Origin of the sequence: Mesorhizobium carmichaelinearum (assembly GCF_900199455.1) — a bacterium.
Taxonomy (GTDB): Bacteria; Pseudomonadota; Alphaproteobacteria; order Rhizobiales; family Rhizobiaceae; genus Mesorhizobium; species Mesorhizobium carmichaelinearum.
In genome coordinates, this window is sequence record NZ_FZQR01000020.1 from 1 (window position 1) to 93,007 (window position 93,007).

The 93,007-nt window shown below is 60.1% G+C and carries 75 protein-coding genes and 15 pseudogenes; 47 read left to right on the plus strand and 43 right to left on the minus strand.

What is annotated here, in order from left to right; translation table 11 throughout:
• Positions 1 to 139: 139 nt before the first annotated feature.
• Positions 140 to 1,792 carry an MFS transporter gene (locus CKW40_RS31495; RefSeq protein WP_095203661.1) on the minus strand — a complete coding sequence of 551 codons (1,653 nt, stop codon included), beginning with the start codon at positions 1,790 to 1,792 and terminating at the stop codon, positions 140 to 142.
• Positions 1,793 to 1,980: 188 nt separating this feature from the next.
• On the opposite strand from CKW40_RS31495, the pseudogene CKW40_RS46010 reads away from it, so the two are divergent.
• Positions 1,981 to 2,145: pseudogene (locus tag CKW40_RS46010) on the plus strand (ATP-binding protein); the annotation flags it as partial.
• Positions 2,146 to 2,374: 229 nt separating this feature from the next.
• On the opposite strand, the gene CKW40_RS31505 reads toward CKW40_RS46010, so the two are convergent.
• Positions 2,375 to 2,515, minus strand: a complete 141-nt coding sequence (locus CKW40_RS31505; RefSeq protein ID WP_095203662.1) for an AraC family transcriptional regulator — start codon at positions 2,513 to 2,515, stop codon at positions 2,375 to 2,377.
• 7 nt (positions 2,516 to 2,522) lie between these two features.
• Between CKW40_RS31505 and CKW40_RS44035 the strand changes: the two are divergent.
• Positions 2,523 to 2,724: pseudogene (locus CKW40_RS44035) on the plus strand (integrase core domain-containing protein); the annotation flags it as partial.
• Positions 2,725 to 2,808: 84 nt separating this feature from the next.
• Here the strand turns inward: CKW40_RS44035 and CKW40_RS44790 are convergent.
• Positions 2,809 to 3,215: pseudogene (locus CKW40_RS44790) on the minus strand (alkyl sulfatase dimerization domain-containing protein); the annotation flags it as partial.
• Between the two features lie 66 nt (positions 3,216 to 3,281).
• On the minus strand, positions 3,282 to 3,713 hold the full coding sequence (locus CKW40_RS31520; protein ID WP_095203725.1) for a DoxX family protein: 432 nt from the start codon (positions 3,711 to 3,713) through the stop codon (positions 3,282 to 3,284).
• A 239-nt stretch (positions 3,714 to 3,952) separates the two neighbouring features.
• Here CKW40_RS31520 and CKW40_RS31525 point away from each other — a divergent pair, with 239 nt between their 5' ends.
• Positions 3,953 to 4,861 carry a LysR family transcriptional regulator gene (locus CKW40_RS31525; RefSeq protein ID WP_095203663.1) on the plus strand — a complete coding sequence of 303 codons (909 nt, stop codon included), beginning with the start codon at positions 3,953 to 3,955 and terminating at the stop codon, positions 4,859 to 4,861.
• 349 nt (positions 4,862 to 5,210) lie between these two features.
• Here the strand turns inward: CKW40_RS31525 and CKW40_RS46015 are convergent, their stop codons facing one another.
• Complete coding sequence (locus CKW40_RS46015; RefSeq protein ID WP_439331016.1) at positions 5,211 to 5,426, minus strand: hypothetical protein; 216 nt, start codon at positions 5,424 to 5,426, stop codon at positions 5,211 to 5,213.
• Between the two features lie 248 nt (positions 5,427 to 5,674).
• On the opposite strand from CKW40_RS46015, the gene CKW40_RS44045 reads away from it, so the two are divergent.
• Entirely contained in the window at positions 5,675 to 5,827 is a 153-nt protein-coding gene (locus CKW40_RS44045; protein WP_179298189.1) for a hypothetical protein, read from the plus strand.
• 201 nt (positions 5,828 to 6,028) lie between these two features.
• Here CKW40_RS44045 and CKW40_RS31535 read toward each other — a convergent pair whose 3' ends face one another.
• From CKW40_RS31535 to CKW40_RS31550, 4 genes are all read right to left on the minus strand, one after another.
• Positions 6,029 to 6,409: a RidA family protein gene (locus CKW40_RS31535; RefSeq protein WP_095203664.1), complete on the minus strand. Its 381-nt coding sequence runs from the start codon at positions 6,407 to 6,409 to the stop codon at positions 6,029 to 6,031.
• 115 nt (positions 6,410 to 6,524) lie between these two features.
• Positions 6,525 to 7,169 carry an FMN-binding negative transcriptional regulator gene (locus CKW40_RS31540; protein ID WP_095203665.1) on the minus strand — a complete coding sequence of 215 codons (645 nt, stop codon included), beginning with the start codon at positions 7,167 to 7,169 and terminating at the stop codon, positions 6,525 to 6,527.
• Positions 7,170 to 7,203: 34 nt separating this feature from the next.
• Entirely contained in the window at positions 7,204 to 8,106 is a 903-nt protein-coding gene (locus tag CKW40_RS31545; protein ID WP_095203666.1) for a dihydrodipicolinate synthase family protein, read from the minus strand.
• A gap of 62 nt (positions 8,107 to 8,168) precedes the next feature.
• Positions 8,169 to 9,404, minus strand: coding sequence for a trans-sulfuration enzyme family protein (locus tag CKW40_RS31550; protein WP_095203667.1), 1,236 nt, complete (start codon positions 9,402 to 9,404; stop codon positions 8,169 to 8,171).
• 73 nt (positions 9,405 to 9,477) lie between these two features.
• Between CKW40_RS31550 and pdxR the strand changes: the two genes are divergently transcribed.
• The 5 genes from pdxR to CKW40_RS31575 all read left to right on the plus strand — a co-directional run bounded on the left by pdxR (position 9,478) and on the right by CKW40_RS31575 (position 15,781).
• Positions 9,478 to 10,962 (plus strand): MocR-like pyridoxine biosynthesis transcription factor PdxR, encoded by a 1,485-nt coding sequence (gene pdxR / locus CKW40_RS31555; protein WP_244571372.1) that lies wholly within the window; start codon positions 9,478 to 9,480, stop codon positions 10,960 to 10,962.
• 267 nt (positions 10,963 to 11,229) lie between these two features.
• Positions 11,230 to 11,721: an MOSC domain-containing protein gene (locus CKW40_RS31560; RefSeq protein ID WP_095203668.1), complete on the plus strand. Its 492-nt coding sequence runs from the start codon at positions 11,230 to 11,232 to the stop codon at positions 11,719 to 11,721.
• A gap of 6 nt (positions 11,722 to 11,727) precedes the next feature.
• Positions 11,728 to 12,678 (plus strand): PDR/VanB family oxidoreductase, encoded by a 951-nt coding sequence (locus tag CKW40_RS31565; RefSeq protein WP_095203669.1) that lies wholly within the window; start codon positions 11,728 to 11,730, stop codon positions 12,676 to 12,678.
• Between the two features lie 52 nt (positions 12,679 to 12,730).
• The gene (locus CKW40_RS31570) at positions 12,731 to 15,127 is read left to right on the plus strand and encodes a transketolase (protein ID WP_095203670.1); all 2,397 of its coding nucleotides are present in this window, start codon (positions 12,731 to 12,733) and stop codon (positions 15,125 to 15,127) included.
• Positions 15,128 to 15,136: 9 nt separating this feature from the next.
• A complete protein-coding gene (locus tag CKW40_RS31575) occupies positions 15,137 to 15,781 on the plus strand; it encodes an FMN-binding negative transcriptional regulator (protein WP_342202955.1) in 645 nt (214 codons plus the stop codon).
• 483 nt (positions 15,782 to 16,264) lie between these two features.
• Here the strand turns inward: CKW40_RS31575 and CKW40_RS31585 are convergent, their stop codons facing one another.
• Entirely contained in the window at positions 16,265 to 16,699 is a 435-nt protein-coding gene (locus CKW40_RS31585; RefSeq protein WP_095203672.1) for a DoxX family protein, read from the minus strand.
• Positions 16,700 to 16,771: 72 nt separating this feature from the next.
• Positions 16,772 to 17,674 carry an NADP-dependent oxidoreductase gene (locus CKW40_RS31590; protein WP_095203673.1) on the minus strand — a complete coding sequence of 301 codons (903 nt, stop codon included), beginning with the start codon at positions 17,672 to 17,674 and terminating at the stop codon, positions 16,772 to 16,774.
• A gap of 94 nt (positions 17,675 to 17,768) precedes the next feature.
• Here CKW40_RS31590 and CKW40_RS31595 point away from each other — a divergent pair, with 94 nt between their 5' ends.
• A complete protein-coding gene (locus tag CKW40_RS31595; protein WP_095203674.1) occupies positions 17,769 to 18,398 on the plus strand; it encodes a TetR/AcrR family transcriptional regulator in 630 nt (209 codons plus the stop codon).
• A gap of 190 nt (positions 18,399 to 18,588) precedes the next feature.
• Here CKW40_RS31595 and CKW40_RS31600 read toward each other — a convergent pair whose 3' ends face one another.
• Positions 18,589 to 19,212 (minus strand): helix-turn-helix domain-containing protein, encoded by a 624-nt coding sequence (locus CKW40_RS31600; RefSeq protein WP_095203675.1) that lies wholly within the window; start codon positions 19,210 to 19,212, stop codon positions 18,589 to 18,591.
• Positions 19,213 to 19,256: 44 nt separating this feature from the next.
• Here CKW40_RS31600 and CKW40_RS31605 point away from each other — a divergent pair, with 44 nt between their 5' ends.
• From CKW40_RS31605 to CKW40_RS31645, 9 genes and pseudogenes are all read left to right on the plus strand, one after another.
• A complete protein-coding gene (locus tag CKW40_RS31605) occupies positions 19,257 to 19,943 on the plus strand; it encodes a B3/B4 domain-containing protein (RefSeq protein ID WP_095203728.1) in 687 nt (228 codons plus the stop codon).
• Positions 19,944 to 20,293: 350 nt separating this feature from the next.
• The gene (locus CKW40_RS31610; protein ID WP_095203676.1) at positions 20,294 to 21,505 is read left to right on the plus strand and encodes a trans-sulfuration enzyme family protein; all 1,212 of its coding nucleotides are present in this window, start codon (positions 20,294 to 20,296) and stop codon (positions 21,503 to 21,505) included.
• A 296-nt stretch (positions 21,506 to 21,801) separates the two neighbouring features.
• Positions 21,802 to 22,581 (plus strand): PhzF family phenazine biosynthesis protein, encoded by a 780-nt coding sequence (locus tag CKW40_RS31615; RefSeq protein WP_244571364.1) that lies wholly within the window; start codon positions 21,802 to 21,804, stop codon positions 22,579 to 22,581.
• A gap of 147 nt (positions 22,582 to 22,728) precedes the next feature.
• Positions 22,729 to 23,304: a hypothetical protein gene (locus CKW40_RS31620; protein WP_143748401.1), complete on the plus strand. Its 576-nt coding sequence runs from the start codon at positions 22,729 to 22,731 to the stop codon at positions 23,302 to 23,304.
• 379 nt (positions 23,305 to 23,683) lie between these two features.
• Positions 23,684 to 24,736 carry an ABC transporter substrate-binding protein gene (locus CKW40_RS31625; RefSeq protein WP_095203678.1) on the plus strand — a complete coding sequence of 351 codons (1,053 nt, stop codon included), beginning with the start codon at positions 23,684 to 23,686 and terminating at the stop codon, positions 24,734 to 24,736.
• A gap of 31 nt (positions 24,737 to 24,767) precedes the next feature.
• Positions 24,768 to 25,650 (plus strand): annotated as a pseudogene (locus CKW40_RS31630) (ABC transporter permease).
• The gene (locus tag CKW40_RS31635; protein ID WP_095203679.1) at positions 25,626 to 26,372 is read left to right on the plus strand and encodes an ABC transporter ATP-binding protein; all 747 of its coding nucleotides are present in this window, start codon (positions 25,626 to 25,628) and stop codon (positions 26,370 to 26,372) included. The pseudogene CKW40_RS31630 and the gene CKW40_RS31635 overlap by 25 nt, the downstream one beginning before the upstream one ends.
• A 48-nt stretch (positions 26,373 to 26,420) precedes the next feature.
• Positions 26,421 to 27,766, plus strand: a pseudogene (locus CKW40_RS31640) (LLM class flavin-dependent oxidoreductase).
• Between the two features lie 485 nt (positions 27,767 to 28,251).
• Positions 28,252 to 28,662 (plus strand): DUF309 domain-containing protein, encoded by a 411-nt coding sequence (locus CKW40_RS31645; RefSeq protein ID WP_244571365.1) that lies wholly within the window; start codon positions 28,252 to 28,254, stop codon positions 28,660 to 28,662.
• 105 nt (positions 28,663 to 28,767) lie between these two features.
• Here CKW40_RS31645 and CKW40_RS31650 read toward each other — a convergent pair whose 3' ends face one another.
• Positions 28,768 to 29,463 carry a GntR family transcriptional regulator gene (locus CKW40_RS31650; protein ID WP_095203681.1) on the minus strand — a complete coding sequence of 232 codons (696 nt, stop codon included), beginning with the start codon at positions 29,461 to 29,463 and terminating at the stop codon, positions 28,768 to 28,770.
• 138 nt (positions 29,464 to 29,601) lie between these two features.
• On the opposite strand from CKW40_RS31650, the gene CKW40_RS31655 reads away from it, so the two are divergent.
• The 8 genes from CKW40_RS31655 to CKW40_RS31690 are packed head-to-tail and all read left to right on the plus strand — an operon-like array spanning position 29,602 to position 38,352.
• Positions 29,602 to 30,189, plus strand: a complete 588-nt coding sequence (locus CKW40_RS31655) for an amino acid synthesis family protein (protein WP_095203682.1) — start codon at positions 29,602 to 29,604, stop codon at positions 30,187 to 30,189.
• Positions 30,182 to 31,981: an alpha/beta fold hydrolase gene (locus CKW40_RS31660; protein ID WP_095203683.1), complete on the plus strand. Its 1,800-nt coding sequence runs from the start codon at positions 30,182 to 30,184 to the stop codon at positions 31,979 to 31,981. Before CKW40_RS31655 ends, CKW40_RS31660 begins: the two co-directional genes overlap by 8 nt.
• Positions 31,978 to 33,015, plus strand: coding sequence for an LLM class flavin-dependent oxidoreductase (locus CKW40_RS31665; RefSeq protein WP_095203684.1), 1,038 nt, complete (start codon positions 31,978 to 31,980; stop codon positions 33,013 to 33,015). Before CKW40_RS31660 ends, CKW40_RS31665 begins: the two co-directional genes overlap by 4 nt.
• 10 nt (positions 33,016 to 33,025) lie before the next feature.
• Positions 33,026 to 34,495 (plus strand): aldehyde dehydrogenase, encoded by a 1,470-nt coding sequence (locus CKW40_RS31670; protein WP_095203685.1) that lies wholly within the window; start codon positions 33,026 to 33,028, stop codon positions 34,493 to 34,495.
• Between the two features lie 59 nt (positions 34,496 to 34,554).
• Positions 34,555 to 35,559 carry an ABC transporter substrate-binding protein gene (locus CKW40_RS31675; protein ID WP_095203686.1) on the plus strand — a complete coding sequence of 335 codons (1,005 nt, stop codon included), beginning with the start codon at positions 34,555 to 34,557 and terminating at the stop codon, positions 35,557 to 35,559.
• Positions 35,560 to 35,618: 59 nt separating this feature from the next.
• A complete protein-coding gene (locus CKW40_RS31680) occupies positions 35,619 to 36,479 on the plus strand; it encodes an ABC transporter permease (RefSeq protein ID WP_095203687.1) in 861 nt (286 codons plus the stop codon).
• 2 nt (positions 36,480 to 36,481) lie between these two features.
• Positions 36,482 to 37,282: an ABC transporter permease gene (locus CKW40_RS31685; protein ID WP_095203688.1), complete on the plus strand. Its 801-nt coding sequence runs from the start codon at positions 36,482 to 36,484 to the stop codon at positions 37,280 to 37,282.
• Positions 37,279 to 38,352 (plus strand): ABC transporter ATP-binding protein, encoded by a 1,074-nt coding sequence (locus tag CKW40_RS31690; RefSeq protein ID WP_095203689.1) that lies wholly within the window; start codon positions 37,279 to 37,281, stop codon positions 38,350 to 38,352. The genes CKW40_RS31685 and CKW40_RS31690 overlap by 4 nt, the downstream gene beginning before the upstream one ends.
• 996 nt (positions 38,353 to 39,348) lie before the next feature.
• Here CKW40_RS31690 and CKW40_RS31695 read toward each other — a convergent pair.
• Positions 39,349 to 40,032 carry a hypothetical protein gene (locus tag CKW40_RS31695; RefSeq protein ID WP_244571366.1) on the minus strand — a complete coding sequence of 228 codons (684 nt, stop codon included), beginning with the start codon at positions 40,030 to 40,032 and terminating at the stop codon, positions 39,349 to 39,351.
• A 358-nt stretch (positions 40,033 to 40,390) separates the two neighbouring features.
• Here CKW40_RS31695 and proA point away from each other — a divergent pair, with 358 nt between their 5' ends.
• The 7 genes from proA (at position 40,391) to CKW40_RS31730 (ending at position 53,544) form a co-directional block, all read left to right on the plus strand.
• Positions 40,391 to 46,354, plus strand: a complete 5,964-nt coding sequence (gene proA, locus CKW40_RS31700) for an anti-phage protein ProA (RefSeq protein WP_095203690.1) — start codon at positions 40,391 to 40,393, stop codon at positions 46,352 to 46,354.
• Between the two features lie 14 nt (positions 46,355 to 46,368).
• Positions 46,369 to 47,493, plus strand: coding sequence for a metallophosphoesterase family protein (locus CKW40_RS31705; RefSeq protein ID WP_095203691.1), 1,125 nt, complete (start codon positions 46,369 to 46,371; stop codon positions 47,491 to 47,493).
• On the plus strand, positions 47,490 to 50,123 hold the full coding sequence (locus tag CKW40_RS31710) for an AAA family ATPase (RefSeq protein WP_095203692.1): 2,634 nt from the start codon (positions 47,490 to 47,492) through the stop codon (positions 50,121 to 50,123). Before CKW40_RS31705 ends, CKW40_RS31710 begins: the two co-directional genes overlap by 4 nt.
• A 124-nt stretch (positions 50,124 to 50,247) precedes the next feature.
• Positions 50,248 to 51,048 (plus strand): DUF6088 family protein, encoded by an 801-nt coding sequence (locus CKW40_RS31715; protein WP_244571367.1) that lies wholly within the window; start codon positions 50,248 to 50,250, stop codon positions 51,046 to 51,048.
• On the plus strand, positions 51,045 to 52,124 hold the full coding sequence (locus CKW40_RS31720) for a nucleotidyl transferase AbiEii/AbiGii toxin family protein (protein ID WP_095203694.1): 1,080 nt from the start codon (positions 51,045 to 51,047) through the stop codon (positions 52,122 to 52,124). The genes CKW40_RS31715 and CKW40_RS31720 overlap by 4 nt, the downstream gene beginning before the upstream one ends.
• Positions 52,121 to 52,741 carry a hypothetical protein gene (locus tag CKW40_RS31725; RefSeq protein ID WP_439331017.1) on the plus strand — a complete coding sequence of 207 codons (621 nt, stop codon included), beginning with the start codon at positions 52,121 to 52,123 and terminating at the stop codon, positions 52,739 to 52,741. The genes CKW40_RS31720 and CKW40_RS31725 overlap by 4 nt, the downstream gene beginning before the upstream one ends.
• Positions 52,742 to 52,860: 119 nt before the next feature.
• On the plus strand, positions 52,861 to 53,544 hold the full coding sequence (locus CKW40_RS31730; RefSeq protein ID WP_439331018.1) for a hypothetical protein: 684 nt from the start codon (positions 52,861 to 52,863) through the stop codon (positions 53,542 to 53,544).
• On the opposite strand, the gene CKW40_RS44050 is transcribed toward CKW40_RS31730, so the two are convergent.
• The 12 genes and pseudogenes from CKW40_RS44050 to CKW40_RS31790 form a co-directional block, all read right to left on the minus strand.
• Positions 53,468 to 54,346 (minus strand): hypothetical protein, encoded by an 879-nt coding sequence (locus CKW40_RS44050; RefSeq protein WP_179298190.1) that lies wholly within the window; start codon positions 54,344 to 54,346, stop codon positions 53,468 to 53,470. The two genes, CKW40_RS31730 and CKW40_RS44050, sit on opposite strands and share 77 nt — an antisense overlap.
• Positions 54,339 to 55,592: a Lar family restriction alleviation protein gene (locus CKW40_RS31745; RefSeq protein ID WP_143748402.1), complete on the minus strand. Its 1,254-nt coding sequence runs from the start codon at positions 55,590 to 55,592 to the stop codon at positions 54,339 to 54,341. Before CKW40_RS31745 ends, CKW40_RS44050 begins: the two co-directional genes overlap by 8 nt.
• Entirely contained in the window at positions 55,592 to 56,119 is a 528-nt protein-coding gene (ssb, locus tag CKW40_RS31750; protein WP_095203697.1) for a single-stranded DNA-binding protein, read from the minus strand. The genes CKW40_RS31745 and ssb overlap by 1 nt, the downstream gene beginning before the upstream one ends.
• 110 nt (positions 56,120 to 56,229) lie before the next feature.
• Positions 56,230 to 56,454, minus strand: a complete 225-nt coding sequence (locus tag CKW40_RS31755; RefSeq protein ID WP_244571368.1) for a helix-turn-helix domain-containing protein — start codon at positions 56,452 to 56,454, stop codon at positions 56,230 to 56,232.
• The gene (locus CKW40_RS31760) at positions 56,454 to 57,257 is read right to left on the minus strand and encodes a hypothetical protein (protein ID WP_095203698.1); all 804 of its coding nucleotides are present in this window, start codon (positions 57,255 to 57,257) and stop codon (positions 56,454 to 56,456) included. Before CKW40_RS31760 ends, CKW40_RS31755 begins: the two co-directional genes overlap by 1 nt.
• Positions 57,254 to 57,508 (minus strand): hypothetical protein, encoded by a 255-nt coding sequence (locus CKW40_RS31765; protein ID WP_095203699.1) that lies wholly within the window; start codon positions 57,506 to 57,508, stop codon positions 57,254 to 57,256. Before CKW40_RS31765 ends, CKW40_RS31760 begins: the two co-directional genes overlap by 4 nt.
• Positions 57,501 to 57,899: a hypothetical protein gene (locus CKW40_RS31770; RefSeq protein WP_143748403.1), complete on the minus strand. Its 399-nt coding sequence runs from the start codon at positions 57,897 to 57,899 to the stop codon at positions 57,501 to 57,503. The genes CKW40_RS31765 and CKW40_RS31770 overlap by 8 nt, the downstream gene beginning before the upstream one ends.
• On the minus strand, positions 57,892 to 58,134 hold the full coding sequence (locus tag CKW40_RS31775; RefSeq protein ID WP_095203701.1) for an acyl carrier protein: 243 nt from the start codon (positions 58,132 to 58,134) through the stop codon (positions 57,892 to 57,894). The genes CKW40_RS31770 and CKW40_RS31775 overlap by 8 nt, the downstream gene beginning before the upstream one ends.
• 18 nt (positions 58,135 to 58,152) lie before the next feature.
• Positions 58,153 to 58,284: a hypothetical protein gene (locus tag CKW40_RS45445; protein WP_280175414.1), complete on the minus strand. Its 132-nt coding sequence runs from the start codon at positions 58,282 to 58,284 to the stop codon at positions 58,153 to 58,155.
• Complete coding sequence (locus tag CKW40_RS31780) at positions 58,281 to 58,928, minus strand: hypothetical protein (protein ID WP_095203702.1); 648 nt, start codon at positions 58,926 to 58,928, stop codon at positions 58,281 to 58,283. The genes CKW40_RS45445 and CKW40_RS31780 overlap by 4 nt, the downstream gene beginning before the upstream one ends.
• A gap of 4 nt (positions 58,929 to 58,932) precedes the next feature.
• The gene (locus tag CKW40_RS31785; protein WP_143748404.1) at positions 58,933 to 59,127 is read right to left on the minus strand and encodes a hypothetical protein; all 195 of its coding nucleotides are present in this window, start codon (positions 59,125 to 59,127) and stop codon (positions 58,933 to 58,935) included.
• A 95-nt stretch (positions 59,128 to 59,222) separates the two neighbouring features.
• Positions 59,223 to 59,938 (minus strand): annotated as a pseudogene (locus CKW40_RS31790) (IS6 family transposase).
• 898 nt (positions 59,939 to 60,836) lie between these two features.
• On the opposite strand from CKW40_RS31790, the pseudogene CKW40_RS31795 reads away from it, so the two are divergent.
• A pseudogene (locus CKW40_RS31795) lies at positions 60,837 to 62,183 on the plus strand (IS5 family transposase).
• A gap of 214 nt (positions 62,184 to 62,397) precedes the next feature.
• On the opposite strand, the gene CKW40_RS31800 reads toward CKW40_RS31795, so the two are convergent.
• From CKW40_RS31800 to CKW40_RS44055, 4 genes and pseudogenes are all read right to left on the minus strand, one after another.
• The gene (locus CKW40_RS31800) at positions 62,398 to 63,378 is read right to left on the minus strand and encodes a LysR family transcriptional regulator (protein ID WP_095203704.1); all 981 of its coding nucleotides are present in this window, start codon (positions 63,376 to 63,378) and stop codon (positions 62,398 to 62,400) included.
• A 457-nt stretch (positions 63,379 to 63,835) separates the two neighbouring features.
• Positions 63,836 to 64,551: pseudogene (locus CKW40_RS31810) on the minus strand (IS6 family transposase).
• A gap of 39 nt (positions 64,552 to 64,590) precedes the next feature.
• Complete coding sequence (locus CKW40_RS31815) at positions 64,591 to 65,343, minus strand: sigma-54 interaction domain-containing protein (RefSeq protein WP_244571369.1); 753 nt, start codon at positions 65,341 to 65,343, stop codon at positions 64,591 to 64,593.
• A 684-nt stretch (positions 65,344 to 66,027) separates the two neighbouring features.
• Positions 66,028 to 66,252: pseudogene (locus CKW40_RS44055) on the minus strand (ISKra4 family transposase); the annotation flags it as partial.
• 519 nt (positions 66,253 to 66,771) lie between these two features.
• On the opposite strand from CKW40_RS44055, the pseudogene CKW40_RS46020 reads away from it, so the two are divergent.
• Positions 66,772 to 66,994, plus strand: a pseudogene (locus tag CKW40_RS46020) (IS256 family transposase); the annotation flags it as partial.
• A gap of 238 nt (positions 66,995 to 67,232) precedes the next feature.
• Entirely contained in the window at positions 67,233 to 68,087 is an 855-nt protein-coding gene (locus CKW40_RS31830; RefSeq protein WP_095203730.1) for a host specificity protein, read from the plus strand.
• 258 nt (positions 68,088 to 68,345) lie between these two features.
• On the opposite strand, the pseudogene CKW40_RS31835 reads toward CKW40_RS31830, so the two are convergent.
• Positions 68,346 to 69,781: pseudogene (locus CKW40_RS31835) on the minus strand (IS701 family transposase).
• 454 nt (positions 69,782 to 70,235) lie between these two features.
• On the minus strand, positions 70,236 to 72,980 hold the full coding sequence (locus CKW40_RS31845; protein WP_095203709.1) for a Ulp1 family isopeptidase: 2,745 nt from the start codon (positions 72,978 to 72,980) through the stop codon (positions 70,236 to 70,238).
• A 218-nt stretch (positions 72,981 to 73,198) separates the two neighbouring features.
• Here CKW40_RS31845 and CKW40_RS31850 point away from each other — a divergent pair.
• A pseudogene (locus CKW40_RS31850) lies at positions 73,199 to 73,887 on the plus strand (IS6 family transposase).
• A gap of 233 nt (positions 73,888 to 74,120) precedes the next feature.
• Here the strand turns inward: CKW40_RS31850 and CKW40_RS31855 are convergent.
• From CKW40_RS31855 to sctL, 8 genes are read right to left on the minus strand one after another with little or no spacing between them, the layout of a single operon-like run.
• The gene (locus CKW40_RS31855) at positions 74,121 to 75,158 is read right to left on the minus strand and encodes an EscU/YscU/HrcU family type III secretion system export apparatus switch protein (protein ID WP_095203710.1); all 1,038 of its coding nucleotides are present in this window, start codon (positions 75,156 to 75,158) and stop codon (positions 74,121 to 74,123) included.
• The gene (sctT, locus tag CKW40_RS31860) at positions 75,155 to 75,973 is read right to left on the minus strand and encodes a type III secretion system export apparatus subunit SctT (protein WP_095203711.1); all 819 of its coding nucleotides are present in this window, start codon (positions 75,971 to 75,973) and stop codon (positions 75,155 to 75,157) included. The genes CKW40_RS31855 and sctT overlap by 4 nt, the downstream gene beginning before the upstream one ends.
• Positions 75,974 to 75,981: 8 nt before the next feature.
• Positions 75,982 to 76,230, minus strand: a complete 249-nt coding sequence (locus CKW40_RS31865; RefSeq protein ID WP_179298192.1) for an EscS/YscS/HrcS family type III secretion system export apparatus protein — start codon at positions 76,228 to 76,230, stop codon at positions 75,982 to 75,984.
• Between the two features lie 29 nt (positions 76,231 to 76,259).
• Positions 76,260 to 76,925, minus strand: coding sequence for a type III secretion system export apparatus subunit SctR (sctR, locus tag CKW40_RS31870; RefSeq protein ID WP_095203712.1), 666 nt, complete (start codon positions 76,923 to 76,925; stop codon positions 76,260 to 76,262).
• Entirely contained in the window at positions 76,918 to 77,982 is a 1,065-nt protein-coding gene (gene sctQ / locus CKW40_RS31875; protein ID WP_095203713.1) for a type III secretion system cytoplasmic ring protein SctQ, read from the minus strand. Before sctQ ends, sctR begins: the two co-directional genes overlap by 8 nt.
• A gap of 27 nt (positions 77,983 to 78,009) precedes the next feature.
• Complete coding sequence (locus CKW40_RS31880; protein WP_095203714.1) at positions 78,010 to 78,546, minus strand: hypothetical protein; 537 nt, start codon at positions 78,544 to 78,546, stop codon at positions 78,010 to 78,012.
• Positions 78,522 to 79,880, minus strand: a complete 1,359-nt coding sequence (sctN, locus tag CKW40_RS31885; protein ID WP_095203715.1) for a type III secretion system ATPase SctN — start codon at positions 79,878 to 79,880, stop codon at positions 78,522 to 78,524. Before sctN ends, CKW40_RS31880 begins: the two co-directional genes overlap by 25 nt.
• The gene (sctL, locus tag CKW40_RS31890) at positions 79,877 to 80,500 is read right to left on the minus strand and encodes a type III secretion system stator protein SctL (RefSeq protein WP_095203716.1); all 624 of its coding nucleotides are present in this window, start codon (positions 80,498 to 80,500) and stop codon (positions 79,877 to 79,879) included. The genes sctN and sctL overlap by 4 nt, the downstream gene beginning before the upstream one ends.
• A gap of 170 nt (positions 80,501 to 80,670) precedes the next feature.
• On the opposite strand from sctL, the gene CKW40_RS45450 reads away from it, so the two are divergent.
• Positions 80,671 to 80,862: a hypothetical protein gene (locus CKW40_RS45450; protein WP_280175415.1), complete on the plus strand. Its 192-nt coding sequence runs from the start codon at positions 80,671 to 80,673 to the stop codon at positions 80,860 to 80,862.
• 274 nt (positions 80,863 to 81,136) lie between these two features.
• Here CKW40_RS45450 and sctJ read toward each other — a convergent pair whose 3' ends face one another.
• Complete coding sequence (gene sctJ, locus CKW40_RS31900) at positions 81,137 to 81,997, minus strand: type III secretion system inner membrane ring lipoprotein SctJ (protein ID WP_095203718.1); 861 nt, start codon at positions 81,995 to 81,997, stop codon at positions 81,137 to 81,139.
• 9 nt (positions 81,998 to 82,006) lie between these two features.
• Positions 82,007 to 82,642, minus strand: a complete 636-nt coding sequence (locus tag CKW40_RS31905) for a nodulation protein NolB (protein ID WP_342202956.1) — start codon at positions 82,640 to 82,642, stop codon at positions 82,007 to 82,009.
• 54 nt (positions 82,643 to 82,696) lie between these two features.
• Here CKW40_RS31905 and CKW40_RS31910 point away from each other — a divergent pair, with 54 nt between their 5' ends.
• From CKW40_RS31910 to CKW40_RS31935, 5 genes and pseudogenes are all read left to right on the plus strand, one after another.
• Entirely contained in the window at positions 82,697 to 83,392 is a 696-nt protein-coding gene (locus CKW40_RS31910; protein ID WP_095203720.1) for a nodulation protein NolW, read from the plus strand.
• A gap of 427 nt (positions 83,393 to 83,819) precedes the next feature.
• A pseudogene (locus CKW40_RS31920) lies at positions 83,820 to 85,295 on the plus strand (HrpF/NolX family T3SS translocon protein); the annotation flags it as partial.
• 1,128 nt (positions 85,296 to 86,423) lie between these two features.
• A complete protein-coding gene (locus tag CKW40_RS31925; protein ID WP_095203722.1) occupies positions 86,424 to 87,110 on the plus strand; it encodes a response regulator in 687 nt (228 codons plus the stop codon).
• Positions 87,111 to 87,138: 28 nt separating this feature from the next.
• Complete coding sequence (locus CKW40_RS31930) at positions 87,139 to 88,599, plus strand: type II and III secretion system protein family protein (RefSeq protein WP_179298191.1); 1,461 nt, start codon at positions 87,139 to 87,141, stop codon at positions 88,597 to 88,599.
• A gap of 9 nt (positions 88,600 to 88,608) precedes the next feature.
• On the plus strand, positions 88,609 to 89,175 hold the full coding sequence (locus tag CKW40_RS31935; protein WP_095203724.1) for a CpaD family pilus assembly lipoprotein: 567 nt from the start codon (positions 88,609 to 88,611) through the stop codon (positions 89,173 to 89,175).
• Between the two features lie 287 nt (positions 89,176 to 89,462).
• Here CKW40_RS31935 and CKW40_RS31940 read toward each other — a convergent pair whose 3' ends face one another.
• Positions 89,463 to 89,768: an IS66 family insertion sequence element accessory protein TnpB gene (locus CKW40_RS31940; RefSeq protein WP_244571370.1), complete on the minus strand. Its 306-nt coding sequence runs from the start codon at positions 89,766 to 89,768 to the stop codon at positions 89,463 to 89,465.
• Between CKW40_RS31940 and CKW40_RS31945 the strand changes: the two are divergent.
• From CKW40_RS31945 to CKW40_RS31960, 3 genes and pseudogenes are all read left to right on the plus strand, one after another.
• Positions 89,699 to 91,283, plus strand: a pseudogene (locus tag CKW40_RS31945) (transposase). The gene CKW40_RS31940 and the pseudogene CKW40_RS31945 sit on opposite strands and share 70 nt — an antisense overlap.
• Before the next feature lie 654 nt (positions 91,284 to 91,937).
• Positions 91,938 to 92,277: pseudogene (gene tnpB / locus CKW40_RS31955) on the plus strand (IS66 family insertion sequence element accessory protein TnpB); the annotation flags it as partial.
• A 71-nt stretch (positions 92,278 to 92,348) separates the two neighbouring features.
• On the plus strand, positions 92,349 to 93,007 hold a 659-nt coding region (locus CKW40_RS31960; protein WP_143748405.1), incomplete at its 3' end, for an IS66 family transposase zinc-finger binding domain-containing protein.

Below are 93,007 nucleotides of genomic sequence, written 5' to 3' on the forward strand. Positions count from 1 at the left end.
CTGCCTCGTTCTCAATCGCATGACCGCGTGCGCACGCCCGGACTCCGTTCGCTGCCTGGCAAGGCCGACATAGGAGGCGACATCAAAGACCCGATCGTGTCCAATGCCGCTTTCATGCACCAATGCCTCCCGCATGAGATCACCGTCGGAAAAAGAAACTCGTCGACTGATCCCGTTTGCGGGCCGCTCCGGTCGGACGCTCAATTGCAAGCTTGGTGCGGGGTGGAAGCTCTCCCACATGCAATTCAAGGAGACGCTGGTCCAGCTCCTTGTCCGCCGCTGTGAGGCGATGGTTCAGGCGAAGGTAATCCATCCAGGTCGGCGTGCGGAATGTCTCTGTCCAATGCTGCGGCTCCTGCAGATCGCGCTGAAGGTTCCAGTGCCGGGCTCCGACGCGGCTTTGAACCCGGCGTCGTTCCCGCATCTGATCCAGGAAAGCTTCCAGATTGGTCTCCGGTATCGAGTACTCGATCTTGACGACGATCGGGCCGCTTCTCGACTTCAGGTCCAGGGCGAGTTCTGGCGTTTCGAAGTCGAGGGAATCCTGGTCAGAATCTTTCCATTGATGAATTGGCAGCAGGAACCCGGTGGCGGCAACCAACAGGAGAGCGCCAGCGGAGCATTCCAGCGCGAGGCTGAGCGAATAGTTCTCAGCCAGCACGCCCCAGAGCCAACTGCCGGCCGCGATGCCGCCCGAGGAAAGGGCAGAGTAGATCGAGAGCGTGCGACCAACGACCCACCGTGGGCTCGACAATTGCACGCTCACGTCAAGCCCCGTCCAGGTGACGACCCAGCCCGCACCGCCAAGCGTCAGCGCAATGGTTGCCACCAGCAGTGAAGGAGTAAACGCAAGAGCCAGGCAGCACGCCGCGCAGGCGATGCACGCCAACGTCGTCAATCGCTCCTGCGACAGCGAGCGTCTCAGCACGTTGTTGGAGATGCCGGCGCATAAGGCGCCCGCCCCAAATCCGGCCATCAGGGTGCCATAAGCGATCGGCCCTCCTCCCAGCTGATCGCGGGCGACCAGTGGCAGCAGCGCCAGTATAGAGATGCTTGTCAGGCCAAACAGAGTTCCGCGCGCGATTGCCGCCTTGATCTCTCCCGACAGCGCCGTGAAGCGCGCTCCATCATGAATGGCCGTGGTCATTGGCTCTCGGGGAAGAGGCGAAGAGCGACCACTCCATTTACAGCGCCCTATGGCCCACAGCATCGTCAGATAGGTCAGCGTCGCGATGGCGAAAGCCGTCAGCGGTCCAAACGAGGCAACGACGACGCCGCCGAGCGCCGGACCAATGCTTCGCATGGCATTGTAGCCGACGGAGATCAGCGTGACGGCGGCCGGAACTTCTCGCTTTCGCAGGATGTCGCCAACCGAGGCGTGCCAAGCCGGATCCGTAAAGGCAGCGCCGCATCCGGCCAGGCAGCTGAAGGCGAGGATCATCCATGGATTGTAAAATCGCAGCCCCACAAGAGCAGTCAGCGCTATCGACGACAACGCTATCACGCACCAGCCAAGCGCCATCACATTGCGACGGCTGAAATTGTCGGCAATGGCTCCGGCAAAAATCGACAGAATGAATACGGGCAGCGTCGTCGAGGTCTGCACCAGGGCGACCATCACGTCCGAGGTCGAGATGGTTGCCATCAGCCAGCTGACCGCGACGGTCTGCAGCAGCCAGCCCAGGCTGGACACCTGGGCGGCAAGCCAGATCACACGAAAAGTGGGGTTCTCCAGCGGAGCAAACGTGGCCGACGAAACTACAGCCGCGTCCGCGCGCACCACCCTGCTCATTGGGCCGAGCCTCTCTGTTCGTGTAGAGGTTAAGTTGGAGATTTCCCTCAGTCCACTTGCCCATGGACAATGGCAGGATCAGGGCATCATAGGGGATGGTACAACTTAATTTTCGATGGCTCCCACAGGCCGAAACGAAAACACGTCGCAACGTGTGGGAGCCCCAATTTCATAGCGCTCTGCGACGCGAAAAATGCAGGATCGCGCTTCTCCACCGGCTGACCCATCATTGTCACATTCTAGAAACCGGAAACGACAGCTTCCGCTTCAACAACAGCTCCGAACACGAGCCTAAAAAAACGAAGGAGAAAGCCAGAACCTTGACCGTCAACACCGAACCGAAACATAAATGAGAGGCGCGTCAGTTCTCCGTGGAAATCAACAACCCGCCTGCTGACAGGCGGCTAGGCAAGCTTCAGCGCGGTGGCCGCACGTGTGAAGTTCTCAAATTCGGCTACCACGACAAAGCCGCGCAGCAAATCGTAATCCAGCTCAATTGGCATTGAGGACGGTCCCATCAAATTCAACAACTCGGACTGGTCGTTTGGTTTAGCCCGTGGGGATCGGTCGTTGCTTTGGCCGCTAGCCGAGGCCCGGCCCAATCCAGGCCGGCACCTCCGAGCGGCATTGCTGGGGCGTCATCTTATGAATGCTTTTGAAGCATTTGGAAAAATGAGATGCAGAGATGAAACCGCACGCAATGGCAATCTCGATCAGCGGCATCCTTGTACTCGTCCATCATTCCGACCGCGGAGTTCAACGCTTGCGGGGCCTACTCCGAACTTCTGCATCTTCACGACATCCAGGCGAGCATGAGCCGGGTCGGAAATCCTTACGACAATGCGAAGGCGGAGAGCTTCATGAAAACCCTGAAACAGGAAGAGGTGCAGGGTCTCGTTTATAGGGATGCAGATGATGCCCGCAGGCACATCGGCGCTTGAATATCTCACTCCAGAGGAATACGAACAGAAGCATTCACGCGGGCGACAGATGGAAAAAGCTGCATAGCTTAACACGGAAACTGTCCGCGATTTTCCTTGTCTCACTCTGGGGTGCACTCCAAGCGCGAGTAGGTAATCAGCCTGTTCTGCCGCCCATTGGAACTCTTCGACCTCGAGCGCTGCTTCCGCACTCTCCAACATTTTCTCTCGACCACCGATCGAAGCGACCAGCTTTTCCGCCCGTTCATATCGGTCATCGGAAAGATTTTGGTTGGGTTACCGTCAAACCAGCCCGCATTCTGAGAGTAGATCCCGCGCACCGACCATGCGACAGTACCGTAGAATTCTTGCAGATAAGGATGCTTCGCAAGCTTTTCCGGCAGTTTAATTTCCTTGACCAGCTCGTCGGGTGTCTTCCCTTTAGCCCGCTTGATGCACTCCGAGGGCGGCCAGATCGCCGATGCAGGCGGCCGAAAGCCGATCGCCGTGCATCAAGCGGGCTAGCACCTTGCGCGGCCAGACCACAGTACCCGCCCGGCTGTCGTCGTCTATCCGCGCGGCGCAATGGGAGCCCTTTTTCCGCGTCCCCATAGGATGAACAGGCAGATGGGGAGCAGGATGGCGTTCAGCGGCAAGGCCGACAGTTCACCGCGTGAGGTATGGAAAATGACGGCCGCGATCTGCAGCAGTACGCACCCCAGGGCGGCCAGAACCGTTAGTCGGGGCAGGACGCGGGTGAGTGCAGGCAGGAGAATGCCGATGCCGCCCGCAATATCGATGAGACCCATCAGCCGCAGGAACCAGGGCGGGACCTCTCCGGGCCAGACCCACATAGCCGCCAACTGATCGATCGGCATGAAGAACTTCATGTAGCCGAATACGCTAAAAGCGATAAAAATAAACACTTGAGCGATCCAAAGCCCGATCTGCAGAGATTTTGCGGCCGGTGGTGCTGAAAGAAGAGTCGAGCTGTGTGACATCTGATGTCTCCGGAAGAGGTCGTGAACAACCACCCGTAGGTAGGCGCAGCCAGAGCCCCTTCGGATGCCCGGCGGGAAGCGGCATGCCATCGATGAGGTGGCTTGCTGTTGATTTTACAAACGGAGATGACCAAAGTAAGTGATATAATTTCGCTTATCTCGTTCAAGAAAACTGATATTGTTGTCGTCGTTTGGCTGATCTCGCGCGTCGCGGAACCGCTCAATCGCTTGGAATTGCTATGGATGCGCTGACCCTTGACCAGTTTCTGGTATTCGTCACTACGGTTGAGGAAGGCAGTTTTGCTGCGGCTGCGCGGCGTATGAACAGAGCGCAATCGGCGATCACCTACACTATTCAGAAACTGGAGGAGCAGAGCGGGCTCCCCCTCTTCGACCGCTCCGCCTATCGTCCGCTGCCTACCGAGGCGGGAAAGGCGCTGCTGCCGCGGGCGCGACGCATCCTTGACGACGTTGCGGACTGGCGACACCAGGCCCAGGGGATTTCAAAGGGGCTGGAGGCAGAACTTACTCTGGCTGTCGTAAGCTACGCGCCGCCGGATCTCTTAAGCCGCGTCCTAAGCGCGTTCAATGCGGAGTTTCCCTTTGTCGAAATCCGTCTTCTGACCGAAACCTTCGATGCCGCGGCGAAAGCGCTGCGTGATGGAACGGTCGATCTCGCACTGCTTGCCGAACGTCAGCCGGAGGAGTTCGAGCGCCGCGTGTGCGGCCGGATCGATCTCGTACCCGTCGCAGCCCCCAGGCATGCGCTCGGCCGGATCGAAGGACCATTCAGCGCTGCACGACTGCGGGACCACACCCAATTGGTTATCAGCCCCGCTCCCCACATGGACAGTGGGCGGGACTATGGTGTGCTTGCCGCCAACCGATGGCGCGTCAACGATCTCCAGACCAAATACGACCTCATTCTTGCTGGTGTAGGCTGGGGTTCAATGCCCCGCTCGCGCGTGGAGAAAGATCTTTCGACCGGGCGCCTCGTCGAACTGAAACCGGAAAGTTGGGAAGGGTCGGATTGGATGCCATCGTTCCCACTGGTCATTGCCTACAGGAAGGAAAAGGCGCTCGGTCCAGCCGGACAGTGGCTGGTGAAGGAATGTGTCGCTCAATGGGAGTTGGCCAGTAAACCTTGAGCAACGGAGACAGGCTGTTTGCAGCAGGGCAAGGAAGTGTACTGGCCGGATCGCCATGTTTTGAAAAATGCGGCGATCTGGCGAGTGGTTTTCCTGCTCTAAGGAAGCGCTCTCAAATAGCGAATATCGCGCCCTATGCTGCAGCTTGAGCAGGATGATCGCATTGGTATCAAGTCCATGATGCCGGTACAGGTCCGCGATCGTCCCGTCTGCCCGAAATGCTCAACCCCCAACGCCTTTGACGCGGTGCCCATAGACGCCACACAGGCGAGTGTTGCAGGGTGGCCGTCAATTACCGTGACGATCCCGCAGTCCAGCGACAACGGCGCCAACAGACGCTTGATGTGGCTCATCGCATCGGTGGTTCCTCGCTGCCGGGCGTTCTCGCCAAGGATCGGCCTACATTCAGGCTCATGAGCAGTCCCCGAAGGGCGATGTGGTTGGCGGGATCCTCGATCGAGACGCCCACCTTGATGTTGCGAACGTTCTTCTGCGAGAGTTCGAGCTTGTCGAAGAAAATGTCCTCCGATCGGTCGAGGGTGATCTTCTGAATGGCCTTTGGCATGTCGTTTCTCCGTGGCGGGCCGGCCGGAGCTTCTCTGCGAACCTCCAACCCGCTGCAAACGTTCCTCCCCTCTCCCTCTCGGGCCGCGCTCCGCCCTTCCCGGTTCGCGCTGTCTGCGGAACCGGCTCCAACCCATCCGAAAAACAGAGGGGGGAACGCGGCGCATCATCGCCATTGGCACGTAGAAGCGCTCCGACGCGCATTCTGACTGCAGATGAATGGCTCTGACCCGAAGAGCATCGGCAGAAATGGAGCAAGCGCTGAGGCGTCAGCAATCGATGGCACGCTTTATCGGTTTCGCGCCTGCTGAAGAAGCGTTCGATCCGATTTTGCTGCTTGTCGAGGTCGCGGCCGTAGGGGCCGCTGGATCGTCGACGACAGCGGCCTGCCCGGCGGCATGAGCCGCAGAAGATGATCGACCCGCCGATTTCCGATCACCTTCGCCCCAAATCGACGTGGGTCAACTCCCGTGCCGGTGGTGTGGTAAATAAAATCCGGCTGAATCCCGAGGGCCTCGGTCTGAAGAGGAGTGACCAACCACTTCGCGTGCAATGAACGATCGCAGGCTGGCTACGACCTGCCAACGACAGCCGGGAGTTCTCTTAGCGGCGGGCAGCAATCAAGCCGATTTCGACCTTGGCTCCAAGTGGAAGGGAGGCTACTCCGATGGTTGTCCGAGCCGGAAAAGGCTTCGAGAATTGGCGTTCGTAGACTGCATTCATCGCCGGGAAATCCTTCATGTCGGTCAAATAGACCGAGCATGTAACGACATCATCGGCAGTGAGTCCGGTTTCAGCCAGCACAGCAAATAGATTGCCGAAACACTGGGCGGTCTGCGCGCTAATATCACCTTCGATCAATTTGCCAGTTATAGTGTCAAGCGGCGTCTGACCGGAAAGATGGATGAAACCGTTGGCTTCAACAGCATGAGAATACGGGCCGACACTAGCGGCACTGTTGAGGTTGTAAGCTTTGCGAGGCATGGCGCGTCACCTTTGCGGAGTCTGGATTGCAAGTTCAGTGTTTCTTCCCGTCAACGTCGGCCGGGTTTGGAATTGGTATGCCTCGTCAATATTCGTTGTGAGCTTGGCGTGGCCGTCAGCCTTGTTCCGACTTTCGGGCGGCGGCTGCAAGCATCGCCTCACCGATCTGGTGGTCGCCTTGGGCGTTCAGAATTTCGCCAGCGTTTCGGATGTCGCGGAGTTCCTTGTTTTGGCTGAGCTTGACCTTGCCGACAAGGCGGGTCACTTCGATCTCCAGCCCAACGATTGCCTTGACCATCGCATCAATGAATTCCCGGGGCGCATCACCCATCTTCCATGGGACAGGCTGCCTCCCCTCGTGTCTATGGGTCAGCTTGGCGACATTGCGACGGACGTAACGCTCGTCATCGTGGATGGTGATCCGTCCGTGCGCATGCGCCACCAGGTAGTTCCAGGTCGGAACCTGCTTGTGGAACTCCTGCTTGCTCGGATACCACTGTGGCGAGATGTATGCGTCCGCCGCGCGGAACACCACGAGCACGTCATCGCCTGTCGCCACATCCTGCCAGACCGGATTGTTACGAGCGACATGGCAACGAAGGGTCCCGTATTCTCCCTGCGATCGGTCAAGTTCGAAAGGGATGTGATTGGCGTCGAGGCCGCTTGCTCCGTGGGTGATCAAAACACCAAGCACATTGTTCTCGATCATGTCGTAAAGAACGTCTCGGTTTGGCTCATTGAAATGCGCAGGGATATACATGACAAATCCTTTCGTTGATCAAGCGTCACACGGTTCACCAACCGGAGCCAGAGGGTAGATTTTGCAATACCTCGGCGATCTCGCGCTTTGCCGCAGCAGAGACCGGCAGGATCGGGTGTGGGGGTTCGGTGGAACAAATGTCCAGCAATTCGGCGAGCGCATAGACGACGCGAAGGCTGGAGAATTTCTTGAAGAGATCCCACAGAGGCATCAGTCTGCGGTCCAGTCTGCGTGCTTCCTCGGCGTCTCCGCGCTGCGCTGCCCTGACGATTTTCAGACAGGGTTCGGGCAAGATGCCGCCGAGGACGCTGTACCATGTGTCGGCTCCGGCGATCATGGCTTCGCAGCAGTTCCGGTCGCCACTGTAGCCGATCGAGAATTCCTCCGGAAAGATGCGCCTCTGCTCAGCCAGATGACTGTTGATCGGGTCGGCGCCATCGGTTGGATTCTTGATCGCGACGATCCCCGGCACCTCCGCGAGACGACAGACAAGTGCCGCGGTGAAGTGGAAGTGCGTGGTGCCTGGATTGTCGTAAATGACAATCGGCAGTCCGCTTTCGCGCGCCACGGTCGAGAAATGTTCGAACACCTCGTCGTCGGTGAGCGGCGCGTAAGAGACAGCCGCAAGCAATCCCGCTGTAGCGCCGATAGCCTTGGCGTCCTGCGCGAGCTTCACTGCCTCATCGGTGCGCAGCGCGCCCACGCCGACGACGACGGGCGTTTGCCCTGCGGTTTCGCCGAGCGTCTCGGCGATGGCCCGACGTCGCTCCTCGCGCGTCAGATACATGTAGCTGCCGGTGCTGCCGAGCAGGCCGATGGAATCGACTTGCGCTGCGCAAAGCCTGGCAACCAGCTTGCGCAGCCCCGTGGCATCGACACGACCGTCCCGGTCAGTTGGCGTGACAGGGAAAGCGGAAAGCCCGCTCAGGATCGCCATTGCATTGCTCCAGATTTCTGCATGACCGTGTCAGTGTTGAAATCGATGCGGAACTGGGCTCATCAGAGCACGTCCAGCGCCTGCCTCAGATCGGCAATCAAGTCGTCGGCATCTTCCAGGCCGACCGAAAGACGCATGAGGTCCTCTCCAACGCCATCGGCAAGATGCGCGTCCTTGCGTATACTCTTGCGAGCCCGTGTCAGGCTTGCCGGATGGTAGATGAGGCTGTCAGCATCACCGAGACTGACAGCCCGGGTGACCAGCCCAAGCCGATCCATCATCCGGCGCGCGCCTTCGAACCCGGCATGGAGACCGAAAGCCAACATACCTGATCCTTGTGACATTTGCCTTCGAGCAATTGCCTGATCAGGATGCGAGTCGAGAAAGGGGTAGCTCACCCAAGACACGGCGGGATGCGCCTGAAGCGCCTGCGCGATCGCAAGCGCGGTGGCGCTGTGCCGCTCCATTCTGAGCGTAAGCGTCTTCAGACCACGCAGGATCAGGAACGCCGACAACGGCGACAGCGCCGCGCCCGTGATGTAGCGCAGGCCAGTCTCGTGCAGTGTGTGGAGTGTCTGTGCGTCACCGAGGATCGCGCCACCGAGGGCATCCCCATGACCGTTGATGTACTTGGTCAGCGAGTGGAGGACGATGTCGGCTCCGTGTTCAAGCGGTCGTTGGAGCGCGGGCGAGGCGAAGGTGCTGTCGACCGCGACCTTCACGCCACGCGCATGGGCGCGCTCGGCGATTGCCCCGATGTCGAGGATGCGGCTCAGCGGGTTCACCGGGGTCTCAAAGAAGACAAGACGGGTCCTGTCAGTGATTGCTTCATCCAGGCTGCCGGGATCAGCGAGATCGACCGCAACAACCTTGATGCCGAACCGAGGGAACGCCTGCTCGACCATGCCAAGCGTGTTTGCATAGAGGGTCTTGTGGACGACAAGCTCATCGCCTTGCGACAGGAGCGACAGGGTCAACGCGCTAAAAGCCGCCATCCCGGAGGCCACGACCAGGCCCGCCTGGGCCCCTTCCAGATTGGCGAGCCTTGTCTCGAGAATTTCCGTCGTCGGATTGTATTCGCGAGCGTAAAGCCTGCCGCCAAGTGCTGCGGCCGCCTCGTTCGCCGCCACACTTTCGAAGCCGTAGGTCGAGTTCAGGAAGACCGGTGTCTGAACGGCATTGGAGAAACAGGCTGGGTCATAGCCGTGATGGATCGCCCTGGTGGCGAAACCGAGGCCGGCATCGTCCGACGACCGCCCGCCCGCATCCATTTTTGCTTGATCTGTGGTGCGGGTCATCGGCCTTGAGTGTCCCCCTTGGATTTCAGGCAGAATGTGCTCAAAGTGGCGTATATGGAATGTCCAGTTGGCGATGAATGAAATGGTCCAGTCCCCCAATTCCGGCTCAGCGGGCCGTTCGCACGGGATGGGCTCGCGCCAGATCTACGAGGCGCTTCGAGACCAGATCCTTGGTGGTGTCTACGAGACCGGCAGTCAGTTGCCGTCCTCACGAGGTCTTGCAAACGAAGTTGGCGTTTCGCGAACGACAGTCACTATTGCCTATGAGCAACTGGCCGCGGAAGGCTTCATCGAAGTCCAGCAAGGCGCACGTCCCCGCGTTGCATCATCCGTGCTCGACCACAACTCCAGCAGCGCCTCGCCGAAACGGGTCGTCTCGGTTCGCCTGTCCGCCTATGGCGAACGGCTGCGAACCAGCCCACCCTGGCCGGACTATTTGCCGAACGCGTTGAAGGTTGATTTCCGATATGGTGACCTGGCGCCGTCCGATTTTCCGACACTGATCTGGAAACGCGCCATGAACGCAGCGATGGCGCAACGCCCTGCGCGGCTTGCCTATGACGATCCTCGCGGTTCACGCCGCTTGCGCCAGGCCCTGCAGGGGTATCTCTGGCGCGCCCGAACCGTCAGCTGCAACATTGAGCAGATCATTGTCGTCAATGGTTCGCAGCAGGGCCTGGATCTAGCTGCACGCCTGCTGCTCGATCCCGCCGATCGCTTCGTAATAGAGGACCCATGCTACAGAATGGCGCGTCAGGTCTTTGCCAGCACAGGTGCGACGCCCGTGCCGGTCGATGTCGACGCAGATGGGATGAAGACTGCGTTGCTGGCAGAAGTCGAAGCACGGCTGGCATACGTCACGCCCTCGCATCAGTTTCCCCTGGGCGGTGTCATGCCAATCGCGCGCCGGCATCAGCTTCTGGAGTGGGCGCGTCACGAGGACGCGTATGTGATCGAGGACGACTATGACAGCGAGTATCGCTACGACATCAATCCGGTCCCTCCGCTGCACCGGTTGGATGGCGGCAGCAACGTCATCTACCTCGGGACGATTTCCAAGACGCTCTCGCCGATGCTACGCATCGGGTATCTCGTGGTCCCCCTCGATCTGCGGGAGGCCTTCGCTACGGCCAAACAATTGGTGGACCGGCACTCTCCCGTAGCCGAGCAGGAGGCCCTGGCCTCTCTGATCGAGAGCGGTTCGTATGAAAGCCATGTGCGCCGTGTGCGCAGGCTGAACGGCGAACGCCGCAAGACACTGCTGAGCGCATTGCAGCGAAACTTCGGGAACCGAATCGCAATCGAAGGCGTCGACGCCGGATTGCATGTCGTTGTGTGGTTCAACGACCTGCCGCACCCGCTAGAAGCGCCGCTGATCGAAACGGCTCGACTCGCAGGCTTGGGCTTGCACCCGGTTTCGCCGCTTTACAATCGGCAAGAAAACCAAAGCCGCGCCGATCGAGTCGGGTTGGTCATGGGCTATTCGGCCTTGAGCCCACGGCAGATCGACAATGGTGTTCGGCTACTGCGGAAGGCCGTAAAACAGCTACAACCGTGAGGTTTCCGATCGCTGCCGGGGGCGGCACTATCGTTCGGTCCGGAGATCGGTCGATGATTGAGGCACGCGCCGCCAGCACGACAAAGCAGCACTGGACTGGCTGAACGTAACGCAACTGGCGCTGTTGATCACACCAGTCTCATGGCAGGTCCTTGATAGGATCGAGGTGTGGCTTCGCTGAAAGGCGGATGGAAAACGCTAAGCCGTTACTTCATCGAGATTCCAGTGCTCACTCGATGGTGAAGCCACAATTTTCGAGGGCGATACATGATCTGGCAGGGAAAGCTATTGCACATCCACGTAGCTCCCGCCGCATCCTACGAAATGGAGGAGCTGACGGAGGCGCAGCTCATTGCCGGACGCGGCATCATCGGGGACCGGTACTATCTGGGAACGGGGACATATTCTCCCAAACCAGACGTTCGCGAGGTGACGCTGATCGAAGTCGAGGTCCTGGAGGCTATCGCGCGTGGCGAACCCAGGATTCCCGGTCTCAGGGCAAAGCTCGAACCGGCGGACCACCGACGCAACCTGACCACGCGAGGGGTTCCGCTTGGCCATCTCGTCGGCAAACGTTTCCGGGTCGGGGAGACCATCCTGCGGGGGGCGCGGATGAATTTTCCCTGCAAATACATCGAGCAACTGCTCGGCATTCCCGGTCTCTACGAAGGGCTTTTGAACCGCTCTGGGCTGAACTGCGCGATCGAGGTCGGCGGCACGATCCGCCCCGGTGATCCGATTCTTCCAATTGACGAGTGAACCGGCATGGCATCGCCCCGTATCATCATGAAACTGACTGTAGTCGCCGCTCGCAAGGAGCCAGGCGACGTTCTGGTCATCGATGTGAAGCACCCGCGCAAATCTCTGCTGCCACCCTTCGAACCGGGCTCCCACGTCGACGTTCATTTGCCCGATGGGAAAGTGCGCCAGTATTCGCTCTGCGGTGACCCGACGGATCTGAGCCACTACACCATCGCGGTGAAGCGTGAGCAGGCGGGGCGCGGCGGCTCAGCCTGGATTCATGAGACAGTGGCCGTTGGATCGACACTGCCGGTTTCTGCTCCGCGCAATCATTTTCCGCTCGAAGTCGGCCAAGGCCCGACTATGCTGCTGGCGGGAGGTATCGGGATCACCCCGATCGTGGCAATGGCGCGCGTCATGGAGCGGTTGGGCAAGCCGTACGAGTTGCATTACTTCACCCGCAGCCGGGCACTCACGCCTCTGTTGTCGGTTACCGAACAGGCTCTCGATGCCAGCAATGTCGGGCTACATTTCGATGACGAGCCGGAGACCAGACAGGACCTTGAGTCCTTGCTGTCGAAGCGCTCCGCCGATGCGCAGCTATACTATTGTGGGCCACCTGGCTTCATGGCGGCTGTGGGTCGGGCGGCCGCGCATTGGCCGGACGGCACCGTACACTTCGAGGCCTTTCAACCACCGGAGCGCGACGGCGTGCCACCGGAACCCTTTACAATCGAGCTCCGGGACGGGACCGTGGTTCCTGTCGCGGCTGATACCTCGGCTCTTGCGGCACTGCGCACCGCCGGCGTGCTGCTGATGGCTTCCTGCGAGAACGGAGTATGCGGGACCTGCGAATGCGGCATGCTGGAAGGCCGACCAATCCATCAGGATGCCGTCTTGTCCAAGGAGGCCCGCGCTCATCGGTTCATCCCGTGCGTATCACGCGCGACCGGTGTGCTGAGGCTCGATTTGTGAAGATCGCACCTGGCCGGATGCTCCGGCGCAACGAATAGTCTCGGGGAACCGGATGACGTCGAAAATAGACTGTCTGAATGAGATAGAGCGATGCACCTCCTGGCTCGCAGCCTGGACGATCCACCATGCCAACCATGTGCGCGAGAGCGATGAGATCAAAGTCGGTGGCCACCAGGCCTCCTCCGCCTCTCTCAGCACGATCATGACCGCACTCTACTGCTCCGTGCTTCGCCCGCAGGATCGGGTGGCGGTCAAGCCTCATGCGGCGCCGGTCTTCCACGCCATCCAGTACCTGGCCGGCAATCAGAGCCGTGAGAAACTCGAAGACTTCCGTGGCTACAAGGGTGCCCAGAGCTACCCCTCGCGGACCAAAGACGTGGACGATGTCGATTTCTCCACCGGGTCGGTGGGGCTTGGGGTTGCTCAAACGCTCTTCTCCTCCCTGGTGCAGGATTATGTGTCTGCCCATGGCTGGATGAAAGGGCGACCCGAGGGGCGCATGGTCAGTCTGATCGGCGACGCCGAGATGGACGAGGGCAACATCTATGAGGCCCTGATCGAGGGCTGGAAGCATGGGTTGCGGAACTGCTGGTGGGTCGTCGACTACAACCGTCAGTCGCTCGACGCGGTCATCCGCGAAGGACTCTGGCAGCGGTTCGAGCAGATCTTCAAGAACTTCGGCTGGGACGTGGTGATCCTGCGCCATGGATCGCTGCAACGGGCCGCCTTTGCCGAACCCGGTGGGGAGAAGCTGCGTGAGTGGATCGAGCGCTGCCCCAACCAACTCTATTCGGCGCTCACCTTTCAGGGCGGGGCGGCCTGGCGAAAGCGTTTGCTCGACGAGATCGGCGATCAGGGGTCTGTCACCGAACTGATCGAACGCCGTTCCGACGACGAGTTGCAAGCGCTCATGGTCAATCTGGGCGGTCACGACCTGCCGAGCCTGCTCGACGCGTTCGAAGCGGCCTCGCGGCACGACCGGCCCGTCTGCTTCATCTGTTACACAATCAAGGGCTATGGTCTCCCGCTGGCCGGTCACAAGGACAACCACTCCGGCCAGATGACGACTGGCCAGATGGACGGCTTCCGCCAGCAGATGGGCGTACGGCCCGGCGACGAATGGAATAAATGGGCAGCCGCGACAATGCCTGCAGCGGAGCTTGACGCCTTCATCGCCCAAGCTCCCTTCTTCAGTGAGGGCCGTCGGCGGCTCACTGCGCCAGCAGTTCCGGTTCCCGAGGCGCTCCCCGCTCCGGTGCAGGGGGACAAAGCGGTGTCGACCCAGATGGGCTTCGGCCAGATTTTGAACGAGATCGCGCGCAGCAATAGCCTGCTCTCCGAGCGTATCGTTACCACCTCGCCGGACGTCACGGTGTCGACCAATCTCGGTCCGTGGGTCAATCGGCGCGGGCTCTTTGCTCGTGAAAGCATGGCCGACATATTCAAGGCCGAGCGCATTCCCTCGACATATAGTTGGGAATTCGGGCCCAAGGGCCAGCACCTCGAACTGGGCATTGCCGAGTCCAATCTCATGATCATGCTGGGCGCGCTGGGGCTATCGCATTCCATCAATGGTGTGCGCCTGCTGCCGATCGGGACCGTGTATGATCCCTTTATCTATCGCGCGGCCGATCAGCTGAACTACGCCTGCTACCAAGACGCGCGCTTTCTCCTGGTCGCCACGCCATCCGGTGTGACGCTGGCCCCCGAGGGCGGGGCGCATCAGTCGATCGGCACGCCGCTGATCGGGATGGCGCAGGACGGGCTTTGTGCCTTTGAGCCGGCCTTCGTCGATGAACTCGCAGTGATGATGCATTTCGCCTTCGATTACATGCAACGCAACGGCGACGGTGATCCTGATGAAATTACATGGCTGCGCGATCAGACGGGCGGATCGGTCTATCTGCGCCTCTCCACCCGGCCGGTTGAGCAGCCTCGGCGCGCCATGGAATCCGATCTGGCGCAGAATATCGTAAACGGCGCCTACTGGCTGCGCCCACCCGGGCCGAATGCCAGCGTGATCATCGCCTACCAGGGCGTCGTCGCTCCGGAAGCGATTGCCGCGACTGGACTGCTGGCGGAAGACCGGCGCGATGTGGGTCTGCTGGCGATCACCTCGGCGGACAGGCTGAACGCCGGCTGGCAGGCCGCCGAGCGTGCCCGCCAGCGTGGTACGACCGACGCCATGAGCCATATCGAGCGTCTGCTGGCACCGTTGTCGCGCGACTGCGGGATCGTCACGGTCATTGACGGCCATCCGGCGACACTCGCCTGGATCGGCGGCGTGAACGGGCATCGCGTCAAGGCGCTTGGGGTCGAGCATTTTGGCCAGACGGGCACGATTTCAGACCTCTATCGCCACCGCGGACTGGATTCGAATGCCATTGTGCATGCAGCGCAAGCGGTCAGTCCGGGACGCACCATCCGGTATCTCAAGTCGCTTCCTTAACAGGGGATCATGGACGCAACTATGTATCTACCATTGCATTTCAACGAACCAAGGGTGGACGTCCTTCATAAACTGATTGAGGAACATCCTCTCGGCATCCTGTTTACCTGTAGCAAGGAAGGGATGGACGCAAATCATATTCCCTTCCTCCTTGACTCCAGTCAGGGTCTGTTGGGCACCCTTCATTGCCACGTCGCTCGGGCGAACCGTGTCTGGCAAGATGTTGCCGATGGCGATGGGGTGCTTGTGGTGTTCCGCGCTGCGGATGCCTACGTCACACCAAGCTGGTACCCAAGCAAGCATGAGACGGGGCAACAGGTACCCACATGGAACTACATGGTCGCTCATGCCGAGGGCAAAGTAAGGATCCGCGATGACGAGCGTTATGTCCGCGGCATGGTCGCTCGCTTGACGCGCTTTCACGAGGCAAAGCGGGAAGCGCCGTGGAAAATGACCCATGCTCCCAAGCATTATATTGATGATATTGTGAAGGCTATCGTCGGGCTGGAGATCGAAATCACGAAGCTGATTGGCAAGTCGAAACTTGGGCAAGATGACAGCATACCCGACAGGCGCGGAGCCGGACTGGGGCTCAAGGCCCAAGGCGATGTTTTGCTCGGCGAGGCAATGATCAATGCGAGCAAACAAGGATAGCCAGACCTAGGTTGTGTCGGCTGCGTGTTGTCGAGACTAAGATGCTGGGATGAGATCGTCCCAATATCAGGCTGCTGTTGTCCTGACAGCTAACGGTCAAGCTTCAATGTGCTAATGCGATGTCGGCATCGACTTCAAGTGCTGGTGGCGCATCCAAAGGTGAAGCACGCGCTTAGTCCTCCTTAGACACCACGACGGTACACGCGCTCGACCCAGTGTTTTCCTCGTTCTGGAGAATCTGGATGTGCGCGCCGGCTGTATCGCGTCGCCGAATGAGATTTTCAATCGGGCCATGGTCCGGACGACGACCAAAGACCCTGGTGTAAAATGCTTTGGCTACGCCAATGTCCGCCTCAATGGCCGAATAGACCCGTTGAATACGCATTTGTCCTTCCGGGTTTTTGGCAATCAATTTCCGCAGTTCTGTTCACTCAGGCTGGCATGCTGAAGTGTGCCTGCGCCGGAAGACCTGGAACCGCTGCATCAGCGGCTGGCAATCGGTGCCTTGCGCGTGCGGCCCCAAAGGACGAACAGCGATAGCGCCAGGAAGATGATGTTCATCGGCAGGGTGTGACCGGTTTCGCCTCGAAATGCATGGAAGCCTATGGCCAGCACTTGAATGGTGACAAATCCGAGCGCGGCCAGGGGCGTCAGGAACGGCAGGATGCGCGTCGCCGCCGGAAGAATCATGCCGAGTGCGCCGGCCAGCTCGCACAGTCCGATGAAGCGCAGCAACCAGATGGGGACGTCGGTTGCCCAGACAATACCCATCGGCGCAAGAGCCGACGGGGCCATGAATGTCTTCATGATGCCCGGCATGCCGAACAGGATGAAGAGTGCGATCTGGGCGACCCACAGCCCGATGTGCCACGGACGAGAGGACGAGCGTGAGGCAGTGTGAGCTTGAGAAACAGACATGGCGGCTATGACCTGATTTGGAGGTTCAGCAGAAACATCGCTCTGTGTGGCTGGACACCACGCTATGGACGTTCAATGGTTCAGCACGACTTTGCCCCCGGCGCCGGCGGAGACGGCGTTCTGGGCGGCGCCGATTTGATCCAGGGGGAAGGTCTTTGCGACCGGGATGGTCAATAGACCCCGGGACGCGGCGTCAGCCACTGCGGCCAGCGTAGCCGCGTCCGCGCGATGGTAGAGTTCATAGATTGTCACGCGATCGCGAACATTGCCGTCTTCCGGCACGGGAACGATGCTGGCAATCTGACCACCGTCTCGCACGTGTCGGATGAGGTTGCTCGCGGCGGGTGCCGCAGCGCTGATCGCATAGTCGAATGTCGCGGCAGCCGGCGGCTGGGTGATATCGAGCGCCTCGCCAGCCAGTTGGCGCGCCTCTTCGAGCTGATCGGGACGGACGCCGGCCACCGGCTTTGCCCCAATCTCCTGGAGATATTGGATTGCGGCGCGTCCGACCGCGCCGATGCCTCCCGAAATCAGGACGCGGTCGCCCGCCGTGACGCCAAGGGCATCCACGGATTGTCGTCCCGTGAGACCGGCTTTCGGTAGGGCAGCACCTTGTTCGAATGTGAGATTGGCAGGAAGTTTGGCGACAGCGGTGACAGGAACAACTCCGTATTCGGCATGGGCGCCCCTGCCGTTCGCCGCGAAGTCGGCAATCACCCGATCGCCGATCACGATTCCGGTCACGCCCGCGCCGACCTCGACAACGGTACCGGCAGCATCACCGCCCAACACCGCGGGAAGTTCCAAAGGGATGTATTGGGCCATGTAGCCCTGGCGGATAATCAGGTCGAAATGATTGACCGCGGAGGCTTCGATCTTGATCAGCACCTCGCCGGCTTCCGGTTTGGGCATGGGAACGTCATCGATGACGAACTGATCAATGTCCCCATAGGCTTTGAGACGGGCAGCTTTCATATGTCGGCACCTTCGTGTATTTTGACCCAGAGATACGATAAGGTTCAGTATCGTTCAAATGATATGATTGACTATCATATCGGAGTCAAGCCTCATGAAATCCTGGTCTCCCGACCATCCCAAAGCGAAGTTGATGGCGAGAAAGCGTGCCGACATCCTGGCGGCCGCAAAGGCATCATTCCTCGACACTGGCTACGAGGGGACGAGCATGGAAAGCATCGCCAAGACGGCGAACGTCTCTATCATGACGCTCTACCGGCATGCAGAGAGCAAGGACGAGCTGTTCTCGGCCGTCATCTCCAATGCCTGCGATCCTGACGACGAAGCCGAGCAGGCAGAGTGGGCGGCCCTTCTGGAGAAGCCGCTAAGAGACGTCTTGATCTGGGCGGGGATGACAGCGCAGACCCGTTTGACGGACCCAGACACTATAGCCCTCATGCGTACTGTTATCGCCGAGGCCACACGCTTTCCCGGTTTGGCAGGGATGGCGCATACCAGCCTCGTGGGTAATCTTGAAGGCATGCTTGCGTTCACGCTCGGACTTAAGCAGGAAACCAGCGCGCTCAGTGCGGAGCGCCGACGCGAACTTGCCGTCCAATTCATCGATCGGCTGCTCGGTAGCCATATGCTCGGCCTGCTAATGGGGCTTGCCGGCCCTTCCAGACGGGAGCAGCAGGAAAGAAGCGAGACCGCTGCCGACGGGTTGATCAGTTCGCTTGGCTAGTGGTGTCTGCAGGCTTTGTTGTCGCGCGGCGGCTTTGAACGTTCTAAGCGTTGGAAGCGGCAGGTTGCGGAGATCCTTCATCTTCGTCTTCGTTTCAGCACCCGTTGCTGCATCTGAGCAACTGCGGGTTCATCCCGGTGCAAGTAGCCTTTCAGCACTGCTCTTCTGCCGCCAACGAGCAGGCTGACTTTCAGACCTCAATGCGCAGGCGGGTTCGCTGCAGTTCCGCCACAGACATGATGAAGCGAAGCTCCTCAGTCCCGCAATTGAGATAAGCGTGCTTGTCCTCCGTTCGCGCCAGCAACGAAGCGCCAGATTCGATCACAAGATCCGTGTCGGCCAGCCTCAGCGTCAGCTCACCCGTTTCCACATTAATAAGCTCCAGCGTGCCGGGGGAGTGCCCGGGCGATTCAAACGTTTCGCCAGGAAACATTATCCATCTCCAAAGCTCGATCATGTCAGGACCATGGGTTCCCACAAGCAGCGTGGCACTTCCCCCATGAGGACCTCGCCATAAGGTCGAGGCATCATGCGGCTGCACAATTCGGGCTGGCACGCTTGGCGCCACATTCACGAAGTCAGCAACGGAAACACCAAGGGCGGTCGCGGTTCTGCAAAGAATGGCGATGCTCGGATTGGCCGTTCCCTTCTCGATTTCGACGAGCATTCCTTTGCTTACGCCCGATCTTCGAGAGAGCTCATCGAGTGTCAGGGCACTTTGTCGCCTGAAATTCCTGAGGTTTTGGGACACCGATGCGTTGACGCGTTCGACATTGGCACCCGATTCGGTCGATATATTGACTTTGCGATCCATGGTCGATATTATACACTAACATGGTCAGTGAGAGCCAGAGGGACATGATAGATTTTCCGATAGTCGACAAGGAGATAGCCGGAATCGCCCCAGATTTCCGAGCAATCAGCATCTTTGTCGATTCCAGCAAAGCCACGAAGGGAAAATTTGACCCCGACATTCTGCTAGGTGCCTGCGATTTCGTATCCTCCGGTGGGCCAGAGTGGGGAAACGCGCATATGGCCAGTTGGGCTGAAGCCTATAGCCGCTTCGGAGCGAAACCAAATCGGACACCGTGTTCTGCTCAAGCTTTGAGGAAGCGGGTGGAGAAAGACGGGTATGTCCCGTCGATCAATCCGGTTGTCGACCTCTACAACGCCGTGAGCCTTCGCTTTGCCATTCCAGTGGGTGGCGAAAATTTTGACGCCTATTCAGGCAAGCCAAGGTTGTCGGTCGCAGACGGCACCGAAGACTTCGACACAGTCATGAACGGAGAGGCAATCATTGAGAATCCCGCCAGGGGAGAGGTTATTTGGCGAGATGACGTGGGCGTCACATGCCGCCGGTGGAATTGGCGACAGGGCACACGCACCCGGCTGGAGATTGTTGGAGGTCGGATGTGGTTCATTTTGGAGAGCTTGGCAACGATGCCTGAGGAGGCGCTCGACGAGGCGGGCAACATGCTGGCTGGCGGCCTAAGAGATCTGGCGCCGGGATGTGAGATATACAAACACAAGGTTGTCGTCGGCTAATTAGCCAGCGACCAACCAGACACAGAAAAAATCAGTCAGACGACTTGCGACGCTCCGAGCGCCGCATGAGCGGTTGTTTGCAACAGCATCTTCCCCTGACTCGTCGCGAAATGTTTTTGCTGCGGAAACGCGGCAATGGCGGAGCTGTGCCTGCGGTAGCAGGCAGCCGCCAAACTCAATGAGGCCATCATGCGAACCGAGACATCCACCCCTGCCCTGCTCGGGAAGGACGTTCACAAAAGCTTTGGGAAACCTTCGTAATCACTCAAGTTTTCAGAAGATGGAAAACGCCGTGCCTGTTCAGCGGCGACACGGCATCTAAACGATCAAGCCAACAACGAGGTTAATCAATGTCCAGACCAGACAAGCACGAATTGTCGACGCTCGCCTTCAACACCCTTTCGGTCCATGGTGGCAACGAGATCGACAAGACGTCCGGTGCTATTCGCACACCGATCGTCATGGCCAATTCGTATCTCCTCCCCCACGACCCATCCACCATGGACTGGTCCGACACCGAAACCCCCTCCTACACGCGCAATTCCGGCCACAACCAGATCGGCCTGCAGCGCAAGCTGGCGGCACTCGAGGGCGGCGAAGATGCCGCCGTTTTCGCGACCGGCATTGCGGCTCTCCATGCCGTGTTCTTCACCTTCCTGAAGACTGGCGACCACGTCATCGTCGGCGATGTCACCTACGAGGCCGTCTGGCGCCTCTTTGCAGAACTCCTGCCGCAGCGCTACCAGATCGAGGCAACCTTCGTCGACATGGGCGACATGGACGCCGTAAGAGCCGCCGTGCGGCCGAACACCAAGCTGATCCATACCGAAACGATCGCAAATCCCACCACGAAGGTCGCCGATATCGCAACCCTCGTCTCGATCGCCAGGCAAGCCGGCGCTCTGTTGAGCGTGGACTCAACCTTCACCCCTCCACCCTTTTTCCGGCCGCTGGCGCTCGGAGCAGATCTCGTCAGCCATTCGCTGACCAAGTACATCAACGGCCATGGTGATGCGATGGGCGGCGTGGTCGTCGGCTCGAAGGAGCTCATCCACCATATCAAGGCCGATGCCATGGTCGATCTGGGAGGAACGATCTCCCCCTTCAACGCCTGGCTGATCATGCGCGGCTCGGTCACTTTGCCGCTTCGGCTCAGGCAGCAGTTCTCGACCGCAGAGCTTGTCGCCCAGTCTCTCGTTGCCGACAAGCGTGTTGCCTATGTCACCTACCCGGGCCTTGAAAGTCATGACCAGCATCAGGTGGCGAAAAAGCAGTTCGCCGGCAAGGGCTATGGCGCGATGATGGCCTTCGCGGTCGAAGGCGATCCCGACACTCAAAATCGGTTTGTTGCAAATCTGAAGGTAATTACCTCGGCGGTCTCGCTCGGTCACGACGAGAGCCTGATCGTGCACGTGGGCGGCAGCGGCCGCGGCGGCTCGGATCGCTATCCGCCCAACTTCCAGAAGTACGGGCATCTGCGGCTCTCGATCGGTCTTGAAGATCCAGAGGACCTCATCGCAGACATCAAAAGCGCCCTCGATGAAACGTTCGCTCAGGCCTGACGGCGGTCGAACGCAATTTCGAATGCGCTGTGAATTGCTTGTCGCGAGCAATTCACGCCTTCGGAATGGCCGCGCTTCAGAGCCGATAGCAGTTCCGGCAACGCAGTGTTTGCAATTGGACTATCTGTGAGATGTGAGACCAAGACGGCAGCAGGTTGAGCAAAATGCGTAGCTCTTTGGTCCATTTGCATCGTTCCGGCTGAAGGCGGCTTTGGGCAGCTTTCGGGCGGAAGTTCGGTCATCACATTAGGTCTGCCAATGAAGCAAGGAGTAGCCCATGCGCATGTATCAAGTCGATGCTTTCACCGACCGGCTTTTCTCAGGAAACCCGCCGCCGTTCTTATCCTGGAGGGCTGGCTTTCGACGACCTGATGCTTGCAATCGCACGGGAAAATAACCTGGCTGAAACAGCCTTTGCCAAAGCCCGGCCCGATGGAGAATGGGATTTACGTTGGTTTGCGCCCGCCCATGAGGTCGATTTCTGCGGTCACGCTACCCTTGCAACTGCACATGTATTGCTGACCTATGCCAAGGCCGACGCGCCACTTGTCTTTCACACACACGTTGGTGAACTCCGGGTCTCGAGGGCCCAGCATGGATACCGACTGGATATTCCTCGCCTGGCGCCAGAAACTTTGGACGCGCTGCCGGAGGAAATCGCAGGTGCTTTTGAAACTCCGCCAGTCCACATCTTTCGCAACTTCGAGAACATCTTTGCCGATCTTGGCAGTGCGGATGCTGTACGCAACTTCGTTCCCGACCTCGCTGCGATTGCGCTCTTCGGCCCTGTAGGCCTGGTTGTGACGGGGCAGGAGGCCGAGAGCGCGAAGGCACATTTCGTGTCCCGCTACTTCGCGCCAGGTGCAGGTATACCCGAAGACCCGGTTACGGGGTCGATCCATGCCACACTTGTCCCCTATTGGGCGAAGCGGTTGGATTGCGACAAGCTCCTAGCTTATCAGGCGTCAGCCCGTGGGGGTTGGCTCGTCTGCGAATTGACTAAAGATCGTGTTTTCCTGAGTGGGAATGCTGTGACCTTCATGGAGGCGGAAATTTCTATTCCCAATGCTGCTTAATGCAAGGCTATTGATCTGGCGTCAGACGTGTTCTGTCCGAAGCAGCCCGGGCGCATGAAAAAGCTGGGGGTCTCGTCGGCTCGCCGAGTGTCTCGAGGCCGAACTCGGCCCCAAGCAGGCGACGTTCGCGAGCGGATGCCAGGCCGAATGGAACAAGATGCCGATCCCCGGACCGTCCGTGACAATCGGCATCGGTGGCGGCTACGTGCGCAGTTGGACCAAAAGACCGACCAATTTCGAGGTGTTCGTCGGCAAATCCGTGCCCGAGGATGGGCCGGCGCGGCGCTTTGGGGCTTTGTAGCCAGGCACGACGAAAGGCCAAAGCGCCGTTTACACGAGCTGTTGGTCAATCAGGGCATCGTGATGAACCAGGAGGTGACCTTCATGTCGGATGGCGCCTGCAATCTGCGAGACCTCCAATGTTACATGCGCTCCAACGCGGAGCACGTTCTCGACTATTTCCACATTGCCATGCGCATCACAGTGCTCCAACAGATGGCGCGCGGCCGGCCACCGCCGCTCACCGCTGCAGCGCCCGCGGCCGTCGCGACTCTCGAAAGCGTGAAACACCAGCTTTGGCACGGCAATGTCGGTCGGGCGCTCATCCTCGTTGAGGACTTCACCGACGGGTTTGATCTCATCGCCGATCCGCCGCCAGAGGTGCGCAAGCTGCGCCGGTATCCGTCGGATTCAGCCGCTACATCGACAACAACGCCGATCTGATCCCGAACTTCGCAGAGCGGCACCGCTATGGAGAGGTGGTTTCGACCGCCTTCGTCGGGTCAACTGTCAATCAGGTGATCGCCAAGCGTTTCGCCAAGAAACAACAGATGCAATGGACACCGCGCGGCGTTCATCTCCTCGTCCAGCTGCGAACGCGCGTAGTCGACGGCACTCCCTGCTGCCGCTCGAACTCAGTGATTGCCGCGGAGGCCCTCCCCGCCTTTGTCGGGCGACGCATGCCCCCAAATGGGCATCGGAGGCGAACAGCGTTTCCCTCCGGCGGCAAAGAACAGCATCCGATTCTTTATCGTCTACAAAATTGATAGACATAATAAACAGAGAAAGTAGAAAGCCGTTTCCAAATTGGAGCAAGACGAGGATGGTAGCTGTGGAGAGATTTTCGAGAAGAAGGTTTGGCGCCCTCGTGGCCGCTTTTGCGGTGACCTTGGTCGCTTCTTCCTCGCCTTTCGGGGCTCAGGCGGGTAGTTCGGACGCGGTTAAACTGCCGACCGAAATCCCGGAGGGCACCGTGCTTCGCATCGGCGATCCCGAGACGCAAAGGGCGCTGGAACTCTCGAGTCTGATCGACCAACTGCCGTTCAAGGTCGAATGGGCCAATATCAGCGGTGGTCCACAAACAATCGAAGCTTTTCGCGCCAATGCGCTGGACGTTGGATCGGTCGCCGACATTCCGCCCATCCACGCGACCTGGACCGGGCTCAAGGTCAAGATCATTGCCGCGAAGTTCCGCAAGGATCCGGTTGCGCACCCGATTTATCAACTCGGCATTGCACCCGGCGTCGAGGTCAGGACGCTTGCGGACTTGCGCGGCAAGCGGATTGCTTTCAGCCCCGGCCAGGCGCAGGGCGCGCTGGTGCTGAGGGTGCTGCAGGCCGCCGGCCTGAAAAAGGAGGATGTCAATCTCATCGAGCTGCCCAGCAACGGCGATGCCTATCCGGTGGCACTCGCCAGCAAGCAAGTCGATGTCGCACCGATCTGGGGCGTCCTCATCAAGCACTATCTGCACCAGTATGGTGCCGACGGCGCTACCACCATTCCGCACGGCTTGCGCGACGATCCAGCCCATCTCTATGCCCCGCAGTCGGTGCTGGACGACCCGGCCAAAGCTGCCGCTCTCGGCGAGTATGTGCGCTACTGGGCACTTGCGACCCGATGGGTGGAGGAGCATCCGAAAGAGTGGATCGAAGGCTACTACGTCGCCACGCAGGGGCTCGACAGCGAAGATGGCCAGTATCTCGTCAATGCCGACGGCCAGTTCGACATCCCGCCCGACTGGAACGACGTGATCGCGCGCCAGCAGGCAACGATCGATCTCCTGGCCCGGGAACTGAACAGGCCCCCGATCAAGGCTGAGGATCTTTTCGACAGGCGCTTCGAGAAGATCGCCACAAATGCGCTGAACGCGTCATGACGCCCGTTTCTAAAGACTGGAGACGACGCAGATGAACGCATTCTCACACCCCGCCGCGGTTGCGCCCACCATCGGGTATGCATCTGATGAAAGGGCCTTGATCCCGCCCGCCGTAAAGCCCCGCAAGACAGGGACGAGGCGTCGCCTGGCGCTTGGGCGTGCGATCCCGTTTGGCGCGCTGATTGGGCCCGCACTTCTTCTTGTGGTCTGGTCCATCGGCAGTGTCGCGGGCCTGATCGATCCAAGAACGCTGCCGGCGCCTTGGTCGGTTGTCGGCACCGCCGTCGATCTTATCGCAGAAGGCAAGCTTCAGGGTCATCTGATGACGTCTGCCTGGCGGGCAGCGCAGGGGGCTGGTGTTCGGCGTCCTGATCGGGACCGTGCTTGCCCTCATTTCAGGGTTGTCCCGGCTTGGCGAGGCGATCATTGACGGCCCTGTTCAGATCAAGCGGGCGATCCCGACGCTCGCCCTGATCCCGTTGCTGATGCTATGGTTCGGCATCGGCGAGGGCATGAAAGTGACGACGATCGCGCTGGCTGTCCTGATCCCGATCTATATCCAGACCCACAGCAGCTTGCGCAGCATAGACAGCCGTTATGTCGAACTGGCTCAGACCCTGCGAATGGGCTATGGCGAATTCATCCGCGAGGTTATCCTGCCAGGCGCCCTGCCCGGCTTCTTCCTGGGCCTGCGTTTCGCGGTGACTTATGCTTGGCTGTCCCTGGTGGTGGTCGAACAGGTCAATGCCACGAGCGGCATCGGCTATATGATCGATCTCGCACGCAACTACGGCCAGACCGACATCGTCATCGTCGGCCTCGTCCTCTACGCGCTGCTCGGTCTCGCCTCAGACGGCATCGTCAGCTTCTTCCAGGAAAGGTCGCTGTCATGGCGTCGCACCTTGGCGGATTGAGCGGCGCAACCGTCGTGCGGGTCGAGAGCCTTATCAGAAGCTTCGGGCCGCGAACCATTCTCGATGGGCTCAGCCTCGACATCGACAAGGGGGAGTTCGTCGCCCTTCTCGGCCGTAGCGGATCGGGCAAGAGTACGTTGCTGCGCGCCCTCGCGGATCTCGATGACAAAGTATCCGGGTCCGGCCGGCTCGAAACGCCCGATAAGAAATCGGTGGTGTTCCAGGATGCCCGACTGTTGCCATGGAAACGAGTGCTGGAGAATGTGATTCTTGGTCTCGACCTGCCGGACGCCGCCAAACGCGGGCGGGCTGCTCTCGAAGAAGTTGGCCTGGGCGGCCGTGAGAACGCTTGGCCGGTCGAGCTCTCTGGTGGCGAGCAGCAGCGGGTGGCAGTGGCGCGCTCGCTGGTCCGTGATCCCGAACTGCTGCTAGCGGATGAGCCGTTCGGCGCACTCGACGCGCTGACCCGCCTGCGCATGCACGATCTGCTGCGTCAGCTTTGTGCCCGTCACCAACCGGCGGTCCTATTGGTCACCCATGACGTTGACGAAGCCGTGACGCTGGCGGACCGGGTTTTGGTTCTCGACAAGGGCGGGATCGTCGCCGACATCGCAATCGATATCCCAACGCCACGCGATCATGGCGATCGCCGGTTCGGCGAGGTTCGCTCCGAACTTCTGCGTCATCTCGGCGTCGAGACGAAGCCTGTGCTGCCGGTCTGACCGGTCGAAAACCTGTCGCTCAGAGTCACCACCCAAGAGGACCCACATATGCCCGCCGAATCACGACAATTGAAGCTCGATCTTTTCATCTATCCTGGCGGCCATCATGAAGCCGGCTGGCGCTACAAGGATTCCGCCCCTGAGAGAGTGCTGGACATCGCCTATTATCAGGAACTGGCGAAAAAGGCCGAGGCGAGCAAGTTCGACGCGCTGTTCTTTGCCGATGGGCCGGCGCTCGCCGACAACATCCGCTACGCAAGCCGCTTCAGGCTTGAGCCGCTGACCTGGATTTCGGCGCTTGCCGCCGTGACGCAACGCATCGGCTTCATCGCGACCGCCTCGACCACCTACAACGAACCCTACAACCTCGCCCGGCTGTTCGCTTCGGTCGATCATCTGAGCGGCGGGCGCGCCGGTTGGAACATCGTCACGACGGGCGATGCGTCCGCGGCGTTGAATTTCGGCTTTGACCGACATCCAACCCATGCCGACCGTTACGAGCGCGCCGGCGAATTCGTTGATGTGTGACCAAGCTCTGGGACAGTTGGGAGGACGACGCGCTCGTCTCGGACCGGGACTCTGGAATTTTTGCCGACACTGACAAGATCCACTCAATCAATCACATCGGCAAATATCATCGGGTGAAGGGCCCGCTCACGCTTCCGCGCTCACCACAGGGGCGTCCGGTCTACGTCCAGGCGGGTTCATCGGAAGACGGACGATCATTCGCAAGCCGCTATGCCGAGGCGATATTTACAGCCCATCAGACACTCGGCAACGCGCAGGAATTTTACGCTGACATCAAAGCGCGCGTGAAGTCGGTTGGCCGCAACCCTGATCACGTCAAGGTCTTACCCGGCATCAGTCCCTTCATCGGTTCAACCGAGGCGGAAGCCCGGGCACTGCATGACGAGTTCAATGAGCTGACGCAGCCGGAATACTCTCTTCACCAGCTACGCCGCATCGTTGACGCCGACCTTTCCGGCTACGATCTGGACGGGCCATTTCCGCGCGAGCTCATCGGCGTTGAGGGCGAGCGCGGCGCGAGCAGCCGCTTCCACGTTGTACTCGACATCATTGAGCGCGAGAATCCAACCATCCGCCAGTTGCTGCACCGCCTCGCCGGGGCGCGCGGGCATTGGGTCCAGGCCGGGACACCCGAACAGATCGCCGACAAAATCCAGGAATGGTTCGACAATGGTGCCGCGGACGGCTTCAATATCATGCCGCCCTATCTACAGGGCGGGTTCGACATATTCGCCGAGGAGGTGGTGCCGATCTTGCGCAGGCGCGGACTTTTCCGGCACGACTATGACGGGGCAACGCTACGGGACCATTTCGGTCTGCCGCGTCCAGAAAACACATTCAGCGGACTGCAAAGGGCGACCGCTTGATGCATCATGAAGACCGAAGACCTGTTGTTTCCTTTTTCGGGGTTCGCTGAAAAGTCTTCAGCCTCAGCATGAGGGTCTGAGCCGTCTTGTGGTCCTTCGTTGCCATTGCCCGCAATGCGCGGCGCGCGGTCACAGCATCAAGGCCTTGGCGCCAGCCGCGTCGCCGGCAGCAAGGGCAGGCGAGTACCGAACCTCGTCAGGGTGAGGTCGAAACCGACGACAGGATCAAACGGCAGTACGGGCCGCGTCCTCAGAATTTCGGTTCGATCGCTGCGACGCGCCGGCCTTTCCACATTGTCGCCAACCGCCAGGCAGTACACGTACCGGACCGCGCCATCCCTATGATACCATGCTCTATGGCCATTGGCTCGACATCGCGTCCTCGGCACCTGCCGGAAAAGGGGTTTCCAGCCTACGCGTACTTGCCCGGCAGGTATCCGCATCCCGTCCGCGATCCCGCTGGACATAGCTATCGTGTCGAGCCGATGCCGGTCACCGCAGATGCGTCGCTTGGCTCAGATCCATTCCTCAGGGGCCTCGACCTCTTCAATCACGGTTATTACTGGGAAGCACATGAGGCTTGGGAAGGTCTCTGGCAGGTTGCGGACCGAGGCGGCCCTTCACGCGTGTTCTTTAAAGCATTGATCCTGTTGTCGGCAGCCGGCGTGAAGATACGTGAGGGCAAAACTGCTGCAGCGGTGCGCCACTCTCAGCGCGCCGCAATGCTGTTTCGTCGATTGAACGGCCCGTCGGAACATATTGTCGAAAACGCGCTTGGCCTCCCGCCAGCAATTCTCGCCGACTATGCCGAAGCAGCAACAAGGGTCCCCGCTGCGTTGCGGGACGTGCCACTTGGTCGGCCTCAACCAGTGTTTGATTTCGTCCTCGGCTCGTAAGCGGCAAAGATACTGGCGCAGTGAACTCAATTCTGTTCCACACTGCATCTTACGCGACTTTTAATATCTCTGGGAATCTGGCTAATGCGGCGTTGAATGCTCGGTTCATCCGCTTGTGGATTGCGAGAGACCGTCCACGCGCAATTTATTTCGAGCGATCCGCCATGCCGACTCGACATGCCGGCGCGCCGCCGCCTCGGCCTTATCGGGCTTGCGCGACCGGATGGCGTCCATGATCTCGGTCATCTCAGCGATCGCAGGCTCGCGGCGATTGGCCGAAAGGATGGTCATGGAACGCAGCTGGTTGATACGGACATTGAGCCCGGTCACGATCTCCCAGGCGACGCGCTTGTCCGCGGCCTCGAACAGCACTTCGTAGAAGCTCGTCGTCGCCCGCATCACCTCGGCCGGTTTGCCGGACGCCCATGCGTCGAAAAGATTGGCCAGGGCGCGGTCGAGCAAGGCCAATTGCGCGTCGGTGGCCGACAGGGCGCAGGCACGCGCTGCGATGCCTTCGAGCAAAGCCCTCAGCTCATAGATCTCGTCGGTGCGGCCGAGGTCGGGCTTGGCCACAGCCGGCCCATGCCCCGGTATCATCTGCACTAGGCCCTCGGCCTCCAGCTGCCGCAGAACCTCGCGCACGACGGAACGACTGACGCCAAGCTGGTCGCAAAGCGGCCGCTCGACCAGCCTTTCGCCAGGCTGGAAGTGGAAATCCATGATCGCGTCGCGCATGCGCTCCAGCGCCAGCGTCCTCAAGGTCTTGGCGCTGCGGTCGATGCGAAGCGTGTCGTCTGGCATGTGTTGTGTTGCCTCCTGCGCCGCCACAAAACAGATTCCATGCCCGGTTGACAAGGTACTTGGCGCTCCATAGCATGGTATACCATAAGATGATATGGGGATCACACGATCCCAAGGCATCGCCGACCCGAGGATTTCATGCAGCCTGCTATCCGCAAGATCGTGACCTATACCGAGAACACGCTGATCGAAGGTGGCAAGGCTGCCCCCCGGCCGCTGCGCCTGATCGGGGTCGCCGCGGTGCTGACCAATCCCTGGGCCGGTCGCGGCTTCACCGACGATCTGTCGCCCGAAATCCGCGCCTCTGCCCCGGTGCTGGGAGAGATCCTGACCCGCGAGATCATTGCCATCGCCGGTTCCGGCGAGGCAATCGAGGGTTATGGCAAGGCGGCCATTTGCGGCACCTCAGGCGAGATCGAGCATGCCTCGGCGCTCATCCACACGCTGCATTTCGGCAATCATTATCGCCGTGCCGTCGGCGCCAAGACCTATCTTGCCTTCACCAATCTGCGCGGCGGGCCGAACACGCCGATCATGATCCCGCTGATGGACAAGAATGACGAGGGACGGCGCTCGCATTACCTGACCGTGCATTTCCAGATCGGCGATGCGCCGGCGCCGGACGAGCTGGTGGTCGCGCTTGGCGCTTCGATCGGCGGTCGCCCGCATCACCGCATCGGCGACCGCTATCAGGACCTCAAGGAGCTTGGGGACGTGCATGGCTGACGCTTCCGCATGGGCTCGACAGGGCACGGCTCCCGACGGCACCGGCTTCATCCGCGCCGGATCGGGCTCGCCGGTGCTGTTCATCCATGGCGTCGGCATGAACGCCGCGATCTGGCAGCCGCAGATCGAGCGCATGGCCAATGGCTTTGACGTGATCGCCATAGACATGCTCGGCCACGGCCAGTCGCCACTGCCGCCGCAGCACCCGGAACTGGCCGACTACGCCGACCAGGCCATGCGCCTGCTCGATCATCTCGGCCTCGATAAGATATCCGTCGTCGGCCATTCGATGGGTGCGCTCGTTGCCCAGGAGTTGGCCCTGCGCGCACCGGAGCGCGTCCACCGCATCGTTTCCCTGAATGCGGTGTTCCGCCGCCCACCTGAATTGGTCGAAGCTGTACGCCAGCGAGCGGTGGCGCTCAATAGCCGCAGCGATATGGCCGGTACGGCACAAACCATTGCCCGCTGGTTCGGCGATCCGGTGCCGGCCGCGCTGGAAGCGGCAGCGCGGAAGACGGCATCCGCACTGAGCGCGGTCGACCCGGAAGGCTATGCCCGCACTTATCGCCTGTTCGCTCGTGCCGACGGCGATCATGCTGACCGCCTGCCGACGCTGGCCGTGCCGGCCCTGTTCATGACCGGCTCCGAGGACAGGAACTCTTCGCCGGCAATGTCGGCCGCGATGGCACGCCTGGCGCCGCAGGGCCGCTGCACGGTGCTGCCGGGCGAGAAGCACATGATGGCGGTCGCGGCACCGGACCTCACCACGCGCCATATCGTTGACTTCCTCACAGAGGACGAAGCGGCCGAACAAGACGGCACTGCGAAGACGAATACCGGGTTCGACAGCGGCGAGTTCCGCCGTGCGCTTGGCTCCTTCCTCACCGGCGTCACCATCGTCACCACGATCGGCCCCGAAGGCGAGCCGCGCGGCTTCACCGCCAACTCCTTCACTTCGGTGTCGCTCGATCCGCCGCTGGTGCTCGTCTGCATCGCGCACAAGGCATTAGGCCATCCCGTCTTCGCGACATCGAAGAGCTTCGCCATCAACATCCTCAACGAGGGTCAGAAGGCGGCGTCCGGCATCTTTGCCTCGAAAGCGGCCGACAAATTCGCCTCGGTGGCATGGCGGCCCGGACGAACCGGCAGCCCTGTGCTCGACGGCTCCGTCGCGTCCTTCGACTGCGACATGGAGCGGCTGGTCGAGGCCGGCGATCATTCGATCCTCATCGGCCGCGTCCGCGATTTCGAGCACAACTCGTCGCAGCCGCTCGGCTATTGCCGCGGCGCCTATGTCGCACCCGGCCTCAGCCAGGACGCGCTGGCCGCCACCCAGCCCGGCACCGATGTCGGCGCCATCCTCGAAAATGGTGGCCGGATCCTGTTCCTGGAAACGGCGGACGGTTTCGAACTGCCGTGCGGCCGAGGACTGGGCTCGGCTGGCGATGACAAAAGCCTCCGAGGGCTGCTTGCGGCAAAGGCCATCGAGGCCCAGCTCGGCTTCCTGTTCGCCGTCTGGGACGACGCCGGAACTGTTTCGCGCACGCATGTCTACTATCGCGGCACGTTCGACGTGCCCGCTTTCAGCGATCGCGGCATCCGGCTGATCGAGATCGACGCGATCGAAGGATTGAAAGTCGCCGATCCGGCGATCCGCTCCATGCTCGCGCGCTATGTCAGGGAATGCTCGGTGGATGCCTTCGGCGTCTATGTCGGCAACGACGTCGAAGGCGAGGTCCGGCCGCTCGCCAGCCCCCGTGCTTCCGCCGTCAATACAGGTGACCACGGATGAAATTCTCACTCTTCGTGCACATGGAACGGTCAGACTTGGCCAAGCCGCATTCCGAGCTTGTGACCGAGCTTGAGGAACTGGTCCTGATGGCCGAACAGGCAGGCTTTGAGACCGCCTGGATCGGCGAGCATCACGGCATGGAATTCACCATCTCGCCGAACCCGTTCATCAACATCGCCTATCTTGGCGCCAAGACGAAGCGCATCCGTCTCGGCACGGGGACAATCGTCGCGCCGTTCTGGCATCCGATCAAGCTTGCGGGCGAAGCGGCGATGGCCGACGTCATCACCGGCGGCCGGCTCGACATCGGCATCGCGCGCGGCGCCTACAGCTATGAGTACCAGCGCCTCTTCCCGGGACTCGATGCCTGGGGCGCCGGTCAGCGCATGCGCGAGATGGTGCCCGCCATTCGCGGTCTCTGGGACGGCGATTTCGAACTCAACGGCGAATTCTGGTCGTTCCCGCCAACCACCTCGTCACCCAAGCCTTTGCAAAAATCCTATCCGCCTATCTGGGTAGCGGCGCGCGATCCCAACTCGCATGATTTCGCCGTCGCCAACAAATGCAATGTGCAGGTGACACCGCTTGCCTCCGGTGACGACGAAGTAACCAGCCTGATGCAGCGCTTCAACACGGCGTGCGATGCTCATCCCGATATTGCCCGGCCGGAAATCATGCTTCTGATGCACACATTCGTCGCCGAGGATGCGGCCGATGCCGATCGCCTCGCGCAGGATCTCTCGACCTTCTACTGCCAGTTCGGCGCCTGGTTCCAGAACAAGAAACCGGTGCATCAAGGCGTGCTTGAACCGCTGACTTCAGATGAAATCGCGGCCATGCCGCAATATGCGGCGGACAAGATCAGGCAGAACCTGGTGATCGGCGAGCCGGACGAGGTCGTCGCCCGGCTGAAAGCCTACGAAGCGCTCGGCTACGACCAGTATTCGATCTGGATCGACAGCGGTCTCCCGCACGAGCGCAAGACGAAATCGCTGCAACTGTTCATCGACCGGGTGATGCCGGCCTTCCTCTGATCGCGAGCCCATGACCGACGCTCAATTCCGGAATTTCATCGACGGCCGTTTCGACTTGCCGTCCACCACTTTCGACAGTATCGACCCGTCGACCGGCGCGCCATGGGCGAAAATGCCGGCAGCAAGCGAAGCCGATGTCGACCGCGCCGTCGAGGCGGCGCACCGTGCACTGCGCTCCGGTCCCTGGGCCAGGGTGACAGCGACCGCGCGCGGCAAATTGCTGGTCAAGCTCGGCGACCTCGTCGTCGCCAATGCCGGCCGCCTGGCTGAGCTGGAATCGCGTGACACCGGCAAGATCATCCGCGAGACCCGTGCCCAGATTGCCTATGTCGGCGACTACTACCGCTATTATGGCGGGCTCGCCGACAAGCATGAAGGCGCGCATATACCGATCGACAAGGCGGATCTCGACGTCACCATCCGCCGCGAACCGATCGGCGTCGTTGCCGCGGTCGTGCCGTGGAACTCGCAGCTTTTCCTTTCGGCCGTCAAGCTCGGCCCGGCTCTCGCCGCCGGTTGCACAGTCGTTCTCAAAGCCTCCGAGGACGGGCCCGCGCCGCTGCTCGCCTTCGCCGAGCTCGTGCACGAGGCCGGCTTTCCCTCGGGCACAGTCAACATCCTCACCGGCTTCGGCCATGATTGCGGCCGGCGCCTGACCAGCCATCCGCTGGTCTCACGCGTCGCCTTCACCGGCGGTCCTTCGACGGCGCGGGCCATCGTCAGGAACACAGCCGAAAACCTCGCCTACACCACGCTCGAACTTGGCGGCAAAAGCCCGGTCGTCGTCTTCGCAGACGCCGATCTCGACAGCGCCGCCAATGCGGTCGTCGCCGGCATTTTCGCCGCGACCGGCCAGAGTTGTGTCGCCGGCTCGCGGCTCCTGGTCGAGCGTTCGGTGAAGGATGAATTCCTCGCCCGCCTCAAGCGCAAGGCCGAAGCGATCCACATCGGCGATCCGCAGGATCCGGCGACCGAAATGGGTCCGCTCGCCACGCTGCGTCAACGCGACTGGGTCGAGAAGGTGGTCGCGGAAAGCCTCGCCGCGGGTGGCATGCTGGTCATCGGCGGAACACGGCCAGCCGGCAGCGGCTTCTACTACGCACCGACCATCATCGATGCCGGCAGCAGCGGCCTGCCCTGTGTGCGCGAGGAGCTGTTCGGACCAGTGCTCAGCGTGCTTGCCTTCGATACCGAAGTGCAAGCGCTGGCGCTGGCCAACGACACACCCTTCGGCCTGGCTTCGGGCGTGTTCACCAGCAATCTCGGCAAGGCCCACCGCATGGCGCGCGACATCCATGCCGGCGTCGTCTGGGTCAACACCTATCGCGCCGTATCGCCGCTCGTTCCCTTCGGCGGCTACGGCCTGTCAGGCCTCGGCCGTGAAGGCGGGCTCGACGCCATCAGAGACTACACACGCTCGAAATCCGTATGGATCAACACCTCGGACGAGCCGATCCCCGATCCCTTCGTCATGCGCTGAGGCGCGCGGGACGCAGGTGCACTGAGAAAAACAAGAACAGACCAACAGAGGAGAATGACATGAAACTGATTTTGACCGGCCTGCTGGCCGGACTGCTCGCGGCGACCGCCGCCAAGGCCGACGAGATGGCGTTCACCAGCTGGGGCGGCACTACGCAGGAGGCGCAGACCAAATCCTGGGCGGCACCCTTCGAAGCCAGCTCCGGCATCAAGGTGCTGCAGGATGGGCCGACCGACTACGGCAAGCTCAAGGCCATGGTCGACGCCGGCAACGTCACCTGGGATGTCGTCGACGTGGAAATGGATTTCGCCATAAAGGCCGCCAAGGACGGGCTGCTGGAGCCGATCGACTATGCGGTCGTGCCCAAGGCCGATCTCGACCCGCGCTTCAGCAATGAGCATGCCGTCGGCAGCTTTTACTATTCCTTCGTGCTCGCCTGGAACAAGGGCGCCATCCCGGGCGAACCGACCGGCTGGGCCGACATGTTCGACACCAAGAAGTTTCCCGGCAAGCGGACCTTTTACAAATGGTCGGCGCCGGGCGTCATCGAAATCGCTTTGCTGGCCGACGGCGTGCCGGCGGACAAGCTCTATCCGCTCGATCTCGACCGTGCGTTCAAGAAGCTCGACACCATCAAGTCCGATATCGTCTGGTGGGGCGGCGGCGCCGAATCGCAGCAGCTGATTGCTTCCGGCGAAGCTGCGTTTGGCCAGTTGTGGAACGGTCGCGTCTTCGCCCTTCAGCAGGATGGCACCGATATCGGCGTCTCCTGGAATCAGAACCTCACCGCCGCCGACGTGCTCGTCGTGCCGAAGGGTGCCAAGAACAAGGACAGCGCGATGAAGTTCCTCGCTGCCGCCACCGGCCCGACCGGCCAGGCAAAATTCGCCGAGGCAAGCGGCTATGCGCCCATCAACACCAAGGCCAAGGCGGAGATGCCGGCCGATGCCGTCAAAGCCCTGCCCGATGCCCATGTCCAGGGCCAGATCAACCTCGACATGAACTACTGGGCCGAGCATCGCGACGAGATCGCCACACGCTGGTATGCTTGGCAGACCAAGTAGCGCCGTTGCAGGTTGACGGGACGCGGCTTGCACGCCCCGTTTCGAGACAGGACCGCTCGATGCAGGGAAGTTTTTTCAGACGCAGCTCGGCTGCCGGCCTGCCGGCCGGCAGTGGCAGTGCGTTGCCGGCCCTGCTCCTGGTCGGCCTGTTCTTCATCGTGCCGGTGGTCGCTCTGCTGCTGCGCAGCGTCACCGATCCTGAACCCGGCTTGCAGAACTACGCGGCGCTGTTCGGCAGCGGCACCTATGTACGGGTGTTCCTCAACACCTTCCTGGTCGCATCGGTCGTCACCGCCGTCACCATCCTGGTGGCTTTCCCCGTCGCCTGGATGCTTGCGATCATGCCGCCGGCCATGGGCTCGGTCGTCTTCGGCATCATCATCCTGTCGATGTGGACAAACCTTCTCACCCGCACCTATGCATGGATGGTGCTGCTGCAGCGCACCGGCGTCATCAATCGGGCCTTGATGGGGCTCGGCGTCATCCACGAGCCGCTGCCGCTCATCAACAATCTGGCCGGCGTCACCATCGGCATGGTCTACATCATGCTGCCCTTCATGATCCTGCCGCTTGTCGGAACGCTGCGCGCTATCGACCCGATGACGCTGCGCGCCGCCGCCCTTTGCGGCGCGAGCCCGTTCGAGGCCTTCCGCCGCATCCTTTTGCCGCTGTCGCTTCCCGGCATCGCCGCCGGCGGCCTGATGATATTCGTCATGTCGCTTGGCTACTTCGTCACGCCTGCGCTGCTCGGCGGCACATCCAACATGATGCTGGCCGAGATGATCACACAGACGGTGCAGTCGCTGCTCAACTGGGGGCTCGGCAGTGCGGCCGCCTTTGTCCTGCTTGTCGTCACCATGGCGCTCTACGCGATCCAGCTTCGCCTGGTCGGCGCCAAGCACGCCGGCGGAGGGATCTGAGGATGCTGCTCGACTACGACAGGCTCGGATGGCTGCGCGTGGCGCTTGTCGGCTTCACGGCGGCAGTCGCGGCTTTCCTGTTGCTGCCGGTGGTCTTCATCGTGCTCCTCTCATTCGGCTCGTCACGCTGGCTGGCCTTCCCGCCGCCCGGCTGGACGCTGAAATGGTACCAGCAATTGCTTGATGATCCGACCTGGATCGATGCCGCGCTGACCAGCGCCCGGATTGCCGCCATGGCCGCCATCCTCGCCGTTGTCATCGGCTTGTTCGCCTCCTTCAGCCTGGTCAGGGGTGAGTTTCGCGGACGCCAAGTCCTGCGCGGACTGCTGTTGACGCCGATGGTGCTGCCGGTCGTTGTCTTCGCCATCGCCATCTACGCCTTCTTCCTGCGCATCGGCCTCGCCGGCACCACGGTCGGCTTCGTCATCGCCCACACCATCCTGGCGTTGCCTTTCGCCATCATCCCAATCACTGCCGCGCTCGAGGGTTTCGACAAATCCATCGAGGACGCGGCCATTGTTTGCGGCGCCAGCCCGCTGCAGGCGCGGCTGAGGATCACCTTGCCGTCGATCAGGATCGGCATCTTTTCGGCGGCGATCTTCTCGTTCCTGGCCTCGTGGGACGAGGTCGTGGTGGCGATCTTCATGGCGAGCCCGACCTTGCAAACCTTGCCGGTCAAGATCTGGGGCAGCCTGCGCGCCGACCTCAGCCCGGTCGTCGCCGCCGCCTCCAGCCTGCTTGTCGGCCTGACCTTGTGCCTGATGATCGTGACCGCACTCCTTCGCAGAAAATTGTCCAGATGACCCGGTCCTTCCTGTCCATACGCGCGGTAAGAAAGACATTCGGCGCCTTCGTCGCCGTCCACGACGTCACCATCGATGTGCCCAAGGGTGAGTTCCTGACCTTCCTCGGCCCGTCGGGCTCCGGCAAGTCGACGACACTTTACGCCATCGCCGGTTTTCAGGATCCGAGCTCAGGCGACGTGCTCCTGGAAGACAGATCGCTGCTCTCGGTGCCGTCACACAAGCGCAACATCGGCATGGTTTTCCAGCGTTACACGCTGTTCCCGCATCTGAGCGTCGCCGAGAATGTCGCCTTTCCGCTGCGCGTGCGCCGCCGGCCGGATGCCGAGGTCAAGCGCAAGGTTGCCGACATGCTGGCGCTGGTACGCCTCGAGAACTTCGCCGACCGCCATCCGGGCGCGCTGTCTGGCGGCCAACAGCAGCGCGTGGCACTTGCCCGCGCGCTCGCCTACGACCCGCCGATCCTGTTGATGGACGAACCGCTGTCGGCGCTCGACAAGAAGCTGCGCCAGGAGATCCAGGCCGAGATCCGCCGCATCCACCGCGAAACGGGCGTCACCATCCTCTATGTCACGCACGACCAGGAGGAGGCGCTGCATCTTTCGGATCGCATCGCTCTGTTCAGGGAAGGCCGCATCGAACAGATCGGCACCGGTGAGGATCTCTATCTCAGGCCGGCGAGCGAGTTTGTTGCCGGCTTCATCGGCAACTCGAATTTCTTGGCCGCCGAGCATCTCGAGACCGCAGGCGGCGCGGCGACGATCCGCCTCGCCGACGGCTCGATCGTCAAGGGCGTGAAAACCACACAGGCCTTCGATCGCGGCCAGAAGGCGCGGCTGATGGTGCGGCCAGAAGCGTTTCGCCTGACTCCCGGCCCGGCAAGTGCCGAGCTCGCAGTGGAATTCATCGATGCCGCCTTCTTCGGCGACCGCAGGCGCGTCGTGATGCGAACGGCCGGCGGAGAGGAACTCGACGTCAGGCCGACCTCGGACGCGGCGGAGCCGCATGGCCCCGACTCCGGCCGCCGGATCTTTTTCGATCCCGCCGTCGCCTTCCTGTTTCCAGCTTAATATAACGCGCATCGCGGCAGCGGATCGCAATGCCAACGAGCAAATTAGCCTATGCGCTGAGCGGCTCGGATTGGACTAAGGTGGCGAGAGAAAGGAGGCAATGCGAGGCCAGCGCTACACCTATTCCAGTGTGCTGTTCAGAATTATCTGTCGCTGTCCGGAATTAAGCCGAGCTTCGGAGGTCGTGCCGGCGCTCGTGCAGAAGCTTACCTGCTTAATGGCGACAGTGAAAGCGCAGAGCTGGACCTTGGTCGAGAGGGCAGCTCTGGTTTACCAATCCTGTCGTCTTGGGTTGACCAATCTGTTGCCGACCGTGAGGGGTTGACCAACAAGGGCGCCTATATTCTGTGCAAATTCAATCGCTTAATGCCGATCCAGAATTAAGTGTCATTGAGCCCATTGGTAAACCCAGTCTCAAGACCGGAACCCCCTACCATCAGCCAGAAAACCCTCGTGTTTTCAATTGCATAGGTCACCAAACAGCGACCCATAATTTCGGACTGGTAAACCTCGTGAAATGCCAAATATTTCCGGACATCACACCAGACTGCCATTTATGCGACTTTGACAGTACAAAGCATGAACGCAGACCGAGGCGGGTTTCGAATTGTCATTGCCTTTACCTTGAAGAACGGAAAATTGATGTCAAGTTCGTCGAGACGTTCGTCTATCTGGTAAACATGCAGGTCGCTAAGGCTCTACTGGTATCCGCCTTTCGACTTCTTGTAACTAATCGAAAAGATGGAGTAACTCGGCAGGTATAGCGATTACCGACTGCGCCCAGTCGTGCACCCACCCCAACTCCGCAAGTGCTCAAAGGTGCCTGCTGCGCATCTCGTGGCTTCTGGCGAAGCTGACTCCAGTAGTTCCAAAATCGTCAGATAACTTCCTTGGCATCCCCTCGCACGGCGCTATAAGCGGGGTATTCTGGCTGCGGACAGCGTACCGCTCCGGGTGACGACGATCACGTATAATACGGCGACAATAGTCATCAAGCTAGAGCATGGTCGCCTTAGGCGGCTGCTCGAATTCAATTCGCCGCTTTTCGGCATCCTTCCTTCGTTTGATGGTGTCGATACGATATTGGTCGATCCCATCAAGATCGCCCTTCATATCAGCTGGTGTTGGAACTGGAATGGCCTTGGCGGCCGCCATGTCATGTCCAGAACGCTCCGAGACTCGCTTCATCGCCCAATAGATTCTCTTGTGGTCTTCGTCCTCGACAACAACACCCTTTAGGCTCTGCGTTTTGACATCGCTGCTAAATCGCTCGACGACTTTACCGAGCAGGATTTCTTCAACGAGCCTCTCCCAGGTTTCCCGAAGATCGGTGTAGAAATCCTTCGCTGACCTTCGCCAAACATCGCTAGTGAAATCAGTGGCGCCGTCGAAGCTCTTCAGACGCGTCTTGAGAGTGTCGATGCGCTTCGTGACAGACTGTGCGATCCACGGCTCGTCAGTTTCGCTAATCAAGCCAAAACCGGCAGATTCGGACTTATTGATGTAGTTTCGAACAAGAGGAATCGGCGGATTGGCCTGCGCAGCTGCGTCAACCACCTCATTGAAGAACAGAAGATTATGGGTGAAAATGATGACCTGACGTCCTGTTGCCGCTTCTTTCACGAGCCAATGATTCAGCGGGTCAAACGTCTCCACAATGACGTCAGCAATGAAGTGCACTGGGCTGCGCGCTCGCACGAATTCAGGTAGCCGGCAACGCGTACGGGGGGGATAGAGTTGAAAATGCGTTCCTTTCGATAGTCATGGGCGGAATTCGACCGCCACTCACCGATAGGCCGCGTCCTTGTCCGGGCTGGGCCCCGAGTCCGCGATAGGCGCCACGACGACAGTATGAAACGCGGCAGATGCGCGTCGTCATCGAGCTGCGATAGCGCTCGCGATAGGCGCGCAGCGCTTGGTCCATGGCGACCGGACCGCCACACATCTATGCTGCTGGACATGAGCAGCGACCGTACCGAGAATTTACTTTCAAATTCTGGCCGCAAAGTTCTATCGTAAATGAAATAGGGGACGGGGCATGGAAACGAGTTCGGACACTGGCGATGCCGCCGGTATATCAGCCGCGCCCGTAATGGAACTCGTGGCGGACATCGCCGCCAGCTTTACATATGCGTCCTTCCAAAATGCTATTCCGGTGATCCGGTCTATCGCGCTCAACAACCCAACCCAGCAGGGTTTCGAAAAATGCACTCTCGAGCTCACATCGAACCCCCCTTTTTTGCGGGCCAAAAGCTGGACAATTGATCGGATCGTTGCTGGCGACCGGCTTCCTTTAAGCGATCGAAAAATCGATCTCGACGCCAGCTATCTGGCTGGTCTCAACGAGGCTGAGCGCGGGGAGATAACGTTGCGCCTGACCTCAGGAAGCGCAGTGCTGGCCGAGCATCACGTTGCGGTGCGCCTGCTTGCCCGCGACGAATGGGGTGGCGTCATCGATATGGCGCAATTACTACCCGCATTCGTCATGCCGAACGATCCAGCGATTGCAGGACTGCTGCGTTCCGCAGCGGAGCGGCTCGCAGCGCATGGTCATGCATCCAGCCTCGATGGCTATCAAAGCGGCAATCCGCAACGCGCATTCATGCTGTCGGCCGCAATTTATTCGGCGGTTGCCGGTCTATCCCTGCATTATGCAGAGCCTCCTGCAAGCTTCGAAAGCCGAGGCCAAAAAATCCGACGTCCCTCAACAATTGCGGCGGAGAGACTGGCTACCTGTCTCGATGCCAGTCTGTTGTTCGCCTCCGCCCTGGAGGCGACGGGCCTGCACCCAGTCGTGCTTATGTTCCAGGGCCACGCTGCCGTCGGCGTCTGGATGACACAAAAGACGCTCGCCAACGCCATCGAGGCCGATGCCATGGAGATCCGCAAGGCGCTGGCATCGCGCGAACTGATCGTGTTTGAGACGACCGGTGTAACGCATCGGCCGGCGATGACGCTGGAGGCTGCGCAACGAGCAATCGAACAACGGCTCGACGAAACACAGGTAGGCACCTTTGTCGCCGCCATCGATATTCGCCGCTCGCGTAGCGGCGGCATTACACCGCTTGCCTCGCACGAACCGATGCGTCGCAACGTGGATACAGAAGTGGCAACCGAAAACGCGCTGCCGCTGCCAGCGGCACCGGCCGTGACAGCCCAGCCTGCCGACATCGTTGAGGTGAAGCCGACGACAGCTGCCGGGCGGATCGACCGCTGGCAGAAAAAGCTCCTTGATTTGACACTGCGGAACCGTCTGCTCAATTTTCCGGACTCCAAGAAGACAATTCCGTTTCTTTGTACTGACGTCGGCTATCTCGAAGATCGCCTGATGGCGGGTGCTTCGATCAGGCTCATATCGCTGCCCGAACAAAATCCATTGGGCGAGCGGGATGCTGCCCTCTATCGCGAAGTCCATGGACGCGACCTGCAGCGCGGTTTTGCGGCAGAAGCGCTCCTGCGAGACGAGCTCCCATCGACGCTCGAGGGACACCAATTGGAATCCCGCCTGATCGATCTTTACCGCCAAGTACGCAACGACTTTGCCGAGGGTGGCGCGAATACGCTTTTCCTGGCAGTCGGCTTCCTGCGCTGGAAGAAAAAGCCGGAGGACGAGCGCAGCTATCGCGCGCCATTGTTGCTGGTACCGGTCAAGATCGAGCGCCGCAGCGCAACATCGCGTTTTACCTTGCGCTTTCATGAAGATGAGCCGCGGTTCAACGCAACCTTGTTGCAGTTTCTTGAGCGCGACTTCGAGCTCAAACTGCCACAGTTCTCTGGTGAGCTGCCCGAAGACGAAAGCGGCGTTGATGTGCCGCGTCTGCTAAGTCTCATGCGACAGGCAGTGCGCGACGTCCCCGGCATGGAGGTGGTGGACGAGACGGCGCTCTCGACCTTCTCCTTCGCCAAGTTTCTCATGTGGAAGGATCTGGTCGAGCGTACCGATGCGCTGCGCGAAAACCGCGTCGTACGACACCTGATCGATACGCCGGAGATAGCGTTCGAGGGCAATGCTTCATCATTCCGGGGCGAGCGCGAACTCGACCGGCACTATGCCCCGTCCGATATCGTTTCACTGCTGCCAGCCGACTCCTCACAGACCGCCGCAAGCCTTGCCGCCGCCGAGGGTCGCGACTTTGTCATCATCGGTCCTCCCGGCACCGGCAAGAGCCAGACCATCGCCAACATGATTGCCAACTCTCTTTCAGTTGGCAAAACCGTGCTGTTTGTGGCCGAGAAGACGGCGGCGCTCGATGTGGTGTATCGTCGCCTTCGCGAACATGGCTTGGGCGCGCATTGTCTCGAACTCCATTCCAGCAAGGCGGACCGACGCAACTTTCTCAACCAGCTCAGGATCAGCTGGGAAAGCGGCGTGCGCGTGGACGGAGCCGAATGGATTGCGATCAACGAGCGGCTTCGCGTCCGTCGCGACGAACTGAATGCCTATGTAGAAGCGCTACATCGGCGCCATATCAATGGTCTCACGCCCTATCTGGCGTTTGGCATCGCTCTTAAGAACAAGCAACAGCGGGCTCCGAGACTGTCGTGGCCATCGCGCGATGGCCACGACGAGGCAGGCCGGCTGGCGCTGGAGCATATTGCCGCCGAAACAGGTCTCGCGTTTCAGTCAGTAGAGATGCGACCGGTCTTGCGTCTCATAGATGTCACCGAGTGGACGTCAGGCTGGCAGGACAATTTGCTCGAAGCGGCAAAGACCCTCAAGAGTGCGTCCGAGGTTCTAGCCAACGCACTTGACGCCTTCCTGGTGAGCATCGGCCTGCGCGCAAAAGGCGATGCGTCAAACGCGGAGCTCGAAGCGCTGCGAAAACTAGCAGGGGCACTCCAGGACAGTGCCGGCTATGACGTCAGCGTTGTCTTTGATCGAGATTTCGCCCAGTTGCGGGGAGCCCTCTCCACTCTCAATGATGCAATCGGCGACTATCGCAAGTCTCGCAAGGACCTGTCGGCACGCTATGACGAGGCTGCCGTTGCGCGCATACGAGTGGAGGACATAGAGCAGCAATGGCAACAGGCCGCTTCTGCCTTCTGGCCAAACAGTCAGTTGGGCAAACGCAAAGTCCAGAAGCTGCTTCAAGGCTATGTGACAGAGGGCGTGGCCGATCCTCAGCGGGACTTGTCACTGTTGCGCGTGATGCAGGACCGCCGCGCCACTGTCGAAGCCAACATCCTATCTGGGAAGCCGGTCGGATTTGCTGCACTTGATACCGACACCCATAGTATCGATCAGATACTCTCGATCGCCGAAAGGCTTCGACAGACGCTACGCCTGCCCGGCCTCGGCACGGAGGATCTCAGAGCGCTCCTCCAAGCAACCGCCCCGAGCCTGCGAAGCGGTGCAGCAGATAGCGCGATGCGCCATGGGGCGGCCCGCTTCCTTGCGGCTTCTACAGCATTCGAGGCTGCGAGGACCCAATTTGCGATCCCTGCTGGAAAGACGCCTTCGTGGGAAGGACATGATAAGCCACTGACCGAATTGACGACCGCAATGGGAGACTTGCTCGATGCCCGTCATCTTCTGCGGGACTGGACTTCGTGGTGCGGCATTCGTCGCAGAGCTGTAAGTCAGAATCTGGGAGCGTTGGTCGACGATATCGAGGCGGGTCTGGTGCGACCAACCGAAGCTCAATCTGCGTTCCGCCTGGCCTATGTACGCTGGTGGCTGCCGGCCACACTGGATGCCGATCCGGTGCTGCGAGATTTCCGGCGCTTCCAGCATGAGCATGCCATCGAAGATTTCCGGGAAATCGACGATCTTGTCCGCACTCAAGCAAGCCTTCGCGTCATCAGTGCCATCGCTCATGGTCTGCCGGCTGTGCAAAGCGTCCCTCGCAATTCCGAGTTGGGCCTGTTGCGCCATCAGATGGAATTGCAGCGACCTAGCAGGTCAATCCGCGAAATGATCGGCGCTATGCCGTCGAGCTTTGTCAAGCTCGCGCCCTGCATGCTGATGTCGCCTCTTTCAATCGCTCAATACCTACCTCCCGATCAGGCGCTGTTCGACGTGGTCATTTTCGACGAAGCATCGCAGATCACCACCTGGGACGCTGTCGTTGCTATCGCGCGAGCCCATCAAACCATAATCGTAGGCGATCCCAAGCAGTTGCCGCCCACCAATTTCTTTGGCCGCAACGAGGAGGACGAGGAGGTCATCGAGCACGAAAAGGATCTTGAGAGCATTCTTGACGAAGCCAAAGCGGCCGGCATCCCGGTGCGTGATCTGCGCTGGCATTATCGTAGCCGCAATGAGTCGCTGATCGCCTTTTCCAATCATCATTACTATCAGAATCGGCTCATCACCTTCCCTTCCCCAACGGTGGAAGATCGGGCGGTGCAGCTGCGAAAAATCACGACCGGCATCTACGATCGTGGAAAAAGTCGCACCAACCGCATTGAAGCCCAAGCGGTCACCGATGAGGCGGTCAGCAGGATGCGGCGTTGGCTGACCCTTCCAGAAAAGGACCGACCCACGCTCGGAGTCATCACCTTCAACGCGCAACAGCAGTCGCTCATCCTCGACTTTTTCGACATGGCGCGACAGACGGAGCCGGAGCTTGAATGGTTCTTTGCCGACGATCGTATTGAACCCGCCATCGTCAAGAATCTGGAAAATGTCCAGGGCGACGAGCGCGACATAATCCTGTTTTCGATTACTTTCTCGCAAGACAACGCCGGCAAGCGAAGCATGGATTTCGGCGCGCTAAATCGGGACGGCGGCGAACGCCGGCTGAATGTCGCGGTGACGCGTGCGCGGCAGGAACTGATAGTATTTTCAGGTTTTACCGCCGACCAGATCGACCCCAACCGGACCAAGGCAATCGGTGTACAGCATCTCAAAACCTTCCTCGATTTTGCCGAGCGCGGCGCCGTGGCATTGTCAGCGCAAGAACGCGGATCGGTCGGGGCCTTGGAATCCCCTTTCGAGGAGGCTGTAGCCGCCGAGCTTGAGAAGCGCGGATGGACCATCGTTCCACAAGTTGGCATTTCTGGCTTTCGAGTGGATATAGGGATCCGGCATCCCGATCTCGCCGGTGCCTATCTGGCTGGGGTCGAGTGTGACGGCGCTGCCTATCACAGTTCTGCCACGGCGCGAGATCGAGACAAGGTCCGAGAGCAGGTCCTTCGGGGCCTCGGGTGGAACATTGTCCGGGTATGGTCAACCGATTGGTGGTTTGATCTCGAAGGTTGCACCGAGAGGCTTCATGCCAGCCTGGCCGCGCTGCTCGAGGAAAGCCGTCGCAAGCAAGCTGAACAACAGGAAAGTGAAGCGGCGATCCGATGGGACATGGGACATAAGGTCGACCCCATAGATCCATTGCCAGCCGAAGAGTTTGCGTCGATCGGCGAACCTGAAAACTTGTCGATAAAATCAGAGCCAGAACTTGTCGCCGCTCCCGCCGCGACGGTAGAACACCCATCAGCATCTGGAGCAATTTTGCCCGCTGCCGCGAATTCGACGCATGATTCCGTACCGACGGACGACCGTTATCGCCTCACTGACCTATCAGCATTCGCTACCAGCCCGGATCATTTTTACGACTTCGCCTATCGAGGCACCTTGCGGACCATGGTCGACGCAGTGATCGAACAGGAAGGCCCGCTACGAGAAGACGTCCTTGCGCAGCGCATCGCACGGGCGCATGGCTGGCTCAGAACAGGCAACAAGATTCGGGAGCGGATCGACCTGCATCTGCGCGATTTCGATAGAACTGAAGAATCCAGCGGCAGCTTCCTATGGAAGAAGGGGACGGTGGTCGATCTGCTTGATTATCGCATGCCGTTTGACGCCCATGCCCGCCGGTCCATTGCCGACATTCCAATCGCCGAGCTAGCCGCTGTCGTCGTCGCGAACAAGGACGTTCTGGAACAGTCGGATCCCGCTCTCGACCTTGCACGTATGCTCGGCGTCGAGCGACTTGCGGCGATATCACGCTCCCGGCTGGATGAAGCGATCGATCGCGCCCGGCGCAACCTGGCATCGACATAGTTCTCGGAGACTCCATGTTTCGATTCATCCACAGCTCCGATCTTCATATCGGCAAGCGGTTCGGCAACATGCCGGAGGATCTGCGCGGGCGGCTCCGTGAAGCGCGCCATGGCGCGATCAGCCGGCTGGCAGAGCAGGCACGCGTCCATGGTGCCTCCACGATACTTCTGGCCGGCGATACGTTCGATACCGAAACGCCCACGCCAGCGATGTTGCGGCAAGCCATGGCCGAGATGAGCCAGAGCGCGCCCCTGCGCTGGATATTGCTGCCCGGCAACCATGATTCCCTGTTGGCTGATCAATTGTGGAGTGCAGCGGGCAGCGTTGTGCCGGACAATATCGTGCTGGCGATCCGGCCCGAAGTCTCGACCATTGCCGCAGGCGTGGCGCTGCTGCCTGCCCCGTGTACGACCCGCCGGCCCGGTCGCGACCTTACCGAGTGGATGGACAGCGCCATGACTCCGCAAGGCGCCATCCGACTTGGCCTTGCTCATGGCGCCATTCAGTCCTTTTCCGAGGATTCCGCAGCGTCCGACATCATTGCGCCAGATCGCGCGGCCAAGGCCGGTCTCGATTACCTGGCGCTGGGCGACTGGCACGGCCCCGTCGCCGTCAATGAGCGCAGCCGCTACAGCGGTGCGCCAGAACCTGACCGTTTCAAACATGACACACCCGGCCAGGCCCTTGTCGTTTCCATTGCCGGGCCCGGCGCCATGCCGGAGATCGCGGCCGTCGAGACAGCCAGCTTTTCCTGGAAAACCGCTCCCCTGCATCTGCTGTCGGGTGACGACAGCGCGGCGGCATTTGAAGCGTTGCTTCCACCGCCACATCTGCGGCGTCAGACCTTGCTGCGAATTGGCGCGTCTGGCCGGGTGCGGTTAAGTGGGCGAACGGTCCTTCAAGCGGCGATTGCGGCAGCCGCGCCCGATTTCGCCTATCTGGAGCTGGACGGGGACGGGCTCGCGACCGACTGCGAAAGTGGCGATTTGGATCGAATCGATCGCTCTGGTGCCCTTCGCGAGGCAGCGCAGGCACTGTTGGAGGAAAGCAGCGACGAAACCCGGTCGGCTGTCGAACGCGACATATCGCGAGAAGCACTGGTTCGGCTGTTCAGCTATTGCGAGGCGATGGGATCATGAAACTTACGGCCCTTCGGCTCCACAACGTCAAACGGTTCGCCGGGCAAGGCGTCGCCATCGAAAACATCGGCGACGGCGTCAACGTCCTTTGCGCGGTCAATGAGTTCGGCAAATCAACCTTCTTCGAAGCGCTGCACGCACTCTTTTTCCAGCCTCATACCGGCACACCCGAAGGCGTGCGACTGTTGCGGCCTTATAGTGGGGGCAATCCGGTGGTGGAGGCCGACATCACCACTTCAGAAGGACGCTATCGGCTTGCCAAACAGTTTTATGGTGGCAAGCTGGCCAGCGTTATTGACCTCGACGGCGGGCGACTGTTGGCTCAAGCCGATGAGGCCGAAGCCTTTATCGGCAAACTAATCCATGGCGGAAGCGCAGGACCGGCAGGATTGCTCTGGGTTCGCCAAGGGGTCACCGGCATCGAAAGGCGCAGCAAGAACGAGGAGGACGGCGAAAAACGCGTGCGCGAAAGCCTATTGTCCTCGGTTCAGGGGGAAGTTGAAGCCCTGACCGGTGGGCGGCGCATGGCGGAAATCGCCGCCGCATGCGAAGAAGAACTCTATAGCCTGGTCACATCAACGCTGCGTCCCAAGAGTGGTGGTCTCTATGCGGCAGCGCTGGATGAGCGTGATAAGCTGCTGAAAGACGAGCAGCGTCTCAGCGCCGAAGTCACCGGTCTGCGCGATGCGCTCGACAAGCGGCGCATTGCGTTGGCGCGTCTGTCTGAGCTTGAAACCCCCGAAGAAGGCGCCACCCGGCGGGAAGCCATCTCGGCCGCGGAAGCCGCAGTCGGAGCCGCCAAATCGCACAGCGAAGCCTTGAAAGCAGCCGAGGCGGAAGCTGCCCTGGCTGCAATTCACCACGACGCGGCGCAGCAGGCCCTTGACAGTTTTCGGGCCGCGCTCAAACGAGCCGCGGATTTGCGCCAGCAGTCGACTATTGCGCAGCTTCGCCGCCGTGAGGTTCTCGATCGTCGCGCTTCAGCCATCGCCGAAAACGAACAAGCGATGGCCGAGGTTCAAGCAGCCGAACAGGAAGAGCGCGAAGCTCGCGAATTGCTCGCGCGGCTGGATGCGACCCTTTTGGCGCGTGACGCTGCCGAACAACTAGCCGGCTTGGACAACCGGTTGAAACAAGCCGAAGTCGCCAGAACCCAGATCGAAGATGGAGAGGCAGCATTGGCGATGCTGGCGGTGCCGGAACAGGCTGTCGAGCAGCTGCAAGCGCTCGAAATCGAGATCGCCAGCCTTCGTGCAGCTCACCTGGCAACCCTGCCGACGCTATGCATGGAATACCGGGACGGCGCCGCCGATTTGGTGACGATCGATGCCAAGCCCTTGCCCCATGCAGAAGACCAAAACTTTGCTGGCACCGTGCGCCTGGATATTGCCGGCATCGGAGCCTTGACCCTGCGATCGAATCGGCCGCAGCAGGCCGACCGGACCATCGAAGACGCCGAAGCGAAGCACCGCAGCCTGCTTGCGTCCCTCGGTGTCGACTGCCTCAGGACGGCGCGCCAGCGCCTGGTGGAAGCGCGCGACAAGGCTGCCGAACTGGGCTTGGCGCGTCAGCGGCTTGCCGATCTGGCGCCCAAGGGGATACAGCAATTGCACGAGGAGCTTGCTCGTCTGAGTGCCCTCGGGGCCGGGGACCTCGAACTCAAAGTCGATCCGGAACAGATCCGGCAACATCATGCCGCAGCCGAGCAGCGTGTGGCGACAACACGTAACAGCGTGCGCGAGGCCTTGCCTTTGCGCAGCCATGCCGACGAGGCTGTCATGGCCGCGGAGACGGCTTATGTCACCGTCCAGGCGGAACTGACCAGCCTCGAGGTCATATTGGGACCCGATGCAGCGTGCGAGGAAAAGGAGCGCTTGCTGCTCACCGAGGCCACCGCACGACAAAAGCTGCGCGAAGCGGCCGGAATGCGCGCTGCTCCCCTGCGCGATGGCGCTCACGATCTCACCAGCGTCGAAGCCGTTCTGCGCCGCGCCCGTTCGGTTCAGGATGCCGCCACACAGGAAGCAAGTCAGTTGCGTGTAACCCTGGCCGATCTCAATGGCCATATTCGCACTCGGTCCGACGACGCGGTGGAAGAAGCTTTGCGCGAGGCCACAGAAAAATTGGAAGTCGCAGGAGAGCGAGCGAGACGCTTCGAATTCGAAAAAGCCGTCCTCGACCGGCTGCGTACGACGCTGGTCGCTGCGCGCTCGACGGCACGCGATCTTTATCTGAAGCCGGTCATGTCCGAGCTGCGGCCGCTGCTTGGATTGCTATTCGATGACATCTCCATAGTGTTCGACGAGAACACACTGTTGCCGCAGACCGTTCGCCGCAATGGTCAGGACGAGGATGTCGAGAGGCTGAGTGGCGGCATGCGAGAACAGCTTTCGGTTCTGACCCGGCTGGCCTTCGCCCGTCTGCTCGCCCGCGACGGGCGACCCACACCGGTCATCCTAGATGACGCGTTGGTCTATTCCGATGACGATCGCATTGAGCGCATGTTCGACGCTTTGCATCGTCAATCACGCGATCAGCAGATTCTCGTTTTCTCCTGCCGCCAACGCGCGTTCGCAAAACTCGGCGGAAACATTTTGCAGATGAGCGACTGGCAACCGGATCGGTCATAAGCGGAGATGAGATGGCTCTGTCCGAAATTTGTATATATGTTTCGGACAGTCTGCTTGTTGAGCGTCCGAAAAACGTCTACAATTTTCGGACATGAGCAGCGACTCGCCCGATCTGAAGACAGCCATGCTTGACCGCATCCGTGCCGACGCGCCGCGCAAGGTGTGGACGCCCAGTGATTTCGTGGATCTCGCCTCGCGGGACGCCGTCGATAAGGCGTTGCAGCGGTTGGCGAAAGCCCAAACCCTCAGGCGAATCGATCGAGGACTCTACGATCAGCCTGGCTTCAACAAGCTCACCCAAAAAACCAACCCGCCCGATCCGCGCTCGGTCATCGACGCCGTTGGTCGACGCGACCAAACCCGGATGCTTGTCGATGGCATGACCGCAGCAAACGATCTGGGCCTGACCGACGCCGTCCCGGCAAAAATCGTGGTGCACACAGACGCCCGCCGTCGCGCGATCAAGCTCGGTAACGTCACGATCACCTTCCGTCCGACCGCGGCCAGCAAGCTGTTCTGGGCCGGACGACCGGCGATGCGCGTCGTCCAGGCACTTTACTGGCTCCGCGATCTCCTGGTCCGTGAAGGAGAGAGTGATCACGTCAAGCGCAAGCTCGCCAAGCTCTTCGAAGATCCCGTTGCGGGCCTAGCGCTGAAAGCTGACATCACTACGGGTATGACGGCGCTGCCAACCTGGATGTGGGTGTTTCTCAAGCCGCTTGTCGAAAACGACGCCGGCGTTGGTCGTTGGCATGTCGGCGATGATGATCATGCTGGTGCCGATGCTGATCATGATCATCAGCGACAACGAACGAGGGACGGCGACGATGAGCACGCAGCCATCGGCCAACGGAAGCCGAAACCGCACTCTGCCGACAAGACACGAACCGCCAAGCGCGGCGCAACCCGGACCGCGAAGACATGAATGCGGCTTTCGACGAGGTCCTCGCGGCAGGGTCGGACACGATGTTAAGCGCCTTCGATACGACGGCGCTGCGCCTCGGCACGGCATCCCAGAATATCGAAAAGGACTTCTGGGTCTGCTGGACGCTGGATGCCCTGTTCAATGGACTGAAAGAGGGGGGACCCCGCCTTCTTTTCAAGGGCGGAACCTCCTTGTCCAAAGGCTTCGGTCTGATCAACCGCTTCTCAGAGGATATCGACGTCACGGTTTTTCGGGACGACATTGGCGAACCGGCAACCATCGAGGAGCTCGACGCGCTGAGCGGTAAGAAACGCAAGGCGCGCCTCGATGCGATCAAGGACGCCTGCCGAGCTTACATCAACGGCCCGCTGCGCGCTGAGTTGACTCTGATCCTACAAGAAAGGCTTAAGGCAGGCGGCCTCGATACCGGGGCGGGACGGGTGGACGCCGACGATGCCGATCCCGATGGGCAGACGCTGCTGATCTGGTACCCGGCGACGACGCCGCGATCGGATTATGTGCGAGCGGCGATCAAGATCGAGTCTGGCGCGAAATCCGCGCTCGACCCCAATAGCGAAGTGCCGATCAAACCCTATGTCGATGATGATCTGCCGGCACTCGACCTGATCGTGCCGGCCGTGCGAACGGTCGACCCTGAACGCACCTTCTGGGATAAGATCGTCATCCTCCATGGGCTGCGGCGCTGGTTCGACAAGCGCGGAGAGCTGCGTGGGGGCGGCCAGCGCGTGTCTCGACACTACTATGATCTGCACCAACTCGACGCGACGCCGGTGGGCGACGCAGCCATCGCTAACAGCGCGCTCGGCGCGGACTGCGTCGCGCATGCCCGGATGTTCTTCAATCGACCGGACTTCGATCTCGCGAGCGCCGTGCCTGGCTCGTTCGCGCTTGCACCGCATGACGCCATGATCGAACAGTTGCGCGTCGATTACAGAGCCATGAAGGGTATGATCTTCGGCGATCCTCCCGAGTTCGAGGCGGTGCTCGACAGCATCCGCTCGCTCGAGACGCGTCTGAACGAGAGGGGAGATATGGAAAGCGAGGCGGCGCGATGAACCAGGTGGAGGGAGTTGCCGACGCAGGGCAAGAGGCAGACGCTCAGCGCATGCGCCAAGCGGTAGTAACACCGCTGCGCAAGCGACGCCTCAGCGGCGAACTCTACAAGCGCGACCAGAGGGTAGAAGCGCTCATCGCCGAACTGGCGGCCCTGTCGCGTGACGAGTTGATCGCCAGGGTTGCAATCAGGAAGCGCTCCGACCCAGCCTATGTCCCCAGCGAATGTCTCGTCTATTTCATCCGCACGAGCCGTCGCGATAACAACGAAATGTGGTTTGAGCGCCTCTATCGGATCCTGATTGAACGGGTAATGCGTAGTTTGTCCAGGGCGGAAAGCCCTGATGGCAAGACGGAATCGTTGACGCGCGGAGTCGTGCGCGACAAGGTGTTCGGCCGGTTCGTCGAGCTGTTGTCGGCGGATCGCGCCGCCTATGTCGACAAGGTCGACTACTTCGAGGTGCGTTTCGACGGCGCGCTGGCTAGCCTGCGGCGCGATGCTCCTGGCGCGACGAGAACCGTTCCCGACCGCTCGAATATGACGAGGAAAGCGGTGAGCTGTCACCGGAGGTCGAGGCGGCTGCTGGGGCTCACGACCCGTTCGCCGTGTCGGATTTAGACGATCCGGCTTACCGGTTGCGCCTAGATGCGGCGATTGCGGCTCTACCGATAGAACAAAGCAGGATCATTCACATGCTAAGACAGGGCTTCCCCATCGACTCAAAGGAGCCGGACGTCATGACCATCGCCCAGGCCCTGGGCCGCTCCGAAAAGACCGTCCGAACCTATCGCGACAAAGCCTTCGCCACCCTGCGGGGCCGCCATGGCCGATGGAGAAGAGCGGTGAGCCCCGCAGGAGAACGTCCAACCCGCGAGTCTGTGCTCGACGCGTTCGCGGTCGAGAGCGAGCCTGGCCGGTCAACCTTGGAGCGCTATTTGCGGCTTTATCCGGAATATGCCCTAGAGCTCGTCGACCTGTCGCGCGAGCTTAGCCGCGACGTCTACGACGATGACGCGCCGCTGGCCGCTGCCGATCAAGCCCTCCTTGACGCTGCCTGGTCGCAACACGCGGCGGCCATGCCGGCACCGATGACCGACCCCTTCGCGGCGCTGACGGTCGCCGATTGGGGTGCCGTCGCCCAGCGTCTTGACGTGCCCCGGCAGGTCGTGACCGCGCTGCGCGAGCGACGGATCTCCCTCATCAGTATCCCGCGACGGTTTCTCGGGATGTTGGCCGAGGCGGTGAGCAGTTCGGTCACACAGTTGGAATTGTCCTGGGGCCCCGCGCAGCTGGCGGCCGGGCGCAGTTACAAGGCCGACGGCAAGCCGGCGATCGGCGGGCAGGTCACCTTCGAGCAGGTGCTGATCGACGCAGGCGTCCCGGTAGAGAAGCGCGCCTGGTTGTTGGCAGAGGCGGATTGATATGGACAGGGTGGAGCTCGCCAGGCAAGTCGCCGTAGAGCTTCATGCTCGCCTCGTTGCTTCCGGCGCCGATCCTTGGTCGCCCTATGACTTTGCTGTCGCCGAGGCCAGCCGACGGGGGATTGATGTCGAACCGACGGCCGCTGGGGCAGCCGTCCTCAATGGCGGCCGTGCGACCTTCGTCGCCGCCGACGATCTGATCCTTCACGAGAGTGTCGGCTCGCCGTTCGAGCAAGCCTTCCTGGTCAGCGGCCGCCGGGTCCCACGGGATGATCTCGAACGGCAAGGGGTCGGCGATCTTATGACGATCGGCCCAAGGCTCACCGTTCCACCGAAGCAAGTCACGACGTTCCGTGACCAGCATCCGCAGATCGAAGAGCTTGATCAGGGAGGGATCGCGCATCGGCACGGCAAAGCGCGCGAACCCGGCGGCTTCGCATCGTTTCTCGACAGCCTTGAAGTCCGGGCATAGCGACTTCAGAGGCCCGCTGACGTCCCTGCATGTGGCCTCGCCGAGCTCATGCATCAGGGCGTCATATGCATGCTCCTCGGGGACGACGTTGCTCATCCGGACGCAGTGCTCGGCAACCGAATAGAAGACTCGGCGGTTCAGGATGCGGCTGTAACATTGGCCGGCAAAGCGGCCTTCGAAGCCCAGCCCGTAGGCGACGTCCTCGATCGTGATGGCACTGAGTTCCGGCGCTTCGAAGTCGAAGTAGGTGCCGGAGCCGAGCAAGATCGTCGGGCCAATTGCTCGGCGGATTGATGCCGCCTTCATGGCCTCAAGCTCTTGATCAGCCATGATCAGCCTCCGGCGCAGCGGATAATGGCTCAAATCGGCCGTCATAGAACTCGACATGCGGCCGCACCCATAGTGAGCCGTCCTCCGCCTGGTAGACGATCATCGAATCCTTGTCACATAGCGGAACCGATGACTGCAGCTTGGCGGCGCCGATGTAGCGATAGGGGTTCCCGCGCTTCAGGTGCCGATGCGTCGGCTTCCATTGTGCGAGATCGGACCTGGCGGCGGTGTCAAAGTCGAGAATGTGGGGCTTCGGCCCGCCGTTTAGAACCCAATTCCACTCCGCTACGTCGTATTCGGCCCGCCCTTTGATGCGATACTTGTGAGGCGTGATCTGGCGGCCGGCGCGTTCGATACTGACGAAATGGTCGTCGCCAGCCGATGTCTGCATGGTCATGACCCGGCAGACAGCCACCGGTTCCCCCACCTCCTGCAATGGTGCAGCAACAGGGGAAAGGGCGGCTAGGATTGCGGTCTGCGTCTCATCTATGAGCGCTGACGCATCGCATAGCGATTGGTCCATGCGCTCGTTGGCCGCCAGGTTGATGTCTTGCTGTGCGTCCAAGAGCCGATGAAGCAAACAATCGATATAGGGAACGCCAGTCGGATTTGGGATGTCCGGATTGGCGATTTTTGGCTCCGGCCATGATATCGCCTTCACCGGCTGAACTGTCCGGCCGTTGTTGAGATAGGCGGCGAACTCTTCAAAGGTGATCAGCGCCATGTCGGGATATTCGGCTGGTGACGTGCGGTCGTCTTTCTCAAGCAGTTCCTGCCAGAGCGCCTTTACTGCCGGCACTTGTGCGGCGACAGGGGAAAGGAAGACGTGATCTGTCACGCTGATAGCAGGATCGGTCGCAATCATCTGGTAGGCGGGGAAAGCTTCGGCCTCAGCCTTCGATGCGAACTGCTTCCCCTCGTTGGCATCGGGCGTCCACCAGTGCCAGCCGCCATCTTCGCTTTCGGCGTACCAGTGCGGCTGGGTGTAAGGGCTGCCATACTTGCCGATGCCATCCTTGCGCTCGATCAACCAAGCAGTATTCCGTGGTGCGCGGGTGGCGCGACGGTTCCAGGCTGCGATGGCGCGATCCTTCGACGAAGCAATTGACGGAGGACCGTGGAATTCTGGTGCGCCAGCGCTGCCACAGGATGTGCAATGCACGCGATAGCCGTCGCGCACGATATCGAGCTTCGGTTTTTGCCCTTCGCAGAACGGGCACGGCTTCAGCTCCCCGGCGCCAGCCATCAGCGCCACTCCGGACTGAAAGGTATGTCGTCGTCAAGGTCACTGTTCGACCGTCGGCCAGCGCCGCTACCACCCTGCCCGCTGCTGCCGAAGTCGCTGCCTCGATTGCCGCCGCTGCTCGGCCGGCTTTCCTGACGGCCGCCGCGATCGTCACTGCGATCGCCATCACTGCCATTCTTGGTATCGAGCATCTGAAGCTCGCCCCGGAATTTCTGCAGGACGATCTCTGTCGTATACCGATCGGCGCCACCCTGATCCTGCCATTTGCGGGTCTGCAGCTGACCCTCGATATAGACCTTCATGCCTTTCTTGAGATATTGCTCGGCAACCTTGGCGATATTTTCGTTGAAAATCACGCAGTTATGCCATTCGGTTTTCTCTTTGCGTTCGCCGGAATTCTTGTCGTGCCACGTCTCCGACGTCGCGATCCGGATGTTGACGACCGGATCGCCGCTGTTGAGCCGGCGGATCTCTGGATCTGCTCCCAAATTCCCAATCAACATCACGCGATTAAGTGAACCGGCCATAGCGATCTCTCCTTCTGAACTTTCCTGGTTCTTGTTCCAACCCGCTGCCGTACCAGTGCGCGACGGCGTCGAGTGCGGCGGCCTGCTGTGGTGACCATGCGCGTATCGCTTCAGCCATTGACCTCACCTCCGCCCTTCAGCCTGTTGCTGCGCAGCATGTAGCCGAGCCCGCGCGAACCCTCGATTGGCATGCCGAGAGCCTTCAGCGAGGCGATGTCGCGATAGACGCTTCGGCATGAGACGCCTTGCTGCGTGGCGATGCTTTGCGCCGTCACCACCTTGTCGCGCGTCAACTCGACGATCTGAGCCATGCGGGATTCGCGCTTGCTGGCCATTAGAAATCCTTCGTCATCGTTTTGCGCCAGGCGTCGGGGTCGATCTCGGCGCCGGTCTGCGCGGGCGGTGTCGCCGGCTTCGGTGACGGATCAGAGGTCCGCTTCACCCATTCCAGGCGCGCGGTGTGGACGACATCGACCTTGGTGGCGTCGTCCTTCATCCCCGATTTGTGAAGGATGAAATCGAGATAATCAGTGGGTATCTCCGAGAATCGCTTGCCCTGATGCAAGCCAAAATCGATCTTCAGCAAGAGCACCGGCTTCACCGAGATCTCGACTAGCGTTTCCACCGGGTAGAGCTTCAGAAGATCGAGAAGGATATGCGCGGTCACCCAGGTGTCCGGACCGGCGCGGTGTGATGGCTCTGTTCTGGGATCATCGAGACAAAGCCCGCGCTCATACCGGATCGACCCGTTCTTGTGGCTCTGCATCTCCGGCCATGCGGTGCGCGCCGCCTTGAAGGTACAAACCCACGGGATGCGGTGGCCGCGAATGAAGCGGCTGTCGAAATCGACGTTGTGGGCGCAGAGATAGTCGGCGCCGCCGATCACACGACCGCGTGCGGCGTCAGGGTCCATACCCTCCCCTGCCATGGTCTCGGTGATGTGGTGAACCGCCATTGCCGGGAAGCTGATCGGCATCCCCGGGTTGACGATGTTGCTGTGCGGGCCCGACTCGATCTGCCAGCCCTTAAGCGGGAAGTAGCGGACATCGGTCCAGCCGATCTCAACCATCTCGGCGGGATCGTCCATGCCGGTCGTTTCGGTGTCGACGACTCTGATGAGGGTGTAGGGCTCGCTCATCGCGCGCTGTACCGATCCAGGTCGTACTCTTTTTCGGCCTGCGTCCGGTTGTCGTCCGTGCGCGGCGGAGGCGCGGCGCGCTCCATCGCGGCTTCGAAACGCTGAAGCCAGTCGTCGAGAAACCGGTGATGGCGTTCGAAGGCGCTGTCGATCGAGGATGCCGCGCCGCGCATCTCGCTTGCGGCACCCGACATCGCGTTGCCGACGCTGCGCACCTCTTCGGCGCCAATCAGATGCATGTACTCAGCCATCATAATCCTCGTCGTTTTCGCAGTCGTCCAAGTCATCGCCGTAAGAATCGAGTTCGGCGCGCCCTTCGTCCTCGACCCGCTTGATGCAGTCATCGCAGACGTCGTAGACGCGCCCGGCCATGCCCTCTTCGTAGTCGCGGCGTGGCCGCGGGCGTGGCTTGTGGGTCTTGCACCAGTCGCAAGTCCCGGACCAATCGGCGTTCTTCATCTCCTCGCGGTAGGCGGCGAGGCGCTCCTCGCAGATGTCGTTCATCTCGGAGCCGAAGCTGTCGGTCTCGCCCTGGATGCGAGCGACGGCGGGGCGATCCGGATGGTCGTCGCACATCGTCCCGTCCGGGCAGTCATGCCCGCTTCCAGGCAGTGATGAGATCGGGCCGGTGACGTCAGCCACGGTTGCTGGCCTTTCCATCGATGTACTTGACCGCCTCGGCAAACGTCAGGATCGTTTCCGCATCGCTATCCGCGATCTCGATCCCGAATTCCTCTTCGAAGGTCATGACGAGTTCGACGAGGTCGAGGCTGTCGGCGCCGAGGTCTTCGATGAAGCTGGCCCGATCCGTCACCTTCTCGGTGCCAACGTTCAGATGCTTTGCAACGATGGCCTTGGGGCGTTCTTCGATGGTCATTTCGTTCTCTCCTCTAAATCAGCGCGCCGCGTCGGTCACGTTGGGGCCGTCCGGCACGATTGCCTCTGACTCCGGCTCCGGCGCCACCACCTGGGCGGCGAACCCAATCACGGCCGTCGCCAGTGCGCGCAGCGAGTGGCTGTCGGTCACCGCATGCGGTTCGCCTTCGATGACGGCGCGAGCAATATCGGTGGCCCGGCGAAGTTGAGCGGAGCCACGATCGCGCGGCCGCCGGCATCAACGAGCATGACGTCGCCGACGCCGAAGGATTGGTCGACGGGACCGGCCTTGCTCGGCACCTTCTTGCTGCCGGGCTTCGTCACCGAGACGACCTTCCTGCCGTTGGCGAACACGGCGACATCCGTGGCGTGAACCTCAATGGGGCATGCCCGGATATCCTTGTGGACGTGTACGATAGGCAGCTCCGCGTCTTTCGACTTCAGGACGCGACCGACACCGTCGACAGCGATGTCGGCTTCGGCGATCGCCCGCACCGAACCGCGACCGCGAGGGACGAGGCGACCGACCTTGTCCGGGTCCGGCGCGATCGCCGACACCTTGCCGCCTTCGATGATGGCGCCGGCCGATTCGAACGCCACGATCGCGATGCGGGTCTGCCGCAGCCGTTCGGTGAGGTCGGCGATCTCCTTTTCGAGATTGACTTCATCGGACCGGAACCGCTCCAGCATCCCGGTGACGGCCCTCGAGCTGCGGTCGAGAAGCGATCCCGGCGCGATCTCATCTTCCGAGAGGTCGACCTCGACCAATGGTTTGCGCAAGCGAAAGAAGATCATAGTCTCAACCCTCCTTGACTTGGGAAAACATTCGCAGCGTCTCAGCCACCGGCAATTCCTTACGATCAGGCTTGCTGGCTGCGGCGAGTTTCGCGACTGACGAGGCCTTAGCCATAAAGGCGACGGTCCCCATGACAGAGACCTGGGCGGAGAACCGCGCCTGCCGCTCGCGATCGAGCTTGGAGAAATCGGCCTTCATTTGCCGCTCAACAGAGCGCAGCGCGCGCCGTCTGATTTGGTCCATCGCGGCGAGTTAGCGACGACCGGCACAGAGCCGTCTGCGGCTCTCTAGGATCAGGTGCTCTGAAGACGGGCGATTTCGCGCCACATCTGCATCGCAGATCCTCGCAGCTCGCGATGATGGTCAGATGGAATGTTGTGGCGAGGAATGTGAAACAGGTTGGCGATGGGATCGTGGGTGGAGAGGAAGCGCTGAAGCTGTCGGGCTGACTTGAACCGCTTCATAGTCCTCTCCGGCCGTCGGACCGGTTGGTGAGAATTCTCAGCGCGCTTGTTCAGGCCCTTGTGTGAGCGATGCTCGACGCCCGGCATGATATCGCGCTTGGCCGCACTGTAGGATCGAAGCTTGTCAGTGACCATCACACGCGGCGAGCGGCATTGACCTTTGAGAAGCTTTCGCATCAGACGCCTGGCAACCTTGGCATTGCGGCGTCTTTGCACCAGAACATCGAGAACGAAACCGTCCTGATCGACCGCACGCCAAAGCCAGTGTTTCTTTCCCCGAATGGTGATGACGGCCTCGTCGAGGTGCCATTTGTCGCTGAGCTTTCCGGCTGAGCGCTTGCGGATGTCATTGGCAAAGTGCCTTCCGAATTTCTCCGCCCACAGCTCCACCGTCTGGTGGGAGACCGTGATGCCACGGGCAGCCAGCAGATCTTCGACCATTCGCAGCTGAGAGGAAACCGGAAATAAAGCCAGACCGCATGGGCAATCACATCAGCGGGAAAACGGTGGCGGCGATAAAGTCGATCACGGGCAATAGTCGTCATGCCCACTCATCGCATACCTAAATCGACCGTCGGTTAATGTTACGATGCCGATGATGCCGTTCCGCATGTGCACAAACGATCGCAGGAGTAACTTGACCTCAACGACCCCAATCAGAGAAGCCTGCTAGTGATCACGTCGTTCGTCTCGGGCTTTGCGTTAGCCCCTTGCGCGTCTCGGGCTTTGCGTTAGGCCCTTGCGCGTCCTTGCATGTCGCCCTCGATCTCACGCTTTGAAAACAATGCCCGTTGCAGGGAGCACCTGCGACGTTGCGAACAAGCGCGAAAATGGCCCTGAAGTGAAGTTGGGGCGCCACCATCCGATTGCACGCCAAGCTGAGCAGTGCCTGACGCATGTATTGGTTTCCTCCTAATGCAGCCACCGTCGAGGCAACTGCACGTCGACTACGTTTCAGGATCGAGGGAGGATAGTCAATCGAGCTAACCTTTCATCTGTGAAAGGAAACTCGGCGCTCGGATAGAATTCTATCAGCTCACATATTTCTCTTGTCGGGCTTGTGCAGTTCCGGCACGTCAAGCCGCCGGCGCAACGCTGAGAAGCCTCTCCTGCCGCTTAACTACGATATATTCTTGGCATTTGCCCATATTGCGCCATAATGGGCATCCGCACTACGGAGGAACGCCAGAACATGCTTGGAATGACCCATGGCGAAAAGGGCGCTAGGCACGTGAAACGAAAGGCCCGGGTCTCGCTGGGGTGGCTCTGGCTAAGGAGTCGTCCGTGAAGAACTCGGAAGGCTTTGATTCAATTTAGGATTCTGCTCCAGTTTTGCGTTTGATTTTGCCGAAAATCGTGGCTTTGAGCGGCGATTTCCGGCAAATTGAAGCGTGCCCGTACGCGTGATTCGACTGTTGTGGCGAAGCTGCGAGGGAGCGAGCGATGCGGCCGAAGGAACGGCACGAAAGCGGACAGACCGACCTGTTGCGATCCCGGCTCGACCAGATCCTCAACATGGATCATGCGCTGGTGAAACTGGCCCGGTCGATCGACTGGCGTTTCCTCGAACAACGGCTTGGCGCGGTCTATGACGACGATCCCGGCCGGCCGCCGCTGCCGACCCGGTTGATGGCGGGCCTGGCCATCCTCAAGTCGATGCACAACCTGTCCGACGAGGCGCTGTGCGAGCGCTGGCTTGAGAACCCCTATTAGCAGCTGTTCTGCGGCGAGGAGTTCTTCCAGCACCGCCTGCGCAGCTCGCTGACGCGCTGGCGTCTGCGCATGGGCGAGGAGCGGCTGATGGCCTTGCTCCAGGAGAGCCTTGCGGCAGCGATGCGGCTGGGGGCGGCCAAACCGGCCGACTTCCGTGCGGTGATCGTCGACACCACCGTACAGGAGAAGGCCATCACCTTCCCGACCGACGCCAAGCTGATGCATCGGGCCCGCGAGCGGCTGGTGACGCTGACCAGGAAACACGGCATCGTGCTGCGCCAGTCTTATGCGCGGGTCGGCAAGTTCGCGCTGATCAAGCATCAGCGTTATGCCCATGCCAAGCAGTTCAAGCGCGCCAACCGGGCGCTCAAGCGGCTGCGCACCATGCTCGGCGCGGTGATCCGCGACATTACCCGCAAGCTCGCCGGGCAGCCCGAACTGAGCCAGGTCTTCGCCCTGCCGCTGTCGCTTGCCCGGCGCGTCAGGGACCAGCGGCAGCGCGAGCGCGGCCGCAAGGTCTATTCCCTGCACGCTCCCGAGGTGGAATGCATCGGCAAGGGTAAGGCCCACAAGCCCTATGAGTTCGGCGTCAAGGTCTCGGTCGCCACCACGCTGCAGCGCAGCCGCGGCGGCCAGTTCGTCGCCCATGTCAAGGCGCTGCCCGGCAATCCCTATGACGGCCACACGCTGGCCACCGTCATTCCCGCCATCGAGACCGCGATCGGCGTCAATCTCGGCAAGATCGTCGCCGATGCCGGCTATCGCGGCCACAACGCGCCGAAGGACAAGATGTTCAAGGTCCATGTCGCCGGCTACAGGCGCGGCCTCACCAAGGCCATCAAGCGGGCACTGCGACGCCGGGCCGCCGTCGAACCGGTCATCGGCCATCTCAAGCAGGACCACCGCATGGGCCGCAACTTCCTGGCCTTCCCCGAAGGTGACGCCAACAACGCTATGCTCGCCGCCGTCGGCTACAACTTCAGCCTCTTGCTCAACTGGCTGAGGCTTTTGTTTGCCTTCTTCCTGGCGCTGCTTGCAACCGCTCCAGCGTCACCGGTCCAGCCACGGTCAGCCTGACCTCCGCAGCTCAACCGGAATAGCCTCTGAAACGGGGCTCGCCTTCAACGCCGGTGCCGAAATGAAATGGCTTTCTTCACGGCGACTAAGGATGGCCTTGGCCTGGCGCACTGACAGACGACTGTGCTCAAAACGATTGGCTTCCTGGAGAAGCCCGACGTTGGACGACCTCGGGGGCGCACTTGCCGCCAGCATCGGTTTCATCCGACATGGGCTATGATTCGGGAGCCGGTGTGAGACGCTTGGTCGGCCCAGGAACTCTGCGACCTCCCTTGATCTCACGTGGAGTAACCATCCGGGACGCCTCCTGCACCATTACCTCCCGTATCCAGATGCTTGCCGGATCACTGTTGTGAAGGGCGGGCCATTGGACGGCCCAGGTGAATGTGGGAAGCGGCAGCGGGAGTTCGATGATCTGCAGGGGGAACGTTTTTTCGAAATGCTTAACCAGCCGCAACGGCATCGTCGCTACGCGATCTGTGCCTGATACCATGGGCGGGATCATGCTGAAGCCCTGCACGGCCACCTCGACACGTCTCTTGAGACCATGCTCAAGGAAAAACCATTCGTCGATGGAGGGCCTCAGCGCGCGCCCGAACCTGACCGCAACCTGCCCCATCGACAAAAATCTCTCGAGTGTAAGTTGCCGTGGCAGCTGTTTGTTCGTAGGGCAGCCCACGCACACGATCTTGTCGTCGAACAGCGCCACTTTTGAATGCGCGCTCGACGTGAACAAATCCGGAAGAATCAGAAAATCGACGTCCCTACGCCGGAGAAGCTCATCCGGTTCGTCGTCGATAGACAGCAATTCCAAGCTGACGGCGGGTGCCTCCCGTGCAACACGCTCCACGACCTTTTCAAAAAATACCAGCGTGACGAAATCGGAAAGAATGATAGTGAAGCGCCGGTCGGATTGAGCTGGGATAAACTGATCCTGTGAAAGAATCGAGTATTGGATGTGCAGGAGCGCGTCACGGACTGCGGGGGCGAGCGCTTGCGCACGCGGTGTCAGAATACGTGCGCGGCCGCTCAGGATAAACAAGTCATCGTGGAAATAATCGCGCAGCCGGGCGACCGCCGCACTCATTGCCGGCTGACTTAGGTTAATGCGGTGTGCCGCCTCCGTGAGCTTGCGTTCGGTCAGCAGCGCGTCGAGCACCACGAGCAGATTCAGATCAAGACCCTTGAAACGCATGTGTCCACCCATCCAAAGCGTATATGCGCTTCATCGAAACAAACGATTTACTGATTTTGCAGAACCTTGTATAGGGAATCCAAGGATGAAAGAGAGCTGGCTTCGTTTGTTTGGACAGCGCCCTGCGGAATTTAAGTGGTTTCCTGCCGGGTTACGTTGAACGCAGGGCTTTGCGATTTTTCTGCGGCGTCGGGAGGGTGAAGCTCGACCAGACCTGAAGCAAAATCACGCGGCGACGATCATGCGGCCGTCGCCATTGCGTGCGCGCCGAAATCAACCTCGTCGGGCGCGCGCCCGTCAAGGCTTGAACGTGGGCGTCCTCCATTGTAAGGAGGAGATCAAGCCGCACAAGGTGCGCTACTACCTGGAACGTCGCGATGCCGAGTACGAGCAGAAGATGGCGCGGCATTGTAAACTTAGCGACGACCGGCACAGAGCCGTCTGCGGCTCTCTAGGATCAGGTACTCTGAAGACGGGCGATTTCGCGCCACATCTGCATCGCAGATCCTCGCAGCTCGCGATGATGGTCAGATGGAATGTTGTGGCGAGGAATGTGAAACAGGTTGGCGATGGGATCGTGGGTGGAGAGGAAGCGCTGAAGCTGTCGGGCTGACTTCAGCCGCTTCATAGTCCTCTCCGGCCGTCGGACCGGTTGGTGAGAATTCTCAGCGCGATTGTTCAGGCCCTTGTGTGAGCGATGCTCGACGCCCGGCATGATATCGCGCTTGGCCGCACTGTAGGATCGAAGCTTGTCAGTGACCATCACACGCGGCGAGCGGCATTGACCTTTGAGAAGCTTTCGCATCAGACGCCTGGCAACCTTGGCATTGCGGCGTCTTTGCACCAGAACATCGAGAACGAAACCGTCCTGATCGACCGCACGCCAAAGCCAGTGTTTCTTTCCCCGAATGGTGATGACGGCCTCGTCGAGGTGCCATTTGTCGCTGAGCTTTCCGGCTGAGCGCTTGCGGATGTCATTGGCAAAGTGCCTTCCGAATTTCTCCGCCCAAAGCTTCACCGTCTGGTGGGAGACCGTGATGCCACGGGCAGCCAGCAGATCTTCGACCATTCGCAGCTGAGAGGAAACCGGAAATAAAGCCAGACCGCATGGGCAATCACATCAGCGGGAAAACGGTGGCGGCGATAAAGTCGATCACGGGCAATAGTCGTCATGCCCACTCATCGCATACCTAAATCGACCGTCGGTTAATGTTACGATGCCCGTGAGACATGTCGGCCACACAGCAACCTGCAACCGTCGAGATGGACCATGTCGATCTGGCCGCCGTCGTCGGCATAGACCACGCCGCGCTCGATCAGGTTCTGCAACTCCCTGATGTTGCCCGGGTAGTCATATTTAAGCAGCACGTCGGTCGCCCGCCGCGTGAAGCCGCTGAGCGTGCGGCCATGCCTCTGGCAATAGAGCCGCAGGAAATGCGCCATCAGGAGCGGAATGTCGTCGCGCCGTTCGCGCAGTGGCGGAATGGTAATCGGAAACACACATAGCCGGAAGTAGAGATCGCTGCGGAAACGACCGGCCGCGACCTCAGCGGCCAGATCGACGTTGGACGCCGCGACCACGCGCACATCGACAGGGATAGAGCGCTGGCCGCCGACCCGTTCGACCGTGCGCTCCTGCAGCGCTCGCAATAGCTTGCCCTGGGCCGAGTAGGCAAGGGTAGAAGTCTCGTCGAGAAAGAGAGTGCCGCCGGAAGCCCTTTCGAAATAGCCTGCCCGCGATGCTGTGGCGCCAGTGAACGCGCCTTTTTCGACGCCGAAGAGTTCGGACTCGACGAGATTGTCCGGAATGGCGGCGCAGTTGATGGCGATGAACGGCCGCGCCGCCCGCCGGCCCAGCGCATGAAGTTGTTGCGAGAACAGTTCCTTGCCGACGCCGGACTCGCCGCTGAACAGCACCGTGGCATCGGTGGCGGCAACCTTTTCGAGGAGGTGGCGGGTGCGCATGAACGCCGCCGAGACGCCGACCGCCACAGGATCGCCGTCCGCAGCTTTGGGTGGCTCGGATGTCGGTCGAAGCGACGGCACCGTGGCGTTGTACGTAGCAGAATATCGCCCGGATGGGTTGCCGTTCTGAATTCGGTCCATATTCCAACTCCGGTTGGGGCCGGTTTGCAAATGCAGGCAGCCTCGTCCTCTCCCTACTAGTGTTACCTTTCGAGAGGCTGACGCGGGTTATAAAAGTCAGCCTTTCGCATTCTTGATTTTGCCGTGGGGTGCGTTGAGCGGCAGCCTCTACGCCAGACAGACCGTTGACCCGTGCGGTCGAGTCCGCTTCGAACAAGTCTGAAATGCGGGGCGAATGTCCTGGATCAACGAGCGGAGTTTTGCCGTCGAGTGGGAGGGTGCGGATCAACGTGACGTCGTATCGCGCCGGCATTGCAAAGGCGGGCATCGCCAAGTCAATCTATGCGGAATTTTCTGTGACGAGGCGATCGGGCGGCATGGTTCGCCAGCACTTGGATCACCTCCATACCACGTTCCACCTGACATGAGCTCCGTCCGCTGATGGACAATCGGCGCCGTCCAATGTCCGACAATAGAGGTGGCTCGGTTTGTTTGGACAGGAATTCCCGATTTATAAGTGGAACACTGCCTCCGGTTAGGGGACCATGAGGAATTGTGTGGCAGCTATGCCGCCGCCCGATTGCCGGCGTTTCGGTGATTATCGTTTGCCATGCCCGGATACCACCTTTCGAAGGTCGCCCGCAAAGAGCCGTCGAGGGTCTGCGTTCGGGTTTGCAACTGGAGATGCGCGCCTGTCCGGCTCCATTGCATCTGCTGTTTCTTGGCGAAACGCTTGCTGACGACGGCGTTGACGGTCGCCTCGACGAGGACGGAGGATATCCGCTCTCCCCGTGGTTTGCGAAGCACATCCGTCAGGCGATCATCGATTTCGTCGGGCTGACGAAGGCGAACAATGTTGACAGTCTCGTTCATGGCGTATCGCTCTCCTTGAGAGGTTCTGGCAGGCTTCATCACCCGCCTCGATACGGCCGCTCTTAAAAAACCGTCATCACCCAGTTTCAGCCATAGCTCCGTGGTGGGGAGGCGGGTTAATCATCCAGCAGCCGCCGGAGTTCCCCTGGCTCGAATGCCACCATTGGTGGGGAGGCGGGTTCATGATCCAACAGCTGCCGGGGCCGCTCCTCGTGCGGCAATGGCCTCGTCAGTCGGTCTTGCAGCGCCTGCCGATCGGCGACGAGGTTGTCGAGGTGCAGCGGCTCGTGGTCCGGCCGCTCCTTCTCAGCGCAACCGGGCGAGTCGCAGGCTATCTACTAACACGAGCTCGCAGCTCAACGTACAAGATCGGCCTGCCCGCACCTTCGTGCTCCCGGTGCCTCTGTCCCGGATGGTCGCACCATACGCCGCAATCACGAAAACCGCAGCCGGACATCGGCACCGAGGTACCGAACGGTGCGCACGAAGGGCTCCCTGTCGTCGAAGACCGCCAGATGATGGTCTTCAAGCTCGTCATGGCCGCCGCCAAATCCTGGCGTCGATTGAAGGACAAAATCAGTTGCCGAAACTGCTCGCAGGTGCCAAGTTCCAGGATGGGATAGAGGTCATCGAAATGAAGCCGCAAAGCGCCGCGTGATCAACCCCGTCACCCAAAATTCTAGCATAGCTCCGCGACTTACCAGGGCGAATTGAGAATTGGCGAGGGCGAGCAAACCAAGACCCGGCGCGAGCCCGGGGTCAGATCGAGATAGGGGTTGCGACCATGCACTCTTCTGTACGTCAGCTTGTTGTCAGCTCGCTCGCTTACCCTGCTAACAGGTCTTAAGTAGACCGATATTGACTACAGTGCAGCACTGTCGATGGAGAGCGATCGCGTGTATAGCAGAATCACTGGTTCATCCAGCCAACCTACAAGCCCAGGCCATGCCGATGAATCGGAGCAGGCAGCAGATAAACAGAGGTTTACGGAATCGCTTACAGGCGCGGGGACTAGTTCGTCGTCGGCGACGCGGCCGTATTCCCTCACCCCCGAACCTCCTATCTACGAGATGGATAGTGATGAGTTCAGGCAAGAGTTGAGGGACTTCTATGGTGTCGATGTCAAGCACATAGCCGATAATCCTCAAGAGTACTCGGATTTCGTGTCATCAAAAGCCGAGCGCACTGCAATTGTCGCTAGAGCAGGTGCGACCGTAGATGACGAGGCGGGTTCGAAGTACTTCAGCTACCAGTTGGGCGATAAGAGCGTCGGGCTCCTAAGGACGGACCCAGGATTCCGCATCAAAGGGGAAGAGTGGCAGAAGGAATACTTTCCGGACCGAAAAAACATTTCATCGGTCGTGGCCCTTCGAGTTGCGCACCCGCTCGTTGAGAACGCCGGCGATGTTCTGCTCGAACATCAACTTCGGCTCGACGGCAAGAAGCCTTTGATCATGTCACGTCCTGCTAACGATGCCGCAAAGCCCCGTCTGGAGCAGATGGGCTTTGTTGACGTGGGGGAGAACCAGTTCGTGCTTGACCCTAGACGGTCCGATAAGTGGACGATGAACAACGATGGTGAATGGCAGCGGGCAGACAAGCCTCGACTGTATCTTCAAGCCGAGAGCGAGGATCCCGTTGATCGAAGTAGCAACGAAAACGAAGGATATGTCGAGACAGATTCGTCCGGCGATGATCCTTCTTGGTACTTGGAGCGGGCGCTCAATTTCCGCGGAGGACCGGCCGACTGAGATTCTCGATAGACGGAACGGAACGTGCATGAAGGCTATCATGTTTCGTGTCCCGCGTGCCGGGCGCGAAGGGGATAACCGAAGCGATTCGTACCGAATGTGAGGGGCGTCAAATTGAAGAGCTGGAGCAGTGCAGTTCGAGACCAATCGGGGCATCATCATGGCACCGATGCGGCGGGTCAGGTTCAATCCGATGTCCCGCATGGGCATTGTAAACTTAGCGACGACCGGCACAGAGCCGTCTGCGGCTCTCTAGTACTACTGCGTCATAAATTGCGAGCCTGACGCGGACGGTCCATTGGCCTTATGCAGCACGGACATCGTTGCAGACGGTTGGCCAGGGCGACAGTCAGGCGTCGCCTGAGGGTTGGGATCGAGGTCGGGACGTGCCGCTCTGGTCGGATCGGAGGATCTGCGGGTTCGATAACCGTCGGGAAGACGAGGTGTTTGGCGGCCCTGGGCGCGAGTTGGAGTTGAGGGGGGAATCGTCTCCCTCAGAGAGACCAAGAAGCCATAGGCGGCGATACAGAGGCTGGCGTGGTGGTGGAAGCCGCGCCACCCTCGGCCTTCGTAGTGGCCCAGTCCCAGTTCCTGCTTGAGTTCCTGATAGTCTCGCTCGATCCGCCAACGCAGCTTGGCGGCGTCGACCAACTGGGTGATCGTAGCGTCGGCCGGCAAGGTGGAGAGCCAATACTTGCTCGGCTCGACCTCGCCTTCAGTCCACTCGATCAGGAGCCACTCTTCGGCGTGAGCCTCGGGCCGATTGTAGTCCCTGGATGTCGGCCGCAAGCGCACGGCGGCAAAGCGGGAATTGAGCTCGGTGTTGGTTCCTTCACGCCAGGCCATCGTGCGCCAAGGCTCGGCGTCGAGCTCCTCGGCCATGGCCTTGGCCGAGATTGGCTTGTGATTGTCGGTTCGGCCAACTCGAGACGGCGGCCGGCCTCTTCCTCTCCAAGGCTTGGGCGGCAGCGAGCTCTCGCCTGGGCGCCAGACGCTGAGTGTGGGCTGAACGCCGACAACATAGGTCAGACCGAGCTCGGACAGGCCCGCGCGGAAACCGCCGTCGGCGCCATATCCGGCGTCGGCGAGAACCACGCCGGGCGCGACGCCTTCGGCCTTGGCCGTCCTGATCTGCTCGAGCGCGATCTGCGGCTTGGTCGGAACGTGATCTCCGCCGGAATCTTGGCCTTCTTGCGTTGTTCCGGATCCTCCGCCCAGCTGTGCGGGAGATACAATTCATAGGCGATCGGAAGCGAGGCTGCGTCATTTGCGATCGATAGGCTAACCGCAATCTGACAGTTGTCCTGCTTGCCCAACTGGCCGCAATACTGGCGCGCTACGCCAACCGAGTGCTTGCCCTTCTTAGGAAAGCCGGTGTCGTCGACGATCCACGCCCGGATCGGTCCACGCTGCTCGATCCGAGGAAGAACCCAGTCGCCAACCCGCGCCAGCAAGGCCGCGTCCGACCACGGCGCCTGTCCCACGAAATGCAGCAGAGACTGATGCTTGGCCGACACCCGCGACGGCGCCGTGACGGCCGCCAACGGCTCCACGCTCTTGCGCTCTATCGGCATCAGAAGTCCGAGGCAATAATCCTTCAGCGGCTCAGCTCGGTCGGCGTGGCCGATCACCCCGATCAAAGCATCGACATAGGCGTCGAACGCGGCTTCACTCTCGGCTGTCCAGTCGGGCATGGCGGGCGCTTCCCTGATCACGAAGCAGCACCCTAACAAATCCGAGACCAGCGCGAATCCCCCCGCAGCCGCGACTTTCTGACTCAGTAAGATTAGGCGGCAACCCTTCATCTCGGATGCAGCCCCATTCTTTGCCTCTGCCCAACGGACGCCTAACTTTTTTCGGGAAACACGCTGAGTTCGGTCCCTTGCGCTCGCTTCGTCCTTCGGATGTGGCCCGCCTCGATGCCCATCAGCGCATCGATGCCTTGCACTTGTGCGCGTACGGCCTGTGGGACTGGGACATGGTGCGCGGCAAGATGTACTGGTCGCGCTCCATGTATGACATGCTCGACTACCGGCCTTGCCTGCGACACCATGCTGTCCTTCGGCGAGGTCGACGAGATCATCCACGAAGACGACGGTGACCTAAAGTACCCATGCCCAATAGTGCGCTCCGTGGTGGGGAGGCGGGTTAATCATCCAGCAGCCGCCGGAGTTCCCCTGGCTCGAATGCCACCATTGGTGGGGAGGCGGGTTCATGATCCAACAGCTGCCGGGGCCGCTCCTCGTGCGGCAATGGCCTCGTCAGTCGGTCTTGCAGCGCCTGCCGATCGGCGACGAGGTTGTCGAGGTGCAGCGGCTCGCGGTCCGGCCGCTCCCCGTCGAGCAATCGCCCAACCAGCGCCCACGTGCTGTCCAACACAAAGACACCGCAATCATAATCGTTCGACTGTCGGGGCATGCGGGCTGGCGCCAAGGTGGCGTTCAGCAGTCCTGCGAGCTGTTTTGCAGGAACGTCGTTGTATCCCTCTCGCTGGAGGGAGTCGTAGTGATAGGCCAACCGCGTTTCCGGTTTGCGGCGATCAACGAGCAGCAGCGACCAATGGGTGCCGGGGGTAGTAGGAGTGCCATTGTTCACTGGAAGGAACAGAAAGTCGGCTGGCGCGTCATTTTGATTATAGATGGACTGCAATGTGTCGCGCGCGTCTTGCGGCGCCATGTGACGCAGTAGATGGGAGACCGACGGATCCACCAGCCGTGTCCTGGCGGCGAGCGTCGGATCGGTTGTCTGCAGCTCCTCCTCCAGCAATTGGTAATCCCTCTGGATATGGGCGTCGCTCAGCCACTCGGTGGCGTCGAGCACCGACCCGTTGGGGACATTGGACGAGGCTGTCGTATCGAGCGCCCCGATGTGAGTGTTGGAGGAACTGGTCGTTAGCGTCGTCACATCAACCAGTGGAAGGCCACGGTAGCTGTCTGGCAGCCTAGGGATTACTGGCGAGGCGGGTTGGGGAGCTCTTGCCGGTCGCGATGGCGCAGCTTCACTCATCGGCGAAAGTCGACCGCGGTGGACGGGCCGAAAGTCATCGGGCCCTCCCGTCCCCGCGACGGCGGACCCTGTCGCTTGCATCATGGGCTGCCACTCCGACTCGCGGAGCATTTGCCCGCGCGGACGCACGGGTGCAGAATGAGCATCGTCGCGTAAGTCGGACGGTGTGGGCGCATTCAGATCAACAAAAGACTGAAGACCGCCGAACGTGTTGGAGCGAGCCCTGACAGGGGGCGCTGGCGCAAAGTGAGCATCGTCGCGTAAGTCGGACGGTGTGGGCGCATTCAGATCAACAAAAGACTGAAGACCGCCGAACGTGTTGGAGCGAGCCCTGACAGGGGGCGCTGGCGCAAAGTGAGCATCGTCGCGTAAGTCGGACGGTGTGGGCGCATTCAGATCAACAAAAGACTGAAGGCCGCCGAACGTGTTGGAGCGAGCCCTGATAGGGGGCGCTGCCACAAAGTGAGCATCGTCACGCAAAACAGGGGCAATATGGCGCCCAGATCCCAACTTTCCGACGCCCGATTTCCCCAGATCCAGCGCCTTGTGGTTAAGGCGATCAGAAATGCCTATCTTACCGTTTTTGTCTAGGTAATCATTGAAAGGTTTAAGAGCAGATGTATACCTCATTGACTTAGCTTGGTCGACGTTCTTCGCAGAGGGAGTTGCATTGTACTGTTTGATGACGGCTTCGTCTTGGGAATTGGAATTGCGGAGCAAGCGACCTACGACTGGCAGTGAGCCGCCGGCCGCCGCAATCTTCAGATGATGCATGGGCACTTTGAGGGAGGGACCACCCGATCCCTCGTACTGCTTCAGATCCTGGTTCAGCGATCTCTCGTCCAGGCGAGTAGCAAAGCCGTGTTTTCCGTTGGCAACGAGCCAGCGAGCGAAGTTCAAAAGAGGATTTACATTGACCTTGAAGGTGGTCTCCGCGACCTTGCCCTTGCGGAGCGCTGATTCCAGCACCCCGATAAGGGACGCATCTTCGGCATAAAGAGCACGTTTGTTGCCACCCACGGTAACCAATGCTGCAGACTGGGTCGCGTTGTTCAGTTTGATGAGGGGTTCGTCACAGGAATGCGGATTCCGGAAAGAGCGACCTACAATTGGCACGCCGCCGGCCTCCGCAGTCTTGAGATGGCGCAGCGGCGCTTCGAGGGACGGACCACACGATCCCTCGTACTGATTCAAATCCTGTTTCAGCGACGTCTCGCCAAGGCGAGTAGAAAGGCCCTGCTTTCCGTTGACAGCAAGCCAACGAGCGAAGCGCAAAAGAGGATTTACATTGAGTTTGACGGTGCCCTCCCCGACCTTGCCCTTGCGGAGCGCTGATTCCAGCACCCCGATAAGGGACGCATCTTCGGAATAAAGAGCACGTTTGTTGCCACCCACGGTAACCAGTGTTGAATTCTGGGTCGCATTGGTAGGACGCTTGAAGCCGTCAAGATCTTTGTTCGGCGCGTCAGAGTTTTTGATTCGCTCCCGCCTGATCTGCACTTCGTTGATAGCGGGCAGCAGCGAGGTGGCGGCCTGCGGATTGTTTAGTGTCCTTTGCCTCTTCGCCGGTGCGCCATACTCATCGCCCCGATCCGCGGCACTACCCAAAGGTTGTTCCTCAGCGAAACTTTGCAGGGGCAATTGTGCCGTCGGCTCTAATGGCGACCGCGAATTGCCCTTCCTTGGGCGCCAAGTCCTCACTCCAATGCGCTGGTCTTGAGAGACATCAAGGATCTGGCTAGGGTGGGCAACTGCGGCATCGACATTTGGCACGTCGCGCAAGTGCTGCTCAAATGCTGCTTGCTCTTGCTTTGGCCGCTGTTGCACCGTGGCGTTGTACGTAGCAGAATATCGCCCGGATGGGTTGCCGTTCTGAATTCGGTCCATATTCCAACTCCGGTTGGGGCCGGTTTGCAAACGCAGGCAGCCTCATCCTCTTCCTACTAGTGTTACCTTTCGAGAGGCTGACGCGGGTTATAAAAGTCAGCCTGTCGCATTTTTGATTTTGCCGTGGGGTGCGTTGAGCGGCAGCCTCTACGCCAGACAGACCGTTGACGGCATCGTAACATTAACCGACGGTCGATTTAGGTATGCGATGAGTGGGCATGACGACTATTGCCCGTGATCGACTTTATCGCCGCCACCGTTTTCCCGCTGATGTGATTGCCCATGCGGTCTGGCTTTATTTCCGGTTTCCTCTCAGCTGCGAATGGTCGAAGATCTGCTGGCTGCCCGTGGCATCACGGTCTCCCACCAGACGGTGAAGCTTTGGGCGGAGAAATTCGGAAGGCACTTTGCCAATGACATCCGCAAGCGCTCAGCCGGAAAGCTCAGCGACAAATGGCACCTCGACGAGGCCGTCATCACCATTCGGGGAAAGAAACACTGGCTTTGGCGTGCGGTCGATCAGGACGGTTTCGTTCTCGATGTTCTGGTGCAAAGCCGCCGCAATGCCAAGGTTGCCAGGCGTCTGATGCGAAAGCTTCTCAAAGGTCAATGCCGCTCGCCGCGTGTGATGGTCACTGACAAGCTTCGATCCTACAGTGCGGCCAAGCGCGATATCATGCCGGGCGTCGAGCATCGCTCGCACAAGGGCCTGAACAAGCGCGCTGAGAATTCTCACCAACCGGTCCGACGGCCGGAGAGCGCTATGAAGCGGCTGAAGTCAGCCCGACAGCTTCAGCGCTTCCTCTCCACCCACGATCCCATCGCCAACCTGTTTCACATTCCTCGCCACAACATTCCATCTGACCATCATCGCGAGCCCCAAACCCCTCATGTGAGTCGAGCTTAGACTGCATGTTCGCCTGAGATAGGGCGAAGCAGTCCTTGCCGCCGACACATGACAAACCGCTCAGCGGCAGCGTAGGATCGGTCATCGCGGGTGCAGTCTCCGGGGAAGAACGCGGAACGGCGTAATCGAATCATCTTTCAATGGCTTGCACCACATCCGTGTCAAATCTTCAGTTCAAGTTCGCTTGACAATCCGCCAACCCCCCCCCGAGAATTTTTCAAGCTAGACTGGGACTAAGCCAAGCCTGCGGCGAAGAGTGCTTTCGCCACGGGCTCGAAATATTGCCCAGGAACAGGGTGGCCCAGTTTCGCTTTGCTGATGAGCTGATGCGCAAGGACATGGTCATCGACAATTTGGAGACCTAGCGCACGAGCCTCGCTAAGCAGGTGTGCAACGCGCTCGCCTTCGGCGCGGCAAACCAGGACCGGGACCCCCGTCTCACCACGAACGTAGCGTATGCCGATCAGTATCGCCCTTCCTTTGAAGACCAGCGTGGCGCGATGCACACCAAGGGGAGGATCGTCTGCTGTCTCGTCACGGATGCGACGTCGTTCCCCCTTCAACTCGGGCGCCCCTTGCTGATCCTTCACTTCGCGCATGACTTCAGTCTGGGTCATCCGCATTTCGCGCTGAAACAACGCACGCTGCAACAGGAGATCAATCATGCCGGCGGCTAGAAGTGCGCCGGCGCCAATTCCAATCAGCAGTTTTGCCTCCGCAAAGACAAGGCCCAGACAGCCCGTGCCACAGACTGGCAGATAGACCATCGTCTTCCACATGCCGAGAAGGCAAAGGGAAAAGAATGCGCTGAGAACGAATACCTTAAACAGCGTCTTGCCAAGTTCGACGATGGAACGCGCAGACACCAAGCGCTTCAGCCCTTGAAAAGGATCTATTTTCTCAAAGCTGGGCTTCATTGGTTCGAGAGAAAAAACAAATCCACCATTGGCTAGCAAGCTGGCCAAAACCACCGCAGCGACTAGGGTCCCAAGCAGAGGGCCAACAGTTGCCAGAGTTAGTTCGAGGAGCACAACCAGCGCCTGCCGGACCGCGAGATCGAAAGGCAGATTCTGCAGTTTATCAGCGAATAGCAGCACTTCGCGAGACTTGTCTTCGATCACGCTGCCTCTTAACCATAGGTACCCGAGCCCGGCGCAAGTGCCGACCGCCCGAACGAAATCAGAGCTACGTGGCAGCTGCCCATTTTTGCGCGCTTCGTTTAGCTTCTTGGGGGTGGCGGCGTGTGTCTTCTCTTCACTGGTGTCGCTCATTTCAGCAACTTATCGAACCACTCGAGCGCGCCATTCGCCTGTGTGATCTCCAGTTTCATGCCCTCGACCAGATAGGCAGCGTAGGTGACCATCAGAATCGGAAAGACAAGATTCTTGATCGTCGGGGACTGTTGGCCCAATTTGAATTGCGGCGCAAAGCGACGCATCAGCATCATAGATACATCAATCAGCATCATAAAGAACACGACGGGCCCTGACACCAATAAAGCCGTACGCATTATGTGATCCAGGAGCCCTAATATCTCCATTGACGCTTGCGTGTTCAATGTAGGGTGAAACTTATACACGGGCCAGATCAAATAGCTGCCATAAAGGGCGCTGATCACAGTTTCCAGCCCCCCTGATGCGACGAAAATGGCAATCGCAGTGATCCCGAGAAAAACTCCCATAGCGGAAGCCTGACTGTTGGTCGCGGGGTCGGACGGAGCGGACGGGCTGGTGATGCCGCGTTGGTTGTCGACAAACTCACCGGCCGCCTGAAGGCCCCACAAGGGAATGCCAAGAAAAGTACCAAGCAGTGCGCCGACAAAAACTTCCTTTAATCCGAGCAGAGTTACCTGGATCAAACGTGTTCCAGGATCCAGCGCCTGCAAGCCGTCGCTGACGTGTGCCAGAAATGGTAATCCGAAGGCAACAGCCAGGCAGCCGCGGATCAGCCCATCGATCTGAGAACGTGTAAATACAGGTAGGATCAGCATAATGCCTATCGCGCGCCCTGCGGCAAGACCGGCTGCAACCGCGAGTTCGATAGCTGTATGGATCAGGTTTTGGATCTCGGCCGGTGATGCATACATGGCGGAGACTAGTAGCTAAGTGTCATGGCGGGAAACTCGGTAAAGATCTGGTTGGCCAGCTCTATCAGCGGGGCGCTCAGCACAGGAGCAAACAAGCCAATCACCGCGACAACAACCAGAAGCTTCACGGTGAGTGGCAAACTTTCATCCTGGATCTGCGTCGCCGCCTGGATGATGCCAATGACGAGGCCAACGACCACCGATGCAATGAGCGGCGGCAGAATCCAAATCATGAACACCACCAACGATTGACTCATAAGAGCGACAATACTGGGTTCAGCGATAATCAACCTCCCGGTATCGTGTAACTCAACACAAGTCCGTGCATCAATTTCGACCAGCCATCGATAGCGACGAACACGAAGAGTTTGAAAGGGACAGATATAAGCGTTGGCGATACCATGGACATACCCATGGCCATCAAAATTGTCGTAACAATAAGATCAATAGCAATAAAAGGGAGATAAAGGAGAAAGCCGATCTCAAATGCGCGTTTTAGTTCTGAAATTAGAAAAGAGGGCACCAGAATGGAGAGATCATCAGAGGTGGCTGTGGCACGCATTTCCTCTGGCCAGACTTTTTCAGTGGAGGAGAGGAAGAATTGTCGCTGCTCTTCATTTGTGAATTTTTTAAGATGGTCACGCAGCGGCTCACTCCCGGAACGGGCAGCGCTTACCCAGTCGTCGAGGGTCTGATAACGTAGCTTCGGATCAGTCATCCGATCATAGGTCTGTTCAACAACGGGCGCGCTAACGAACATGGTGAGAATCAATGCCACGGCGTACAGTACTATGTTAGGTGGTATCGTCTGAGTCCCGAGCGCATTGCGCACGAGGAAGAGAACAACCGATACCTTTACAAAAGCCGTGGTGGTAACGACTGCCAAAACCAGCAGACCCAGTCCGGCGGTAATCGCAAGAAGCGCCAGGATTGTGGGCTGAACTTCAGTCATTGCATGCCAAGCCGCCAAAGAGCCTGATGCCCAGCGCATCCCCAATGCGCACGATGTCGCCACGCCCGATACACTGACCATTCGCAAGTATGTCGACCGGACCGTCGATCGGCCGTCCAAGCTCGAAGATATGCCCTTCGCCGGCACTTCTTAATTCCCCTAGTGGAATAGGCCAGCGACCGCATTCAAAGACAAGCAGGATCTCGACATCGTCGAGATCCTCCGTCAGCCCTAGTTGCGATCCAGGTTGTGTCATATGCGCATTCTCCAAAGAACATGATTGCGGACGGAAAGGCCCCCGCAGGACGAACTGGTCGCCATCGAGATCTGCACCGGCCCACAACTGGCCGAAAGTTAGGGTGATCTCGCCGCGGCCGAACGACGCCATGTCCGGCAACAGAGCATCACCGACACATGCCTTTCGAAGAAGCGACATAGGAACGCGCAGAGTGCCGATCTGTCCTGCAACTACGATCGGGAGGTCTGGAGACAACCCGCGCGGCTGTCGCGGTAACTGGGCAAGCAGTTCGCCTAACGCGCGAAACGCAGACGGCACCAAGCCGTCAAGATGCGCGAACAGGAAGAGACGACCCGCGCCGCTGATCGGGCCGAAGACGATATCCAGTTCGAGATAAGGAGCCAGTGTCATGGCTTCACACACGCGCACGAGTTGCACGTTCAACTGCGTCCTATCCTCCAAGCGAGCGACAAGCGGCTCAAGTGCAAGTTCCAGAAGGAGCGAAGCAGTTGGTTCGGAAGGGAAAGTCAGGCCATTCTGCACTGTAGCGATGAGGCTCTCTACAAGCGGCCGCGATATGGACAGGACGACCATCTCAGCTCCGACCTTCCAAATGCAGTCAAGCATTGGAATGCCGGCAGATTTCTCTTGCCAGACAAGCCCTGCCATCCGCACCGATAGCGGCACGTCGTTGATCCGGCTCTGAAACGGGCTGCGGGAAGCCGCTGAGTCATTGAGCCACGACACGACCTCATGTGACAGTGTCAGCACTGGTTCAAATATAGGGGGCCTCACCATAGCCGTTACCAAAGATTGCACGATTGTGTCATGCGCAGGACCCGCGGGTTATCGGATCTGACTGTGCGACATCTGTGCAAGCGGACCCCTCCCGTACCGAAGCAGTATCTCATCGTCGGCCTCCATCTCGCCTGCGACCTCCGAGTGAATCTCGACGGCGCGCCGGGCGTCGTCCTCTATTCGTTGCCATTTGTGCGTTGCCGCCGAACACGTGACCCATAAGTCCCTCGTCTCGGACGCTGCTATCTCGGCCTTTTCTTGAGCGATGCGCGCACTAACAAGCACCTGCCGCCTGAATGTGATCTCAGCCGCAAGCCACTCAATATGGAGGTGGTGACGGTCGAGCGCTGCGCTGGACAAGTTTTCGAGCGTCATCATCTCCTGGTAGAGCGCTGCTTCAGCCGTTGAGCAATGTTGCTGTGCGATTACAAGCTCTCGGGAGGCATTCTGTGCGGCTGAGGTGGCCATATGGCGCTGGGCTTCCTTTTTGGACAGCTGACTAAGAGCACGACGTTCTTGCATTGCCTTCAGGAGCCGCAATCTCGAAGCCTGACCATAATTCACGCGGTCAGACGCGACATCCATGCGACCGTCTCCTCAAATCCTGACGCCTCGTCTTCGCCCTGGCGCAAAAACTCCCTCAGCTCGTCGATTGACGACACGGCCCGGTCAGTCAGCGGATCGCCGCCTTCCTTATATTCGCCCACATTGATCAAAAACTCGGTCTCGGCATAGCGCGAGAGGAGTTCACGGAAGAACGATGCTGCCTTGCGATGTGTCCCCGAAACGACCGCATCCATGACGCGACTGCGGCTCTGCAGCACGTCGATAGCAGGGAAATGCGATCGCGCCGCAACAACGCGTGAGAGGACAACATGGCCATCGAGAATGCCGCGCGATTCTTCGGCGATTGGATCACCTGTGCCATCGCCTTCCACAAGCACGGTATAGAAAGCCGTGATTGAGCCACGCTCACCCATGCCGGCGCGCTCCAGCAGGCCCGGAAGCCTGCCAAAAACGGAAGGAGGAAAGCCCCGTCGCGTCGGCGGCTCACCCGCAGCAAGGCCTATTTCGCGCATGGCGCGGCAGAAGCGCGTCAGCGAGTCCAGCATGAGAGCAACGCGTAGCCCTTGTTCGCGAAAATATTCCGCGAGCGCTGTCGCCATCGGAGCACATTGCGCCCGCTCAACCGCCGAGCGGTCGGATGTTTCAACAACAACGACCGTACGGCGAAGGCCCTCCTCGCCAAGGTGCCTCTCGATGAATTCACGAACTTCACGTCCTCGTTCGCCGATGAGCGCGACTATGACAACGTCAGCGTCGGCACCTTTGACGATCTGTGACAATAACGTCGACTTGCCACAACCTGGCTCGCCGTAAATCCCGATCCGCTGGCCCTCGCCGCACGTCAGGAGACCATCCAAGGCACGGACGCCAAGCGGGAATGGCCGGTCGATCATGCGCCGGGTCATTGGATTGGGGGAGCTGCCGTGCAGCGGCCGAGTTTCGGCGGTTTTGATTTGGCCTTTGCCGTCCAGTGGACGGCAACGACTGTCAATTACGCGGCCGAGCAAATTGTCGCCGACCGGTACTTCACGCATTCGTCCGGTGGCCACGACTTCTGCGCGGCTGGACAGCCCCTCCAAGTCACCGATCGGCGTCAGCAATACGCCATAATCCACCAGGCCAATTACCTCGGCTTCGAGCGACAGTCCGGTTCGCGGGTCCTGTAGAAGGCAGAGTTCCCCAATGCGAGTGTCTGGCAAGACGGCATGGACCAATGTGCCGACAGCCCGCGTGATCCTGCCGCGCACGACGCGCGTGTCGATCTGCTTTGCCCTAGCTCTCAAAGACGAAATCGCCGGATCGGCGGCCCAGATTGCAGTGCCGTTACTATGTTCTGACACCGGCGTGGTCACAGTTCGCCCCTTTTAGAAAGCAACCCGAAACCGAGGCGCAACGCGCGCATTTGCGCGTCAAGCCCCAGATCGACATTGCCGTATTCGCTCCACAGCTCGCACCGTTGCGGCGACAACGTCGGATCCGGTTCGATCCGAACCCTCGGCCGACTATCTTTTCCGTCGCATCCAGCAAACTCTCGCGTAAGCATGTCCGCTTGCATCGGACACACATGGAGGCAAACTTCCGCGCCGCTGTATTGGCGCTCAATGGCGTGACGAACAGCCATCACCAACAGTTCGCCCGGATCGAACGTTCCCACAAGATCGCTTAGTATCTCCATCACGAGCTGCGGCAACTCCTGCTCCAGAACCGCCTTTCGTCGTGCGACTTCGGCGACTGCCTCTGCAATCAGAGCTGCCATTTCCTCGGCGCCAGCATTGAAGCCCTCGCTATGACCGCGCGCCAACTCACGCTGATACGCGGCGAGTGCCCATCTGCGGACCCGCTGCTGATGCCGTTCTGCGCCGGCACGTGCTTCTGCGGCGCTATTCCAGATTTCGAGCTCGCTAGCCGGTATCAGTGGACCGAGTGGGCGCATCTGTGGCGCTTTTGGCGCCACGGAAATATCGGCTGTCATATCAGCGGGTTCTCCGTCTCAAAATGAGCTACTACAAGAGAAAACAGCTGGCCGGAGGCGTTCCCGTGCTCAGGCTCCGGATTCTCTGCGGCGGTCCCCACTGGCAACCGTAGAAGCACGCGGTTACGCTCCATCACTGGCATGTCATGGAGCCAAGCACCAAGACAGCCATGTCCATCGCGTTCGATTTCCTGCGCGAGTCTTTCCGGATCAGCGATCAATCTGTTCGCAACGGCGTGCGACTGATGTCGGATTCCAAATGCGTGCGCATCAGCTCCGATATGTTCAATAAAGACGCTGAGGTCAGGCTGGGACACAAGCTTAAGCAGCGAACGGGCATGCCATACACTACCCGCAAGTAGGGCAGCCCGATGGGGATCATTCCCGCGCAGAAGGTCAGGCGCCCAGTCGGTGCGGCTCGACTCCGAGTCGTTCTCAAGCAGCAATTTTGTCAGTTTGCGCTGCAGTCTGGGACACTGCTGCAACCGTGCCAACGTCGCAGCCGATAACGCAGGATCAAGACGCGCTGCAAGACGAGTCGGATGGGCCGAAGAAGCAAGCTCGCTACGGCCTAATGCGGGCAATTGGAACGAACCATCAGTTTGGGCAGTCTGTATCGGCATTGGCATTGGCATGTCATTTAGGCGCTATCGCCGGTGTGTTTTTGCGGATGGCCCCGACAGCAGAAACACCCGACCGCCGCTCGAGCTTGGAAAGTTCGCCCGTTGGTTGTCTTCGCCGGCGGCTTAGAGCGCTGGCAAAGAGATAGCACGCCACTGCAAATATGGCTGCGGCAATACCGATCACGGTTGCCAGAAGCGGCCCTGGAACGGGCTTGGAAGCTTGGGCCAAAACAGTCGCAGGCATGGGCCTTTGCTCATGCGGGGGCCGATCTACCGGGACCAAAACCACCTCTACCTTGTCGTAGGACAACCCTTCGATGCTGTCGGCGACGAGCATCTTTATCTTCGGCAGCAGAACCGAGAGATTTGCTTTGGCGTCGTGCCTGATAAAAACCGAGGCCGAGGATGGCGTGGCGCCTGCCCGCAAAAGGTCGTTATGCGGCAGAACCACATGAACACGTACCGATAACACGCCATCGATATCGCTGATCGTGCGCGACAGCTCCTCGCTCAATGCGTACACGTAACGGGCACGTTCCTCAGTTGGCGAGGCAATCAAGCCTGATCCGTCGAATATCTCGCCGAGGTTCTTGAATGACTGGCGCGGCAACCCCTTGCCATTCAGGAGGTTGATTGAGAAAGCAAGCAGCTTTTCGTCAACCTGGACAGTGCTGGTCCCATCTTTGGCGACCACCCGGACCGCATCAACCCCGTTGTCTACTAGAAGGGCGAGCATCTCGTTCGCCTCGCGCTCCTGCAGTTGCGTGTAGAGGTCGACCTTGCAACCGCTGAGGGCCACGAGAAGTGGCACGATAAGGCGAAGCGATCGCCGACCAGACGTCCCACGCATGATTTCGACGGCTAAGATAGTCATAGCCGCGAATCAGCCTTCCTTTAGAAGTTTATTCACGGATGAGGTGATGCCGCTGACACCTTTGGAAACAAGAGCAATCTGGGTGACGCCGTTGTAAATATCCCGCAGACCAGCAATCATCGCCTCGAAATCATGCCTCCCTTGCGGAAGGCCCGACATTCCGGGTCCCGCGCCACCTTCGGCAGGAAGCTTCTGCTGCGGCCCAGGTAGGGCACCCTTCAAAAGAACTATCTGATGATCGAGCGCGGCCGAACTAACCGTATTGTTTGAGTACATCGAAGAAATCGTCCGCAACGCGCGATCGCCCAGGGCACGTGTATGCGTAGCCGCGCGTTGAACATCCATCGCCGGAGGAACGGGCACCCTCGCCGGCGCCCAGGCAGCGTCGTTTTTCAGCGGGTCGGACGCGTGCGCTAGAGTGCGCTCAAACTGGGCCTGCTCGCTGAAGGACGGTGACCCGGCCCTGGGGAGACAGTCCGTTGGGGTGGCAGTGATTGACGTGATTGGCATCATAGTGCAAGGACTCAATTGCTTCGGCTTTGACCGAGGGAAACCCGCCCGCTCGTCATTCGTTACCGGGTCACGTCTAGGCGGTCGAGCTGACGACAAGCTGACTAATGGAGCCTGGCGGTCATTAAAAGTCATGCTGGTCGACTTAGTCACTTGTGAAAATTTCAGACTTTGGTTTATCAGTGCGAGATGCTGAGAGCCCTCATCCAATCCGTCACCCTGCACGTTTTGAGACTTCTTTGTGCGGGGTTTTTTCTCGCCACCGGAATCCACGGAACTCTCGGCGTCCCTTTATCGCTCTCCAAGACGCCTTACAGGTATACGGTTCTCGATCAGGACCTCTCTACCGCGCTGCAGGAATTCGGCAACAACATGAATATCCGGGTCAATATTAGCGCTGAGGTGAAAGGACGGATTCGCGGGAGTATGCCGGATTTGCCACCGCGCGAGTTCCTCGACCGCTTGGCCAACCTGTACGGCCTGCAATGGTACTTCGATGGGCTTGTCCTCTACGTGTCATCTGCAAAAGAATCGCAAACTCGCATGCTGGTGTTGACTTCGATTCGCTTCACTGGGCTCAGGGAGGCCCTTGATGAGCTTGAGATCTCCGATAATCGCTACGTCGTGAAACCCACGCCGGGAGATGGCCTCGTTTTGGTCTCCGGCCCGCCGCGCTTCATCGCGCTCGTGGAGCAGACGTTCAACGGTCTCGTCGCGGAGGCAGAGGCGCGCATGCCTGAAACGCCGCCAAGGGAGTCGGTCCTAACACTGTTTCGAGGCTCCTCCACCATGGTCGTCCGCAACGGATTGCCTGAAGCGTCTTATTCGTCTGATGCGCCGCAGCAGGATGGCGTTGGCGGGAAGCCAGAGCCACGCCAAAAATGATATCTGAGGTCGCAGCTTCGGGACAGATCATCACCTTGGCCACGTCAAGTTGTGAATTCTTCTGAACTCGTCAGTTTGCCGAAAGCTCAACCGCACATGGTGAGGGCCGGCAGCTTCCGCGATATCTCCAGCCATTGTGCTGGAATTGCCCCTGGAGCTGGCGCAGAACGAGGCAATTTGAAGCAAGGCAGGGTTTTTGTCCCGGCCGAGCTCGGAACTGTCAAAACACCTGCACACAAGAAGCTTCCTGAGGGCTCTTGCGCGGCTTCGCAACATCACGAGGATATCAATGTCAGCTTTATCGTCCATCTTACAATCCGGGCAGCCAATCCCGGGCTGCCTGAAAACTTCTATGCAGCCTCAGCAAAGCGCATCGTCCTTCGAAGCAACGCTGAGCAACTGCGTGCGCAAACACTTCGGGCTGCCCCCAGGTCCCGTCCCAAGTTCGAGAATCACTTGGAACGGCGGCTTGCTGACACAGGCCGAACTGCAGATCGTGGCGGTGCTGAACCGTCACAAGGACCAAATGCCCCTCAGTTGGGATTCGCTGGCGGACAAAGCCAATGATCCCTCCACACCACCAGATCTGAGAGAGGCGATCGAGGGACTACAGCGGGCCCCAGAACTTTTCCATGCAATCGGCTCCCAAGGCGATGGCCGCTTTGGCGGTTGGATCACGGCGAAGGATTTATCTGGATTCTCTGGCCATCACTCACAAGTTGCCGCATTTCAGGGCCAGCAGGCGCAAAGCTACGTGGAGAACTACATCCCATCCGACAGTACTGGAAACCCGCAGCCGTCGGTCATGACCAGGGACGATGCATTGCGCGAGCTCTACCGGTATTCCGAAAACCTGCCCAAGAACCTGAGTCTGGCTGATTTCAAACAGATCGTCGAAGGCGACGCAAAAGCCGGCAAATGTCCGCCACAGGTTATTGCCGCGGCTCAGTACTTCGTCAGCCGTCCAAATGAATGGAAGCAGTTGTACGGTGGTTCGATCGACAAAGTCCACAAAGAGGATTTTCTCCAAGTCGCTTCATCTTCGATGAGCCTCACGCAATACGAGCGGAATACACTTAAGACTATTAATATCAATCAGAGAGCCTTTTTTGGGAGCGGTGACCTGACTCGTGACAAGCTCGCGAGCATGGCAGAAGACGAGAGCCTCAATCCGAAGGTACGGCAAGCTGCCTCGCAGCTGCTCTCGGATCCTCTATTGTTCAGTCTCCTAAACAATTCGATTACGGGCTATAAAACCCACAATGCGTTTTTCGACTTCGGCGGCGGACACACGGTCGATTCCGGTAACATCAGCAAAAAAGACTTTGCCCGCTTCTACGACGGCATGTCGTCAGCCAACCGCACCGTTCAGCAGCCAAAGACCCATACGCCCGAAACCGCGGCGGAACAGGAAGCCGTCGCGGACATGATGATGGGCCAGGCGGACCAGCCTGATACCAAGTCAGTCAAAAAAAACGGCGGGGCCTTCATCCACGCAGTCGACAACGTGCTGAAAATAGCCGCGCCAGTGCTTGATTGGGCTGCGACGGCTGTGGGCTTATTGAGCTTCGTTCCGGTCCTGGGCCAAGTGGCCGATGCCGTGTCGATGGCGCTTTCGTGCGAGGCGCAAGCGCTAAATCTTCTCCGCACAGCCATTACAGGAGGCAATATGAAGCAGGCGCTCCTAGAAGCTGGCGTCAATATCGGAGCGCAAGCGCTCAGCCTTGTCGCCGGCCCCCAGGTCAAGCTTGCAATTCGCAACGGGCTCGTGAAGCAGGCGCTGGAGGAGGCCGCCAACGCCGGGATCAATCTCCCAATTTCCATGGCGCAAGGCTATGCACAAGACTATTTGTACAACCTGCAAGCACGCCTTGCGGCCGAACCTGTGCAAGCGGCCGGCCTCCCCAGCGACCATTTGGACAACCTGCAACCGCGCCTTGCGGCCGGAGCCGTGCAAGCGGCCGGCCTCCCCAGCGACCATTTGTACGATCTGGAACCGCGCCTTGGGTCCGGAGCCGTGCAAGCGGCCGGCCTCCCCAGCGACCATTTGTACGATCTGGAACCGCGCCTTGGGTCCGGAGCCGTGCAAGCGGCCGGCCTCCCCAGCGACCATTTGTACGATCTGGAACCGCGCCTTGGGTCCGGAGCCGTGCAAGCGGCCGGCCTCCCCAGCGACCATTTGTACGATCTGGAACCGCGCCTTGGGTCCGGAGCCGTGCAAGCGGCCGGCCTCCCCAGCGACCATTTGTACGATCTGGAACCGCGCCTTGGGTCCGGAGCCGTGCAAGCGGCCGGCCTCCCCAGCGACCATTTGTACGATCTGGAACCGCGCCTTGCGTCCGGAGCTGTGCTAGCGGCCGGCCTCTCCAGCCAGATGGGCATGCCAATATACCAGAAGGTGGCCTGACAACAAATGTGCGACTTCCTCGCCACGCTTCATCGCTCTATCGATCACCTTGCGAGAAACCTTTGTCTTTCCGCGCGTCGATTGAGCAGGCGTCCCTTAAATCGCTGCAGGTGAGAACGAGTCGAAAAGAACACCCGGAAAAGATCGGTCATGTTGAACAGTTGGCGCGGCGCCCGGGTGCCAGTGCTTCATCGGTGGCCATAGGCTCCGCCGGCTCGCACAATGGGCCGGTGGAGCGCGGCGATGCAGGCGCGCCACGGTGCTTACGCCTTTGGCCGAACCGGAAGTCGGACGATAATCGAAAATGGCCGCAAGCGAACCGTGCGCGGGTGGCGCAAGCTCGCTCAGATTGGGCAGTCTTGCTCGTTGAGCATCTTGGGCAGCCTTTAATACGCGAGTGCATCCATAATATGGATGCTTACCATCCTAACAATGGATTTGTTCCATTCCCTTCTCGAAAGCTAACCAACCTAGCCATGGAATCAGAATGCTCTGGAGGGCGATGCTGGCCTGAGATGGCCAGTCGGAAAGAGGGTACGATACTGCGACGAGTTGGGAGACTTCTGCCGTCGCCGCGGTGTGTCATAGTCGACGGTGACCTGTCCTACCTCAATAGGAGATGAAGTGCGGACTCTGCTCGTTGACCATCATGCGGATCTTGCGCACACGGTGCGAGTTGCGCTCGGGGATAGCGGTTTCGCCGTTGATGTAGTTGGTACACTGGAACAGGCGTCGAGTGCATTTTGTTGCGCGAGCTATGAAATTCTCCTGCTGGAGTTGGCTCTGCCAGATGGCGATGGCTTGGGATGGCTGAGGCAGCTAAGGAGCGACGGGCATTCAGTTCCTGCCGTCATTATGAGTAGCCTCAACGATCTTGAGAAGCGAATTGCGATTTTCAACGGTGGCGCAGACGATTTTCTGCTCAAGCCCGTCTCCACCGATGAGCTCATCGCCAGAATGAGAGCCATTCGGCGCCGTGCGACACAGATGACCGACCCCATTGTTGTATTTGGCAATCTCAACTTCGATCCAATCGGTCGACAGGTTTCCGTTGCGGGTCATCCCCTGATCATTGCACGCCGCGAAGTATGTATTTTGGAGCATCTGCTTAACCGTGCAGGCCGCATCGTGCCGCGTGCGCAGCTGGAAGATCACCTTTATTCGTTCAACGACGAAGTATCTGGCAACGCGCTTGAAGTCGGAATCTATCGCTTACGTGGACACCTGAGTAGGTCAGGTGCAACCGCGCAGATCAAGACGGTGCGTGGCATAGGTTACATTCTTGAATTGACCGACGCGGTAGACGCATAGTTGGTCGAATTTGAAAGAAAAGAGTGCCTTGAATATCGTTCCAACTCGCCATTCTAGCTCCAATTGGCAGCCGATTCTGATCGGCGGTCCGAGCCCTACGGTTTCCCGCTACTTGGGCCATTTCCTCTGCGCGCTCATCCTGTTGTCTCCACTTTCTGTGGCGGCCCAAGACAAGCAGAATGAAAGAGCGCCGCGTGCCGCTTCCAAAAGCATCAAAGACACGCTGAACCTCTCCTCTTCGCTCGGCAAGACAGTTCATTTGCCGGCGCCAGCCGCCACCATCTTCGTTGCCGACCCAACGATCGCAGACTTTCAGGCACCCTCGAACCAAACCATCTTCGTGTTTGGCAAGAACTCCGGGCAGACCAGCCTGTTCGCCTTGGACAAAAACGGCGAGGCTCTGGCCGAGTTGCGTATTGTCGTCACCCAACCGATCGAGGAATTGCGCGCCATGTTGAAGGATCAGGTCGGCGACTATTCAATCGAGGTCAGCTATACGCCGCGCGGCGCGATCCTTAGCGGTACAGCGCCCGATGCGAAGGTCGCCGATACCGCGAAAAGGGTCACTGAGCAATATCTCGGTGACGGTGCGCAAGTCGTCAATAACATCAAGGTCGCTGGGTCCTTACAGGTTAATCTTAGTGTGCGCGTAGCGGAGGTCTCCCGTAGCGCCATGAAGGCACTCGGCGTTAACCTGTCCGCCTTTGGTCAAATCGACAATTTCAGAGTGGGCTTGTTAAGCGGCGCTGGCGCTGGCTCTGGTGCAGCGCAGGGCGGCGGGACAGCAGAAATCGGATTTAACAATGGTGCCGTCAACATCGGCGCGGTTCTCGACGCGCTCGCCAAGGAGCACATAGCTTCCGTGTTGGCTGAGCCGAATCTTACCGCGATGTCCGGTGAAACTGCCAGCTTTCTGGCTGGCGGCGAATTTCCCATCCCTGTCCTGCAGGGAAATGGGCAAGTGTCGGTTGAATTCCGTCACTTCGGCGTCAGCCTGGAATTCGTACCGACCGTTCTTAGCGACAATCAAATCAACATTCGCGTAAAGCCGGAAGTCAGTGAACTAACGTCCCAGGGGGCCGTTCAAGTCAACGGTATCTCCGTGCCGGCAGTTTCCACGCGCCGAGCCGACACAGTCGTCGAACTCGCCAGTGGGCAGAGCTTTGCGATTGGCGGTCTCATCAGGCGCAACGTCAACAATAATGTCACTGCCTTTCCCTGGCTCGGTGAAATGCCGATCCTTGGCGCCCTGTTTCGTTCCTCTTCGTTTCAAAAGGAAGAATCAGAACTAGTAATTCTGGTTACGCCTTACATCGTAAGACCAGGCTCCAGCCCCAACCAGATGAACGCACCCATGGAGCAGATGGCGCCGACTTTGGACGGGGGCGGCACTTCTACAAATTCGCCGGCAAGTCCGCCGCGAGGTCGCGCTGCTGCCGGCACCGGCTCGCCAAGGGCCAAGGCCGGGCTCGGCTTCATCATCGAATAGTGTAACCGAATGACTTTGCGGACTGTAATTCTCCTGATCACTCTGACGACCAGCGTAAGTGGCTGCACAAGCACTGCGCCGATCTATGTCGAGCCACCGGCGCCAATCCTTATCCAACAGGAGACCACCGTCCTGATATTAGAGAGCCTTGGCGCTTCCGAACGGCAGCGTTTGCGCGTTTTCCTCAAGAAAGCCAGTCGCGGCCGGCCCGATGCCGTTCACCTCCTTATCAGCGGGTCGTCCCGGCTCAGCGCAGAGGCAGTCCACCAGGCCAGGCAGATGGCCATTAATGCTTACAACATCCATTTGCTCGATCAACACGAAGCCGGCGCGGTACGGATAGAGGCGATAGTCTATCATGCCCGCCCGCCCGTCTGTCCGTCGTATTCCGGTCGTTTACTCAAAGACAACTCGTTCGAACAGACGCTTGGCTGCTCTACACAACGTAATCTAGCAGCAATGGTCAACGACCCACGCGATTTGCTCGACAATAGGGCTATTGTGCCAAGCGATGGCGATCGTGCGGCCATCCCAGTTGCCACATACAGGACATTCGCGACGGGCAAAGGTAGCTGACATGACTCGTATGGTCTCTGGACCAAGACTTCGGTAACGGGCCGGTGCAGTCAAGTCCAAGATAGACGCAGGAACGGTTCGGCAACACACTGTGTCGGCCGATTGAGGGCTACTCATTCCGAGTGCGTGATCGCGATGAGAGCGCTGGATCGCATCCCTTTTTCTGAGGCCACCCCGGGTTCATGGTTTCATGCTTCGGTCCGTGGTCAGCGCGCAGCGCGCATGTCTGCGGCGCATATCGGTCGCGCCGCAGCACAGGTAAATCCGGTCGGTCGGCACTACCGTGATCACCTGGTCAACTCCGCCAGGACGATGCGCAGCGCTGTCGGATCGACGATCCGTCGATCCTCAATCGCGCGCCGCTCGGAAAGGCCACGACGATTCTTTCCGGCCGGGTCCGGGCAATCGGCGACGGGGCGTTCAACCTCGGGCAGATCGCTCACGTCGATGCGCGCGAAGGTCGCCATCGCCTGATCGGCATCAGGCTCGCCGCCGACCATCTGCTTGCGCCAGGCATAGAGCTGTGAGGCTACGCCGAACGCTTGCGCGACCTCGGTCACCGACGACCCCGCCGCGCTCGCCAGGACGACCAACGCGCGCTTCTCAGTGCAGCTCCACAGCCTTCGTTGCCGCGCGCGCCCGTGCCGAAAAGGCGCGCATTCTCGACGAATTTGTTGCCGTGAGCAGGTTTCACCGCAAGCACGCAATGCGGCTGTTGCGGAAGAACCCGTCTCCGTCTCGTTCGGGGCCGAGACCCGCGCGCCGCATTTATGACGATGCCGTTCGTGAAGCGCTGATCGTGCTCTGGGAGGCGTCGGACAGGATCTGTGGCAAACGACTGAAGGCGCTGGTTCCGATTCTGGTCGAGGCGATGGAGCGTCACGGATATCCTCGTTTGACCGCGGAAATCCGCAGTCGGCTTCTGACGATGAGCGCGGCGACAATCGACCGTGTTCTTGGCTACATCAGTCTCGAGAGACCGCCGGAGGACGGGCACGGCGCCGCAGCGGTATCCACGGCGCTACGACGGAGCATTCCGATTCGTACTTTCTCCGACTGGCAGGACCTTCCGCCCGGATTTGTCGAGGCTGACCTGGTGGCGCACAGTGGACCGGTGACGAGCGGCAGCTTTATTCAAACGCTTTGTCTCACCGACATTGCGAGCGGGTGGACGGAATGCGCTCCCCTGCTTGTCCGCGAGCAGAAGCTGCTGAGCGAGGTGCTGACGGAACTGCGGCGGCTCCTGCCATTCAAACTTCTCGGGTTCGATACGGACAATGACAGCGTGTTCCTGAATGAGACTGTGCGCGATTACTGCCGGGACGGTGGCATCGAGTTCACCCGCTGCCGGCCTTACCGCAAGAATGACCAGGCATTTGTCGAGCAGAAGAACGGCGCCGTTGTTCGCCGCATTGTCGGCTATCGCCGGCTGGAGGGACTTGAAGCCGCCGCAGCGCTCGCGCAGCTCTATTCGACGGTGCGGCTGTTCGTGAACTTCTTCCAGCTTCCAGCCGTCGATCAAGCTGGCTGAAAAGGAACATGACGGTGCCCGGGTGCGCAAGCCGGATATATCGGTATATCCTCCGGCAACTCCCCGCCAGCGGCTGCTGGAAGACCGGCGGACGCCGGAATCCGTTCGAATGGAGCTGTCGCAAAATTATGCGCGGCTGGATCCCGTCAGGCTGCTGAGGGACATGAGATTCGCACAACAGCTTCTTGTCGCCATCGCCGATCAATCCCCCACACCGGCGCCCATGGTGACCGAGCCCGCGCTCGATCGGTTCCTCTCAGGGTTGCGAACTGCGTGAAAGGAGGGCGAAATCCGCCCCACCGCGAAGCTGAAACCAAAGCAAAAGCGAGAACGGCGGCGACCTGATCCTTTTGCAAGGGAGTCGCCGACCGATTGCGTGCTTGGTTTGACGAAGAACCGTGGCGGACGAGCCGGGAACTGCTCGAGCGTCTGCAGGCGGAGTACCCAGAGAAGGTACCCCGCTCTCGTTTTGCGCTCACTGCAACGCCGGGTGAAGATATGGCGCAAGGAAAGGGCTCACGCGATGGTGTTTGGTGCGTCGCCGTCGGTCGCGACCGTCAAGACAATGGCCAACTGAACGGCCGCAGCCGTGGGGAACATCCTGGTGAGGCAACGGAGGAATCGTTCAGGAGCATTCCGTGATGAGGCAATACGCGCCCTCACGTTGATTGTCGCGCCATATCCAGCACCCTCCCCCCGCGCCAGCAGACCCGCAGCAATGCAGCCCGGCTCGTAAGCGCCACGCCGCTCCCCTCGTGCGGCGCATGAGGTGAATGTGCCAAGAATCCCCCCCGATCGCGAGAGACGGAGGGTCCAGTGGGAGCAGACAGCAAAATGGACGTCCATTTGGACGTCTCGACAATTGGCTACGCAGGCCGGGTCGAGGTTATGGAAGGTCCGACGGGACGGCGGGTTCGCTCGGAGGCCGATAAATCCCGGATTGCGGCCGAGAGCCTGATGCCGGGGGTGCAGGTGGGGCGGTTGCACGCAAGCACGGCGTGACCCGCTGGCAGGTCTATGATTGGCGGCGTCGTCTTCGTCAGAGACGACTGGCGCTGCCGGAAAGCATGGCGCCGATGTTCGCGCCGCTGATGGTGGACGAATCATAGGCGCCTCAGCCGACGATGAGGCCACCGAAATCGACGCCGGCGAAGGTGGAGATCGTGATCGACGACATGGTGATCCGAACGGCGGTTGATCTCGAGCATCTGGCGCAGGTGCGGGCCTCGCGATGATTGCACCGGGTGCCGATCTGAAGATCTACATGGCGACCCGTCCGGTCGACTTCCGTCGCGGCCTGGACGGGCTGGCGGCGGCGGTGCAGGAGATGCTCGGCCTCGATCCTTACGTCGGCGCGGCCTTCGTCTTTCGGGCCAAAAGGACTGACCGGATCAAAATTTTGGTGTGGGACGGCACTGGACTTGTGATCGTTCACAAGCGGCTCGAGGGCTCGAAGTTCGTCTGGCCGCAGGTTTCGTGACGGCGTGATGCGCATGTCGCCGGCGGTGTTCGCAGCCCTGTTCGAAGGGCTGGATTGGCGACTGGTTCGCCCCGAGAGGGTGCGGCGCCCGCAGCTGCCGGATGAGTGTGGCACAGTGACTCAGGCCTGTTGCCCCCGGTGGCGTTATCGGCGCTCAATCGGATGGTTCTCCAGGAAGAGAACGAGCATTTGAAGGCGCCCCTCGAAGAGGTGCGCCGGCGCCTGGAGGTCATCGTCGGTCAACTGAACCACGAGAAGTTCGGCGCCAGGTCCGAAAAGCTGCATCCCGATCAATACCACCTGCCGCTCGAAGACGTGGCGATCGCGCAGGGCGTGCTTGATGCCGCGCAGGAAAAGGCGCTGCGGATCATCCAGGGCCGTTCGGACGGCACGTCCGGTTCCCGCCGGCGCAACCGCGGCCACTTGCCTGCCCACCTGCCGCGGATGGAGCGGATCATCGAGCCCGAGAGCACGCTGTGCCCGTGCGGCTGCGGCAAGATGGCCAGGATCGGCGAGGACGTGAGTGAACGGCTGGACGTGGTTCCGGCACAGTTGCGCGTTCTGGTCACCCGCCGCCCGAAATACGCTTGCCGCCGCTGCTCGGGCGCGGTCGTGCAGGCGCATGCGCCCGAGCATGTGGTGCCTGGCTGCCTGCCGACCGAGGCGCTGATCGCCCAGGTCATCGTCGCCAAGCTCGGCGATCACTTGCCGTTCTACCGGCAGGCCGAGATCTACGCTCGCCAGGGCATCCAGTTGGATCGCGCGACACTGGGCAATTGGGCTGGCCGAGCCTGCTTCCATCTCAAGCCCGTCGCCAGTCA

What these genes read in the sequence shown, in the direction of transcription:
- CKW40_RS31495 (WP_095203661.1), bottom strand. Translation starts at nt 1,792, where the DNA reads ATGAGCAGGGTGGTGCGCGCGGACGCGGCTGTAGTTTCGTCGGCCACG.
- CKW40_RS31505 (WP_095203662.1), bottom strand. Translation starts at nt 2,515, where the DNA reads ATGCCGCTGATCGAGATTGCCATTGCGTGCGGTTTCATCTCTGCATCT.
- CKW40_RS31520 (WP_095203725.1), bottom strand. Translation starts at nt 3,713, where the DNA reads ATGTCACACAGCTCGACTCTTCTTTCAGCACCACCGGCCGCAAAATCT.
- CKW40_RS31525 (WP_095203663.1), top strand. Translation starts at nt 3,953, where the DNA reads ATGGATGCGCTGACCCTTGACCAGTTTCTGGTATTCGTCACTACGGTT.
- CKW40_RS46015 (WP_439331016.1), bottom strand. Translation starts at nt 5,426, where the DNA reads ATGCCAAAGGCCATTCAGAAGATCACCCTCGACCGATCGGAGGACATT.
- CKW40_RS44045 (WP_179298189.1), top strand. Translation starts at nt 5,675, where the DNA reads ATGGAGCAAGCGCTGAGGCGTCAGCAATCGATGGCACGCTTTATCGGT.
- CKW40_RS31535 (WP_095203664.1), bottom strand. Translation starts at nt 6,409, where the DNA reads ATGCCTCGCAAAGCTTACAACCTCAACAGTGCCGCTAGTGTCGGCCCG.
- CKW40_RS31540 (WP_095203665.1), bottom strand. Translation starts at nt 7,169, where the DNA reads ATGTATATCCCTGCGCATTTCAATGAGCCAAACCGAGACGTTCTTTAC.
- CKW40_RS31545 (WP_095203666.1), bottom strand. Translation starts at nt 8,106, where the DNA reads ATGGCGATCCTGAGCGGGCTTTCCGCTTTCCCTGTCACGCCAACTGAC.
- CKW40_RS31550 (WP_095203667.1), bottom strand. Translation starts at nt 9,404, where the DNA reads ATGACCCGCACCACAGATCAAGCAAAAATGGATGCGGGCGGGCGGTCG.
- pdxR (WP_244571372.1), top strand. Translation starts at nt 9,478, where the DNA reads ATGAATGAAATGGTCCAGTCCCCCAATTCCGGCTCAGCGGGCCGTTCG.
- CKW40_RS31560 (WP_095203668.1), top strand. Translation starts at nt 11,230, where the DNA reads ATGATCTGGCAGGGAAAGCTATTGCACATCCACGTAGCTCCCGCCGCA.
- CKW40_RS31565 (WP_095203669.1), top strand. Translation starts at nt 11,728, where the DNA reads ATGGCATCGCCCCGTATCATCATGAAACTGACTGTAGTCGCCGCTCGC.
- CKW40_RS31570 (WP_095203670.1), top strand. Translation starts at nt 12,731, where the DNA reads ATGACGTCGAAAATAGACTGTCTGAATGAGATAGAGCGATGCACCTCC.
- CKW40_RS31575 (WP_342202955.1), top strand. Translation starts at nt 15,137, where the DNA reads ATGGACGCAACTATGTATCTACCATTGCATTTCAACGAACCAAGGGTG.
- CKW40_RS31585 (WP_095203672.1), bottom strand. Translation starts at nt 16,699, where the DNA reads ATGTCTGTTTCTCAAGCTCACACTGCCTCACGCTCGTCCTCTCGTCCG.
- CKW40_RS31590 (WP_095203673.1), bottom strand. Translation starts at nt 17,674, where the DNA reads ATGAAAGCTGCCCGTCTCAAAGCCTATGGGGACATTGATCAGTTCGTC.
- CKW40_RS31595 (WP_095203674.1), top strand. Translation starts at nt 17,769, where the DNA reads ATGAAATCCTGGTCTCCCGACCATCCCAAAGCGAAGTTGATGGCGAGA.
- CKW40_RS31600 (WP_095203675.1), bottom strand. Translation starts at nt 19,212, where the DNA reads ATGGATCGCAAAGTCAATATATCGACCGAATCGGGTGCCAATGTCGAA.
- CKW40_RS31605 (WP_095203728.1), top strand. Translation starts at nt 19,257, where the DNA reads ATGATAGATTTTCCGATAGTCGACAAGGAGATAGCCGGAATCGCCCCA.
- CKW40_RS31610 (WP_095203676.1), top strand. Translation starts at nt 20,294, where the DNA reads ATGTCCAGACCAGACAAGCACGAATTGTCGACGCTCGCCTTCAACACC.
- CKW40_RS31615 (WP_244571364.1), top strand. Translation starts at nt 21,802, where the DNA reads ATGCTTTCACCGACCGGCTTTTCTCAGGAAACCCGCCGCCGTTCTTAT.
- CKW40_RS31620 (WP_143748401.1), top strand. Translation starts at nt 22,729, where the DNA reads ATGGAACAAGATGCCGATCCCCGGACCGTCCGTGACAATCGGCATCGG.
- CKW40_RS31625 (WP_095203678.1), top strand. Translation starts at nt 23,684, where the DNA reads ATGGTAGCTGTGGAGAGATTTTCGAGAAGAAGGTTTGGCGCCCTCGTG.
- CKW40_RS31635 (WP_095203679.1), top strand. Translation starts at nt 25,626, where the DNA reads ATGGCGTCGCACCTTGGCGGATTGAGCGGCGCAACCGTCGTGCGGGTC.
- CKW40_RS31645 (WP_244571365.1), top strand. Translation starts at nt 28,252, where the DNA reads ATGCCGGTCACCGCAGATGCGTCGCTTGGCTCAGATCCATTCCTCAGG.
- CKW40_RS31650 (WP_095203681.1), bottom strand. Translation starts at nt 29,463, where the DNA reads ATGCCAGACGACACGCTTCGCATCGACCGCAGCGCCAAGACCTTGAGG.
- CKW40_RS31655 (WP_095203682.1), top strand. Translation starts at nt 29,602, where the DNA reads ATGCAGCCTGCTATCCGCAAGATCGTGACCTATACCGAGAACACGCTG.
- CKW40_RS31660 (WP_095203683.1), top strand. Translation starts at nt 30,182, where the DNA reads ATGGCTGACGCTTCCGCATGGGCTCGACAGGGCACGGCTCCCGACGGC.
- CKW40_RS31665 (WP_095203684.1), top strand. Translation starts at nt 31,978, where the DNA reads ATGAAATTCTCACTCTTCGTGCACATGGAACGGTCAGACTTGGCCAAG.
- CKW40_RS31670 (WP_095203685.1), top strand. Translation starts at nt 33,026, where the DNA reads ATGACCGACGCTCAATTCCGGAATTTCATCGACGGCCGTTTCGACTTG.
- CKW40_RS31675 (WP_095203686.1), top strand. Translation starts at nt 34,555, where the DNA reads ATGAAACTGATTTTGACCGGCCTGCTGGCCGGACTGCTCGCGGCGACC.
- CKW40_RS31680 (WP_095203687.1), top strand. Translation starts at nt 35,619, where the DNA reads ATGCAGGGAAGTTTTTTCAGACGCAGCTCGGCTGCCGGCCTGCCGGCC.
- CKW40_RS31685 (WP_095203688.1), top strand. Translation starts at nt 36,482, where the DNA reads ATGCTGCTCGACTACGACAGGCTCGGATGGCTGCGCGTGGCGCTTGTC.
- CKW40_RS31690 (WP_095203689.1), top strand. Translation starts at nt 37,279, where the DNA reads ATGACCCGGTCCTTCCTGTCCATACGCGCGGTAAGAAAGACATTCGGC.
- proA (WP_095203690.1), top strand. Translation starts at nt 40,391, where the DNA reads ATGGAAACGAGTTCGGACACTGGCGATGCCGCCGGTATATCAGCCGCG.
- CKW40_RS31705 (WP_095203691.1), top strand. Translation starts at nt 46,369, where the DNA reads ATGTTTCGATTCATCCACAGCTCCGATCTTCATATCGGCAAGCGGTTC.
- CKW40_RS31710 (WP_095203692.1), top strand. Translation starts at nt 47,490, where the DNA reads ATGAAACTTACGGCCCTTCGGCTCCACAACGTCAAACGGTTCGCCGGG.
- CKW40_RS31715 (WP_244571367.1), top strand. Translation starts at nt 50,248, where the DNA reads ATGCTTGACCGCATCCGTGCCGACGCGCCGCGCAAGGTGTGGACGCCC.
- CKW40_RS31720 (WP_095203694.1), top strand. Translation starts at nt 51,045, where the DNA reads ATGAATGCGGCTTTCGACGAGGTCCTCGCGGCAGGGTCGGACACGATG.
- CKW40_RS31725 (WP_439331017.1), top strand. Translation starts at nt 52,121, where the DNA reads ATGAACCAGGTGGAGGGAGTTGCCGACGCAGGGCAAGAGGCAGACGCT.
- CKW40_RS31730 (WP_439331018.1), top strand. Translation starts at nt 52,861, where the DNA reads ATGACCATCGCCCAGGCCCTGGGCCGCTCCGAAAAGACCGTCCGAACC.
- CKW40_RS44050 (WP_179298190.1), bottom strand. Translation starts at nt 54,346, where the DNA reads ATGGCTGATCAAGAGCTTGAGGCCATGAAGGCGGCATCAATCCGCCGA.
- CKW40_RS31745 (WP_143748402.1), bottom strand. Translation starts at nt 55,592, where the DNA reads ATGGCTGGCGCCGGGGAGCTGAAGCCGTGCCCGTTCTGCGAAGGGCAA.
- ssb (WP_095203697.1), bottom strand. Translation starts at nt 56,119, where the DNA reads ATGGCCGGTTCACTTAATCGCGTGATGTTGATTGGGAATTTGGGAGCA.
- CKW40_RS31755 (WP_244571368.1), bottom strand. Translation starts at nt 56,454, where the DNA reads ATGGCCAGCAAGCGCGAATCCCGCATGGCTCAGATCGTCGAGTTGACG.
- CKW40_RS31760 (WP_095203698.1), bottom strand. Translation starts at nt 57,257, where the DNA reads ATGAGCGAGCCCTACACCCTCATCAGAGTCGTCGACACCGAAACGACC.
- CKW40_RS31765 (WP_095203699.1), bottom strand. Translation starts at nt 57,508, where the DNA reads ATGGCTGAGTACATGCATCTGATTGGCGCCGAAGAGGTGCGCAGCGTC.
- CKW40_RS31775 (WP_095203701.1), bottom strand. Translation starts at nt 58,134, where the DNA reads ATGACCATCGAAGAACGCCCCAAGGCCATCGTTGCAAAGCATCTGAAC.
- CKW40_RS31780 (WP_095203702.1), bottom strand. Translation starts at nt 58,928, where the DNA reads ATGATCTTCTTTCGCTTGCGCAAACCATTGGTCGAGGTCGACCTCTCG.
- CKW40_RS31785 (WP_143748404.1), bottom strand. Translation starts at nt 59,127, where the DNA reads ATGAAGGCCGATTTCTCCAAGCTCGATCGCGAGCGGCAGGCGCGGTTC.
- CKW40_RS31800 (WP_095203704.1), bottom strand. Translation starts at nt 63,378, where the DNA reads ATGCGTTTCAAGGGTCTTGATCTGAATCTGCTCGTGGTGCTCGACGCG.
- CKW40_RS31815 (WP_244571369.1), bottom strand. Translation starts at nt 65,343, where the DNA reads ATGCGCACCCGCCACCTCCTCGAAAAGGTTGCCGCCACCGATGCCACG.
- CKW40_RS31845 (WP_095203709.1), bottom strand. Translation starts at nt 72,980, where the DNA reads ATGGACCGAATTCAGAACGGCAACCCATCCGGGCGATATTCTGCTACG.
- CKW40_RS31855 (WP_095203710.1), bottom strand. Translation starts at nt 75,158, where the DNA reads ATGAGCGACACCAGTGAAGAGAAGACACACGCCGCCACCCCCAAGAAG.
- sctT (WP_095203711.1), bottom strand. Translation starts at nt 75,973, where the DNA reads ATGTATGCATCACCGGCCGAGATCCAAAACCTGATCCATACAGCTATC.
- CKW40_RS31865 (WP_179298192.1), bottom strand. Translation starts at nt 76,230, where the DNA reads ATGAGTCAATCGTTGGTGGTGTTCATGATTTGGATTCTGCCGCCGCTC.
- sctR (WP_095203712.1), bottom strand. Translation starts at nt 76,925, where the DNA reads ATGACTGAAGTTCAGCCCACAATCCTGGCGCTTCTTGCGATTACCGCC.
- CKW40_RS31880 (WP_095203714.1), bottom strand. Translation starts at nt 78,546, where the DNA reads ATGGATGTCGCGTCTGACCGCGTGAATTATGGTCAGGCTTCGAGATTG.
- sctL (WP_095203716.1), bottom strand. Translation starts at nt 80,500, where the DNA reads ATGACAGCCGATATTTCCGTGGCGCCAAAAGCGCCACAGATGCGCCCA.
- CKW40_RS45450 (WP_280175415.1), top strand. Translation starts at nt 80,671, where the DNA reads ATGTCCATCGCGTTCGATTTCCTGCGCGAGTCTTTCCGGATCAGCGAT.
- sctJ (WP_095203718.1), bottom strand. Translation starts at nt 81,997, where the DNA reads ATGACTATCTTAGCCGTCGAAATCATGCGTGGGACGTCTGGTCGGCGA.
- CKW40_RS31905 (WP_342202956.1), bottom strand. Translation starts at nt 82,642, where the DNA reads ATGACTTTTAATGACCGCCAGGCTCCATTAGTCAGCTTGTCGTCAGCT.
- CKW40_RS31910 (WP_095203720.1), top strand. Translation starts at nt 82,697, where the DNA reads ATGCTGAGAGCCCTCATCCAATCCGTCACCCTGCACGTTTTGAGACTT.
- CKW40_RS31935 (WP_095203724.1), top strand. Translation starts at nt 88,609, where the DNA reads ATGACTTTGCGGACTGTAATTCTCCTGATCACTCTGACGACCAGCGTA.